Origin of the sequence: Leeuwenhoekiella parthenopeia (assembly GCF_020782115.1) — a bacterium.
Classification (GTDB): Bacteria; Bacteroidota; Bacteroidia; order Flavobacteriales; family Flavobacteriaceae; genus Leeuwenhoekiella; species Leeuwenhoekiella parthenopeia.
This window is the reverse complement of sequence record NZ_JAJGMW010000017.1, coordinates 1-100,917: the sequence shown is the minus strand read 5'-3', so window position 1 is coordinate 100,917 and position 100,917 is coordinate 1. Positions and strand designations below refer to the sequence as shown.

The following is a 100,917-nucleotide window of genomic DNA, read 5'->3' as shown; positions in this document are numbered from 1 at the left end:
CAATGACTATTTAGAACATCATCGTCGCGATGGTACTGATAATTCCAATTTTATATTGGAATAAGAAAGGGGACTTTCAGTCCCCAGTAAAATAAACCTCTGCACTTTTAGTGCAGAGTGGTTTAGTAAAATTTAATCTAAAAATCGGCTTTTCAGCTCAGGTGTGGGAATCATACAGCTCTCTTTTTTACCAAACCATTTGTACCGGTTGGCGGCGATAAAGTCGTAAACCGCGTTTCTAATAAAACCCGGAATGATCATAAAAGCGTAGAGCAGGGGATAGCCTCTGTTCAAATATTTGGCAATGCGCAGGGCTGCCGAAGATTTTACAGAAACGCGCTCGGGTTCTATCAAAACGATAGAATCGGTTTCTTTGGGATTGATGTGATGCTGCGCAAGAAGTCTTTGCCCGTTTTCACCCTGAAGGGATGCGAACTTAAACTGTGCTTTGGGATCATGCTTTATGATGAAATTGATAGCGCCATTGCACAAATTGCAAACTCCGTCAAACAATATGATTTTTTCGGCACTCATCTTTTGGGTCTTAGCACAAATTCGAGCGTATCGAGATCTACCTGCGTGGTAAACATACCGTAATTTACCGTTGCTTTACCTTTTTCAATTTTATCTAGCGTTCCTGTGGCGCGGCCATCCGGCAGGCGTACGCGATCTCCTATTTTAAGTTCTATTTTGGGCTTTTCGGCTTCAATTTTTACAGCCTTTTGCTTTTGCTCTTTTTTCTTCTCGCGGATTACTTCAACCTTTTTCTCAGCTTCCTGTTTTATTTTCTGTTCTTTGGCTTTTTGCGCTCTTTTTTCTTTTGCAGATTGCTTGGCACGCTTCGAATTTTCGATTTGTACCACTTTATACAGCTCGTCCATAAGCTGTTTTTTGTTTTTGTTGGTGAAAAACTTATCGCTCAGATCATCCAGTTTTTGGCCCAAATAAATGAGACGCTGATTGCTGTCGTAGAGTTCCTGATAGCTTTCCAGTTTCTCCTGAATGCGCGCATTGGTTTTATCGAGTTCCTGCTGCTGTTTTTGTGCCTGCTGCTCTTTAGTTTTAAGCGCATTAGTGGTTTTGGCCAGCTTACTGCGCTCTTTCTGAAGATCGGCGATACTCTTATCAAAGCGTATTTTACCACGCTCTACTTTCTTTTTAGACCGGTTGATCAGCGAATACGGAATACCATTTTTCTGTGCCACCTCAAAGGTGAATGAACTTCCGGCTTCCCCCACATACAATTTATATAAGGGTTCTAGTGTACGCGAGTCAAATAGCATGTTTGCATTAGTGATGGCTTCGGTCTCATTTGCCATCATCTTTAAGTTGGCATAATGCGTCGTGATAATACCATAACTGCCACGCTCGTAAAATACTTCAAGAAAGGTTTCCGCCAGCGCGCCACCCAACTCCGGGTCACTACCGGTACCAAATTCATCGATGAGAAAAAGTGTATTTTCATCGCATTTCCGCAGGAAATAATTCATATTCTTCAGGCGGTAGCTGTAGGTGCTCAGGTGGTTTTCGATACTTTGATTGTCGCCGATATCGGTCAGTATTTTTTCGAAAAGGCAAAACCGCGAATACTCATGTACGGGCACCAGCATGCCGCTTTGCAACATAAGCTGAAGCAAACCAACGGTTTTTAAGGTTATACTTTTTCCCCCGGCATTAGGCCCACTTATGATAATAATTCGGTTATCGTTGTCGAGACTGATGTCCTGCGGGAAGGTTTTCTCACCACGTTTGCGGTTGTTGAGCAAAAGCAGGGGATGGTAAGCCTCTTTTATTTCGAGTTCGCGCTCTGTCGTGATCTTGGGCAATACCGCATTGAGTTTTTTGGCATATTTCGCTTTCGCGGAAATCACATCAATGGTACTCAGCAGTTTTTGATAGTCTTCAAGCAAAGGTGCAAACGGCCTTACATAATTGGTAAGCGCTTTGAGAATGCGCTTTACCTCTTCCTGCTCGTCGTAAAGCAGGTTGTTAAGTTCGCGTTGTGCATGTTGAGTAGCTTCCGGCTGAATGTACACAATGCTTCCGGTCTTGGAATTACCCATTATCGAACCCTTCACCTTGCGGCGGTGCATTGCAGTTACGGCTAAAACCCGCACATTGTCTACGATAGATTCTCTGATCTCATCGAGATAACCGTAAGAAGCATATTCTGAAAGTGCTTTGGCAAAGCTGCTGTTGATTTTTCCTTTTTCGATATTGATGCTTCGGCGCGTTTGCTGAAGCAGGGGAGAGGCGTCATCTTTTATTTCGCCAAAACGATCTATAATTCTGGAGATTTCGTCAGTAATTACCGTGGTATATTCGGTATCACGAACCGTTCTGTAAAGAACCGGAAAGGTCTCCTGAAACTTTTTAAAATACCTGAGGTGATTGTTTGCAGTTTCTGAAAGGCTCCCTATTTTTCTAAAACTGCCCAGCTCTAGCGTGGTATCTTCGATACTCAGCATTTTGAGTTCGTGATCAAGCGCGTCAAAGCCGTGATTGGGTATTGGCGTTTCGTGGGTGTCTGAGTTGATGTATTCCTTGGTTTGATCAAGTGCAAAAAGCGTCTTTTTAAAGCTGCGCTGAGGATGCAGTTTAAGGGCTTTCACTTTACCTTTTTCGGTAACGCAAAGCGCACTAACCTGAGAACAAACGGTGTGGAACTCTAAATCTGCAAGGGTTTTAGGATGAATTTTTATCATAGCAAATGCCTAATTTTAAGGCGTAGCTGAATTTTAAACTTATATTCATTCAGCCCTGTAAATTTAAGATATTCATGAACGTTGACATACACCCCAGCTGGAAAGCTGTTCTGGAACCTGAATTTGAAAAAGATTACTTTAAAACACTTGCGACTTTTGTGCGTGAGGAGTACACCTGGCATACCTGTTACCCAAAAGGGAAAGATATTTTTAAGGCCTTTGATTTTTGTCCTTTTGATGCCGTTAAGGTGGTTATTTTAGGTCAGGATCCGTATCACGGGCCCGGGCAGGCGCACGGCTTGTGCTTTTCGGTGCCCGAAGGTATTGCGATGCCGCCTTCTCTGATCAATATTTTTAAAGAACTGGAGACTGATTTAAATAAGCCTTTTCCGAATAGCGGAAACCTGGAGCATTGGGCTAAACAAGGCGTACTGCTTCTAAATGCTACACTTACCGTAAGAGCCCATCAGGCAGGTTCACACCAGAATAAAGGTTGGGAAACCTTTACCGATGCGGTAATACGCAGAATCTCTGAAGAACAGCAAGGTGTTGTGTTTTTGCTTTGGGGTGGTTTTGCTAAAAAGAAGGCCTCCTTGATAAACACTCAAAAACATACGGTTTTAACCAGTGGTCACCCGTCACCTTTAAGTGCTAACCGGGGTTATTGGTTTGGTAACAAACACTTTAGTGAAACAAACCGAAAACTCGAAAACGCAGGAAAAACCAAAATTAACTGGTAAACCTACAAACAAAAAAATGCCTTGAAATTTTCAAGGCATTTTCTAGAGGTTTTGGTTTTAAATCTGTTTATGATGCTTTGTTAAGCGCATAGGCAGACTCGTTAAACGCTGTTTCGATAGGGGCTACACGTTTTTTCGGTTTTTGAGCGGGACCTCCTGCTACACTATATTTGAATAATAGCACGTTAATCAACAGGAGGATACCTAAAATTGTAAAAAAGGTAACCATGTTTGAATTATTTAAGTTGTTTAATTACTTCGGTACAAAAGTGTGCAATATTTTTCTATGAATGAGACAATTAAATGTAAAAGTTTCATTAAATCTTAGTTAATTACTATTTATAGTAATAGTTTATTTCTACCATATTTAATTGTTTTAAAAAGGATACAATTTGCTCAGATTCAGCCTCCGGGAGCTTCTCTTGTGACCAGTTTGTAAGAGATAACCACTTTTGAATATCCTTTAGTTTTTGATCATAGCGCTCTGCAAGAATAAGATCAATTCCTTCAATATTTTTGAAAATTTTGGTTTTTGCATTCACAACTTTTAAGAATGCCGAAAGCTCCTGACTTTTGTTTTTTATAGCAGTTTCGGTAGCTGCAAAAACAAAACTGGACCAGGGGGTAGGGAAATCTGCAACACGACGGAAGATGCCCCGATCTACCAAAGGTTTTGTGGTAAAATGCTCCCACATAAAATAATCTGCTTCACCATTTTGTAGCGCTTCAATCGCATTGTCCAGATTATTTACCACCACGCACTCCAGTTTTGAGGTGTCCCATCCCAGTTGATGTGCCTGAATAAAAGCCATCACGTGAGAACCTGAGCCAAACCTGCTAATGGCCGGCCTGGCATCTTTTAAATCGTCAATGCTCTGAAATGCGCTTTCAGCGGCAACGTGAACACCCCAGATCAATGGGCTCGATACATAATTTTGAATAATTTTTGACGGATTCCCGTTTGCAATGTCGCGTATGATGCCTTCGGTCAAAATAACGGCCACGTCGATTTCTTCATCTCGTAAAGCAGCATTCATCGCTCCGGTTCCTCCCGGAAATTCTACCCATTCCACCTCAATTCCTTCAGCCTTAAAAAGACCTTCTTCAATACATAAATGTATGGGGAGGTTAAAATGCTCGGGCACTCCGCCCACTTTTAAAGTTTTCATGGTTTAGTTTTTGGCCTTTAAAAAATCATAGATCGCATATTGCGAGCGTACGACAGATTCGCCGGGCTTTTGAGGCATATAGGTATTGGTTTCTTCGGCATCCTGTATACGTGCCTTTACATTGTCCTGAAGCTGAATGAGCAAAATTGCTCTTAGCTCTTTAAACAAATCTTCGTCATAAATAGGGGTCAATACCTCAATGCGCCGGTCTAGATTACGCGTCATCCAGTCTGCCGAGCCCATAAACATTTGCTCGTCGCCACCGTTGTGAAATAAATAGATACGACCATGCTCCAGATAACGATCTACAATTGAGGTCATTTCGATATGCTCGCTTAAGCCTTCAACTCCGGGTATCAGGCAGGTAAAACCGCGAACGATAAGACGTATTTTAACTCCGGCCTGGCTCGCTTTGTACAGCAGCGCAATGATATCAGGGTCTTCAAGGCTATTCATTTTTGCCGTAATGGCCGCCGGTTTACCTTCAAGAGCAGTGTCAATCTCCTGTTGTATCAGCTTTTCAAAAATACGACGGGTGGTAAATGGAGAAATGAGCAAATGCTTGTTTCGTGGGATGATCAATTCACCTTCCAGAACTCTAAAAACCCGGTGTATTTCTTTGGTGATTTTTGGATGCGCAGTAAAAAGACCGTGATCGCAATAGATTTTTGAGGTTTCGCCGTTGAAGTTTCCGGTGCCTATGTAGGCGTATCTTCTAGCTTTATCGTTTTCATTGCGTATAATCATCAAAATTTTAGAATGCACCTTGATACGCGGATAACTGTATATCACGCGACCGCCCTTGTCTTCAAACTTTCGGCCCCAGCTGATGTTGTTTTCTTCATCAAAGCGCGCTTTAGCCTCAATAAAGATCGTGACATCCTTACCGTTGTCAATGGCCTGAAGCAGCGCTGTGGTTAATACCGACTCGTCTGCAACACGGTATAATGAGATTTTGATATGCGTTACATCGGGATCTGTAGAGGCTTGCTCTACAAGACGTTCAATGTAATTAAAGGTCATAAACGGAAAATGCACCAGCTGATCTTTCGCTCTGATCGTCTTAAAGTAATCCTTTGATTTCTCTAAAACCTTATGTGGGATGAAAGGTTTTTCGGCATAATGCAACTCCGGGTTTTCAGTAGGATCAGGGAATTTGAAGAAATCATTAAAATTATGATACCTGCCACCGGGCATCATGTCTATTTTGCCCAGATTAAGCAGCTTGCGAAGCTTTTTGGCCTCATCTTTCGGCATAGCCGAATCATAAAGCAAGCGTGTAGGTTGACCTTCCTGACGCTGCTCCAGGGATTTATAAATGCGCTCAGCTAAAATTCCGTCGAGTTCGTCATCGATGTACAATTCGGCATCCCGCGAAAGTTTCATTTCATAAACACCTTTAACGGTATGATCAAAAAGGCTCTGAACCTTGTAGCGTATGATATCGTCAATAAACGTGATGTAATAGTTGCCCTGATGCCTGCCCAGATCTACAAATCGCGAGTTGCTGTCTGTGGGTATTTTTACAAAACCAAACTGCTTATCATCTTCAAACGTCACGCAGAAATACAGCGTTTGGTTTTCAATAAAGATCGAATTGCCTTTTGAAGGGACAACCAGCTTCGTTTCCAGGGTATTTTTAAGATGTGTGGTGTACCAGATGTCTGCTAAATCTCCGTGAACCGAAGTAAAATCGGTATCGCTTACCAGCCTGATGTTGTTTTTAGCAAGATCGGGAATGATTTGATCTTTAAAAATGGTGCCAAAACGTTCCTGCTGTTCTTTTACCCGGGCCAGGATTTTTTTGACCGTTTTGTTAGGTTGCAGTGAAAGTTTCTTGCGTATACTTTTTTCGATACGCTTCATTTGTCTTAACTGACTCACGCGTACCCTAAAATACTCATCCAGATTTGAGCTGTAAATCGCAAGGAATTTCATACGCTCGTAAAGCGGATTGCGCTCGCGGTCTTCCGCTTCCTGTAGCACACGCTCATTAAAACTCAGCCAGTTTAAGTCTCTGTGCTTTAAATGTCGGGATTGGTCAGTTTCCATAGGTTAGGCTTGTATTTTGACCAAAAATACGAAAGCCCGTCTCGCGCAAAATTAAGCTTTTGTTAAAAAGCCTTTAGAGTTCTGCTATGCGTTCCAGGGCTTCAGTAATCATACGTTCGACGATTTCAGAAGGATTTTTGCTGAATTTCCCCGTGGCGCGATTGGCCAGAATTGCATTTACAGATAATGCCCGGTGATCCAGAAGTTTACTCAGCCCATAAATGCCTGAAGTTTCCATCTCCAGATTGGTTATTTTTTCAGAATTAAGGCGAAAGGATTGCAGTTTTTCATTAAGAGCTACATCTTCAGTCTGAAGGCGTAGGGTACGACCTTGCGGACCGTAGAAACCCACGTTAGTTACCGTGGTTCCTTCAAAATAGTTGGGATTTTTGAAGTGATTAAGCAAAGCGGAATCGGCTTCGACACAGTACGGAGTGCTTTTTTCAGGATTTAATTGCAGGTGTGCTGAAAATGCCTGTTCAAATGCGTGGTCACGTACCGAAGCACTCTGATAAAAATGCAGTAAGGAGTCAAATCCCAACGCACGTTTGCTTAAAAGAATAGAATCTACCGGAATGTCTGACTGAATGGCTCCACTGGTACCAAGTCTTATTAGTTGCAGGGATTTTTTTTGCTCTTTAATTTCCCGGGTTTCAAAATCGATATTGACTAAAGCATCCAGCTCGTTGAGAACGATATCAATATTGTCTGTGCCAATTCCCGTAGAAATTACTGAAATGCGTTTGCCTTTAAATGTTCCCGTTTCGGTTTTAAATTCCCGCTTCTGGGTGCTGATTTCAATATGTTCAAAATGTCTGCTAACTTCAGCTACCCGGTCTGGATCTCCTACAGTTATAACAACATCAGCAAGGTTTTCAGGCTTAAGGTGTAAATGATAAATACTCTGATCTTCGTTTAAAATAAGCTCTGAAGAGGCTAAAGGCATAATTAGTGTGATCTTACCAGTTCGTGATTGTTTGAATTGTAGAGGAAATCGTATTTCTGTGTGCCACCATAAAAGGACTCATCTTTTAAGGTGTCGTAAAAATTTTGAGACCCCTCAAGTACAGCCTGTACCTTGGTGTTTAAAACCAGCTTGCCTTCTTTCATTTTGAAAAAAGGTTTTAAGGCTTTGATCATCCTTTCGATTTGCATATCGCCATAACCGTAATAGCCCTGGTACTTCAATACATAACCACAAAGTTGATGTGTTGAGGAAACTTCGTGTAAATCTATAAGCTTAAGAATGTTGGTTTCCAGCGTGTTCAGACCGGTTTTGCTGTTGGGAAAGCGTTCTACATGGGCGCGTAAGCAACTAGACAGGTATTTGAAGTTAGAGCTTTTGGTAATTTCGGCTTTAAGCTCTATGGGTTTTTCATCGCAGTACAACTGCCAGATGTGGTGTGCGACCGCAAGGTCTTCAGGGGCAAGTTTGAGTTTGTTTTCGTAGTGCTTAATAAATTGTTCATCGGTAAGCTCCGACAAGCCTTTAAGCTGTAATTCGCCATCTACCCAGCCGCTGCACACGACGTAGATAGGCATTATTTTCTTATTCTGTATGAGGTAACTTATTGCTGCAAGTATATTAACATGGCAGAATAAATCAAATTCAAACCAGAGCACAATCTTTTCATATCCGTTAATGGCAGCCAGTTTATTTAGTTCTGAAACAAACTTGTCCTCGTAATCTGCTTCGGTAATATTGTAATTCTCTTTTAAAAAATGCTTTCGGGCTTCGATAAACTGTTCTGAACCTACCTCTTCAACGGTGGGGCCTTCGCAGAGCATTTCGCGCCAAACGATTCGATCTCCATTAAAATTTAGGGCATCAAGGCGCTTTAGTACCATATCGCCGTTGGTGATATGCAAGGTATTTGAATTCATATGAATAGGGTTTTAACCACCCACGCGTTTTACCCGAAATCCCTTGTCTTTTAAAAAAGTCATGATTTTATCGCGGTAATCCCCCTGGATTAGAATGCTTTCTTTTTTAAAACTTCCGCCCACACCCAGCATGGTTTTAAGCTCTTTTGCAAGAATTTTGAAATCAGAATCAGCGCCCGTATAGCCTTCTATGATGGTTACCGGCTTGCCTTTTCGTTTTTCATATTTGCAGATTAGTGGATCATCCTGCATCCATATTCCTAAATCATTGGCATCTTCAGCCTCTTGTTGAGGCTCCGGCTCATGATCGGGAAATAAGTTTTTGAGTTGGTCCTGTAAATCCATAAACTATTTTTTAATAAGTCCTATTTCCACCAGGCGTTGATGTAGAAATTCGCCGGCAGTAATATCTTCATAGGCTTTAGGATGTTCTGCATCAATACATTCCTCAAGACAATTTAATGGCATTTCGCTACGCGGATGCATAAAAAACGGAATTGAGTAGCGCGGAGTGTCCCATTCTTCCCTTGGCGGATTCACGACACGGTGAATAGTAGAACGCAATTTATTGTTGGTGTGACGCTCCAGCATATCGCCCACGTTGATCACCAGTTCATCTTCATTAGGTATGGCATCAATCCACTCTCCATCTTTACGCAGCACCTGCAAACCACCGGCAGAAGCACCCATAAGAAGGGTGATTAAATTGATATCACCGTGAGCCCCGGCGCGTACAGCACCTTTTGGTTCTTCGGTGATGGGAGGATAGTGTATGGGTCTGAGAATACTGTTTCCATTTTTGACCCATTTGTCGAAATACATTTCGTCAAGACCAATGTAGATAGCAAGAGCACGCAGCACATAAATTCCGGTTTTTTCAAGCATTCTATAGGCCTGCATCCCGGTTTCGTTAAAGTGCTCCAGTTCTTTTACGTGAACATTTTCCGGATATTCTTCAGTCAGGTTGGCATCAGGTTCAGGATCCTGACCAAAGTGCCAGAACTCTTTAAGATCGCCTTCTTTCTTTCCTTTAGCATGCTCTTTCCCAAAAGAAATATAGCCCCGCTGACCGCCCAGACCTTCAATTTCATAAGCTTTCTTGGTATTTTCAGGTAAGTCAAAAAATGCTTTGACTTCTTTATACAGATCGTCTACCAGATTGTCGTCTAAAAAATGGTTTTTGAGCGAAACAAAACCAATTTCCTCATAAGCGCGACCTATTTCATTTACAAATTTTTGCTTTTTTGAAGAGTCACTGCTTAGAAAATCAGAAAGATCTACACTGGGGATGTTATTCATAATTAAGGAATACTGAAAATTTATTAATACGTAAATATATCAAATTTTAAGAGGGGGTGATTTTAAACTAAACTTAAAAAACTGTCTGATGTTTAGTTTTCATTGGAAATGTAATTTTGCTTTAGTGGCGTGTTCATCCAATATCCTGATAGATTATCACCTGAATTTATAGGTTGATTTCCAAAAATTGGCTTTGAAGGATCCATTACATAATCTTGAGGAGGTAGTGAATAATCTGTTATTTCCTGAATAAAGAATTCTCTATATTGATTGTAAAATTGTGTATTTGATTCGTTTACTCTGTTTCCAAATACGTCTTCTATATTTTTTACCCCAATGTCTACAAAATTATTTTCTGTTATATTCTCGAAGTAATCAGCATATTCCTTAAACAATTCATCCGGATTTTTAGGGTATAAATGAGCAATGTTACGTTCAATTCTAACTTTATCTAGCCGGATACGCTTATCATTCACTGTTAATCTGTAATTATTAATTCTATCGGCGTCCGTTTCGTCAATATTATTGTTGAAAACTAGAGAAAAATATTGATCCTTCGTAAATACGCGCATTTCAATAGGCCTGAATTTCGGTGTTGCCTGTAGTTTAAAAACATTATTGAATGAGATATAACTTGGGTACATCTTGGTATTGATTTTTTGATATTCTTCTGTTAATGAATAAATAGATGTTTCCTCCTCATCCCTACCGGCATCGCTTAATGATGGACTACCATAACTATTGTGTTTTTGCGATTCCTCATTGCTAGCTCTCAAAACAGTATATTCTATTTTATGTATTGCAAAGTTTTCTTTTTCAATATAAATTTTTCCTCTCACTATAATACCATTAATGTTTCTGTATATATTGATTTGATAAAGTAGAGAGCTTCCATTTGTTGTCTCCCTCCCCAAGGTGAAACTGTGATTGCGCAAAAAATCGGTGTCCAAGCGGTTAATGAAATCAAAACTATTTGTCCGGTGGTTGCGAATTGGGTCGTGTACTCGTAAAAGATAAAATTCGTTTATGTCAAGCTCGCCTATTTTGATATCGTTGTCAACAATTTTTCTTTGAGTAAAATAATCGTATTTCCTTTCGGCATCTCTATTTCGCTCAAAATCAGTGTTTTGTTTTAATTGATAAATCACCGTTTTGGTAGTAGGTAGATCTCTTGCATAAAAACCCTGATCATATACTTTCAACAAGGCCTCATTTAGATTTAAATAGGAATCATTTCGCATCTGATAATCCCGATAATAACCAACACAAGAAAATGGTTGATTAGGGTAGTTGTTTGGGATTCGCTTAATGGCTTTAGCTATTATTTCAGAGGCAGATAAATTTAGTTCCTCGCGATCTTTGGTTTTTGCTGAAATGATACGTATTTCACCCAAGTCTTCTACTGCTGGAACTAATTTAACAAGATTTAATTCTCCTATTTTCAAATTTGCCAGAGCAATATTTTTTTTCTCATAGCCGATGCTGGTAAAAGAAATGGAATCAATTCTATTTTTTACATCGTATGGGATTTTAAATCCACCATCCGCGTTTGAAATTAAGCCGGAATTTGTTTTCAAAAGGCGAATTGTTACAAAGGCGATTGGATTACCTGTTTCAAAATCAACTGTTTTTCCAGAAATATAATCCTCTTTTTGAGCCCCTACTTCATTTGAAAATAAACTTAAAATTATAAGAAGTAAGACTTTACTTGCTATCCACTTTCGCATATTTACGCCTTTAAGAACGGTTTTTTTAAATATAATTGATTTTGAACAGTAAAGAATAATAATATTGATTAGATCAAAGAGATCTTTTAATTTACAGCTTTCATTTACATGCGTTTTGATGCTTAATTATTCGAATTATAGAATTGACCACGACAAATTTTTAGGTCTATATAAACAACTACTCAAACCCCGTTTAGTAGAAGAAAAAATGCTTGTGCTGCTCAGGCAGGGAAAAATCTCCAAATGGTTTAGCGGCATAGGTCAGGAAGCCATATCGGTAGGAGTGACGGCAGCCCTTCATGAACATGAGTACATTATGCCTATGCATCGCAATCTGGGGGTGTTTACGAGCCGAAATATTCCGTTGCAGCGCTTATTTAGTCAATGGCAGGGCAAGCGCAACGGCTTCACAAAGGGTCGCGATAGGAGTTTTCATTTTGGCACTCAGGAGTACAAAATCATTGGGATGATCTCGCATCTGGGTCCTCAGCTAGGCGTGGCAGATGGTATCGCACTGGCTCATAAATTGCGCAAAGAGAAAAACCTTGTTGCCGTGTTTAGCGGCGAGGGAGGGACCAGTGAAGGCGATTTTCACGAAGCACTCAACATCGCTTCGGTCTGGGATCTGCCGGTCCTGTTTTGTATTGAAAACAACGGCTACGGCCTTTCAACGCCCACATCAGAACAATACCGTTGCGAGAATCTGGCCGATCGGGGAGTGGGTTATGGGATGGAAAGTCACATCATAGATGGTAATAATATTTTAGAAGTCTACCAGCTCGTCTCAGAACTGGCACAATCGGTACGGGAAAATCCACGACCTGTTTTGTTAGAATTTAAAACCTTCAGAATGCGTGGTCACGAGGAGGCTAGCGGAACAAAATATGTTCCGCAAGAACTTATGAATCACTGGGAAAAACGCGATCCGGTTGAAAACTACCGTATTTATTTAAAGGATTCGGGCTTGTTGTCTGAAGAGGAGGATATGCAGATGCGCGCAAAAATTCTGGAAGAAATTGACGCAGCCCTTGCGGAAACTTTTGCTGAAGAACCTATATCCTCAACTGCTGAGCAGGAGCTTGACGATGTTTACGCGCCTTTTGATTTCGTTCCCAAACCTCCCAAAGGATCTGTACAGGAACTTCGGTTTATTGATGCCATTAGTCAGGGTCTCGACCAAAGTATGCAGCGCTTTGAAAACCTGGTTATACTGGGACAGGATGTTGCTGAATATGGCGGTGTCTTTAAAATTACCGAAGGCTTTGTTGATAAATACGGAAGAGATCGGGTGCGCAATACGCCTATATGTGAGTCGGGCATTATTGAGACTGCGATGGGACTTTCGATAAATGGATTTAAATCTGTAGTAGAAATGCAGTTTGCAGATTTTGTAAGCAGCGGATTTAATCCTATTGTAAATTATTTAGCTAAATCACATTACCGCTGGGGGCAATCTGCAGATGTGGTTATTAGAATGCCCTGTGGGGCGGGAGTGGGTGCGGGTCCCTTTCACAGCCAGACTAACGAAGCCTGGTTTACGCATACTCCGGGTTTAAAAGTGGTGTATCCTGCATTTCCTGAAGATGCTAAGGGTTTACTTGCTACTGCAATTGAAGATCCCAACCCGGTTTTATTTTTTGAACATAAAGCCCTCTACCGAAACATCAGAGGTCAGGTTCCTGAAGCCTATTACAATCTGCCCTTAGGTAAAGCGGCACTATTAAAGTCTGGCGAAGAGATTACCCTCATTACTTATGGAGCAGCGGTTCACTGGGCGCTTGAAGCGCTTCGGGATAAACCGGACTTCAAAGTAGATCTTCTAGACCTGCGGTCATTGATGCCATTAGACCGGGATGCTATAAAGCAGTCTGTTCAGAAAACCGGCAGGGTTTTGCTTTTATGTGAAGACAGCGCTTTTGGTAATATTATGGCAGACATTGCGGCATTTATTGCAGAAGCGTGTTTCCGGTATTTAGATGCGCCGGTAAGACGTTTAAGTAGTTTAGATACCCCCATACCTTTCGCTCAAAATCTGGAACAGCAATATTTGCCCAAACAGCGCATAGCCCAGATTTTACAGGAGCTAAGAGCCTTTTGAAAGTTGTAAATGTTAAAATTTTATTGAATTGTTTGTTTGTGGTTTTTTTCGTTAACGCATTTTAACAGCGGCGAGTTAAACACTATTAATAAATAACATCGATCTCCATATCGCTGCTATTTTTGACTCATTACTAACCAATAAAATTTACAACTATGCTTAAGTGGACAGTTATATTTATCATTATTGCAATTGTAGCAGCAATCTTTGGATTTGGAGGAATTGCTTCCGGTGCAGAATCAATCGCTAAAATTTTATTCTTCATTTTTATTGTTCTTTTCCTGATCAGTTTACTGTCAAGATTGTTCAGATAATTTAGATCTTTTAAACCCTAATAAATTATGAGAAAAGTAATCAGCATTTTAATTTTGAGTGTCATTCTGGTTTCTTGTGGAGGTACCAGTGAAGTTGTTAAGCAATCGCGTAAAACACTTAAAGGTTATTGGAATTTAGATAACATCAATTATAACAATGCAACCGGAATTTATGATGTAACTCTTTTTGGAGATGTTTCATCAGAATGTATGGTAGGAAGTACCTGGAGATTTATACCGAATAACAACTTCGGTAATTATGAGATTACCAGTACCACCTGCAACCCCGGAAAGCGTTATTTTGTATGGAGCATTCCAGATCAGGAAAATGCCATATCCTATGACATTTTGTTGAAGCCAACCGACGAGAAAATGAATTCGACTATGAATGATGCTGGATTTAGATTAAATATCAACTACCTTTCTGATAACGAATTGACATTTACTCAGACCGTGCAGGTTGATGGAAAACCGTTTAAGATTGTAATGAATTTTTCAAAAATATCTGAATAAATAAAAGTTCAGAATGGGTAACCCCTTAATTTAATTAAAACAATTTTTATGAAATCTATATTGAAACAAGCTGCTGTAGTTGCAGTAGCCTTAACGATGCTAACTTCTTGTGAGGCAACCCGTAATGCAAATAATCAACAAAAAGGTACTGCTATCGGTGCAGCCGGTGGTGCCATTATTGGTGCCGTGATAGGTAACAATGTGGGTACTAAAGGTGATGGTGGTGCATTGGGTGCTGTAATTGGTGGTGTTGTAGGTGGTGCTGCCGGTAACGTAATCGGTAAGCGTATGGATGAGCAGGCCAAGCGTATTGAGCAGGAAATTCCCGGAGCTGAGGTAGAACGAATTGACGACGGTATCGTGGTTAATTTTGACGAAAACAGTGGGGTGTATTTTGCTACAAACCAGTACAACATTAACGCCGCTTCTCAGCAAACACTTAATGGTTTGGCTAAAGTTATGACCGAATATCCTCAAACTAACGTTCTTGTGGTGGGTCATACAGACAGCACCGGTTCTGCGGAATACAATATGACTCTTTCTAAAAATCGCGCTCAGGCAGTTACTAATTATTTAGTAGGTCAGGGTATCGCTTCCGGAAGATTTACAACGCAGTGGTATGGTGAAGAACAACCAAAATACACCAACGAAACCGCTGAGGGACGTTCTAAAAACCGCCGTGTAACTCTAGCTATCGTTCCGAATCAGGAAATGGTAAATGAGGCTAAGCAACAGGCAGGCGAGGGTCAATAATAAATTAATTTCCTTTTGACAGGATTTTAGAAAACCTCCTGGCAGTCTTTACTGTCAGGAGGTTTGTTTTTTTAAACATCTCAGGGCTATGTTTCAGTCTCAAAGAAGCCTTGAATTAGTAATTGAATGAGTATCTTGAGCCTGCATTGAAAAAGAACTTAAAAATAGCTATAGCAGGTGCCGGTCTGGCCGGGTTGACCGCAGCAATACATTTGCTTCGCGCAGGTTTTGAGGTACACCTAGTTGAGAAAGACGCGTATCCTAAACATAAGGTTTGCGGTGAGTATATCTCCAATGAAATTCTGCCTTACTGGCAATCTCTGGGTATCAACCCTTTCGATTGGGGCGCTGTGCAAATTGAAGAATTTGAACTCAGCTCTCGCTCCGGGAAAACCCTTAAAACCGCATTGCCACTGGGTGGTTTTGGCATCAGCCGTTATACGATGGATTCTAAACTGGCTGAATTGGCAAAAGAAAAAGGCGGTACGTGGATGCAGGATACTGTTGAACGCATCGAATATAAAAACGCCGGTTTTGAGATTTTTTGCCGGTCCGGTGAAAGCTTTGAAAGCGATTTGGTCATCGGGAGTTTTGGTAAACGTTCGGTTTTAGATGCTGCGCTTTCGCGAAAATTCTTCAGCAACAAAACCCCCTGGATGGGCGTCAAAGCCCATTACGAGGCAGAAGTTCCCGAAAACGTGGTAAGCCTTCACTCTTTTAATGGCGGTTATTGCGGGATTTCAAAAGTTGAAAACAATCGGGTAAATGTGTGTTACCTCACACATCTCGATGCTTTTAAAGCTTCCGGCAATCTGGAAGGTTTTCAGCATGATGTACTTTCGCAGAACCCACAACTTAAGACCTTCTTCAATCAGGCAACACCGGTGTTTGAAAAGTCGCTTAGTATCAGCCAAATTTCATTTCAGCCTAAAGAATTGATCACGAATCATATTTTGATGTGTGGTGACAGTGCGGGGCTCATTCATCCGCTTTGCGGTAATGGGATGGCAATGGCGGTTCATTCGGCTAAACTCTTAGCAGAAAGTATTGTGGAGTATCACTTCAAATCCCAAGACCGTGAAGAGCTTGAGCAAAGCTATATCAAACGCTGGAACAGCACATTCTCCGGTCGTTTACAGACAGGCCGGGTTTTGCAGCGTATTTTGCAGCACGAAACAGCTACCAATCTGGGCATAAGCAGCCTGCAACGGATACCCGGAGTGCTGCCAAAAATCATCAGTTTAACCCACGGTAAACCTCTGGAAATTTGAAAGAACGAAGCCTCCTTCCCGAATTGATGGACGATCCCTCGCTTGACGCGGTTACCCTGCAGCAGGCGCTTAACGAGGTTACTCTGGTGAACCGCATTTTGGGAGGAAATAAAGTTACCACTCACGGACTTGATTATTTTTTTGAAAAGTTTCCGAAAGAACAGTACAGCATCGCAGATATGGGTTGCGGTGATGGAGCCACGCTTAGAACTGTAGCCGATTACTGCCGTAAAAAAGGAATTTCCGTGAGCCTGTGGGGTTATGATTTTAATCCCAAGAGTATTGCGTTAGCACGTGAAAAATCAACGGATTATCCCGAGATTCAATTTGAGGTTCAGGATATTTTAAAGTTGGATGCTGATCATTTTTCGTGCGATATCATCTTGTCGGTACTTACAATGCATCATTTTACCAATGCCGAAATCGACCGGTTTTTAAATCAGTTTTTACAGTTATCCCGCTTGGGGGTTGTGATCAATGATTTACAGCGCAGCCGTTTGGCTTACGTGCTTTTTAAGGGCTTCAGCCGGGTTTTTATGCGCAGTCACATTGCGCGTTACGATGGTTTGATCTCCATCAAACGGGCATTTACAAAAAAGGAATTAGTAACTTTCACAAAAAAGCTTCCGGTTACTCGCTATCAGTTGAGTTGGCGCTGGGCTTTTCGCTATTTATGGATACTAGAAAAACAGCATTGAATTCCCCAGAACCAACTAAAAATCCGGTAAAAATTTGTGAGGTGGCCAAAGCTATTCCGCAATACCACCGCGAGACTCACGAAATATTACCCCTTGTAGATCTTTGGCTTGAAGGGCAGGATGAACGCTTTCGCCGTAAGGTCAAAAAAATATTCAGCAATGCAGCTGTAGACAAACGCTACAGCATTATGGCGCCCGAAGAGGTGTTTACCGCAACTTCCTTTGAAGACAAAAATGATATTTACACGCGTGAAGTGATCAAACTGGGTGAACAGGCGCTTACCGATGCTTTGCAGAAAAGCGGTTGGGATGCGCAAAGCCTAGATTACATCATCACGGTGAGCTGCACCGGTATTATGATCCCTTCGCTGGATGCCTATCTCATCAACAAACTGCATTTGCGGCAGGATATCACCCGTCTGCCGGTTACGGAGATGGGTTGTGCAGCGGGAATTTCAGGGATTTTATATGCCAACGATTTTCTTAAGGCCAATCCCGGAAAACGGGCGGCTGTCATCGCGGTAGAAAGCCCTACGGCCACTTTTCAGCTCAACGATTACTCGATGGCTAATGTGGTGAGTGCTGCGATTTTTGGCGATGGCGGTGCCTGTGTATTGCTTTCGTCCAAAGCAGAAGACGAGGGGCCAAAAGTGGTTGATACGGGGATGTATCACTTTTTTGATGCCGAGCATATGATGGGTTTTAAACTTACCAATACCGGACTCAAAATGATTTTAGATCCTTCAGTCCCCGAAACCATTGCAGGGCATTTTCCGCAAATCATCGATCCGTTTTTGGCGAAAAACAACATAGATATCGATGCGGTAAATAATCTGGTATTTCATCCCGGAGGCAAAAAGATTGTGCAGACGGTTGAAGCCCTCTTTGGGGAGCGCGGTAAAACTATTGACGATACTAAAGAAGTTTTACGCCTGTATGGCAATATGAGCAGCGTTACGGTGTTGTATGTTTTGGAACGCTTCTTAAACCGGGAAATTCCTGATGGAGATTACGGTCTGATGCTTAGTTTTGGACCCGGATTTTCGGCACAACGCATTTTAATACAATGGTAAAAACATTTGAATTTAACACCAGCCCTGAAGCGAACTTATGGGCATTAATCCTGGGGGGCAGCAGCGGCTTGGGACTGGCTTCGGCAAAAAAACTGGCTGAAAAGGGCCTGAACATCTGCATCGTGCACCGCACCCGGCGGAGTAAATTGGGTGATTTTGAAGACGAACTTGAAGCTATGCGGGCCTTTGGCGTAGAAGTAGCCGAATTCAATACCGATGCCTTGAGTGCTGAAACCATTCAAAAACTACTTGATTTTTTTAGGGCGAAAGAAGTCCGGCTTCAATTAATGCTGCACAGCATCGCAAAGGGAAATTTAAAACCTATTTATACCGATAATCCTTCGGAAGCGACTCTGAGTGGGAAAGATTTTATGCTTACTGCGGAAGCTATGGCGGTTAGCCTGTACGATTGGGCAAGCGCTTTCGCGAATGCGAAATTATTTGCATCCCACGGCAAAATCCTTGCGTTTACCAGCGAGGGTAGTAGCAAACCCTTGCCTAACTATGCCGCGGTATCCGCCGCAAAAGCAGCGCTCGAGGCTATTGTGCGCAGTCTCGCTTTTGAGCTTGCACCCTTGCAAATCACGGCAAACTGTATTCAGGCGGGAGTGACTAATACCGAAAGCCTGCGGCTGATACCGGGAAGTGAACTTTTAATTGAGCAGGCGATGGCCCGCAATCCCAACCGACGACTTACAACCGCCGAAGATGTCGCTAATGCAGTCTACCTGCTTACCAGACCTGAAGCAAACTGGATTAATGGAGCCGTGATTCCGGTGGACGGCGGAGAGCATTTGAGATAAACAGATACAACATAAAACGGATTTTTTTAGCTTTAAAACCGTTTAGAATTTGAAGGAATTTATGATTATAGATTTAAGGAGCGATACGCTTACCAAACCCACCCCCGAAATGTTGCAGGCGATGATGCAGGCCGAAGTTGGGGACGATGTATATAAAGAAGATCCCACGGTTAATAAACTCGAGGAGCATATCGCACATCTTTTTGGGATGGATGCGGCGCTGTATTTTCCTACGGGAAGTATGACCAATCAGGCTGCGATTAAAATTCATACCCAGCCCGGCGAACAACTCATCGCCGATAAATATGCGCACGTGTACAACTACGAGGGCGGCGGGGTTTCATTTAACAGCGGGGTTTCGTGCAAGCTGGTAGACGGTCATCGCGGGATGATCACCGCAGAGCAGGTGGAGGAAAACATCAATCCGCCCGATTTTTACCACAGTCCGCTGACATCACTGGTCTGTCTTGAGAATACGACCAATAAAGGCGGCGGGGCCTGTTATGATTTTAGGGAAATTGTCAAAATCAGAAAAGTTTGCGACGAGCACGGTCTGGGTTTACATCTGGATGGTGCCCGCCTTTGGAACGCGCTGGTTGCTACCGACGAATCTCCAAAAGATTACGGGGAGGTTTTTGATACGATTTCGGTGTGCCTGTCAAAAGGCCTGGGTGCGCCAATGGGCTCGGTGCTCGTAGGTAAACAAAAATTTATGGACAAGGCGATGCGCGTACGCAAAGTTTTGGGTGGCGGGATGCGTCAGGTAGGCTTTATGGCTGCCGCGGGTATTTATGCCCTGGAACATCACTGGCAGCGTATGGCAGAAGATCATCGCAAGGCTCAGGAGCTGGCTACAGCACTGGCGGCACATGCTAAAGTCGCTCTGGTAGAGCCGGTAGAAACCAACATCCTTATTTTTAAATTGAGACCTGAAGTTGATGAGTTGAAGTTTATTCAGCAGCTAAAAGAAAAACAGATTTTCATCAGCGCTTTGGGTAAAGGCAAGCTGCGTATGGTGACCCATTACGATTATACCGATGCGATGCATGCGCATCTGCTCGATCTGCTTTCGTCTAAAAATCTGTAGAAGTCATTTTTAAAAAATGATTTAAATCCCTGTTTAGATAGCGAATGAGATATTATAAACCCATCTCATTAGCGATTTTCTAAAAATAGAGGGCATAGCCGGAGTTTTTGACCAAAGCTTCGGCTTTTTAAGGTTTGGAACACTATCTTAGTAGAGGTTGTACCGCATCATAAACGCAGCACAACCCTAACCAAAACTGTCCATTTATGGCTCTCAAAGTCGTTATTTCACATAAAACGAAATATAAATACGACAAGCGCATCTCGCTGTCACCGCATATTTTTAGATTAAGACCTGCACCGCACAGCAGAACACCCATTGAAGCGTATTCGTTAAAAATCAAGCCTGAAAATCACTTTTTCAACTGGCAGCAAGATCCTTTTGGGAATTATCTGGCGCGCGTGGTTTTTCCGGAAAAGACCGACGAACTCTCTATTGACGTAGAAATTCTGGCCGATCTCAAAACCATCAATCCCTTTGATTTTTTTGTGGAAGAAGCGGTTGAAGAGTTTCCGTTCACCTACAAAGAATCGCTTAAAAAAGAATTATTGCCCTATCTGGAAGTGACCGATGACGGGCCTTTGCTACAGAAGTTTCTAAAAACTGTAGATACGAGCAAGCAAAAAACCATCTACTTTTTAATAGGGATCAACCAGCACATCAACCAGTACCTCAATTATACGGTGCGTATGGAGCCGGGTGTGCAAACCTGCGAAGAAACACTTGAAAGGAAACTGGGTTCCTGCCGGGATTTTGCCTGGCTTTTAGTACAGTCGTTGCGTCATCTGGGGCTTGCAGCCCGTTTTGTTTCGGGATATTTGGTACAGCTGAAGTCTGACGAAAAAGCTTTGGATGGTCCGTCTGGCCCTGAAGAAGATTTTACCGATTTGCACGCCTGGGCTGAGGTTTATGTGCCCGGTGCAGGATGGATTGGTCTCGACTCGACTTCCGGATTACTGGCCGGAGAAGGTCATATTCCGCTGGCGTGCACGCCTTCTTTTGAAAGTGCGGCCCCGGTGACCGGCTTTTCAGATCCTGCAGAGACCGAGTTTGAGTTTGAGAATTCGGTTACACGAATTTTTGAATCGCCACGGGTTACCAAGCCCTATACCGAAGATCAATGGGAAGCCATAGATGCGTTGGGTAAAAAGGTGGAGCAGGAGTTACAGGACGGCGATGTGCGGCTTACGATGGGTGGTGAACCCACATTTGTTTCTGTTGACGATATGGAATCTGAGCAGTGGAATACCGAAGCTGACGGTCCTGAAAAGCGCAAGCTGGCAGAAGGTCTTTCAAACCGCTTACTGCATAAATTTGCGCCAGGGGGTATGTTTCATCACGCTCAGGGTAAATGGTATCCCGGCGAACCCATACCGCGCTGGTCGATAGGAATTCACTGGCGAAAAGACGGTAAACCCATCTGGAAGGACGAAAGCCTGATGGCCTCTTTTACCAAAGAATACGATCTGCCGGAAGGCATTTCTAAAAAGTTTCTGCAGGAACTCGCGATAAATCTCGGGGTGCGTCTGGAATACATTATGCCCGCTTACGAAGATGTGTTTTATTTTATGTGGGAAGAAGGCCGCTTGCCGGTAGACGTTGATCCGCTTGACAGCGACGACACGGTTACATCAGTCCGAAACCGGCTGGCGCGAATTTTACAGCAGGGTCTTGATAAAAAAATAGGCCATATTTTGCCGCTGGCGAACATTCAGGGAAAATGGGTGACCAGCCCCTGGCAGTTTAGACGCAAGCATTTGTTTTTGATCCCCGGGAATTCACCTGTAGGGCTTCGGTTGCCGTTAAACTCACTCATTGAGGAACCTGATGTTCCGTCGCAACCCATCACAGATCCTGATCTTTTTGATAAACGCAAACCTTTTGGTGACTACGCTGAAGCGCTCGAGAAACGTAAAGCTTTCGCGAAAGCGAGAAAAGGAAAAATAGATTATAACGCCGATAAAAAGGAGAAGAACCCCTTTGCACGTACCGCTTTGTGTGCCGAAGTACGCGACAAGAAATTATACTTATTTCTGCCGCCTCTGGATAATGCCGAAACCTTTCTGGATCTGATGGCTTCTATCGAAGCTACGGCGAAACAGTTAAACATACCCGTGTTGATTGAAGGCTATGAGCCGCCGCGCGATTACCGTCTTGAAGTACTTAAAGTGACTCCAGATCCCGGTGTGATCGAGGTGAATGTACATCCTGCAAAAAGCTGGGACGAACTTTCTAAAAATACCTTTACGCTTTATGAGGAGGCCAAAAAGAGCCGCCTGAGCACCGAAAAATTTATGCTTGACGGTAAGCATACGGGTACCGGTGGCGGTAACCACGTTACGCTGGGAGGAATCACTCCTGCTGACTCACCGTTGTTGCGCAGACCCGATTTGCTACGCAGTCTGCTTACCTTCTGGCAACACCATCCGGGATTGTCGTATCTGTTTTCGGGGTCGTTCATTGGCACTACGAGCCAGGCACCGCGTATTGATGAAGGCCGAATGGAAAACCTGTACGAACTGGAAATCGCTTTCAGTCAGATTCCCGAAGATGAGGATGTTCCCTTTTGGCTTACCGACCGTTTATTCCGTCACCTGCTTACCGATATTACCGGAAACACGCACCGCGCGGAGTTCTGTATAGATAAATTGTACTCACCCGATTCGTCCAGCGGTAGATTGGGAATCCTTGAGTTGCGCGGCTTTGATATGCCGCCACACGCACGCATGAGCCTTACGCAGATGTTGCTCGTGCGTACCCTTGTAGCCTGGTTTTGGCGTGAGCCTTACAAACATAAACTGGTGCGCTGGGGTACCCGCCTGCACGATAAATTCCTGATGGAACATTACGTGAAAGAAGACCTTAAAGATGTGGTGACTCAGCTTAATGCTGCGGGATATCCGTTCAAATTAGACTGGTTCGATCCGTTTTTTGAGTTTCGTTTCCCGCTTTATGGGCAGGTTGAGGTCAAGGGTATTAAGATTGAATTGCGCTCTGCCATTGAACCCTGGAATGTTTTGGGAGAAGAAATGACCGGAAGCGGTACCTCGAGGTACGTTGACTCGTCGTTGGAACGCGTACAGGTTAAGGTGACCAACTTTAATCAGGAGCGTTATGTGGTAACCTGTAACGGGGTTAAGGTCCAAATGAGCAATACGGGCGTGGAAGGCGAGTATGTTGCCGGGGTACGTTACAAGGCCTGGCAGCCCTGGTCTGCCCTGCATCCTACGATAGGGGTAGATACACCTTTGGTTTTTGATATTGTCGATCTGTGGAACGAGCGTTCGGTTGGCGGTTGTACCTATTTTGTTGCGCATCCGGGCGGAAGGTCTTACGAGACGTATCCTATCAACAGTTTGGAAGCCGAATCGAGACGTATTAACCGTTTTTGGGAGATGGGTCATACACAGGGAACGATAACGCATTCAGAGTCAGAGCCTAATCCGAAATTGGTAGGGCGTACGCTCAAGACCAATACTGTGGAAAAAACCTTTGATTTTAAAGAGATACCTGTGAACCCGGAATTCCCACATTTATTAGATTTACGTAAGAAATACTAAGCTAGCTCCCCTAACTATGACCGTTGCCACAAACGCCTGGTTTACCCGGTATTTTACAGACAATACGTATGACGAGATGTTTTCTCCCGATCTTTCTGTGAAAGGAAACTGGAAACAACTGCTTGAGAATTTCAAGCGCATAGGTACAGACGGTCTCAATCAGCGGCAGAACGATATTGACTGGTTACTCGAAGAAAACGGGGTTACCTACAATGTCTACAATGATCCTAACGGACTCAACCGTCCGTGGAATCTTAATGTGATTCCTTTTTTACTGCACGCAGACGAGTGGCAGCAAATTGAAAAGGGATTGAAACAACGGGCAGAGCTGCTCAATTTGGTGTTAAAAGATATTTATGGCGAGCGGCGCCTTATAAAAGAAGGGGTGGTGCCGCACGAGGTGATCTACGGGCATCGTGGTTTTTTAAGGCAGTGCGACAAAATTCAATACAAACTCGATAAACATTTACTTCTGTATGCGGCCGATCTGGCCCGTGGCAGTGATGGTCGTATGTGGGTGGTGAACGACCGCTCCCAGGCACCGTCCGGTATGGGATATGCGCTAGAAAACCGCTCTACCACAAACCGGGTTTTGTCTGATATATTCGTGGATATGAATGTCAGACGCCTGTCTGAATTTTTTAAAGATTTTAATGATCTTTTGGTTGAGGCTTCGCCAGAAAAGATCGAAAACCCGAACATCGTGATTCTCACGCCGGGATCGCATAACGAGACCTATTTTGAGCACGCGTATCTGGCTTCCTTTTTAGGGTATCCGCTGGTGCAGGGGAATGATCTGGTGGTGCGGGAAGGCAATCTGTATATGAAATCCCTGAAGGGCTTAAAACGGGTACACGTGGTACTGCGAAGGGTAGATGATATTTTTACCGATCCTTTGGAGCTTCGGGAAGATTCACATCTGGGTGTTGCCGGTTTGCTCGATGTGGTACGCAGGCAAAATGTGACCATTGTAAATCCCATAGGCAGCGGAGTGCTTGAAAACCCGGGGTTAATTCCCTTTATGCCGGCTATTTGCAGATTTTTCCTCAATGAACCTTTAGTGCTTCCGCAGATTGCTTCATGGTGGTGCGGACAGGAAAAGGAAAAAAACTATGTGCTCGAAAACCTGCACAATTTGGTCATAAAACCTATAGATCGTACCAATAGGGAGCATATTCATTTTGGTTCGCTGATGTCCAAGGCAGAGCTCGAAAAGCTGAAAAACGAAATTCAACGCAAACCCTATCATTTTGTAGCTCAGGAGCGCATCAGCTTTTCTACGGCACCCAATTTTACTAAGGGAACCTTTGAGCCACGCAATATGGTAGCGCGTACCTTCACCATCGCCGGTAAAAAAGGCTATAATGTGATGCCCGGTGGCCTCGTACGCGTTGCACCCGACCGTAATACCCTAAGAGTAAGTAATCAGCGTGGGGGTACGAGCAAGGATTTTTGGATTATTGACCCCGATCGTAGTGAGGAAACTCCAAATTTTAACTGGAACCGGCGATCGGCGATTTCGGTTAGCGGTCTTGCCGATTTGCCCAGCCTTACGGCCGAAAACCTCTACTGGGCCGGCAGATACGTAGGACGTACTTTGGTTAACGCCCGCTTTTTACGCATGGTTTTAAAGCAAACCAGCGCTACTGAAACCATTCTTCAGGAAGAATGCTCGGTAAAACTGAATATTCTCTACAAGGCCGTAACCCAGATGACCGGTACCTATCCCGGATTTATGGAAAAACGGGAAGATGGTACCTATGCGATGAGCAATCCGCTAGAGGAGATTTTTGATGTCATTCTCAATCGGGAACGGGTAGGAAGTTTGGGGCATACCATGAGTATGTTTAGCAGCTCGTATTATTCCATTCGTAATTTGTGGAGCAGCGATATGTGGCGTGTTTTTGAAACCATTCAAAAACTGTGGCGCAATCTGGAAAACGAAAAAGACCTCACAGTTACCAAGCTTATTAAAGGCCTAAACCAACTCATCACCCGTCTTATCGCTTTTATGGGACTTATTGAGGAAAGTATTATGGTAGAGCAGGGGCTTTTGCTCTATTTTATAGGTTTACAGCTCGAACACAGCAGCCTTACCATCACCAAATGCCGGGCACTGTTAGTAAACAAACAGGCCGGTCAAACCGAATATGAGATTCTTGAAGCTTTGCTGAGCAGTCACGAAAGCCTGAATATATACCGCTACAGCTACCGCTCGTTTATCCGGGTAGAACCGGTGATTAACCTGATGTTAATGGATTTGAAATATCCACGATCCCTTACTTTTTTATTAGGTCGTCTGCAGAAGGATATCGCCAGGTTACCACATTCGCAGCGATCTGATACGCTTACGCAGTACGAGAAGAATGTTTTTGAGGCATTCAGCAAGTTGCGTTTAGCGAGTTCAGAAGCTCTCGCGATGACTGCCAACCCCGAAAGTTATGTGCGTGAAGATCTGGATGACCTGCTCGAAGAGTTGAGCGAATTGTTGTTTCAAACTTCACAATCTATCACCAACACCTATTTCAATCATACCTATAAGCAGAGTCAGCTGGTAGATCAAAATTTTTCCATTTAATGTTATACGCTGTCTCGCATACCACGACCTATAATTACGATGCTCCGGTAAGTTACTGCCACAATATTGCGGTACTCAAACCCCGAAAATCACCGGGCCAGGAACTGCTGGAATATAAAATGCAAATCAGTCCCGAAGCTGATGAAATTTCAGAACGGGTAGATTTCTTCGGAAATTATATCACCCGTTTTTCGATACAAAAAGAGCATAAGCAGCTCAAGGTTACCACGGTGAGTAAGCTGAATCGGGATTATGAATCGCATCGGGCATCTTTTCGCACGGAAGCCTGTACAGGAATCACGTTGGAGCAGGCGCGTAAAACCCTTCAAAAAACAGAGGCAGATATTCTGGAAGCCAAACAATTTGTCCTGGAGTCTATTTTTATAAGACATTGGGGCGAAAACATTCGGGAATATGCCAATAAGAGTTTTACACCGGGACGTTCAGTATTTGAAGCCGCCGAAGAACTGATGCAGCGTATTTATGTGGATTTTGATTTCGTATCGGGTTTTACCAGTGTTTCCACACCCATAAATGAAGTGATGGAAGAGCGTAAGGGGGTGTGTCAGGATTTCGCTCAGATAGCTATCGCCTGCATACGCTCTATAGGATTACCGGCGCGCTATATCAGCGGGTATATTGAAACGCTACCACCTCCCGGAAGGGAAAAGCTGGTGGGCGCAGATGCCAGTCACGCCTGGTTTTCAATTTTTATTCCCGGTTTTGGCTGGGTAGATTTTGATCCCACTAACAATCAGATTCCGGGCAATCAACATTTAGTAACCGGCTGGGGACGGGACTATTACGATGTTCCGCCACTTAAAGGAGTGGTTTACGGCAGCGGAAGAAGCAAACTTAACGTCGAGGTTGATATCGCCCGAATACCCTAGAGCCTTTCCAGTTTAATTATTGCGGCCCCAGGTATTTTAAAAAACACATACTGCCACCAATGCCGCTGTATTGCCCGTAGTTTGGGATGATATCGTATTTACGTCTCTTGTAAAGCGCAATTGCAGGAGGCTGAAAAATTCCGGTTTCCAGGATGCATTTGGTATAGCCTATCTCGTGGGCCCAGTTTTCTAAAGCTTCAAGAATAGCGCTGGCGTAGCCTTTTTTGCGGTGAATAGGCTTGGTATACATCCTTTTGATTTCGACACTTTTAGGGCCGTACTCCCGGAAAGCACCACATGCAACGGCAAGCCCGCCGTCGTAAGCCACAATCACATTTTTTATACGGTCAAGGGAGTTAAACTGATTGTAAAACTCATGATCGTCACCATCTGTAAGTTTCAATGTCTCGTCAAGTTCTTTTACCATTTTCAAGAAATCCGGATTCTTTGAATCGGTACGTACAAGATTTAGCATAGTTGAGGTCTTTGGTTGATGTGTGGCTGCGCAGGCAGCGAACTGCGCTTAAACACAATTTTATGAATTTGAAAAAAATACTGGGTAAAACTAGGCGCCTATGATAATAAGCAGTGTTAAATTTAGTTAATTTCTGAGAACTTGAACAGTTATAGGGTGTTTTTAAGGAAGGAATTTTAGTTACACAATGTTGTTTAGATTTACCTCTTTTTAAGTGTTTGAATATCAGTTATTTTAATTTGATAAACAGAAAAAAATACCCGTCATAAGACGGGTATTTAAGTATAATCTATACGAAAATCGCTGTATAACCGGCCTTGTAAAGGCTTTTAAACTTCGCGGGAAGTCGAAGAAACAGCGAAAGGATCGGGCACTATTTTTTTTTCGTTAATGCTTAAACCCAGACGTTCAATCTCTTTTTGAATTTTCTGAAACACCTTGGGACCTGTAAATTCTACAAATAACACTCTCTTGTTAAGATTTAAATCAAGAATGCGTACTTCCATAATACGGTTCAGGCAACGTACGATTGCCTCTTGTTGAAATGAGCTTTTAGCTTCGGTTAGTTGTAATTGCGCCCTCATGATGTACTGGTATTATAGCGTTAGCAGAATTTTAGTTCGCTGTAGGGGGACAATAAAATAACGCCATCCCCAATTATTTTGCTAGAACTGTACTGTTAAAGTTAGCTTAAAAACACATTGAAAATGAATTAGTTACGAGTATTTTTTTGCTAAATCGGTTTAGCCTTAAATCTGTTTAAGTATAAAAGGAACGGAATATTTTGAACAAAAAGACGGTTTTCAAGCCCTTGTCAGACATTTAAAATGTATTTATTAATTGACAATCAAATCTTTAAACGGGCACTTTTCGATCTTTAAAAAAAATTGCAGCACGTTTTGGAAGTATTGATTTCTAAAATCAACCTGCCTGAGAAAAGAGGTACTTTTTAGATTTCGATTTGCATTTAAAAACAAAAAAAGCACCCTAAAAGGATGCTTTTTCAAATAATTAAAATGAATTTTATTCTTATTTAGAACGCGTTTGCAACGATTTGCTCAAACAATTCCTGCTTACCGCTAAATTGTTTTGGCTCCCCGGTTTGCTTCCCGATCTCGCTCAATTGCTCCAGTGTAAGTTCTCCTTTTTCAAATTTAGCACCATTACCACCGTCAAAAGACTCATAGCGTGTTTTACGCAAGTCACTGTATTTAGTGTTCTGAAGAATGTGATCTGCTGCGATAAGTCCGCGTGCAAATACATCCATTCCTGAGATGTGCGCAATAAATTTATCTTCCAGGTCGGTAGAGTTACGACGTACTTTAGCGTCAAAGTTTACACCACCACCTTGAATACCGCCGCCTTCTAAAATGATAAGCATAGCCTGGGTGATTTCGTAAATATCAATCGGGAACTGGTCTGTATCCCAACCGTTTTGGTAATCACCACGGTTAGCATCTATACTTCCCAGCATACCGTTATCTACAGCAACCTGCAGTTCGTGCTCAAATGTGTGACTTGCCAGTGTAGCGTGATTTACTTCCAGATTCAGTTTAAAGTCGTCCTGTAAACCGTATTTGTTGATGAATCCTAATGTTGTAGCTGCATCAAAATCATACTGATGCTTGCTGGGCTCCATAGGTTTAGGCTCGATCAGGAAGTTTCCTTTAAATCCTTCTTTACGCGCATAGTCTTTTACCATAGTAAGGAAACGACCCATATGGTCAAGTTCGCGCTTCATATCGGTATTCAAGAGGCTCATATAACCTTCACGACCTCCCCAGAACACGTAGTTCTCACCACCTAAAGCGATGGTTGCATCTACGGCAATTTTCAGCTGAGCTCCTGCGTAGGCTACCACGTCAAAATTAGGATTGGTAGAAGCCCCGTTCATATAGCGTGGGTTACTAAACAGGTTTGTGGTTCCCCAAAGCAGCTTGATTCCGCTTTCTTTTTGCTTCATTTGCGCATACTCCACCATTTGGTGCATGCGTTTTTCAAACTCATTTAATGAAGGTGCTTCATCTACCACATCAACATCGTGAAAACAGTAGTAAGGCAGATCCATTTTGGTCATAAATTCAAAAGCAGCATCCATTTTATCTTTTGCACGTCCTACCGGATCGGGATTTTTGTCCCATTCAAAAGTTTCGGTAGGTGCACCAAACGGATCACCTCCTTTGTTATTAAGCGTATGCCAGTAGGCCATAGCAAAACGAAAATGCTCCTTCATGGTTTTTCCTGCAACAACCTTATCTGCTTCATAATATTTAAAAGCTAACGGATTGTCACTGCCTTTTCCTTCAAATTTGATTTTATCAATGTTCTTAAAATAGGTACTCATAGTTTTTGAATTACTCGTTTATTTTTATGTTGTTTTTCCAGATTTGATACCAGTCTGAATAGATTTTTCCCTGATCCTTTTGAGGTTCCTGCGTGCTTATCAGACTTAATCCCTCGTTGGCTTCGTTTAGCGTCTTGTAATGCCCAAAACCGTATGCAGCGCCACGTGCAGCTCCTTCAGCCCCATTGGTTTCATACAATTCGAGCGTGGTTTGGGTAGTGTTGACAAAAATCTCGCGAAACACCGGACTCAAAAATAAGTTGGCGTGTGTGGCTTTTACGCGCTGGCCCCCGGCACCTATTTTTTGCATGATTTCGAAACCGTAATTCATAGCAAAAACAATCCCCTCACAGGCAGCTCGCACCAGATGCGAATTTTCGTGACGGTTAAAGTTGAGATTCTGTAAGCCGCTGGTAGCATCTTTGTTATTGAAAATGCGTTCTACACCATTTCCAAAAGGGTAAAAACGCAAACCATCGCTACCGGCTTTTACTTTTGAAGCCTGCTCGTTTAAGAATTCGTAGGAAACCAGATCTTTAGAACCGGCTGAAACGGTTTTGCGAAGCCATTGGTATAGAATTCCTGAGCCGTTGATACACAGCAGCACACCGTTACGCTTCTGTTGCTCTTCATTATTCACGTGTAAAAACGTATTTACGCGGTTTTCGGGATCAAACGAATCCTGATCGGTCACCGAATAAATAACGGCCGAAGTTCCTGCTGTGGTAGCGATTTCTCCCGGTTGGTTAACATTTAATGACAAGGCATTATTAGGCTGATCGCCGGCACGGTAGGTAATTTTGACATCTTTAGAAAGTCCCAGATCAGCAGCGATATCAGCAGCAATTTGAGCCTGATGTCCAAAATTAGAAACGATTTCAGGAATCAGGGATTCAGGTAGTCCCATAGCTTCCAGAACATCTGTTGCCAGAGTTCCTTTTTTGAAATTCCATAAAGCTGCTTCAGAAAGGCCCGATTTGCTGGTTTGGGCTACGCCCGAAAACTTCGCGGCAAGATAATCTCCCGGAAGCATCATATAAGCTGCCTTTTCAAAAAGTTGCGGCTCATGTTGCTGCACCCATTTCAGCTTGGAAGCTGTAAAATTCCCGGGACTTCCCAAAATGCGGGAATGGAAAAAGGCACTTCCTTTTTGTTCGTAAATTTCACGGCCTACACCGGCAGCTCTACTGTCGCACCAAATGATTGAAGGTCTTAAAACCTCAAGATCTTTGGTAGTAAGAACCAGACCATGCATTTGATAGGAGATACCAATAGCTTTTATACGTGAAACGTCAAGGCCGTTAGCTTTTAATTTTTTTATACCGTCGCAGGTGTACTGCCACCAGCTTTCCGGGTCTTGTTCTGCCCAGCCCGCTTGAGCCGCGTGCATCTGCATTTCGTGGTCGGGTACCGTCACATGAGCAATACCTTTACCGGTATTACCGTCCAGCACAGCAAGTTTGATGGATGAACTGCCCAGGTCAATTCCTAAAAAATACATAGGGTTAAATTTGGTTTAACAAGTTACTTATAGTAATATTGACTACAAGTATACGGATAAAAATCTGAAATTTATCAATTTTTTATACTTTAGCTGTACATTTTTAACCCTATGGATGCTCAATCGACCTCAATGCAAATACCCGAAGATGAAAAATCTGTTATTCTGGATAGTATTACCATTGATTGCGTGATTTTTGGTTTTAAAAATGAAGAACTCGAGGTTCTTCTGGTTAAGCATAAAGAGGGGATAAGTAAAAATAAGTGGGGTTTACCCGGAGGGTGGATCTACGAAAATGAGGGTATTGACGATGCTGCAAACCGTCTCCTACTCGAACTTACCGGGATTAAAGATGTTTATCTGGAGCAGTTGCGGGCTTTTGGTGCACCCGATCGTTTTCCGCTTTCGCGGGTAATCACTGTGGGCTATTATGCACTGATTAAAGAAGAAGATTACGATTTGAAAGCAGGTTACACCGCTGCCGAAGTTGCCTGGTTTAAAGTCTCTGAAGTCAAAGATCTGATTTACGATCACCAGCAAATTCTGGAAATCGGTCAAAAACGCCTGCGCAGACGCATCAAGCAGGAACCTATAGGCTTCAATTTGTTACCCGAAAAATTTACGTTACTCCAGTTGATGCACCTGTACGAACAGATTTTGGGTTATGAGATGGACAAGCCCAACTTCAGGCGTAAAATTCTTAAAATGGATTTGCTTACGCCCCTGGCCGAAAAGCAAAAAGATGTTTCGCACCGCGCAGCAAAACTGTATCGCTTCAATCCTGAAACCTATAAGAAGTTGCTGGAGAAAGGTTTCAACTTCGAATTTTAAACTTCAATTTCATCTTAACTTTTCCGATTCCGGCACTCAACCGGTTTAAAAAAGTTAGGGAAACTCATTTATAATTGCTAAACTTGTAGTCAATAATACTATAAGTTGTTTTTTCAGCTTTGAAGAAACCCATACTTAAGACTAAACACTAAATTAAATCCTATGAAAGAACCCAGATATCTGGTGGATCATGCGTATATGGCAGATCCTTCGGCACATGTTTTTAACGGCAAAATTTATATTTATCCTTCTCACGATGTAGAATCGGGCATTCCTGAAAACGATAATGGTGATCACTTTGACATGCGGGATTATCACGTCTTTTCGATGGAATCTATTGATGGGGAAGTTACCGATCATGGTAAGGCACTTGACGTAAAAGACATTCCGTGGGCGGGTCGCCAGCTTTGGGATTGTGATATTGCCCATAAGGACGGGACGTATTATTTGTATTTTCCGCTGAAAGATCAAACGGATATTTTCCGCATTGGGATTGCGACCAGCGATAAGCCTGAAGGGCCTTTTAAGCCGCTTGACGCGCCTATGAAGGGCAGTTTTTCTATCGATCCCTGTATTTTTGAGGAAGATGGAAAGCACTATATGTATTTTGGTGGACTCTGGGGCGGACAGTTGCAGCGTTACCGTGATGGCAAAGCCATCGAGTGCGGTTCAGAACCGGCAGAAGATCAGCCTGCATTACCGGCACGTATAGCCCGTTTGGCCGATAGTATGATCGAGTTTGCAGAGCCTTCAAAAGCAATTGTGATTTTAGATGAAGACGGAAAGCCGCTAACTGCGGGAGACCACGACCGTCGCTTTTTTGAAGCTTCGTGGATGCATAAATACAACGGCAAATATTACTTCTCGTATTCTACCGGAAACACGCACCGCCTGTGTTATGCAACGGGAGATAATCCATACGGACCGTTTACCTACCAGGGAGTGATTTTGACTCCGGTGGTGGGCTGGACCACGCATCATTCTATAGTCGAATTTAAAGGAAAGAGCTATTTATTTTTTCACGACAGTGTGCCTTCAGGCGGAAAAACGTGGTTGCGCAGTATGAAAGTGGTCGAGCTTGAATATGATGCTGAAGGAAAAATCAAGACCATTGAAGGTCAATAAATTTTTTAGTCTATAAAATTTAAAAGGCTGTCCCGGGTGTTCTTCAACTAACACTTAAGACAGCCTTTTTTTTTGCTTATTGAGCTTTTGTTATTCAGCCGAAATCCGATAGGTTTCTCTGGTATTTGTTTCAAAACGGGTGAGGTAATACATTCCTACTTTTTGGCTTTCAGCCGAAACCCCTTCAATCTCTAAAGGCAGCGCGGTGCGTATAACCAGATTACCACCGGACTCTGAACGTATTGTTGCAGCTTGGAGCTCGTTTTCTTTCCATTCAATATGCACTTCAAAGTTTCCACGGGCCTTAAGACCTTTAACGGAACCGCTTTTCCAGGCACCGGGCAGGGCAGGAAGCAGGTGCAATTCACCCAGATGGCTTTGCAGTAACATTTCGGCTATGCCGGCAGTGGCTCCAAAATTCCCGTCAATCTGAAACGGCGGATGCGCATCGAATAGGTTGGGATACGTCCCGCCTTTATGCTCTTTGGAGTAGGGGTCAACGTACTGCATCAATTCGCGAATCATCTTGTACGCGTGATCGCCATCCAGCAAGCGGGCAGCGAAATTGATTTTCCAGGCTTTGCTCCAGCCGGTTCCTTCATCGCCGCGCAGTTCAAAGGTTTTTTCGGTAGCCGCAGCAAGCTCCGGAGTGGTGAGCGGCGAGATGGACGTGCCGGGATGTAAGCCAAACAAATGCGAAACATGGCGGTGATGCGGATCTTCTTCTTCAAAGTCCAGATTCCATTCCTGCAATTGGCCTTTGGCACCTATTTGATACGGAATCAAACGCTCCCGGGTAGCGACGAGCTTTTCTCTAAATTCGGCATCGATACCCAGTATTTCTGAAGCTTTAATGGTATTGTTTAACAATTCGCGTATGATGGCCATATCCATGGTGGCGCCTTCCGTTAGGGCGTAATTTTTACCATCAATCTTAAAGAAATTTTCAGGGGAGGTTGAGGGCGCAGTAGTCAATTGCCCATTGCGTTCTACCAGCCAGTCTAAGGTAAACAGGGCCGCTTCTTTCATTACGGGATATACGTTCGACAGATAATCCTCATCCTGAGTAAAAGCATAGTGCTCCCAGAGGTGTAGCGTAAGCCAGTTACCACCCATATACCAGTTTGCCCATAGCGGGTCGCCATTACCACGATCGCCCACCGGGTTTGCAGTCGCCCAGATATCTGAATTGTGGTGCAACACCCAGCCGTCTGCATCGTAAAACTCTTTAGCCACACGGCTTCCGGTCACCGAAGCATTTTGGATATAGGCCAAAAAGGGCTGGTGCATTTCGCTTAAATTGGTGGTTTCTGCCGGCCAGTAATTCATTTCGGCATTGATGTTTGTGGTGTAATTTGAACTCCACGGCGGACGCATTTCGTTATTCCAGATTCCCTGAAGATTGGCTGCGATTCCGCCCGGTCTTGAGGAAGAAACCAGTAAGTATCTACCATACTGAAAATACAGAGCTTCCAGATTGGGATCGTTAGCTCCCTGGGAATAGGCTTTTAAACGGGCATTAACAGGTTGTTTTAAAAGGTCTTCCGGAGTTGTGCCCAAATCAAGCGCGACACGGGTCATATAGGCCGAAAAATCGGCGATGTGATCTGCTTTGAGTTGGTCATAAGTTTTAGCCGAAGCCGCCTGCATAGATTCACTCGCGAGTTTTGCTTCGTCGAGTCCATCTTTATCCGGGCATTTGTCAAAACCGTTAAAACTGGTTGCCGCGGTAAGCAGTACAACCACTTCGGAAGCATCAGCGATAGCCAGACTGCTATTTTCCACACTGAGATTACCATCGGTTTTAAGCACTTTGATGCGGTATTGAAAGCGCATTCTGTCACATCCTTCAGGATCTTCGTAAGTAATAGGTTCTACGCCTTCGGGATTGTAATAATTGGGATTTACTTGTGCCGGAGCCTTCCCGCTGACCACTAATTCCTGATCTTCAGTTACCGAAACTTCAGCGTGCAGTTGGCTTGCTGCCGAAAGATTCAGATTTAAGGCTTTTGCGGCATCTGCGGTAAGTTTTATTACCAGAACATTATCGGGTGCTGAGGTAAACAACTCCCGGGTGTACTTAACGCCATCCGCTTCAAATACAGTGGTGGTAATGGCATCGGCAATGTCCAACGTACGTTTGTAGTTTTGAACCGAATCGTTTTTCAACTCCTGATGCAGTAACAAATCGCCCATAGGCATATAAGACTGGGTGTAATAGCCCTGCATCTTTTTGGCCAAAAGGGTTGCCTGCTCATAGTTTCTGGTGAAAATGGCTTCACGTAAAGGTTGCAGATAGGAAGCTGCATCGGGATTGATACTTTGGGGTACGGGACCACCGCTGTAGAGCGAACTTTCATTAAGCTGAATCAATTCTTCACTCACACGCCCAAATACCATCGCGCCAATTCTGCCATTTCCCAGCGGCAGGGCTTCTACCCATTCACGCGCAGGGGCGTCGTACCAAAGTTCATGAATATTGGCTTCGGCAGTATCAGATTCCCGGTTTTTGTCATTTTTACAGGAAGCTAAAGCTAAAAGTACAAAGATTATAAAACGAGGTAGGCTAAAAGAAAATGTCATAGGTGAGGATGAAGTCAAACAAGGAGTTTTAAAGGTATTGATCATTTATTGAAACGAAATTAGATCTTGACGTAGATTTTCTTTTTGTCCATCCAGTAGCCCAAAGCCCAACATACGAGCATAAAGACAATAGCGGTCATCAGTGCCCCGAAGGATCCCGGGAAGATGCGCTGAAAGATTTCTTCACTTACCCATTCAAAAGCATCCTGATTTTCGTTTACCGGTATCAGACGCAGCGTGATGTAAAACAATTCAGAAAACAGGTAAATCACCAGCGGATTCTTCCCGAAGGTGTTGAAAAAATCACTGCCGAATTTGATGTTCTTCAATTCTACCGCAAATATTAGTGCGGCCAGCATAGACAGGTTAAGGCCTATGGTTAACAGCGCAAAGGGACTCGTCCATAATTTTTTTGATATGGGGAAAATCAAGCCCCACCATTCGGCTAAAGCAAAAATGATAAACCCGGCCAGCATCAGTTTGGCAATGGTTTCAAAGGATTTCCCTTTTCGTCTGATAAACACGCCGGCGAGATAACCCGCAAGTACATTTACAATACTGGGCAGGGTGCTCAAAATACCTTCCGGATCAAAAGGGATGGCGTCTTTTTTATAGATATGGCCTTCGCCCAAAATGGTAAAGTCAAATTTAGCGGCGGCATTGGTTGCCATTTCGAGTTCGCGTCCCGGTTCGCCAAAAGCATACAGAATTCCCCAGTAGGCGAGGAGCATCACAATACACGCGATGAAAATGGCTTTGACTGAAAAATACCTTACCAGCACTGCACCAAAAAAGTAGCACAGGGCAATACGTTGCAAAACACCCATAACCCGGGTTTCAGAAAATGGGGATAACTGCAGTTGCCCGTCATTGAATTCAAAAAAGGGAAACCAATACATCAGGAATCCCAACAGAAAGATAATTGCAGTACGCTTCAGTACTTTTTTCCAGAAATCTGCAGGTACAGCCTCCTGAAAGCGGCGCATCGAGAAGCTCATCGCATTACCCACGGCGAATAGAAATGAAGGGAAGACTAAATCTGCCAGTGTAAACCCAAACCATTGCGCGTGCACCAGATAGGGGTACATCTCCGCACCGGTACCCGGCGTGTTTACCAAAATCATCAGGGCGATGGTAAGCCCTCTGAATACGTCGAGCGATAAAAAGCGTTCTGAAGTTTTTACGGTCATAAGCAGCGGTTAATAGTTGTAGTCAATAGGCGGCATGATCTTCGTGATCGGGGTGATTTTGCTTCGGTATTTGGTGTGAAGTGCTTTTGCTATTTGGTAAGCGTCACCGCTGGCCTCAGTGGGATACGATTCTTCTTTGTTGACCCATTCCCATTCCCATTGTTTGATTTTTTCATCAAAAGCTTCCTGATCAAAATTGCCCCATTCGGCTTGAACATCGGTGATGAATTGTTGCCAGCGTGGTTTGTAAAAATCATTAAGCACCCCGCTCCATTGGCGGCAGGAATACTCGTGCAGGGGATTGTCAGGACCGCCCCAAAGCGTGATGAGGTCGCGCGCATTGCGCTCGTAAAGGGCTTTTTCTTCAGGTGTGGTGCCCCAGCTTCGTGCATCAGCAATCCAGGGCCCCAGCAGGAAGTCTTTTCGCGTAGCGAGCAATTGATCTAAATCGCTGATGAGCGTCAACAATTCTTCGCTGTGCTTTTTAAAAGCTTCCTTATCGTTGTTGCGATAGGCTATCGCCATTTGTTGCTGCACGGGCAGCGCATAGTTGGCAAGCACCTGACGGGTAAGATCAACCAGATCGTACTCAAAACCATCAGCATTTTTAAAGGTATCACTTGCGCCAATAAACAAATCCCAGGCGGGCAGCAGGTCAAGCTGATCATAATTCATCTTGGTGCGTGCCCAGCGGCGGTAGCCCTCAAAAGTAGGACGCGCAGCGATGATAGACTCGGCACCATCGCGTATCGTTGTGCCGTTGTAAGCCGTTTCTACCAGAATATCCCAGGCTTTGATGATGCTGTCGTTTACCGCACCATAACGGTTGCGGGTGTACTGCTTCAGCCAGGGCTTGAGCTCAATAGGTGCGTCGCGCCAGGTATTATCGGTCATCAGTTCGTAAAGCACCGGGTTTTGTTCTATGGCTTCCATCGTAAGACCTATTCCTTTTAAATTGCCCGAAGTGCTGTCGTTTAAAGCTTTTGCGGGTTCCTGTGCCACAGTCTCGATGCGGCCAAACATGCTGATGTTTCCGCCAAAATTGTGCAGCATATTCCAGATCCATTGTTTGCCGTAGAAAGCTTCGGTTTGTTTCCAGACCGGTTCAATTTCGGTAGCCAGATCGAGAATGATCATACGATCATCGGGCACGGTGCTGAGCAAACCTTTGATTTGAGGGGTTTTCCAAAAGTCTTTGTGACTGTAAAACAACCAGCCCTGCATCACCCAGATTGCCTCGGGATCTGCGGCTTTCATGCCTTCAAAAATCTTTTCGCTCAACTCACCCAAATACTGCGGATCGTCTAAAGGCGGCTCATTTTCGTTAAACGTATCTGCCGTGTAGAGGTGGTCTGTGCCAAAAACTTCTTCCTGTTTTTCTAAAAAGCGTTTTCCTATTTCTGCGAAAAGCGGATCGCCTGCATCCAGGATGTAGGTGTCGCCAAAATCATTGCCCCAGTTGGTCTTTTTAAGGTTGGCATCGGGGAAGAATTTTTTGAAGGAAGCCGGAACGTGACCGGTAAACGCCGGAAGCACGGGCTTCATTCCCAGTTCGCGTGAGCGCTGCAAAATCTTTTTCTGCAGATCGCGATGGCTTTCTTTCCAGCTTTGCGGAAGCGGGCCGCCCCAGCCGTCCAGATTTCCCATCCAAAACCAGGAGAAATACGAAGGACCGCTGAAAAAGTCGTTGAGGTCTTCATCGGTAAAGCCGTACGACTTGTAAACTTCGTCCCAAATGTATTCTTCACCGGTTATGGCTAAAGGCATATTGATACCGTGAAGCGCCATCCAGTCGATTTCCTTTTCCCAGCGTTCCCAGTTCCACCAGCTCATCGAGTAGTTGAAGGTGCAGTAGTTGAGGTAATAGCGGTACTCGTAAGGCGATTCTTTGCGTACCGGTTGTTCAGGCAGGGGCAGGGTTTCCGGGAAGTTGAGGTTGGTGCCATTCCAGGTAATCTGCCCGTGAGCATACTCTTTGATATAATAATACAGGGCCGAAGCAATAGCCACGCCGTTATTTCCCTTCAAACTGATTTTACCTTCCTGAGCTGCAATTTCAAAAGCCTGATCGCCGGCACCGGGTAGCGAATCAATACTAAATTGGTCTGCATACTCGGGTACCACCCGTTTTAAGAGACTCGTGTAGGGCGTTTCTTCCTGAGCCTGAATTTCTGCTTCTTTTTCTTTTTTACAGGAGTTAAGCCCTGCAAGTATAAAAAGGCAACAGGCAAGCTTTAAGACAGATTGGTATTTCGGTTTAAGAATCATAACAGGTATTATAAAAATAATCTAAAACTTCAGGGTGTCCGGCAGGAATTTGGCAGCCAAATCCTCATAATAGGGACGCAGTTCTTTTACGTTTGGCGGGGTAGGAGCCTTGGAATACAAATCATACGGATTGAATTTATCAACCCACTTAAACATCTCGTGATCGTGTTTGCTCATCAGGTGATCGTAAGCGCCCTCGCGGTGCTGCGAGTAAAACGAATGATAGCGTATCATATATAAAGCCGGCTCGGGCAAATAGTCTTTCATAATGTGGTAGAGGTACTCATCGTGACCCCAGGACATGTGCACGTTATCTAAGCCGCAATTGGGTTTGTAAACCCCATATTTGGTATTGAGGCGCTCATTAGTATAATCGGGGTTTTGCTTAAAAAATTCCGGATACACGATTTTGTCTGAATAGGCACAACCTACGGGAAAGGTATCGCCCACAACAGCCCACTGCGGTTCGCCAAAAAGGCACAATACTTTACCCAGATCGTGTAAGAAACCGGTAAGCACAAACCAGTCCGGATGCCCGTCTGCGCGTATGGCTTCAGAGGTTTGCAGTAAATGCTGGGTTTGATCGAGGTCAATGTCCGGGTCAGAGTCATCAACAAGCGTATTTAAAAATTCGACTGCATCCCAAAGCGACATCTCACGACGGTTAAATTTGAGGAAGTCGTTTTTCTTTTCGAGCACAAAATCATACGTCTGGTTGATGTGATTGATGCGGTAAAACTCTTTTACCGTATCACGAGCCGGAGCCTCGTAATTGCGAAATTCTTCCTTGGCTTTATGTGCCTCTTCAGGATAACGGCGCACCACATCATCTTCCCACTCGTCAAGACTACCCAGCGGTTGCGCGTTTTGATTGCTATCTTTCATAACTATAAATTCAGGTTAAACAGTTTTTTTTAGTTCTTCATTTTAATGGCCTCTAAGCCTATTCATCAATTAAGACCCGAGGGAGACCATCAGGTAGAGTAGTCCAATAATTAGCAGAACAATGAGGCAGGCGAGCAGGAAGCCCGTGCTGTCCTTTCTATTCCATGTGTACAATTCCCAATTGCTGTTGGGGAATAAGAGTTTTTCGGTAACCGGTTGATTTTTTAAGGTACTGTTATCAATCGCCCGGGTGCGCATCTTCTGGTAGAAGAACTTTAAATGTTCGTCGGGATCAGGTTTTGTTGCCAAAGCGATGAAGATGAGTATCAAAAACGGAAACAGCAGGCGTATGCCCAGTCTTATGGTTTCGTTTAAGGCATAGGGATTCCTGGAAAGATCCCAGCCCAGACGGTCGAGCAGGTACAATTCCAGGTAAATGTAGCCGCGGCCGTAGCGCTCATCAGCTTTATTTACCGAAACTCCTTTAGACCAAAATATAGCCTGTTGCGGCATCGCATAGTCTACGGCGTTAGTACCGCCCAGCACAAGTGCTTCCGGTTTTTTGATTTGATCTTTTTCGCTTTGTGGAAGTTTTTCCCATTGCGCGATATCGTACTTTCGGTTTTCAAGATCTACTTCTTTTACTTCGTAATTTCGGGTGACGATGCGTGATTCGGTGAGCTTTGTCAGGCTTTCATCGGTACGCATCTCCGGAAATACTATGGGTAAAAGCATGGGGATAAAATAAAAAAGCAAAAAGGTAAGTAGGATCGAATACCAGGCAGCAATTCGATTGGCACGTCGCCATTTTAGTCCCAGCCAGAATGCGGCTACAAACACCACAAAAAACTCCCAGATAAACTTTAAAATCTGCAGAATGGTGTCAAACTGAGTCGTAATTACCGCAGCCCCGATGAGAAAAATAGCGCCCGATATTCTCCCGGCCCAGATGTAATGTCTGGCAGACTTATCGGGGATGAAGTATTTGTAAAAATTGTTGACTACCAGTCCGGAAACGGTAATCATCAGGCAGTCTGCCGTTGACATCAAAGCCGCCATCAGACTGGCCAGCATCAATCCTACCAGACCTAATCCCAGCGGTGCCAGTAATTGGGTGGTGGCATGACCCCAAACAAAATCGGAGTTCATGATTTTACCCCCATAGAGCAAAATGGCGCAAAGCCCTACCATTCCCCAGAGGATGGTCACAATACGTTTCATAAACGTGCCGGTCACAAAGCCGGTGCGTGCCGCGTCTTCACTTTTTGCGGCTCCTGCTGTTACCAGCTGGTTAGGCTGGGCTACAACCGTCATCCCCGAAACCAATGCCGCCATAACAATAAAATACCAGGTAAAATCTAAAGTTGCAGGCGAACCAAAAACTTCAAAAGTGCTTTCGGGCAGTTGCTCGTGCAGGTTGGTGAGCGCCTGCATCATGCCGCTGCCGCCAAATTGCTGATTAATCGCCTGCCAAGCGAAGGGTATGAGAATGATTGAAAGCAGAATGATAAAAATTCCCTGAAGCAAATCGGTGTAAAATGCGGCTTCGAGTCCTCCCAATGCCGTATAAAACAGTACGATAAAACAGATGGTCCAGATGAGTACATCTTCAGAAAAATAACTGAAAAGCGCTCGTGGATTTTCCTGTCTCAGTTCGGTTAATTCCTGTTTTTCGGCCTGTGAGAGGTAGGTGAAGTTTTCGTTGGAAAGTTCAAAAAGGCGATCTGCTTTTTCTTTTTCGAGCTTTTCGGTTGCAGTTAGTGCAGTTTCCGGCTTTCCGGTCATTGCCAGAGCCGTGGTGGTCACCGCCTTATAACCTACCGAAAGCAAACCCATCATCCCAATGGTTCCCACTAAAGCATAGGTGGCGGCCATTTTTCGCGAAGCGTAACGCTCCTCATAAAAATCGCCCATCGTGGTGATGCGCAGGCGTCGCAACCAGGGTGCCGTAATCCAAAACAGGGGGGTGGCAAAAAGCATTAAAAGCGAACTCCAGATGCCGCTGGCGCCGTTTTTAAAGGTTGTGGTCGCGACACCCGCAGGGCCATCGGCTGAGGTGGCCTGCCCAAAACTGGCAAAGGTTGAGAAGAGTTTTCCAAATTTTCTGCCTCCCAGAAAATAGTCTTCTTCCTTTTTAATTTTCAGGCTAGACCGTATGCCGATATAAACAATGACACCAAAGTAAAGCGCCAGTACTGCAATATCCAGATATGATAAGCCTAAAACCATGATTAATTTGAAATTTTTTCGAGTTGTGTTTGTCCCTGTTTAACGATGCTTTCCAGATGATCAAATGCGGCCTCCCCTTTAAAATTATCGAGCACCAAAGAGGTTATATTTTCGGCATAAAGCGCGTTACCGTAGTAATCTGGTCTTTGAGTTCCCCAGTTTACCGTGGTGTTTGAGATGTAAACATTGCTGGCATTTACCATATAAAAACCGGCGGTTTGCTCGCCGATGAAATCAGCATCCTTGCAGGGTCTGCAATCGTAATACCCTCCCGGATATTTGGTGGTTTTTGAAATCTCGAGGTCAATATCGTTAAAGCGAATGTTATCCAGAAGATCTGGCGATGCTGCTCCCAGAAAAATCCCGTTTTCGCTCTTGCATCTGATGTTTGCAAAGGTGATGTTAGAAACCTTACCAATACCGGCTTCGGCAGCTCCGGGTTTCAATCTCCAGCCCGCGTCTTTGTGATCGTGCGAGGCACGTGGATAGGCCGTGATGTAAATAGGCTCTGCCATTCCCCACCAGACGTCAGAAAACTGCTTACATTCGACCATAATATTCGAAAAGATGATGTCTGACACGGTGCCTTCATCGCGGTTTTGAATGCCGATACCCCTGCAACTGCCTGTAATAATGCAGTTATTAAAGGTAACGTGGCTGATGGCATCCATATTTTCGGAGCCAATTTTTATGGCGCACGAAGTGCTGATCAGGGTGCAGTTTGAAATTACGATATTTTTACAAGGGCCTAACTCTTCGTATTCCCTTCGGCTTTTAAGGCAAATGCAGTCGTCACCAGACTCGATATGGCAATTGCTGATGCGCACATTTTGGCAGTGATCGAGATCAATGCCGTCGCTGTTGCGCACTTTAAGATCGTTATATATCGAAATATTTGCGATAGAAACGTCGTAGCAACCTATAAAATGCAGGGCCCAGTAGGCAGCATTGCTTACCGTAATGCCGTGCATTTTTACATTTTTACAGGATACCAGTGTGAGTATGTGCGGTCTGGGATCGATGGTTTCAAAAGGCTTCAGTTCGTAGGAATCGTGAAGCTCATCACCCATAAAAAAGATTCCGTTGCCATCTATTGTTCCTCCACCGGTAATAGAAATCTGGTTGAGGTTTTCTCCACCTATCCAGATGGTACCTTCGCCCAGATTTTGTCTAAATGCACTTTTAGTATAAGCCCCTTCGTCCGGGAATGCTTTAAGCACAGCGCCCTGTTCCAGATGCAATTCAATATTTGATTTGAGGTCAAAAGGTCCCGACAGGAAAGCTTTACCGGCAGGAATAACGACTTTTCCGCCCCCCAGGCCGGCGCAATGATCAATTGCTTTTTGAATGGAAACCGAATTATTTGTAAAATCGTCACCTACGGCTCCAAAATCGTGTATATTCGTTATGTTCATTAATTTTATATGTAGGACATAATTTAAATAGCAATATATTTAAAATATGTGTTAAAATTACATTTAGAATGTCTTAAGTTTTAGTTGTTTTATCAGAAATTTACCACCAACCATCAAATCTATGTCTACTAAAATTAAACCGATTAAATCTGTATCTCTGGTCGAGCAGGTAGAACAACGTATTCTTGAATTTTTAAAAGAGAATCGTTTCAAATCTGGCGATTCACTACCCGGAGAAATTGAGCTAGCCGAAAATCTGGGCGTTAGCCGTAACATCGTGCGTGAGTCTCTTAGCCGTTTGCGTATGCTGGGCGTTGTTGAGTCTAAAAAACGCAAGGGGATGTTTATAGCAGAACCCGATATTTTAAGCGGAATAGAGCGCATTATGGACCCGGACCTGCTTGGTGAAGAAGCTATGCAACACATTTTTGAGCTGCGTCTGGTGCTTGAAGTAGGTATGAGTGAGTTGCTGTTCATTAGAAAAAAAGATTCTGATGTTGATAATTTACAGGAGATTGTAGACCGGGAGGCTAATGACCCGCTTTGTAAAACCGATCTTCAAACCCGTCTGGCTTACGAGATTGAATTTCATTCCTATCTCTATAAAATGTCCGGAAACGGGACTTTAAACCGTTTTCAATCTATGCTTTTACCCGTTTTTCATTATATGATGCAGCAGGAATCTAAGTCTGCCGCAGAACCCAAGCGGGGTAGTATCTCGCATAATGATCTGGTTGAAACGCTGCGTAGCGGCACTGCTTATGAATTCCGAGAAAACATGCGCAATCACCTTACTCCGCACTTTAGCAAACTGAGCTAAACGCTCAATTAATAATTGAATAAAAAAATCCGTCAATCTTAAGGCTAAGCCCGGGATTGACGGATTTTCTAGTTTTAGTAACCCGGGTTTTGGCTTATTGTTTTTCCGGAAGCATCAATCTCAGACTGGGGTATGGGTCTCAGACGGTGTTTTTCGGCTATTGCATTGTTAAGCGCTGCGTGCGGGTTGTATTCTAAAACTCTTGATATCAAAGTACCGGTACGTTTTAGGTCCATCCAGCGGTTTACTTCGCCAATCAATTCACGGGCACGTTCATCTAAAATAAGAGCCAGATCTACATCTCCTGCAGTAAGCGGGGTTGTGATACCGGCACGTGAACGTACGGCATTAAGATAAGTGGCAGCAGCACCCGGATTATTGTTTTGCAATGCAGCTTCAGCAGCAATCAGATAGGCTTCAGCTCCACGCATAATAACCATATCGCGATCACCAAAGGCACGCTCGTTGGCATACGTAAATGGAGCGCCCGGGTCGTCAAATTTCTTAAACATTGGCCAGTGAACATTCGTAACTCCATCATTAACCAGATACTGATCTGGATTGATTACCGCGTAAGGCTTGCTGTCTATACGTTCCTGAGTCCACGCCGTTTTTGGGAAATAAATTGCCGTATCGCCTACTTCGAGGCCGTCTTCAGCTACGTCTGCGTAAATAACATATCTCAGGGTTTCTTCATCACGGGTATCTTCCTCATCAAACATATTGAAGAAAAACGGAGTTGGCATTCTACCGATACCATTTTGATATAAGCTACCACGAGCTAAACCGGGATAGTTGAAGTATTCAAACTTGTACAATAAGTGTTTGGTATTACCCCAGCCCAGGCTAGAGGTTTCGGTACCAAACAGGAAAGAGAAGACCACTTCGTCATTGCGTTGGTTTTCAATATCAACCACATCGGCAAATGTAGGCTCAAGCGGGTGATTGTTGATCACCGTTTCGGCCAGGGCAATTGCACGGGTGTAATCGTCTGATGCCGCAAAAGACTTGTAACCACGGGTCAGGAGAACTTTAGAAAGTAAGTGGCGTGCGGCATCTTTAGATACACGGCCAAATTCTTCCGGATTTTCATCAACCGCACTGATGGCATCGTTAAGGTCGCTAACGATCAGCTCATAAACTTCCTCTTCTTCGGCACGGGTAAAATCAGATTGGGCTGTAGTGATAGGTTCGGTGACAACGGGTACATCGCCATAGTTTTCAACCAGATTGAAATAGGACCAGGCTCTGAAAAATTTGGCTTCGCCGACCCCTCTGTTTTTCAGACTTTCTTCAACACCATCAATCAAATCAGCGTTTGCAAGCAAGGTATTTGCCGCTGCGATCTGCTCATATTGATTAGCCCAGTAGACCTGCATCACATAATTGGAAGCGTTCATATCCACATAGTCGTTAATCGCATCTGTCCCTGTAAGAGGAGAGGCGCGGGTCACGATATCGGTACCCAAATCTTCCAGCACATAAAGCATATTAGGCTGATAGTGGGTGGTGTTTTCTCGGGTTATTTCGTAGATATAGTTCACGAGTTGGATGAAGCTTTCTGTATTCTCTCGTGAAGATGGAATACTGATTGCCTGTCTGTTTGTTTCCTCCAGGAAATCATCGCAACCGGTAAGCAGCGTACCGGTAAGCAGTAAAGCGAGGGCTGAAGTATAAATTGATTTTTTCATAATACTAATATTTTTTAGAATGTAAAGTTTATACCGGCCATATAGGTGCGAGCCATAAAAGAGGCACCATAGTCGTTTCTACCGGCGTTTTCAGGATCCCAGCCATCATAATCTGAAAAAGTGAATGGGTTTTGAACCGTAGTGTATAAACGTAGTTTTTGAATTCCGAATTTTCGAATAGTCTCCTGAGGAAGGGCGTATCCCAAAGTCATAAAACCAACTTTTACGAAAGACACATCCATATTTTTAATGGCTTGCTGATACGGGCCACCATTACCGGGCTGAAACCAGTTGTTAGTGGGGTTGGTTGGTGTCCAATAGTCAGTGTCGTAACCATTCCATAAACGGGCGGGTTCTCCATCATAGGAGAAAGCGCGGGAATTGTGAAAATTACTGGATATCGTCACACCCTGACTCGTATACACAAAGAAGGAGAAGTCAAAATTCTTATAGTTCATCGTACTGGTAATACCACCGGTCCATTTAGGAAGTGGGTTTCCAAGAATTACGCGGTCTCCCTGCTCTGTGATTTGACCGTCACCATTTACGTCAACAACACGTACCTGACCCGGCTTTTGACCGTAGGTTGCAGCTTCTGCAGCTTCATCCAGTTGCCAGATTCCGTCAAACTTGAAGCCGTAAAGTGATCCTGTAGCCTCACCCACACGATGAATAAAGGTACCGCCCTGTGCTCCAAAAATGATTTCATCACTATTACCGTAAAGATTTACAATCTCATTGCGATTGCTGGCAAAGTTGATGTTTGTACTCCAGGTAAAGTTTTCATTGTCAATAATTTTGGCATTTAGACCTACTTCAATACCGCGGTTACGGGATTCACCGATGTTATCAAAAGTTCCTCCAAAACCGGTTACTGTAGGTAAAGGTCTGTAGAAGATGATATCTTTAATATCTCTGTTGTAGAGGTCAACACTACCGGTAATTCTGTTGTTTAGGAAGCCGAAATCAAGACCAAAGTTAACCTCAGAAGTACGCTCCCAGCTTAGATCCTGGTTTGCCAGGCCGTTCACATACAAAGTAGGTACACTGGCATCTCCAATATTAGTATAGCTTGACTCAAGTAACGAAAGGGTACCTAAAGGATTTAATCCTCCACCAATACCGTTATTACCGGTCTGACCATAACTTAAGCGCAACTTCAGATCTGAGAATACGTTTTGGTTACGCATAAAATCTTCACGTATCACACGGTAAGCGAATGAAGCGGAAGGGAAAAAGGCCCATTTGTTGTCGTCAGATAATACAGATGCCCCGTCATATCTACCGGTAAGGGTAAGAATGTAGCGATCCATCAAGTTGTAATTAACCCGAGCGGTGTAAGATTCCAAAGTTTGTCTGCTAAACCCACTACCGTAGGAGTTTACGTTAGAACCGGCTCCCAGATTATAGAATAAGAAGTTGTCTGATGTAAAATTTCGTACCTGAATTCTATACGATTCATTGTCCTGTAAAAACCGTGAATAAACCAAAGTAGCGGCAAGACTGTTGTCTTTATCAATATCAAGGCTGTAGTCAACAATGTTATCCCAGGTATAGGAGTAATCGAGATAGTTATTTACTTCAGCACGCGTATTGCTTTGGTTGCCGATGGTACTTTTGGTTAATAAACCACGGTATTCCCCTAAACGGGTGTATTTTACGTTAGGAGCAAATTTTGTAGTGATACTCAGACCCTCTACCGGTTTTACGCTAAGCGAAATATTACCGATAAAATTGATGTATTTGTTCTCCAGTTTCCAATTTTGTGTATCGAAAATAGGGTTGCTTACCTGAGTTTCCTTTTGGGTTGGTAAAAAAAGTAAATCACCATTGTCGTCGTAAGCTCTACCTATTGGTTTTAGACGGTACGCACTTCTAAAGGCTTCCAAACTACCTTCATTGGTCGTAGCCAAAGTGATGTAATTGTCATACCCAAAGGTCAGCCAGTCTGTAATATCACTTTGAATATTTCCTTTTAGGGTATAACGCTTAAAGTCTTCCCCGTAAATGGTTCCCTGATCTTCAGTATACCCTAAACCGGCAGCATAAACGGTTTTATCGTTCCCTCCACTCACATCAAGTGTATGATTTTGTTGGAAACCGTTACGGGTGATGAGGTCTACCCAGTCTGTACTTACGCCGTTTGCGATGTTTTCGCGTTCTTCGTCACTCAAATATTCATTGATGTCAACAGTATCTGCAGAATACTGGCTGAAGTTTCCGTCTTTATTAGACGCAAATTGATTACCTACTATAACATCTCTTAGGAATGGAATATAGGTTTTGCCGTTAAAAATTGGAGGCAGATTGTATATTTCTTTAAAACCGATGTAGTTGTTGTAACGTACGGTGAGCTTGCCTTCTTTACCTTTTTTAGTCTGAATAATTACAACCCCGTTTGTACCACGTGAACCGTAGATCGCAGCAGAAGCCGCATCTTTAAGTACATCCATACGTTCAATATCTGCAGGGTTCAGGAATGAAATATCATCAACAAAAATTCCGTCGACTACAAATAACGGGTTTTGTCCCGGGCTATAACCTCCGTTGTCTCCGGCGGTATTAATGGTATTAGCACCCCGTACACGAATGTTGAAACCCCCTGCACCGGGCTTGTTGTCTGTGCGTTGCACAGTAACACCGGCAACCTGCCCCTGAATAGAAGAAACCGCGTCTACCTTGTTAGTTTGTTCAAGTACTTCACTGCTTACGGTAGATACAGACCCGGTAAGATTAGATCGTTTTACCTTACCATAACCAATGATTGCCACCTCTTCAAGTGACTGAACATCGGTTTGCATATTTACGGTGAGCGAAGTTTGATCGCCTACAGGTACTTCCTGCTTCATATAACCTACATAACTAAAAACCAAAACGGCGCCGGGCTCAACCTGTAGTTGAAACGAACCGTCTAAATCTGTAATGGTACCGGTGTTGGTGCCCTTAATACTCACACTTACACCGGGAAGAGTCTCTCCCGATTCGGTGTCGTAAACAACTCCCGAAATCGTTTTCTGATCATAGTGGTCAAAAATTTCTCCCAAAGCCGGAGAAGCCATAATTGTGGTTGTTCCCAGCAATGCCAGCATCACGAGTGTGATCTGTTTAAGCATCCTGAGTGGTAAAAATGTTCTCATAAATGTTGTTTTAGTTTTGATATTCAAATCATTATGTATTTATGTAATTATGTAGTACATAACAAGATTAAGAAAATATTCTGATACTTTCAGCTAAAGGCTTAAAATTTTAACATTTGTCTGGGATTTGCAGTTTTTGGGTTGAGTTCTTCAAACTGTTTGGGATGAAAATATGCGGCCCAGATACAGAAAAAGGTCTAAAAAGTATACAACTGAATACTTTTTAGACCTTCATAAATTAAAGATGCTTAACCGTTTATCGCTAATAGGCGCGGGCTGTTTGTCTGGAGGTTCCCAGACCTTCAATACCCAATTCTACCACATCGCCGGGTTTTAAATAGCGTGGCGGTTTAAAGCCCATTCCCACACCAAAAGGAGTACCGGTAGAAATAATATCTCCCGGAAGCAGGGTCATAAACTGGCTGATGTAACTCACCACCTGCTGCACATTAAATACAAAATCTGAGGTGTTGCTGTTCTGCAATTGCTCCCCATTCAGCTTTAGCCATAAATTGAGCTTGTTGGGATCTTTGATTTCATCTTTAGTAGCGATAAACGGACCTAGAGGCGCAAAGGTGTCGCAGCTCTTCCCTTTAACCCATTGCCCGGCACGCTCAATCTGAAAAGCCCGCTCGCTGTAATCGTTGTGCAGGGTGTAACCGGCTACATAATCTAAAGCTTCGGCTTCACTCACATAAGAGGCTTTTTTGCCTATAACCACTGCAAGCTCCACTTCCCAGTCGGTTTTCTCACTGCCTTTAGGGATGATCACATCGTCGTTAGGGCCCACGATGGCCGAAGTGGCTTTAAAGAACAAAATGGGTTCTTTGGGTACTTCCATTCCGGTTTCTTTGGCGTGCGAAACGTAGTTAAGACCTATACATACAATTTTGGAGGGTCTAACCAAAGGAGCGCCAAGTCGGGTTTCTGCGGAAACTTCCGGACAATTATCCTGTTCTTTGCTCAACCACGATTGTAAGCGGTTAAGACCGTCAGTTTCAAAAAAGGCTTCGGTGTAATCTTCTCCAAAAGCCGATACATCTATGCGTTTACCGGAGTCGAGTTGTACTCCGGGTTTTTCTTTTCCGGCTGCGCCGAAACGTATTAGTTTCATAATCTTCTAGTTAAAAAGTTATCCATTAAGTTTTATAAATCCGCCATCAATCGGGAAGTCAGTCCCGGTGATAAAGGAGGCTTCATCAGAGGCGAGGTACAGCGCTAAATGCGCGATTTCTACAGGTTTACCCATACGGCCCAAAGGTTGGGTTTTGGAGAGTTTTTCAAACATTTCCTCCTGATTGTCGGGGTAATTTTTGGCAATAAACCCGTCTACAAAAGGGGTGTGTACGCGGGCAGGGGAGATGCTGTTGCAGCGAATGCCCTGATCTACATAATCTTTGGCAATCGAATAGGTCATCGTAAGCACCGCTCCTTTAGACATGGAGTAGGCAAATCGGTCTGAGATCCCCACCGAGGAGGCAATAGACGCCATATTGATGATGACTCCGTTGTTGCCTTTCATATGTTTGATTACCGCTTTGGCACAATTGTACACTCCTTTTATATTGATCGAATAAATACGATCGAGGTCGGCTTCGGTGGTGTTTTCGATATTTCCCACGTGGGCTACGCCGGCGTTGTTTACCAAAATGTCAATTTTATTTTGGCTAGCGATATCATCAATAATTTGCTGTACTTCTTCGGCTTTTGAAACGTCGCATATTCTATACTGAAGCTCTAAACCTTCGGCCTTAAAAGCTTCAACAACTTCTTTAGCCTGGGTTTCGTTAAAGTCCAGAATAACTACCCGGGCGCCGTTTTTGGCAAATGTTTCCGCGATAGCGCGGCCAATACCGCTGGCGCCACCGGTGACTAAAGCTGTTTTATGTGTTAGTTGAAATGGTTGCATAATCTTAGTTTTTTTGAGCGATTTCCTGCCAGATTTTACCTTTTGGAAACTCGTAATCTTTTAACGAATCGGGTTTCATCGTGATGCTGTAACCCGGTAACTGCGGCGGCATATACGCTCCGTTTTTTATCACTACGGGATCAAAGAAATGTTCGTGCAGGTGATCTACATATTCAATAATGCGATTTTCTAGCGAACCGCTTATCGCAATATAATCAATCATCGATAAGTGCTGTACATACTCGCACAGGCCTACACCACCGGCGTGCGGGCATACCGGAATCTCAAACTTGGCCGCCATCAGCAATACCGCAAGCACCTCATTTACACCGGCAAGCCTGCAGCTGTCTATCTGGCAAATCTCAATAGCGCCTGCCTGCATCAGTTGTTTAAAGATCACACGGTTTTGACAGTGTTCTCCGGTGGCAACTTTAATGGGAGCAACGGCTTTGGCAATGGTTGCGTGGCCCAAAACATCGTCTGGGCTTGTAGGCTCCTCAATCCACCAGGGATTAAATTTTTTAAGTTCGGCCATATTTGCGATGGCTTCGGTCACATCCCATTTTTGGTTGGCGTCCATCATCAGCTTCAGGTCATCACCTATTTCTTCCCGAATGATCTGAGCCCGGCGCATATCGTCTTTAAGGTCTTTACCTACCTTGATTTTCATATGCTTAAAACCTTCGGCTTTGGCCTCGCGGCACAATTTGCGCATTTTCTCATCGCTATAGCCCAACCACCCTGCAGAGGTGGTGTAGGCCGGGTAACCCTTTTGAAGCAAATTATCGATACGTTGCTGCTTTGTGCCTTCCAGCTTTTTGAGCATCGCTATCGCTTCGGCCGGAGTAATGGCATCTGTGATGTAGGTGAAATCAACACACGACACGAGTTTTTCGGCACTCATATCGGCAAGCAATTTCCACAGAGGCTTTTCTTCCGCCTTGGCGTATAAATCCCAAACGGCATTGACCACAGCTCCGGTTGCGAGGTGAATCACTCCTTTTTCGGGCCCTAACCAGCGCAACTGACTGTCACCGGTAATCATTTTCCAGAACGCACCCATATTAGCCGTAAAAGAAGCCAGGGATTTGTTGAGAATAAGAGGCATTATCGAGTCGATAGCCGCCACACACAGCTCGTTACCGCGCCCTATGGTAAAGGTAAGGCCGTGCCCTTCGAGTTCTTGCTGCGAAGTTTTTAAAATGACGTAGGCGGCAGAATAATCGGGGTCGGGGTTCATCGCGTCTGAACCGTCGAGAAACTGACTGGTAGGAAACCGAACGTCTACAACCTCATAGCCGGTAATGATTACCTCTGTTTTCATAGTATTAAAATTAAAGTGAAGGCTTCAAATTTAACCCGGGCATTCTTGATTTACCGACCGTTTTTTGGCTAAGAATGATACTATTTTTGCATTACAACCAAATCAGGAAAGTTTTGAGTGAATTTCTGCGTACTCTTTTGGAGTTTTTCCGGTTACTTTTTTAAACTGCCGGTTAAAATTAGAAAGACTGTTGTAGCCCGAAGCAAAACCAATTTCGCTTACGCGTTCGTGCGGTTCCATCAGGAGTTTGCAGGCATAGCCAATGCGAATCTCGTTGAGGTAGCGCATCAGGCTTTTTTTGTGAAACTTGCTAAATAACCTGCTAAAGGCCGAAGGATTCATCGGGATAAGTGCTGCCACATCTTCAAGGCTTATGCTTTCCCTGAAATTTTTGTAGAGGTATTCATACACCTTGTCAAAATTCCCCGTGCCGGTGTTATAGGCTTCGCTCAAATAGCCCGCGCTGGTGAGCGGTCTATAGTCTAGCATAGCAAGTTCTTTTAATAGCTGAAGCAGGCTCAGGCTGCGTTCAAAAGCTTCGAGATTTTCGAGATTTTTAAGCTGGCTCAGGATCTCTTGCGGAATGTTTTCAAATACGAGTCCGCGTTGTGCTGCCTGCAACAACCGGGCAGGAATGCGCATTTCGGGTCTGCTGAAAAAATCTGCTCCCAGAAAATCCTGTTTAAAATGTATGGCAAGGGCACTGGCCTGAAGCTTCTTATTTTCTTCAAAATAAACCGGATCGTTAAGCCACATATGTGGCAGATTAGGACCCAGCAGCACGAGTTGGGCGGGAGTGAATTTGGCAATCGAATCCCCAATAAAGCGGGTTCCTGTACTTTCTAATAGGAGCACCAGTTCGAGCTCGGGATGATAATGCCAGATTTTCAGAAAATGCCGGTCGTGGGTGTGATTGATGGTAAAGGAGCAATCATCGTGGCTTTGCCTGTCGAGTTTGATGAGTTTCATGGCGGCGGGTTAGGTGATTTGCAGGTTCTGTTTGCGGTAAGCGCCCGGCGTGCTGTTGAGGTGCTTTTTAAAGACTTTGGTGAAATGGGGCAGGTTATTAAACCCGGTTTCGACGGCGATATCCAGCAAGGTCTTGTTTGTGGTCACAATAAGGTATTGCGCGCGCTCGATGCGTTTTTCGTGAATGTAGGCCAGAGGCCGTTTACCCGTATGTTCTAAAAATTCCCGTGAAAAATAGTCCCGGTTTTGATTGGCTTTTTCGGCGAGTTCGGTTACGGTAATGCTCTTATTTAAGTTAAGCTGAATGTAATTCATAGCATCAAGAACCACCGAAGGTATTTTAGGGTTTTGAATTGCCGAATAGCGTATCGATTCAATAAACCGGGAAAGCAAAATCAGAATGATTCCCTGGGTTTCAAACTGTACCGAAGTTTTCATGTTTCGGTTTAAGTTTTGGTATTCCTTGTAAAAAGCTTCTTTTTCATAAATTTCCGGATTGTCAGACCGGTTTATCCCACGACCCGGATTCAGTTTAAGCAATTTTTTAAACAGCATCACATCGGTTTCCGAAGCTTTAAGTTCTATAATCTGCCGGTTGTCTTTAAAAAGGGCTCCGGTATCTGGCGATTCCTCAAAAAACTGCACAAAATACTGCTGCATATAACCATCGCATTTAAAATCACAAAGCGTAAAACTGGGAATCAGGTAGAGGTAACCGGGTCTTAGAGTTACTTTTTTTGACAGGCTTGAAAGCGAACCGCTGCCGGCCTCGATGTAGTAAATGCGGTAATAGGGGCTTATCACGTTTTTGTAGTTCCAGCGGCTTGACAATTCTACAGCATCTACGTTAAGTAAAGAGAAAGTCTGCGTGAAGCGTTTTGAATTCAAAATTGCTGATTTAGGTGATAGCACCGGTTCTTAAACAGATAAAAATAAGTCGTTTTTGTATAACTGTAAAAGGGAAGACTAAAATATCTTTGGACGTTTATCCTTATGAAATTTCAATCGAAATCGTTGTAATTGTATGGTTTGAGGGAAATATTTACAGGAACACTATTAGGTAAAGACGGAAATATATAACTTTTAGAAGACCATGAAACGCAGAGATGTTATAAAAATAAGCGCAGCAGCGGCAGCAGGATTCTACTTAAAACCCTGGACTGCCCGTGCAAATTATTTGTTTAATAATCCGCAGAAGGTCTTTGAACCCAACTGGGATTCGCTTTCGAAATATCAGGTTCCTGAGTGGTTTCGCGATGCGAAATTCGGCATGTGGGCTCATTGGGGGCCTCAGTGCGAGCCCGAATCTGGAGACTGGTATGCCCGTGGGATGTATCAGGAAGCTTCCTGGCAATACGATTACCACGTCAAAACGTATGGGCATCCGTCAAAATTTGGTTTTAAAGACGTGATCAACGTTTGGAAAGCAGACAAGTGGAATCCGCAGGAACTCGTAGATCTCTATAAAAATGCAGGCGCCAAATATTTTATGGCGATGGCCAATCATCATGATAACCTCGATTTATGGGATAGTACCCATCAGCCAAACTGGAATTCAGTAAAAATGGGTCCAAAAAAAGATATTATTGCCGGCTGGGAGCAAGCAGCACGCAAGGCAGGCTTGCCTTTTGCGTTAAGCGTTCATGCGGCTCACGCGTGGAGCTGGTATGAGCCCTCACAACGCGCAGACCAAAACGGACCCTTAGCCGGTGTTCCCTATGACGGAAACCTCACTGTCGAAGACGGCAAAGGTACCTGGTGGGAAGGTCTGAATCCACAGGAATTGTATGCTCAAAACCATCCTTTGAGTGAAGACAGCCTTGACAATGGGAAGATTCACAGCCAATGGAACTGGGGCAATGGCGTTACTCCGCCCTCAAAAGAATATTGCGAGAAATTCTACAAGCGTACGATAGATCTGATAGATAAATTTAATCCTGACCTGCTCTACTTTGATGACACCGCACTGCCCCTGTGGCCGGTAAGTACTGTAGGGCTTGAGATTGCAGCGTATTTGTACAACAAGAGTCTTGACAAAAATGGCAACCCGCAGGCTGTGGTTACCGGTAAAATTTTGGATGAAGAGCAGCGTAAGGCCCTGGTTTGGGATATTGAAAAAGGTCAGAGTAATGAGATTGAACCCTTACCCTGGCAGACCGATACCTGTATTGGCAGCTGGCATTACGACCAGGGGATTTATCGCGATAAGCGCTATAAATCGGCCAAACAGGTCATACACAGTCTTATTGATGTAGTAAGCAAAAATGGAAACCTGATGCTGAATATTCCGGTTAAGGGCGATGGAAGCATTGATGAGCTGGAGCGGGCTATCGTTGAAGAAATAGGAGTGTGGATGCGTCTTAACGGCGAGAGTATTTACGGCACGCGTCCCTGGAAGATTTTTGGAGAAGGACCGCAGCAGGCCACTACGGCTGAGCTTTCACATCAGGGCTTTAACGAGGGTAAAGGCAAGCCTTATTCGTCTTCCGATTTTAGGTTTGTAACCAAAGGGGATACGCTCTATGCGACGGTTATGAGCTGGCCAGAAAACGGCAAAGTGCTTATTAAAGCGTTGCGTTCCCATTCTCCTTACCGAAGCAAATCCATCAAAAAGGTGAAGCTCGTGAGTACCGGTAAAAAATTAAAATTTAAGCAAACCGCTGAGGGACTTGAAGTGTATTTTCCGCAGGAAAAACCGGCTGTTTCCTATGCAAATGCTTTAGAAATCAACTAACAGATAGAACATATCATGAATTATATAGTTTGTGAAGAACCCGGAACCTTTTTATTAAAAGAACAGGATATTCCGCAGCCTAAAGCGGGAGAGTCGCTGCTGCTCATCCGTAAAATAGGTATTTGTGGTACCGATATTCACGCTTTTGGCGGAACCCAGCCGTACTTCAATTACCCGAGAGTTTTGGGTCACGAGCTTGCAGCCGAATATGTACAAGGTAATGCCGCCGGTTTTAATACAGGCGATGCGGTGAGTTTTATCCCATATTTCAACTGCGGAAGTTGTGTCGCCTGCCGCAACGGGCTGAGCAATTGTTGTACCTCGATTAAGGTTTTTGGGGTACACATTGACGGCGGTATGGCTGAATATGTAGTTGTGCCTGATGGGTATCTGTTGCACGGCGAAGGTCTTGATTTTGATGAGCTCGCGCTTGTTGAACCTCTGGCCATCGCAGCTCACGGGGTGCGAAGGGCAGGAGTGCGTGAGGGAGAGACGGTTTTGGTCATGGGAGCAGGCCCTATTGGTATTGGCTTGATTCAGTTTGCACAGCAGGCAGGAGCACAAGTCATTGCCCTCGATGTGAACGAGCACCGTCTTGATTTTTGTAAAGACGAATTGGGTGTCTGGCAGACTTTAAACCCGATGAATACTGATGTTACGGAGCGTTTGGCAGAAATCACAAACGGCGATATGCCTACCGTAATAATTGATGCTACCGGTAATCGCAATGTGATGAACAGCGCATTTCAATATCTGGCCCACGGTGGCCGCTACGTTTTGGTAGGCTTACAAAAAGGCGAACTAAGCTTTAGCCATCCCGAGTTTCACAAGCGGGAATCTACCCTGATGAGCAGCCGCAATGCTACCCGCGAAGATTTTCAGTATGTCATTGAAAGTATCAGGAGCGGTACCATCAACCCGAAAAAATACATCACACACCGTATCGCTTTTAAAGATTTGCCATCGGGCTTTGAGGCTTTGTTGGCCCCTGAAAATAACGTGATTAAAGCTTTGGTTGAAATCAATGACTAATCTGGCATTATGATTATAGACACCCATCAACACTTTTGGCAATACAACCCGGTCAAGCACAGCTGGATTGATGACGAGATGGCTGTGATACGCCGTGATTTTAGGCCTCAGGATTTAAAACCGGTTTATGAGGAACACAATATCACCGGCTGTATCGCAGTACAGGCAGATCAAACCCTTGAAGAAAACACATTTTTACTGAATCTTGCTTCTGACTATGATTTCATCAAAGGTGTAATCGGCTGGGTTGATTTTCAAAGCGATTCGGTGCAGCAGGATCTGGAGTATTATGCCGAAATGCCTCTGATGAAAGGCTATCGCCATGTTGTGCAGGCCGAGGCTGACAACTCGTTTTTACTGCGAAAAGCTTTTTTAAATGGAATCTCAAAGCTGAAAAATACCGGAGCGGTGTATGAAATTCTTGTTTTTTCGCATCAGCTTCCGGCAGTGCTCGAATTTGTAAAGCTTTTTCCCGAGCAGCAATTTGTGATCGACCACATCGCAAAGCCCTACATCAAACAGGGCTATATTGATTCATGGGCTTTGCTGATGAAAGCCATTGGCAGTTACGAGAACGTAAGCTGTAAAATATCGGGTTTGATTACCGAAGCCGATTATAAAACCTGGAAACCTATAGATTTAATGCCCTATATGAACGTGGTTTTCGAGGCTTTTGGTCCCAATCGAATCGTTTACGGTTCAGACTGGCCGGTATGCCTGGTTGCCGGAAGTTATGCTCAGGTTCTTAATGTAGCCAAAGCCTTTTCAGGTCAACTTTCTAAAGACGAACGCGAACTTTTTTTCTATAAAAATGCCCAGCGCATTTATACAATTTAATCGATGAACTTAAACTTAAAAGATAAAATTATTGTGGTAACCGGTTCTGCCGGAATGCCCGGAAGCATTGGTCACACCATCATTTTTGCACTAGCTGCAGAAGGAGCAATCCCTGTTTTGTTAGACCGAAATGCCCGCGGGTTTGAGTATGAAGCCCGGTTGCGGGAACAGGGATTGGATAGTACATTCTATCAAACCGATCTTTCCGACGCTGAACAAATAAAAAACTCCATAGAGCAACTTTCGGCTAAATATGGGCGAATAGATGCTATTATCAATAATGTGGGCGTAAATGACGGCGTTTCGCTCGAAGGTTCGCTGGAAGATTTTATGTATTCGCTGAAGCTAAACCTCGTTAGTTTTTATGCCACCGTAAAATATGCGCTGCCCTTGCTGAAAGCAAGTAAAGGAAACATTTTGAACGTAGGCTCTAAAGTGGCAATTACCGGGCAGGGTGGGACTTCAGCTTATGCTGCCGCTAAAGGAGGCGTACTGGGATTAACCCGCGAATGGGCGGTAGATCTCATTAAATACGGCATACGCAGCAATGCACTTATCATTGCCGAAAGCTACACACCGGCTTATGAAAACTGGATTGAAACACTTGACAACGGTGCCGAAAAACTAGAGGCTATTCGAAACACCATTCCGTTAGAAAACCGAATGACTACCACTCAGGAAATAGCAGACACGGCTTTATTCACCATCTCTGAAAAATCATCACATACCACCGGGCAGTTTCTATTTGTCGACGGTGGTTATGTACATCTGGATCGCGCTTTGCTTCCGGCTAAAAACTAATTTATGAGTACCAATCAATCAAAAGTGACGGTAGTGGCCAAATCGGTTTTACTACCGTTTATTCTCATCACCTCGCTTTTTGCCTTGTGGGGTTTCGCAAACGATATCACAAACCCTATGGTTTCGGCATTTAAAAAAGTGTTGGAGCTCGACAACTTTCAGGCTTCGCTGGTTCAGTTGGCCTTTTACGGCGGCTACTTTACGATGGCCTTACCGGCGGCGATTTTTGTAAACCGCTATTCCTATAAAAAAGGAGTGTTGCTGGGTCTTGGCCTTTATGCATTGGGAGCATTGCTGTTTTATCCCGCCGCAGCTTATGAAGAGTTCGGCTTTTTTCTCGCGGCGCTATATATTCTGACTTTTGGTCTGGCGTTTTTAGAGACTACGGCAAATCCGTATATCCTTTCTATGGGAGCCGAAAAAACAGCAACTCAGCGTCTCAATCTGGCTCAGGCCTTTAACCCGATGGGGGCTCTGCTTGGTCTGATTGTGGCTCAAAAATTCATTTTGGCCTCGTTGCAATCAGATGACTTATTACCTGATGGAACCACGGTCTATTCGACACTTGGAGAAGAGGCCAAGGCTGTTGTGCGTACCGCAGATTTGGCGGTGATACGCGATCCGTATGTGTTACTCGGGATTGTGGTTATTGGTTTTCTGGTCGTAATCAGTCTGGTGAATATGCCACAAAACGCGCATCAGGAAAGTAAAGTGAAAATAGGACCATCTATAAAACGGCTTTTCAAGTCCCGCAAATTCACCGGCGGAGTAATTGCACAGGCTTTTTATGTGGGTGCACAAATCATGTGCTGGACCTATTTGTATCAGTATGCAGAATCTTTTGGTATTGAAAATACCGAAGCTGTAAACTACGGGATCGCTGCTCTGGTGGTTTTTCTCATCGGCAGATGGGTGGGTACCGCATTACTAAAATATATAGACTCGGGTAAATTGCTGCTGTCTTTTGCCATAGGAGCAGCGCTCGCTACTCTGATTACGATTATGGTACCGGGAATGACAGGCTTAATCGCTTTGGTAAGTATTTCATTTTTTATGTCCATTATGTTTCCTACTATTTACGGAATTGCTTTAGAGGGGCAGGGGGAAGACGCGAAGTTTGGCGCAGCATTTCTCGTTATGGCTATCGTAGGCGGCGCCCTGATGCCAACCCTTCAGGGTTTGATTCTTGATCTAGGAGGAGCAGGTTATACCGATATCAGCATTTTAGGAGTGCCTGAAGTCAATTTTTCTTTTATTCTGCCTTTTATTTGCTTCGTGATTATTGGGATCTACGGAAGAGACGTATATAAGAAATACAATATGAAACTTCAAGGATGAAAACAACCCGATATTGTTTTGCCTGTGATCTCAAAGATGATCAACAGCTCATTGCCGAATATGATGCCTATCATAAGGCGGTTTGGCCCGAAATACTTAAGAGCATCAAAGATGCCGGAATAAGCGATATGGAAATTTACCGCTGCGGCAACCGTCTCTTTATGATTATGGAAACCACGCCAGAATACAATCCCGAACGTAAAAAGCAGATGGATTTAAGCAATCCTAAAGTTCAGGAATGGGAAAACCTGATGTGGAACTATCAGCAAGCGCTTCCATTTGCCAATCCGGGTGAAAAGTGGATTGCAATGAAGCAAATTTTCAAATTGGCCAATTAGGCCGATCTAATTTCCGGTTTTTCAAAAGGATAATCCCCGAAGCGAATTGGTCTTCGGGGATTTTTTATTTTAAGATACAGGATTCAATTTTCAAAAAGGTGGATAATGAACATCTCGCTTCCGGGTCCCGAAACCTTTTCGTTAAAAATTTCACACTTGTTTATACCAGCTATGGGTTTATTTTCTTAAAAATTTAAGAACTCCCTGAGCTCATTTTCTTCCCTTTTTAGGAGTGATTTTTTTTATTAGGTAACAAAAAACAGGCTTTTACGTGTACATGTAACCTACGCCAAAGTATATGTAACACCCTTGTAATAGCGCTTCAGCATTAGCAGATACATTTGTTACGTGTTGTTGTGTTGAGAATATGACAATTATCAACATACGATTTTAGACATTCTATAATAGAGCGTCTTTTTTTAGAATAACCTTAACAGAGTTGAGGAGATCTTGAAAGAAGGCTCAGCTTTCAAAACAGATTAAATCCATTTGTTTTGAGGTGTAGCGAAAAGGGATGTTATGATCTGAATAAACATTTAAATAAATCATAAGAGCCTATTTACGAAATCGATTTCTTAAATCAAAAACAGGAAAGCTAAACTATAATATGAAAATACCGTTGATTAAAACTGCTCACGTTTCAAAGACTTTGATTTTAGGGATTTTGTTCCCATTATTTGCTGCAGCGGCAGAAGAAAGGTCTAATGCCTACTCACCTTACGAGACGAATATAAGTGAACAACAGGTAGCCGTTTCGGGTACTGTTGTTTCTGCCGATGATGGTTTACCATTACCCGGTGTAAATGTTATTGTAAAAGGGCAGTCCGGCATGGGTGCCGTTACTGATTTTGATGGTAAGTATACTATTAACGCGCCTTCATCAGAAAGTGTTCTGGTTTTCAGCTTCGTAGGTTTTAAAACTGCAGAGCGTCGGGTGGGTTCCAATACTACTATTGATTTGCAAATGGCAACCGATGAAAACGCACTTGAGGAAGTTGTAGTTGTAGGTTACGGTCAGCAAAAGAAAGAAAGCGTCGTTGCTGCAATAGTACAGGCTAGCGGTGAAGACCTGGAGCGTGCCGGTAACGTGCCAAATATTGGTTCTGCATTAGCAGGTAACGTGCCCGGTGTTATTACTACATCAAGTACCGGTTTGCCTGGAGCTGAAGATCCACAGATATTTATACGGGGTTTGAGTACATTCAATGGTGGAGAGCCTTTAATATTAGTAGACGGTATAGAGCGGCCTATGAATACCGTAGCAATAAGTTCAGTTGAGTCTATATCTGTACTGAAAGATGCTTCGGCTACCGCAGTTTATGGGGTTAGGGGAGCAAACGGTGTAATTCTTATTACAACCAAACGAGGGAAATCGGGTAGAGCTGTGTTGCGCGCACGATTAAATACTACCGTAAAGGCTGCATCTAAACTTCCCGGAAAAAAGGATTCCTACGATACCTTTTTAGTGCGTAACCAGGCTATTGAGAATGAACTTTCTATTCGTCCGGAATCCTGGGGAGCATATATGGATCAGGAAATTATTGATAAATATCGTTTTCCGGCAAATCTTGCAGAGAGTGAGCGCTATCCTAATGTAGACTGGGATGATGCTTTGTTTCGTGATTTTGCACCCTCTTATAATGCTAACCTTAACATTAGTGGGGGTTCAGAATTTGTAAAATATTTCGCCGGGGCAGATTTTCAGTATGAAGGCGATTTAATTAAAGAATATAACAACAGCAGGGGATACCAGCCCGGATTTAATTTTAACCGTTTTAACGTACGAACAAATCTGGATTTCCAGCTTACACCAACTACGGTTCTTAAAGTAGGTCTGTCAGGTTCTTACGGGGTGCGTAAAACACCGTGGAATTTTAATGGAAACCAATATGTTTATTGGATTGCTGCCTATTCTACTCCACCAGACATTTATTTGCCGCAATATTCTGACGGAACCTGGGGTTACGATGCGCCATCCGGTGGAGGTGAAGGAAATGCAATTAGAAATTTGGCAATTAGCGGGGTACAATATCTTACGACCACTCAGTTACAAACCAATTTTACTCTGGAACAAAAATTAGACGTTATAGCAAAAGGATTAACTTTTAATGGGACAATCGCTCTTGATAACACCTTTGTTGAAGCCAACCGTGGAGTTAATGACTTGTTTAACGATCCTCAGGAAAAATGGATTGATCCCACAACCGGAATTGAAACCTTTAGAAGAACGTATGATGCAAATACCGGTTTTGATTACGCACAGGGCGTACGCTGGACAGCTCAGGGTGGTGGCGTAAATAACGGAGCTTCCTACCGAAGATTATTCTATCAAACACAGCTTAATTATACCACTACAATAGAAGACAAGCACGATGTAACCGCGATGGGTCTTTTCAATAGAAATGAATATGCTACCGGTAGTATTTTACCTTTTTATCGTGAAGACTGGGTATTTAGAACAACATACGGTTATGATAACAGGTATTTAATTGAATACAACGGAGCCTATAACGGTTCTGAGCAGTTTGCTGCAGACAAGCGCTTTGCATTCTTTTCTTCAGGAGGTATCGGATGGAATATTATGAATGAAAGCTTTATGGAAAAGGCTGACTTTATAAATAACCTCAAGCTTAGAGCATCTTATGGTCAAATAGGGGATGATAACATCGGTGCCCGATTTTTATACCTCACGGCCTGGGGATATGGTGGCAGATCCCGTCTTGGGGTTACCGGAGAACAGGCGGAAGAAAGCCCGTACGTTTGGTATTATGAAGATTCTGTAGGTAATCCTGAAGTAAGCTGGGAATCTGTTAAGAAAACAAATATTGGTTTGGATTATGGCTTTTTTAATAATGCCATAAGCGGAAGTATAGATTATTTTAGTGATGATCGTGTTGATGTGCTTATTAGAGACAGAGCGATACCAGATTATTTTGGTACCGAAGCACCGGTAGCTAACCTTGGGCGGGTAAAAAATGAGGGTTACGAATTGGTACTTAATCTTAATCACAATTTTACACCAGATTTAAGGGTTTGGGCAGATTTAAACATGACTCATGCCGAAAATGTCACTATAGATCGTGATGATGCAGAGTTGGCACCAGCATATCAAAAGCGTGAAGGTTATGCCATCAACCAGGCCCGTACCTTTATTGATAACGGTTTTTACAACAATTGGGATGAGTTATACGGAACCACCCCACATAACACAAACGATAGCCAAAAGCTTCCCGGAGGTTATCAAATTATAGACTTTAATGGAGACGGAGTTATTGATGATTTTGATCAGACTCCATATGGTTTTGCCGGAGCCCCGCAAAACACCTACAACGCTACGGTTGGTTTTGATTGGAAAGGCTTTAGTGCTTTTGTACAGTTTTTTGGAGCCAATAATGTTACCAGACAGGTAGTTTTTAACAGTTTGGGTAACCAAAACAACATTGTTTATGATGAAGGTTCCTACTGGAGCAAAGACAATACAAATGCCGATGCACCGGTGCCCAGATGGGTATCTACGCCTAACGGAGCGAGTAACGGATCGCGTTTCTTCTACGATGGTTCTTATGTGCGGCTAAAGAATGCTGAAGTAGCATACACCTTTACTGCAGATTCTAAACTCCTTAAGACATTTGGCTTTGATAGCCTGCGCCTCTTTTTGAATGGAAATAACCTGTATATCTGGACAAAAATGCCTGACGATAGAGAATCAAACTTTGCAGGTACGGGATGGGCTTCCCAGGGAGCATACCCAACTGTAAAGCGATTCAATTTCGGATTGAATATCACCTTTTAAAAATTGTTATTATGAAAACGTTTACTAAAAATTTAATTAACTATTGCCTGGTGATTGTTTCTGTTTTGATGGTAACCTCGTGCGAGGAATACCTTGATAAGGAACCTGAATCAATCATTTCAGAAGAAGAAGCATTTAAGAACTTCAGAAATTTTCAGGGATTTACAGAAGAGTTATATCACTGTATCCCCGATTTTTCTAACGCGTACTGGACCAATTCCTGGAACTGGGGTGACGATGAGATCACTTCGGCAGACATGAACTTTCACGTCATCCACAAGTTTGATGATGGTAATTTTTGGGGATGGCAGAGTGAGTATGACGGTTGGGGTGCATCCTGGTTAAACCAGGCAGATGCCTCAAGAAATAACGACCGTTTCCAAAAGGATTTATGGAGAAACGGCTGGTACGGTCTGCGTAAGGCGAATTTAGGATTGGAAAATCTTGATTTGCTTGTTGATGCAACACCTCAGGAGCGTGATTATATTAAAGGACAACTCTTATTTTTTAGAGGATGGTTCCATTTTCAAATGATCCAGTATTTTGGAGGCTTACCGTATATAGACTATGTACTGCCTAGTGACGAACCCTTACGTTTACCTCGCTTAAGTTATCAGGAGTGTGCAGACCGTGTTGCCGCAGACCTGAGAGAGGCTGCAAATCTGTTACCGGTAAACTGGGACGGTACTCAGCCGGGTGCTGCAACCAGTGGTAAAAATGACCTGAGAATCAATAAGATCATGGCGCTGGGTTATTTGGGTAAAAATTACCTATGGGCTGCAAGTCCGTTGATGAATTTAGAATCTACAGGCTCTCGCCAATACAACTCAGATTATGCTAAGAAAGCCGCAGATGCTTTTGGTGAATTGCTATCTCTTGTTGAAAGTGGAAGTACTCAGTACGACCTTATTCCATTTGAGCGATATAGCGATAATTTCTACACTACCGGTCAGGGATGGAGAATTCCGGGAGGTACAGAAGCTATTTTCAGAGGACCTTATTTCGGTGCAAATGGTTCTAACTGGGGTACCAGTAAGCAATATCAGCCGGCAATTATACAGGACGGCAGCAACTTTATGCCTACTGCAAACTATGTCAACTTTTACGGTATGGCCAACGGTTTGCCTATTGCAGACATAACTAAACCAGATGACGTATCCGGTTATGATCCCGAATACCCATGGAAAGATCGTGACCCCCGTTTTTACCACGACATCATTTTTGACGGCGTTAAGGTTGTGCAGGGTGCTATGCCCGCAGACGTAGAGCAGCATCGATTTGCCAACTTATATTCTAAAGGTAGTTATCGGGATGTAAGTACCGGTAGTCGCTCCGGGTTTTTGAACTACAAGTTTATACCGATTACGGCCAATAGATATGATGATGGTTTTAATTATGGAGCAAACCTAAACCTGCATTTACCCTGGATGCGCTTGTCTGATGTATACCTGATGTATGCTGAAGCTGCTGCTCAGGCTTATGGAAGCCCCAACGGGAAATCAGGAAATTTTTCAAAAACAGCTATCGAGGCGGTAAATGTTGTGCGTAATCGCGCGGGTGTTGACCCTGTAAGATTGGGTGTAGGTGCTGTACCGGCCGGCATAGACGGCTTTATGAGTGAGGTGCGCAGAGAGCGTGCTGTAGAACTTTCTTTTGAAGGTCACCGTTTTAATGATTTAAGAAGATGGTTGCTACTTATCGAAAAACCCTATACGCTTAAAACAGCCCTGGAGTTTGACCGTGCCGGTAACTTCGACGCTGAAGATCCAACCGCAAACCGTGTACTAAATATTAGAGAAGAAGTAATTCTGGAGCGTGATTATTCTACAAAGCATTACTGGCTTCCTCTGAAAAATTCGGATGTAAATATTTATCTGGAGTTTAGTCAGAACCCGGGATGGTAATTTCATAAGACCGCACTTTAATTAAAATAATCCAAACGAAATACTAAATGAAATACTTACGAACAAAAATTGTCTTGTTTGCTTTAATTGCTTTGACTTCGCTTAACCTAACCGCTCAAAGCGAAGAGCAAATAGTCGTTGAAGCCCGTATTTTGGATGCATCCGGTGAGCCGGTTCAAGGCGCTATAGTTCAAAATAAGCAAGAAGATGTTTTTGCAATAACTGATGAAACCGGGCAATTTACAATTTCCGTAAACCCGGGATCATTTCTCCAAATAACTGCAGAAGGTTTTAAATCTATTTCCATAACTGCAGATGAATATCAGGAAGACATTGTTCTGGTTAAAGGATCAAACAGTGAAGTGCAGATTGCATTTCAGAAGGTCGAAGAAGGTGAGATTGTTGCAGGGGGTACTTCACACATTAATCTTCCGGAAATTCTGGACAAAAATTACACAACGTATAGTTTGGATGGTTTAAATGCCTTCATAGGAGGCTTTAATGGCGGTAACATCTGGGGAATGGGAAACTATCTCGTTTTGGTAGATGGAGTGCCGCGAAGTGCGGGAAGTGCTTTACCTGTTGAAATTGAACAGGTTACTTTTCTGAAAGGGGTAACGGCAGCTGCCTTATACGGTAGCCGTGCCGCTCAGGGTGTAATTCTTATTACCACCAAACGCGGAGAAATTGGTAAGCAACAGATCAGTGCGCGTGTAGATGCAGGTTTATTTGTTCCGAAGCGATACCCGCAGTATCTGGGTTCTGCAGAATATATGACTTATTATAACGAGGCCAGAGCCAATGATGGGATCTCAGCATTGTATTCAGACGAGGAAATATTTAATCACGCATCAGGTAGTAATCCATTTAGATACCCCAGTGTCAACTTTTACAGCGATGAGTATTTAAAGCCCGTTTATGAACGTTACGATGCTACCGTTGAAATTTCAGGCGGAAATGAATCAGCACGTTATTATACCGATATCGGCTTTTTTAGAACCGGAAACCAAATTGATTTTGGTGAGGCCGTAAACAATAAGACAGAGCGGTTTAATGTAAGGGGTAATGTCGATTTAAAATTAAATGACTGGATCTCTGCATCATTAGGGGCTAATGCCATTTACTATAGTGGTAGAGGCGTTAATGCAAATTATTGGGGAAATGCAGCAACGGTAAGACCTAATCGTTTTTCACCGTTAATTCCTTTAAGTTTTATATCTGAGGGTAACGAAACCGCCAGAATCCTGGCTCAAAACAGCTCAAATATTATCGACGGCAGATTTTTGCTTGGAGGTTCTCAAATTGATCAGACCAACGCTTTTGCCTCTATTTATGCAGGGGGTTACAATACTTTTACCAGCAGGGAATTTCAATTCAATACCTCTATAGATGCAGATTTAAACCGGGCTTTAAAGGGATTGACTCTTAACACTACCTTTGGTGTAGATTATTCAACTTCATACAATCAGTCTTACAACAACCAGTATTCGGTTTATGGAGCAAATTGGATAAATGTAAACGGACAGGATGAGATCGGAAGCTTAATTCGATATGGTGAAGATGCCAGAACCGGTATTCAAAACATAAGCAATAGTTTCTATCAACAGACTATCTCATTTTCCAGTCAACTGAATTATGAAACTGAATTGGCCGAAAATCACAATCTTTCAGCAATGTTGGTGGCAGGAGGATGGCAACAGACCCTCTCCGGACAGTATCACCGCATTAGCAGTGCTAATTTAGGTTTACAGCTGGCTTACAATTACAAAAACAGATATTACGTACTCTTTAATGAGGCAGTTGTACATTCTGCCCGATTTGCTAAGGGCCAGCGCACAGGGTATTCACCCACAGCTACAGTCGCGTGGAAAATAGGACGCGAGCCGTTCCTCGAAAATTCTTCAATCGTAAATGACTTAGAGCTTTCGGTTTCTGCAGGGGTATTAAGCACCGATTTGGGATTTGGGGCTAATCAATATTATGCTCACGAGACTATTTATTCTCAAACGGAAGGAGCCTGGTTCAGCTGGAGGGATGGAGCGCTTACGCGTTCAACCAATTCGCTTCAGGCAGGAAATCCCGAACTTACTTTTGCCAGAAGAAAAGAAATCAATGTAGAACTTAAAGGTTCACTGTTTAATAATTCGATCAGCTTTCAAACCGCATTTTTCGCAAACCGAATGAAAGGAAACATCATTCAGCCCGGAGTGTTGTATCCCAATTACTTTCAAACCGGTTTTCCAGCAAGTTCGTTTGTTCCTTATATAAACTACAATAACGATGATCGTATTGGTTTTGATTTTGATATTACCTATTCTAAAACTATTGGTAGCATCGACTGGACTGTAGGTTTAGCAGGTATCTACTACGATACAAAGGCATCGCAGCGAGCAGAATTATTTGAAAATGAGTATCAAAACCGGGAGGGGAAACCTATCGATGCGATGTTTGGTCTACGCAGTGATGGCTTCTTTAGTTCAGACGACGAAGTTGCAAGTGCTCCCAATCAGGATGCCTTGGGAGGTAGAGGTACAACTGCTGGTGATATACGTTATATAGATCAAAACGGTGATGGAATCATTAATAATGAAGACGAGGTTTATCTGGGTAAATGGGGCTGGAGTGGCGCACCGCTTTCAGCAGGAATTCATCTGAGTGCCAAATGGAAAAACTTAACCTTCTTTGCTTTGGCGACCGGTCAAACGGGTGCACACGCAATGAAAAATGGTTCGTACTTCTGGATAGACGGTGAAGATAAATACTCAACTGTGGTTAGAGATCGCTGGACACCGGAGACTGCTGCAACAGCAACCTATCCCAGACTTACTACACAAAATGGGGAGCGCAACTTTAGAAATTCAGACTTCTGGATGTATAGTACAGATCGCATAGATCTTGCTAAAGTTCAGGTAAGTTATGACATCCCAGCCGGAATCCTGGGTAGCGATTCGTTTCTAAAAAACCTAAACATTTATGTAAGCGGAGCAAACCTCTTTACGTTCTCATCAGAGCGTGAGTTGATGGAGCTCAACATAGGTAATGCTCCACAAACGCGATTTTACAACCTTGGCCTTAAAGCGCTGTTTTAATTAATTCTATATGTATCAAAAAAATATGAATACTAAGATCTTACTTTTTCTACTCGCTATTTTAACACTTACAGGCTGCGATGATTTATTTGAACCTGCAATTGAGAATAACCGGGATTTAGATGATGCGTATAATGACCCGACGTATGCCGAAGGATTGTTGCTTAATGCGTATTTGAGAATACCTACTTTAAACTGGTCTTTTGATGATGTAGCCACAGATGATGCGGTTTCTAACGATATCGACAATAACTTTCGTAGAGCAGCTACAGGGCAATGGGCTTCAAACTTTGATCCGTTTACTCAGTGGCAGCGTTCCCGATCAGCGATACAATATTTAAATATTTTCCTTTCGGAAGCAGATAATGTAGAGTGGGCAACAGATCCAAATATTAATGCCTTATACAACCGAAGATTAAAAGGAGAGGCATACGGACTTAGAGGCCTGCATATGTATTACCTGCTACAGGCTCACGCCGGATTTGCTAACGGTGAGCTATTGGGAGTGCCCATTATTCTCGAGCCGGAAAATCCTGAATCTGAGTTTAATCTTCCCCGAGCAACATTTAACGCCTGTATGACGCAATTGATGAATGATCTCAATCAGGCAGATGAAATGTTGGCTTTAGATTATGAAGATATAAACGACCCCAGCTTACTGCCTAGTGGTATCACAAACACAAATGACTTCAACCGGGTTTTTGGTGAGCGTGGGAGACAACGGGTAAGCGGCAGAATTGTCAAAGCTTTAAAAGCACAGGCAGCTCTAATGGCAGCGAGCCCGGCTTATAGTGATATAAGCGATATTAGCTGGGAAATGGCCGCAAATTATGCCGGTGACGTACTTACACTTAATGGGGGAATAGGCGGCATTGCATCAAATGGTCATACCTGGTATACAAATATCGCAGAAATAGCAGCTTTAGGAGGAGGATCAAATCCTCGTGAAATTTTGTGGAGAGGGGATGTTAGCAATAGTAATAACCTGGAAGCAGATCATTTTCCGCCTACATTAAATGGACGTGGAAGACTTAATCCAACTCAAAATCTTGTAGATGCCTTTCCTACGGTTAATGGATATCCCATCTCAAATCCTGCAAGTAATTATGATCCTGCCAATCCCTATACTAACCGCGATCCAAGATTGCGTGCATATGTTCTGGTAAACCGTGCAACTGCAGGTGTAAACGCATCGACTATTATAACAGCTGCAGACGGTGGTACTGATGATGCTTTAAATGAAGAGGCGACTTCTACGCGTACGGGATATTATATGAGAAAATTATTAAGACAGGATGTAAACTTAAGTACGGCAACCACCACACAACAGTTGCATTACAAACCCCGCATTCGGTATACCGAACTTTATCTGATCTATGCCGAGGCTGCAAATGAGGCCTGGGGACCTACCGGTACAGGTTCTTATGCATTCTCTGCTTATGATGTAATTGCCGCAATACGCAGACGTGCCGGTATTACTCAGCCCGATGCTTATCTAGAATCTATTCGCGGGGATAAGAACGCCATGCGCACGTTAATACGCAATGAGCGCCGTCTCGAGCTTTGCTTTGAAGGTTTCCGTTTTTGGGATTTACGTCGCTGGGGTCTGGACCTCACAGAAACTGCTGATGGTGTTTCTATTGTTAACGGCATTTTCAATAGGATTGATGTAGAAGAACGGCAGTACCAGGATTATATGCAATATGGTCCTGTACCTTATCTGGAAACTTTAAAGTTTGATGAACTGGAACAAAATCGGGGTTGGTAAAACTCACTTAAAAAATAATTAGATGACAATGAAAAAAAACATTTTTATAACTCTTTTACTTCTTATCACCCTTTTCAGTTCTTGTGAAAATGGAGAATGGGACTTTCCTGACTACGACTATCAGGTTGTGTATTTTGCCTATCAATATCCGGTGAGAACCATTACGTTAGGTGAAGACATATTTGATACCACTTTAGATAATGAAGGTAAGTGTATGATCATGGCCACGCTTGGAGGGCTTTACGAGAATGAGTCAAATGTGACTGTAGATTTTCAGGTAGATAATGCAATGGTAGATGGTTTTGTATTTGAAGGATCAGGTGAGCCTGTTCTGGCGCTTCCATCAACTCATTACACGTTAGCTGATAACCGTATCGTAATCCCAAATGGTGAAATTGCCGGAGGTGTTGAGGTGCAGTTAACAGAGGCTTTCTTCGCAGACCCTAAATCTTTAGGGCGAAACTACGTGATCCCCTTACGTATGACTAATGCTACTGTGGTAGACACTATTTTATCAGGAGAGCCACAGGTGGCTAATCCACGCCGGGGTGTAGCAACAGACTGGGCGACACAGCCTAAGGATTTTATTTTTTATGCGGTAAAATATATAAATCCTTATGAAGCATTTTACCTGCGTAGAGGTGAAGATGTTATTGTTGGTAAAAATGGTAATACGTCTTTGAATGAGACCATTACCCGTCAGGAGCAGTATGTTAAGGATGATGAGGTGGTTAAGTTAACTTCCACTAGTAGAAGACAGGTACGCTTCCCATTGTCATTACAGGATGGGGCTGGTGTTGATCGAAATATTGTACTGCTTGTAAATATTGATGATGAAGGTAATGCTACAGTAAGCTCCTCAGAACCGAATGAATACACCGCTACAGGGAGTGGCTCCTTTGTAAAGGATGGCGAGAAAAACAGCTGGGGCAGTCAGGACCGTGACGCTCTATACCTGAATTACGAGCTTGATCTGGACGATGTACGCGTGACTTCTACAGACACACTGGTAGTACGAAACCGTGGTGTAACTATAGAAACCTTTACACCCATTTTAGAGTAGGACTTTTTTGACTTTAAAAAATTTGAAATATGAAAAATATACATTTTAGAATCATTCCCGCGGCTGTTTTGGCACTTTGCATGGCAAGCTGCGCAGACATGGAAATGCCTGAATTCGATGTGGAAAAACCTCTTAGCATTCAGAATCAGGAAGCAATTAACGGTTTGCAAAATCTCAAAACCTATGTTGCTAATCCTAACTTTAAATTAGGAGCTGGTATAGGTATAGGTACCTATAATAATCTTGGGCCCATGTATTTGCTGGCTAATACAAATTTTCAGGAGCTTACAGCCGGTTACGCTATGAAGCATGGTGCTGTTGTGCTCAACGATGGTTCCCTCAGCCTTGATGCTGTTTCACAATTTGTTGAAAATACTGCCAGAAATGAAGTCTCTATTTACGGTCATACGCTCGCTTGGCATGCCAATCAGAATGCTACTTTTTTAAACAGTACAATCGCTCCTGTTGAAATTCCTTCACAGTCATTACCAGATTGGGAGGTTATTCTTGATAAGTCGTTTGAGACAGATGATGCTTCAGGTTACCAAAGTAACGGAGCTAATGCTATACTTGGGTTTACTGCAGATGGTGCAGGTTTTAATAATACCGGGCGAGCGCTGAAAGTTACAAACCCGGCGGTACAGACAGACGATTGGAGATCGCAACTCTTTGTGACCTTTTCTCGAAGAACAGCTGTGGGAGATAAATACAGATTGGAAGTGGATGTGCGAGCAGACGCAAATGCCAATATGGGGACTCAGGCTCAAACCAGTCCCGGAGGTTATAAGCACTGGAATTTCTTTGGTGCCGTAGCTGCACAACCCCAATGGAAACATATTTCGGTTGAGGTGACAATTGCAGATAATACTTCAAATTGCAATACAATCGCATTTAATTTAGGAAACACAGCCACAACTTATTATTTCGATAACCTTAAAGTTAGCTGGTTTAATGATGAAGCAACAGGCAGCACTTTTATAGAGCGTACACCCGAAGAAAAACGAGATACGCTTACCTATCACCTTGATAAATGGATATCAGGTATTATGGAGGTATCCAAATCCAACACACACGCCTGGGATGTCGTTAATGAACCTATGGATGATGGTAATCCCTACGAATTGAAAACAGGAATTGGCAAAACAAAGGCTGCTGACGAGTTTTACTGGCAGGATTATCTCGGAAAAGATTATGGCGTTGTGGCTTTTAAGATGGCCGAAATGTATGGTAACCCTGATGACATTTTATTTATAAATGACTATAATCTGGAGTATAATCTTGATAAATGTAAAGGAATTATAGAGTACGTAAAATACATTGAAGAAAAAGGTGCCCGTGTTGACGGAATAGGAACACAAATGCACATAAGCCTGGACTCAGATAAAGGCAAGATTACCGAAATGTTTAAACTCCTGGCTGCAACCGGTAAAATGATAAAGATATCTGAATTGGATATTGGCGTTGGTGTTCAAACCACAGAGGCTACAGAAGAATTGTATCTGGCTCAGGAGGAGATGTACCGCTTTGTATTAGAGCAATACTTTACTTTAGTACCTCAGGCTCAGCAATACGGTATTACAATCTGGAGTCCTACAGACAGTCCCGCAAATTCTTCGTGGAGAGCAGGCGAACCCATTGGACTCTGGACACAGGGCTTTACCCGTAAACCGGCCTACAGAGGTGTGGTTGAAGGACTTGGAGGAAACGTTGTGAATTAGTTAGTTTTTTGAAGGCAAAACCCAATGTATAACATGCATTGGGTTTTGTTTTTTTTAATGTGCGGCTTTAAACCAATAGCCATTTTAGTAACTATACATTCCCTTTTTAATAGCATGTCTGTAAGCTCCCACGATCCAAATCAAAAAAAGAAAAAAATGTTTTGGGGTAATAGTAAATCGACGCAATCGATTGCTTAAATTAGCAATGTTCTAATTTTGAGAACTCCAATAGTTTAAAAACAATCTAAAACAGGTAATCTTTTAGAAGTAGGAATATCCCTGAACCTTTTATGTATAAAATTTAATTTAATTTAATGAAAAACCTAATCTACCTTTTTTTAATCGCCACGCTCATTTTAAGCTGCAAGCAAAAGGCATCTGAAGCTGATACAGCCATGCTCGAAGCTGAAAAACCTTTAGTCTTAAAAGACGCCCTGGCCGGTAAGTTTTTGTTGGGCACTGCCCTTAACGAACGCCAGATCAATGGCTACAATCCCGAAGAAATCGAGGTTGTAAAGGCTAATTTTAACTCAATCGTTGCAGAAAACTGCATGAAAAGTGAGCGGCTTGTACCCGAAAAGGGAAAATACCAATGGGACACTGCAGATAAATTTGTAGCCTTTGGGGAGGAAAATGGTATGGTCATACACGGGCATACACTAATCTGGCATTCACAAACACCTAAATGGTTCTTTAAAGACGATGCAGGAAATGAGATCGATAAAGACGAACTTATTAAACGCATGAAAGAGCACATTACAACTGTGGTTACCCGCTACAAGGGACGCATAAAAACCTGGGATGTGGTTAATGAAGCGGTTTTAGACGATGGCAGCCTTCGTGAAAGCAAATTTTATAAATTGCTGGGAGAAGACTTTATTAAGCTGGCTTTTGAGACTGCACACGAAGCAGATCCTGAAGCAGAACTTTACTACAATGATTATTCTACCTCAGTTCCCGAAAAAAGAGATGGAATCGTGAGAATGATCAAAAAATTACAGGAACAGGGTGTGCCTATTCATGGCGTTGGAATGCAAGGTCACGTGGGTATGGACTATCCCGAACTTGAAGAGTTTGAAAAAACCATTGAAGCTTTCTCAGATCTTGGACTTAAGGTTGCTGTAACCGAATTTGATATCACCGTACTGCCTTCTCCCTGGAAAAATCAGGGCGCAGAGGTATCTGCAAATTTTGATTATGAAGATCGTATGAATCCCTATCCGGATAAATTGCCCGATAGCGTAAGTATCGCTTTTAATGCCCGTTGCCTTGACTTCTTCAAACTTTTTCTAAAGCACGAAGACAAATTGGACAAGGTTACATTTTGGGGAGTTAACGACGGCAATTCCTGGAGAAACAACTGGCCTGTTGGCGGGCGTACCGATTATCCTTTACTTTTCGACAGACAAAATAAACCAAAAGGGGTAGTAGACTCTATTATGCTGCTGGCTCAAAAGTAATCATCCATGTTAAACAGCTTTTTCAAATCTGCCTTTCTGTGCGGGGCTTTCCTTTATTGCTCATTTTTTACGGTCAGCGCTCAGGAAGTAGCACAAAACCCGCTGATACACGCAGACGTCCCTGATATGTCAATCATTCGCCGGGGCGATACCTATTATATGAGCAGCACTACGATGCACATGAGTCCGGGTGTTCCTATTATGAAATCTACAGATCTCACAAATTGGAAGCTGGTTAATTATGCCTACGATACCTTGGTAGATAACGATGCAATGAATCTTGATAACGGAGAGCAAACCTACGGGCGGGGTTCCTGGGCTAGCTCCCTGCGCTATCACGAGGGGATGTATTACCTCTCAACTTTTGCCGCAACATCAGGGATGACTCATATTTATACCACAAAGGATATTGAAAACGGTCCCTGGGAAGTACACGAGTTTAAACCGGCGTATCATGATCACACGCTTTTTTTTGAAGACGGAAAGATTTACATGATCTGGGGTGCGGGTGAGCTCAGTATGGTAGAGCTAAAAGAAGACCTGTCTGGCGTAAAAGAAGAAACCAAACACGTGCTTATCAAGAATGCAACAGATCCTATAGGTTCTAATTACATCCTGCCTGCTGAAGGTTCTCAGGTGTTTAAGCACGACGGTAAATTTTATTTATTCAATATCACCTGGCCACGCGGCGGAATGCGCACCGTAGTCGTACATCGTGCAGACCAGATCACGGGACCTTATGAAGGCCGTGTTGCCCTCCAAGACAAGGGTGTGGCTCAGGGCGGACTCATCGATACTCCAGATGGCGACTGGTATGCCTATCTGTTTCAGGACAGTGGGGCAGTGGGTAGAATTCCTTATCTCGTTCCTGCAGAATGGAAAGACGGCTGGCCGGTACTAGGTGTAGATGGTAAAGTGCCGGAGACCCTTAATTTACCCAAAAACGAGAGTATTATTCCCGGTATTGTGCATTCAGACGATTTCAGCCGGGAAAAGGGGGACCCGGCTTTGCCTTTGGTTTGGCAATGGAATCACAACCCGAATAACGACCTGTGGTCTGTTGAAGAGCGTCCCGGTTTTTTAAGACTTAAAACCGGAAGAATCGATACCGCTTTTATTCAGGCTAAAAATACACTCACGCAGCGAACGTTAGGACCGGTTTCCAGCGGTACCGTAAAACTTGATGTTTCTCAAATGAAAGCCGGTGACCACGCAGGCCTATCGGTTCTTCAAAAAAAATACGGGATTATCGGAGTGCGGTCTAAGGCCGACGGAAAAGAAATTTACATGAGTAAAAATGCGGAAGACGGCGGTGTTATAGCAACCTTACCCTTCAATCAAAATGAAGTATTCCTTAAGATCGAATGCGATTTTAGAGACCGCACCGATAAAGCCTATTTCTATTACAGCCTTGACGGACAAACCTGGAACGAGCTGGGCAGCGTTTTACAAATGCAATACACCTTGCCTCATTTTATGGGCTACCGCTTCGGCCTGTTTAACTATGCTGCTGAAACACCCGGAGGCTGGGTAGACTTTGATTATTTTGAGATTGAAGATACCATTAAGCATTCCCAATAAAAGAACGTTCACTGATGCGTATCCCTTCAAAAATCACTTTTTTTACACTTTTGGCGATCTGTTTGAATTCCTTTTCAATACGGGCACAAAATCCGTTGATTTTAGATCAGTATACAGCAGATCCAACGGCCCGGGTTTTTGACGGCAAGCTTTACGTGTATCCCTCGCACGACATTTTATGTACCGAAAATAAAGGACGCGTAGGCTGGTTTTGTATGGAAGATTACCACGTATTTTCTTCAGATAATCTCACAACGTGGAAAGATCACGGAGCGATTTTAAGTCAGACCGAAGTGGCCTGGGCAGATCCTTCGGGCTACAGCATGTGGGCTCCGGATTGCGTGGAGCGCGACGGCAAATATTATTTTTACTTTCCTACCAAACCGAAAGATGCGAAAGGTTTCAAAATAGGAGTAGCGATCAGCGATTCGCCTGAGGGGCCTTTTGTTCCTCAGGAAAATCCCATTGCCGGAGTAGACGGTATAGACCCAAATGTCTTTATAGATGCAGACGGGCAAGCCTACTTATATTGGTCAGGAGGAAACATTTTTGTGGCTAAATTAAAGCCTAATATGACCGAACTGGCCTCAGAACCTCAGGTAATTGCCAATCTCCCGCAGGAAGGACTTAAGGAAGGGCCTTTTGTTTTTGAGCGAAACGGACTCTACTATCTTACCTATCCACACGTGGAGAATAAAACCGAACGTTTAGAATACGCTATGGGTCCCACGCCGGAAGGTCCCTTTACCGTAACCGGTGTCATTATGGATGAAAGCCCTACGGGATGCTGGACAAATCATCAGTCAATAGTAAACTTCAAAGATCAATGGTATTTGTTTTACCATCACAACGACCTGTCTCCCGATTTTGATAAAAACCGCTCTATTCGCGCAGATAGTCTTTCGTTTAATCGGGATGGTACGATCAGAAAAGTACAGCCTACCTTGCGTGGTATTGGCATAAATAAGGCCACCGAAACGATACAACTAGACCGTTACAGCAGTAAGAGCGACTCGGCAACAATTCAGTTTAACGATCCCGAAACGCCTTTTAAAGGTTGGCACGCAGTTTTAAGTGCAGGCGACTTCATTCGCTACAATCAGGTTGATTTTGAGAGCGGACGCTCTGAGATTGTTCTTCACGTAAAGGCGGAAGGAGGAGCAGTACTCGAACTTTCCTTCGCAGATACTAATCAGCCCATTACAAAACTGAATATTCCCGATAGTACAGGCTGGAGAAGCCTTGATTTTAAACTTGCTAATCCGGAGGTTGGGATACACGACCTTGAAATCAAAGTGATTTCCGGCGCAGCCGCAATAGACTGGCTTCAGTTTAAGTAAGAGTACTTTTAGGAGCTTAGCGGGTGCGTCTGGCGTGGGTTTTATATTGTTATCATTTAAACCAAATCTATGTTCAGACGTATTCAGCGTGGTCTCATTTTCACCGTTTTCGTACCTCTTTCGTTTTACAGCCAAAACACTTCAGCATTAAGAGACAGTATAAACCGCTCTAGTTATGCCGATTTTCTTCAAATGAAAAAGACTTTGGGGATTGATCAGGAAAACCGGCCCGGTCCTTCCGGTAACCCGAATGATCCCAACGCTGCTAATTTTGATGAAAATCAAGTGGGTGCGTATAGATTACCCTCTTTATTGACCACTCAATCAGGCAAAACAATCAATTCGGTAGCAGACTGGGAAAATCTAAAACGGCCCGAGTTAATAGCGGCTTTTGAAAGCGAAATGTACGGTGCCTTACCTGATGCTATTCCGGCAGTTTCCTGGATCGTCAAATCGGAAAAAGATACTGTGATTGGCGGTATTCCGATACTGGAACAACATCTGTTGGGAACTGTAGATAACAGCAGCTATCCTAAGCTTAGCCTGAGTATCGAAGCACTTTTGGGTATCCCTAAAACAATGGGAGATTCAGCGATTCCTGTTGTAATTCAGTTTGGATTTTTAAACGCTCCTTTTGGCAAGACAGAAGAACCCCGCAGTTATTTTAGCTCTCCTTATGAGCCGGGCTTTAAACAGCAACTGGCATATCAGGGCTGGGGTTATGCCATTTTAGACGTTTCTTCCATTCAGGCAGATCACGGTGCCGGCTTAAACACCGGAATCATTGGTCTGGTCAATCAGGGTAAATCCAGAAGTCCTGAGCAATGGGGTGCTTTGCGTGCGTGGGGCTGGGGTGCGAGCAAATTAATTGATTATTTCGAAACCCGAACAGATCTGGATACCAAACGGCTTGCAGTTGAAGGTACATCGCGATACGGGAAAGCCGCTTTGGTAGCGATGGCCTTTGACAGACGTATTTCACTGGGTTTTATTGGTTCGTCAGGAGCCGGTGGTGCGTCTTTATTACGCCGAAATTTTGGTGAGATGCTCGAAAACCTCGCTTCTCCTGCCGAATACCACTGGTTTGCCGGGAATTTTCTCAAGTATGCCAGTATCAAAACGCTAACTGATTTCCCGGTAGATGCACATCAGCTCATCGCGCTCTGTGCACCCAGACCTGTCTTTATAAGCGCGGGCTCTCCTAAAATAGAAGGACAGTGGGTAGATGCCAAAGGCATGTTTGAAGCAGCGGTTGAAGCTGCACCGGTTTATGAGTTGTACGGCCTAAAGGGGCCGGGAACTACCGATTTTCCGGTTATGGGAACTGCACTTACCTCCGGCGAACTGGCTTTTAGACAGCATGGCGGTGGCCATTCTACGGGGCCTAACTGGAGTACCTGGATTGCGTGGACACACCGGTATTGGGATTAACCTTTTTCAGTCTTATTCTTTAAGATGGGTCTCCTGGTACTTTTTAGGGGGAATTCCGTAGAGGTTTTTAAAGCTGGTGGAGAAGGTTGATAAATTGGAGAAACCTACCGCATAAGCTACTTCAGCCACACTTATAGATTTTGCAGCCAAAAGATCTGCCGCTTGTTTTAAACGAATGTTTTTCATCAGATCGCTAGCCGATTGATTGGTCAATTCTTTTAGTTTGCGATACAGGTGCACGCGGCTAATACCCACAGCATTGGCGATCATTTCCACATTCAGGTTGGGGTTATCTAAATTATCGTTGATATAACCCATTACCTTTTTCAACAGGATTTCATCAGAACTTTCCAGCTCTACCTGTTTAACCTTATCTTCCTGCAATTGACTGCCGTCGTAGTTATTCTTAAGCAGCTTGCGGTTTTGAATGAGATTCAGCGCTGTTTTTTGTAAAATGGCCACGTCAAAAGGCTTGGGGATATAGGCATCAGCCCCCAGATTCAAACTTTCCAGATTGCGCTCCTGTGTTGATTTAGCCGTAAGCAGTATCACCGGAATGTGGTTGATGTTGATGTTTTTCTTGATGCGTCTGCACAGTTCTAAACCGTCCATTTCGGGCATCATAATATCGCTGATCACGAGATCGGGAGCTTCTTTCAATACATAGGCCAGCGCTTCTTTTCCGTTAGCAGCCAATGCTACTTTAAAGCGGTCGCCCAGCTCTCTTTTGATGTATTTGCGTATTTCGAGGTCATCGTCAACAACCAGGATTTTAGTGCCGCTTTGCGTGACTTCTTTCTCCGGAAGTGCTTCAGACCTGGTGATTTCCTGTGGTGCAGGCTCATTCCCGGAATGCTTCAATTCACTTTCATACAACTGATGCGGAAGCAAATGTGCATCTCCAAGAGGAATGCGGGTTACAAACTTACAGCCTTTGCCATCTTCGTTATTTTCGGCATAAATGGTACCATGATGCAATTCGGCGATAGAGCGGGTAAGGTTAAGCCCTATACCTGTTCCTTCCAGATGATGCGGAGTTCCCTTAACCTGGTAGAACCGGTCAAAGACTAAATTTTCCATACCTTTCTTAATGCCGATACCATCATCAATAACACAAACTTCAAAGAAGCCCGGGTGATTTGCCTGCTCTTCGTTGGGTTTGGTTTCGAGCACTACCTGAATTTTTCCGCCTTTTTTGACAAACTTCAGGGAGTTTGCAACCAGGTTTTGAATGATCTTATCAAAATAATTGGGATCTACCCAGGCAAAAAGCGCATCCATTTCGTGTTTAAATTCAAACTCAATCGCTTTGGCTTCAATTTGATCCTCAAAAATGGCACAGATTTCTGCTATATAAGAAACCATTTCGACCTTCTCAAAACGAAGTTCGAGTTGACCGCTGTCAATTTTGCGCACATCAAGAAGCTGGTTTGCCAGATGGTAAATGCGATCTGTATTGCGCATCATCGTCTTGTATGATTTGCGGCGTATGGGATCTTCATCAGTGTGCAGCAACTTTTTAAGCGGATTGATGATCATCGTAAGCGGCGTGCGAATATCGTGCGAGATGTTAGTGAGAAATTGCAGTTTGGCCTCGTTGATTTGTCTTGATTTTTGATATTCCCTCAGTCGGTTTCTGCTTTCCTGACGTTGTTTTAACTGGTAGATTACAAAGGCAATGATGATTACAAACACAATAAAATACCCCAGTTTGGCGGCAGGCGATAGATACCAGAGCGGGTGTATGATGGCCGTAAAATTCTTGATTTCCGAAAACTGGTCGTAGTCTTTAGCCCGCAGTTTAAAATTATAGGTGCCGGCTTCCAGATTGTCAAAAGCCACGGTATTAACCCCCTGCGTAAGATTAATCCAGGGACCGTTATTTATCGCATAGGCATAGGAGATGCGTTTGGGATTCCGGTACTCCATCGAAGAAAATTCCAGACTGAATGAATTATCCCGATAGGCAAGATTGATGGTGTCTGCCTCGATAATGGCTTTATCTAAAATTTCATAGGAGCCCGATTTCATCCCTTTGCGAATGGGCGTATTTTGCAGATAGACATCTATAATGTAGATATCCGGTTTCTTGTCTGTTTCTAAAATGGTTTGTGGGTTGAAATAGGTGACCCCGTTAATTCCGCCAAAGATCAACTGATTTTCTTCATACAGATAAGAAGCATTTTTGCTGAACTCATTGCCCTGTAAACCATCGTTGAAGTAGTAATTGAGAAAGGTTTCCTTAGCCGGATTAAATTCTGAAATTCCCTGATTGGTACTTACCCACAGCATCCCGTTGCTGTCCTGTTCTATAGCGCAAATGGTGTTGTTTGGCAGGCCGTCTTCTATGGTGTAGTGGGCCAGTCCATTCAATTCCCCGTCTATTTTCTTCAAACCGTTTGCGGTACCAATCCAAAGATAAGCTTCGGCGTCTTTGAGAATGGTGTACACGATCTCACCGTCAAATCGGCGAATACCGGTTTCAAAAGACAGGAATTGCTCTGTTTTGAGATGAAACCTGCTGATACCGTCATACGAAGCTACATACAGGATATCCTGACTTTCACTAAGTAATAAATCATTTATCCATCTGTTGTTGAAAAATTTAGGTCCTAATGGCGCATCTGCTATTTGTACATTGCACGCTGTGATGGCATTGGTGTTGAGACTGAGTTTAAAAAGACCCGAACCCATAGAGCCCAGCCACAGATTTTGCCTGGAATCTTCCACGATACTGTAAATACTCTTTACGGGATTTCCGTATTCATCCATCAGATCGGTAACAAAATCAATGGTTTCAGAGTTTTTTTTGATTTTCGCCAGGCCATTTAAATAGGTGCCAATCCAAATGGTATTTTGGCTGTCTTCATAAATAGAGACTACCGTGTTGAGTTTGCTGCCGAGGTAGTTTTGGTCTTTATAATGTTTTAGTACTTCATTTTGGGGTGAAATACTATAAAGGCCGTCTCCATCGGTCCCCACCCATAAAATACCTCTTGAATCTTTAAAAACAGACATCACGCAATTAGAACCTATAATGTCCAGTTTGCTCGACTCGTAACCGATGTAATTAAAATTGTTTTCCTTTTTAGGAAGCAGAACTACGCCTTTTTGATAAAGACTCAGCCAGGTGTTTCCTTCGTTATCCTCAACGATATCGTGAACTTTTGATCTCGATGAGTCAAAACTGGATATGATGATAGGATAGGGTTCCAGCTTTTGTGTGGAAGGATCAAATTTATAAAGTCCGTCCCCGTCTGTTCCAACCAGCATTTCATCTTCTGAGTTGAGGTGCAGACTGTGAATGACCAGGTTTTGAGTATTGGGAATCGATTCAAAAACCTTCTTTTTTTCGTTGTATTTAAACAGGCCTTCGGTGTAAGTGCCTACGTAAATGCTACCGTTTTTACCTTCTGCCACGGTAGACACTGTGGCGCGCACCTTACCATTTTGTAACAGAGGGGTTACGGTATTATTTTGATCTACGAGAAAAACTCCTGTTTCCGGGGTAATAAACCAAAGCCTGTGCCGGCTGTCCTGATAAATATGATCAACAAAAGCAGTGGGTAAAAATCCCGGAAGATTTTCGGCCAGATAATCATCACCCTGTTTCTGTAGCCGGAATACCCCTCGGCCCGAGGTACCTATGAGAATTTCACCGTTCTTGCGCTGGGTCAGCGACGTGACGTGCGCATCGTAAGCATATTCTAAACCAATAGAAAGCGGAATTTGCTTAAACGCGTCTGTAGCATGGTCATAAATCTGTAGCCCGTTAAAAAGGCCGAAATACAGATTGTTATTTCGGTCTTCAAAAATGCTTTTTACGTAATTATTCAGGAGGGAAGTAGAATCGTTTGCATTCTTTTTATAGGTTACAAATTTAGCACCGTCGTATTTGTTAAGCCCGTCTTCGGTAGCAATCCAGATGTAGCCTTTATGATCCTGATAAATAGCATTGATTAAACTACTTGACAATTCTGAATCTGAAGAAAAAATCCTTCCGTTTTGGGCATAACTGCCCAGGACAAAAACGAGTTGAAAGAGTAGATAAATTCGTATTTTTTGATTCAAGAGAAACAGTTTATAATGGGTTGACGCGCTTTCCGGGCTGATGATTCATTTTGGCTGTCAGAACTTGATTAATATACAGATTTTCAGGTTACAAGATATCGAATTGCTTGCGATATACTGAATTTTTCAGGGCTTTAAAATGCGTTTCCACAAGTTAGTCTTTTAATCCCGCAATCGTTACAGGAGCCAGGTAGAAAGACTGATTATTCGTTTCTGACCGGATGATGATGTGCTGCAGTACAATTGCAGGATCTACCCCGTAAATTTTAAGCTGATGTGCACCTTTTTGAAGACGTACGGGAGCTACAACGCGGGTGGTGTTATTGGCTACGCTGCTGTTCCAGTTGTCGGGGGTGTCTTTATGCATATTGAGCGTCTGTACAGGCTCGTCGTCAATCTGATACTGAAATTTGAGTCCGCCCTGATTTTTAAAATCGAGGGTGGGAGAAAGGTTAAAGGTTATGGTTCCATCAATTGCCTCGTTTGCGTAAAGCTCGTAGGTAAGAGCGGTGTTTTCAGGTGTTATATCTTTTGAGAATTTAATCTCAGGTCGCAGGGCGATGTCCTGTCTGCCCAGATCGGGAATTTGCTCCCAGCCTGTGTTTGCTGTAAATGCTGTAGCCGGTATGCTGATCAAGCCGGCGTAGGACACAGTACCTTCAGCACCGGCAGGATAGGGATTGTAGCTTACCTGTAGGTCCGCCATTCCGTGATCTGACTGAATACTGATGACGCCATCCTGATCTGAAGCAGGTAATTTACCGGGAATTAAACTCAAAGTAAGTTGCTGTTCGGTTTTTACGGCTCCTTTTTTCTGATCAACTTTCAGCCATTTTGGTAATTTCTTGATTTTGTAGTCAACCTCTTCCTTTCCGGTATTGAACAGGGTGAGTTGCTGATGCTGATGCGACTGGTCAAAGGGCAACACATTTAAAACCTGATCTTTCGGGAAATAGGCTTCGGTTCCTGCAATGGAGATCCCCAAATGTCCTTCCTGCGGAATTTCAATCTGTTTGGTTTCAGGAATGACGTTTTGCCTGGGTTCCTGCCAGTACGTATAACCTATGTGAGTCTGATCCATAAAATGATTCCATTTTGAATCATTCAGACTGTGATAGGCCTGGGTGAGTTCTTTGTCTTTTTCAAAAAATTCGGCTACCTGTTCCGCATAGGCGTTTGCGGTATTTCGGCCCTGCTCAGCATATAAGTGGTTTTTTGCAGCCGCGATATACAGTCTGTTTAGGTTTGCCATCGCTTCAATGGGAAACAAAACCAATTGATAATAAGCCGATTGATACGACTCGTCAAGTTTTTCTTTGATTTTTTTTGCCTCCTGCTCCAGCGTATTATATTCCTGAAGTATGCGCTCCGCTTCATTAAAATGATTTAGGCTGAAAGTTTTCGGACTCAAAAGCTCGGGTTTGCGACGGCTTGCCAGCGTGCTGTAGGTCTGAATCAACCCGGCAATTTCAGAAGCGTAGGTGTCGCCAAATTGTCCCGCAGCCCATTGCTCAGGATATTTTTTTAAATCAGCAAGGTCGAAGCTTTCCGGATTCCAGGCATAGTCCAGAAAGAAGCTGATGGGATATTCCATCGGTTTAATGTCGCCCACGTTTACAATCCAGATTTTGCGGGCGTTATATTCGTAAGCCAGAGACATCTGCTCGTAAACACGGGAAATCTGATTGGTGTTGAGCCATTTGTAGTTGCGCGGTCCGCCCACGTAATCAAAATGATAGTAAATACCGTAACCACCGGTGCGCCCGGCATCTTCGGGATTGGGCAGTTTGCGGATATTTCCCCAGTTATCATCGGCCAAAAGCAGCGTAACATCATCAGGAACACGCATCCCCTGATCGTAATAATCCTGCACTTCTTTATAAAGCGCCCAGATTTGCGGCGTCTCGCTTGCCGGTTTTCCGGTAACGTCTTCAATAATTTGGCGTTGGTCTTTTACAATCCCTTCCAGCAGTTCGATAGCTGTTCCTTCGGTCATGGGTTCGTCGCCATCGCCACGCATTCCTACGGTTACAATACTTTCGTTATCGCCCATACGCTCAATGCCCGCTTTCCAGAAGTCCCGTAAAACTTCGGGATTGGTGGCATAATTCCAGTCGCCTTTCCCGTAACGATCCCATTCTACGTGAGCGCGCATCAGGGGTTCGTGGTGTGAAGTACCTATGACCACGCCGTATTTTTCGGCCTGTACGGCATTTTCAGGATCATCGTCGTAAAAGGCGCGTCCCCACATCGCCGGCCAGAGGTAATTGCCTTTCAATCTTAAAATCAGTTCAAAAACGTGCTCGTAAAACTCGTGGTTAAAACTGCCGTAATTTTCACCCACCCAGCCCGATAGGGCAGGGGCTTCATCATTGATGAAAATACCGCGGTAGTGCACTTTAGGTCCGGGGTTGGTGTAGTTTGCAGCATTTACATAAAGCTGCTCCGATTTCTTAACAGGTACGTCTGCCCACCAGTACCAGGGCGATACGCCTATGGCTTCCGAAAGGGTGTAAATACCGTAAATCGTACCGCGTTTATCGCTACCTGCGATAATTAGATCACCGTCTACCTGCTGAATGCTGAAGGCTTCCCACTGGTTTTTAATAGCGGAAACATCCAGCTTACCGGTTTGTGCCAGCGAGTCAATAAAGCTGCTCTTTCCAAGCGTACCGATAATCAGTTGCGGTTTGCCCGAAAGCCTGTTGAAAACTTCCGGTTTTTTGCCGGTGACCCGCTCCAGATCGAGCTGCAGGTTTTTAGCGGCGATATGCACGCCTTCATAATCTGCAGCATCGACAATCAGGTTTGCGGTGGTTTTAGAATCACTTAGCGTAAAGCCTTCGGTAACAGGTGTGGTTGATACCAGATTTTGCTGAGCAAGGAGTCCTTGAAAAGAGACCAGGGCAACAAGGACTACGAGTTTTTCGAGGTTCAGCCTGAATGATTTTAAAAACATAAGTTGAGTTTTTTGGGTTTTCTACACCCGATTTTAGAGTTTAATTTTTCTGCAATCCCAGCTCCAGACCGGAGAGTTCAGCCAGACCTTTCAATCTGCCTATAAACGAATAGCCTACATAATAGGGCTTGTGCTTCTCCAGGGCGTGTAAATACCCGTGGTCAGGACGCATTGGGATTCGTTTACCATTGGCGGTGTTGTAATCGATGATTTGGCGCATCACCTGCTTCATAGGTACGTCGCCGTCCAGATGGTCTGATTCGTAAAACGAACCGTCTTCAAATTTCTGTACGTTGCGCAGATGTAGAAAATGCACCCGCTCTTTATGGGTGTCAAAAATTTGAGGCAAATCATTTGCCGGGTTAGCCCCCAGCGAACCGGTGCAATAGCAAAGGCCGCAGGAGGTTGATTCGATCTGCGAAAAGATGTAGTTAAGGTCCTCTGCCGTGCTCACAATGCGTGGTAATCCCAATACCGAAAACGGCGGATCATCCGGGTGAATGGCCAGTTTGGCACCCACTGCATCTGCAGTAGGCGTTACGGCTTTTAAGAACAGTACCAAATGCTCGCGCAATTTGCTTTCATCAATATCCTTATATTCGGCGAGTTGATTCAGGAGATCTTCGGTAGTGAAATCTACGGTGCTGCCGGGTAAGCCCAGCATCACACTCTTTTTAAGCACGTCGCGCTCTTCTTCAGATAGCGAGTCGTATTTCTCTTTAGCTTCGGCGATCTGCGCTTCGGTATAATCGCTTTCGGCTCCGGGTCTTTTCAGCATAAACAGGTCAAAAGCCTTAAACTTTACGGGATCGTATTTTAAAATTTCGGCACCTACCGCATTTTTAAAGCGGTGATCGGTGCGCACCCAGTCCAGAATGGGCATAAAGTTATAGGTGATTGTGTAAATGCCCTGATCGGCCAGATTCTTCAGGCTTACTTTATAATTTTCAATAAGCTCTTCATAGTTGCCGGTGCGTTTTTTAATGTTTTCGTGCACAGGTAAACTTTCGACCACATCCCAGCTCATTCCGGCGGCTTCGATCTTATCTTTGGTTTTTTTGATTTCTTCGGGAGACCAAATATCCCCAACCGGAATGTGATGCAAAGCGGTTACAATACCGGTAATACCTGCCTGACGTAAGTCTTCAAGGCTTAATAAATCGCGCTCTCCATACCAGCGCATGGTTTTGATAATGGTTGTATTCATTTAAAATCCTATTGAGTTTCCACCGTCTACACAAAGCACGGTGCCAGTTGTAAATTTAGAAAGATCGGAAGCATAGTAATAAACGGTATCGCCTATGTCTGCCGGTTCTCCCAGCTTGCCCATCGGGGTACGGCCCAATACCTTGTTTTTGCGTTCCGGGTCGCTGTCAAGCGCTTTGCTCGACATATTGGTTTTGATAAAACCGGGTGCCACGCAATTCACACGTATGCCAAAGGGCGCCAGGTCAACCGCCATAGACCGCGTCATTCCCTCAATCGCCGATTTGCTGGCGGTGTAGGCAACGACCTTGGGAATCCCGTACTGGGCTGCCATCGAACTGATGTTGATGATGCTGCCCGAGTTTTGACTTTTCATCACTTTGGTCACTTCGCGGGTTACCACAAACACACTGGTCAGATTGGTGTGAATGATGCGTTGAAATTCGTCATCGGTAACCTCAAGAAAGTCTTTTTTCATATTGATGCCTGCATTGTTCACCAAAATGTCAATGCTGCCTGCTTCTTCAGCAATATGTGCGATGGCCTGCGGAATTTTATCGAGTTCCGCCAGATCCAGAATATACGTCCGGGCGTTGGGACCCAGTTCCTGCCGGGCCTGCTCCGTTTTTTCGGCGTTGCGGCCTATGATGTAGGTGATGATGTTTTCATCACAGAGTTTTTTTGCGGTTGCGAAACCTAAACCGGCATTGCCGCCGGTAACTAATGCTACAAGTTGTTTCATATTAATCCCATGAAGGTTTTATACCGGGCGCATACGGGTCCCGGATGGATTGGTAATAATCAAGAGTGTGTTTGGCTTCCGGAATAAATTCCGGCATTTCTTTGTTTGAAAACTGCTGAAAATACAGCAGGCACGAGTCGCGCCACCACTGGGCTTCCTCAAGCTGAATGCTCAACAGCATACGGGTTTTTTCATAAACCTGTTCGCCTACATAAGGCTTCATTTCCTGCCAGGTGTTGATCATGGCTTCAACTTCTTCCACGCCATCCTGGTATTTTCGTGCCAGGTTGTACCAAAGCGTTTCACCGTTATCGAGTTTATAATCCCAGGGCACATGGTGAAACCAAAGCAGGTATTGCTGTGGTGTTGTTTCTATATTTTCGTAGGCTTTTTCAATTTCAGGAGCGTATTGAGCAAGCGCATCGCTACCGGTGGAGGTGCGGTCAAAACCAATCCCAAGGCTGTCTGCCTTGTGATAGTACACCGAAGTCCAGTCTTCCCTGCCCAAATCTTTAACCCAGGGTCCCGGACCCTGATGATGCCCTTCGGCCATAATGTGATGCAGTCCCAGCGGGGTCATATAGTTTACGACCGCTTCGCGCGAATCGAGCAGGAGGGAGGTCATTGGCTTTACAAATTCGGGATTAGGCGTAAAGGTCTGTGCCAGCCATTCTTCGGCGATGGTTTTGGCGCTGAGTTCAGGATTCCAGGCCAGGCGGCCAAAGCCGTACCAGTTTGCCTGTGCAAAAGGATGCCCGGTCCAGTTACGCGCGTTACCGATGTTTGAGACACCCGCCATCCCGGTTAATTGGGTGTTTGTAAGGCTGCCATCAACCACTTTAGCTACCGTGCTTCCGGCTCCTTTAGCGTAGGTATCTGCCTGCAGGGTTTCTTCGAAAAGTTTGGGTAAAAATGCCAGATGAGACATTCCGCCCAGATATTCCTGAGTGATTTGAAATTCCATCATCAATGGAGTTTCGGGCATGGCGCCAAATAAAGGATGGAAAGGCTCACGCGGCTGAAAATCGATAGCCCCATTTTTTACCTGAACCAGTACATTATCTTTAAATTTTCCGTCGAAGGGAACAAACTCGCTATAGGCCTGCTTTGCCCGGTCTTCCGGCTTTTCATCGGAATACACAAAAGCACGCCACATTACAATTCCGTTATAGGGTGCCACGGCCTCAGCCAGCATATTGGCGCCGTCTACGTGAGACCTGCCGTAATTGTTAGGTCCCGGTTGTCCTTCCGAATTGGCTTTTACCAGAAACCCGCCAAAATCAGGAATCAGCGTATAAATTTCCTTTGCTTTTTCATTCCACCAGTTTTGAACTTCGGCATTAAGCGGGTCTGCAGTTTGGAGTCCGCCAATTTCTATTGGTGCCGAAAAGCGAGCGGTAAGGTACACCTGTATTCCATAAGGTCTGAAGGCGTCTGCAAGCGCTTTTACTTTCTGCAGGTAATCTTCCTGAAGGATGTAAGCGCTGGCGTTTACGTTGTTTAATACCGTACCGTTAATGCCGATTGACGCGTTGGCACGGGCATAATCTATATATTCTTCTTTAATGAGGTTAGGCAACAGATGCCAGTCCCAGATCGAGAAGCCGGCGTAACCGCGCTCTATGGTGCGGTCCAGATTATCCCAATGATTGAGCAATCGTTTTTTGATTTTTGGAGCATCGGTGATGTCCAGCTGCGACAGGTCTTTGTGCTGCTGCATTTCCCGCAGGTAGGCAAACGTCCCGTAAAGCAAACCTTTTTCAGAAGCAGCACTAATGACGATCACATCGCGTTTATCCAGGCGCGTAGCGCGTATTGCATACGCATCTTCCGGCAGGTCTTCGAGTGCTTTGAATTGGTTCTGAAGCTTTTCGGGAAGAGCCGATGTTTTAAGAATAAGCAGTCCCGGTGCGTCCCCATTTAATTCAGGGCTAAGATTCAGCATACCTTCAAAAGCGGTGTTGAGCTCTTCGTGTATGACTTTTGCAGTAGCACTGCCGGTGTCGAGTTTTAGGTTTTTATTGTAAGCGGTGTACTGCTCTGCACGTTGAGGCTGTTCTATTTTGGAGTACTGAAGCCATAATTTATAACCATCCTGAGCGGAAAGGCCCTGAACAAGGAGCAATACAAGAAGCGCAATTTTTTGTTTCATAGCGGGATCGACATTTTTTCTCAATCGATTGAAAAGTGGTTTAAAATGGAAATTTACTGAAAATTAAACAATCGATTGCGTTATCGTGTAAGTATTTCAAGTGCGATTCTGTTTTTATGGATTGTTTTTGCGGTTGCTCGAAGCTCTGATAATGAGATGGGTATCGAGCACGCTGCGTTCCTCAATTTTTGGTGTTCCTTCTTTTTTAAGCACATGTTGCAAAATGCGTCGGGTACAGAGTTCGCCCATTTCCTGCGCAGGATGCGAGACGGTAGAGAGCGCTGGTTCTACAATAGAAGCAATGGGATCGTCGTTAAAGCCGATTACGGCCACTTCTTCCGGAATTTTCACGCCCAGCTTTTTAAGCGTTAAGATCGCGCTAACAGCCGTGGTATCGTTAGAGCAAAAAATACCATCGGGTGGGTTGGCGGTTTGCATCAGTTGTTCGGTCGCGGCTTCCCCTTCTTCGGCGCTTAAAGACTTCATGGTAATGATTAACGAGTCGTCAACAGCAAGGCCATTTTTTATCAAAGCATCTACATAGCCTTTCTTTCGGCCTCTGTAAACATTGAGATGCTGAGCACCTGCAAAATGGGCAATGCGCGTGCAACCTTGCTCTATAAGGTGATTTGTGGCATTAAACGCGGCGGTATAATTATCAATAACCACGGTATAGCTTTCAAAATCTGCCGGCACGCGATCTACAAAAACCACAGGAACACCAATCTTTGCAAACTGGTCAAAATGCTTGACGTTTTCGGTTTCCATTCCCAGAGTGGCGATAATACCACAAACTCTGGAGTCAAACAGCGCTTTTACACTGGCCACCTCGTTTTTATACAGGTCATTAGACTGGCTGATGAGAATGTTGTAACCTTCTTTACTTGCGGCATTTTCAATCCCGCTGATGAGTGACGAACTGAAAGGCCGGTTGATGCGGGTGACCAAAACCCCTATGGTTTTGCTTTGATTGTTACGCAGACTCGCCGCCAGGATATTGGGGCGGTAGCCTTCTTCCTCGGCAGCTTTTTTAACTATTTCTATGGTTTTCTCGCTGATGCTGTGATGGTTTTTCAGCGCTCGTGAAATCGTACTTGGAGAGTAATTGAGTTTACGCGCCAGGTCGTAAATCGTAAAAGATTTCTTTTTTTTCATTTTTTAGGGTGGTTAGCAAAACAAATATAGCTTTTTAGAAAGTCATTGCTGAAAAAGCATAAGTTATGTACAGTACTCGATTTTCATGATTTTGCGGCTGGTTGAAGTTTTTTAATCGCTATTTTTTTGATTTACTGAAAACCTGAGTCTTAAATAAACCGGACAGTTTTAATATTGAAAAACCGAAAGAGGCCGGTCGTTATTGATTACGAGCAGATAATTTTCGGTCTTTGTGGTAAACGGATGAAGGTGGCGTGTATTTGCACCTGTGTAAAAATTTCGGTCTTTGTAGGGCTTGAAATTTCCTTTGGTATCATTCAGCAAAATATAGCCCACATTGGCATCGTAGCGCACGGTCTCTACTTCGGTTTCATAAATGCCTCCCGCACCAATAATATCGGTGTACCCATCTTTATTTACATCAGCAAAGGCAAACGACATAGTAGGTCCCAGTTGGGCGGTTGCCGGTAAGTATTTCAGATTAAAGTTTCCGTTTCCGGTATTTTCTAAATACACAGACCGAAACTCTGTGACTTCCTGCCTGTACGAATTGGAAAGCTGATCGCTTCCATAGATATCTTCCATAGACGAACTCGCAAATTCTTTAAAGCTTTTAATTTTTTCGCTTACAAATGAATTTTGAGCTGTCGAACATTCTTTGCCGCGCACGGGAACCAGATTACCCTGATAGGTTTTACTGAGCACCATATCGTAGGTTTTGTCGTTGTCAAAGTTGCTGCCAAAAATGAACAGTGGTTTCTCTGGTGTAGGTTGAAATTTATTATTTCCGCCCAAATTGCCTACAAAATAATCGAGATCACCGTCGCCGTCAAAATCCATTTCGGCAATGGTATTCCACCAGCCGGAAGTATTGGTTAGGTCGTCAATTTCTTTTCTTGAAAATTTTGAATCCTTAAGATCAAAAAACTGAATGGGCATCCACTCGCCAACTGCGATCAATTCGCCCCGGCCATCGCCGTCAAAATCGCTGATGAGCAAATCGTTTAGGATGCCTAAATTCTCAAATTGAGGTGCTATCTCGCGGGTCACGTCTGTAAAGCTTCCGTTTGTATTTTGCAAAACATAAGAGCGTGCGCTCAGGGGATATTTTCCGGGAACCACGTGACCGCCCACAATTAAATCCTGATCTCCGTCCGCGTCGTAATCGTAAGCCACGACTGCTTTAGTATTAGTCAACATTTGTGGCAATGCCCTGGATTTAGAGAAATTGCCACTTCCGTCATTGAGGTACAGTCGGTCCTGAAGCAGCGCCGCGTTTTCGTCCAACTCATAGGCTCCGCTGGCCACATAGAGGTCGAGATCGCCATCAGCATCAGCATCAAAAAATACCGCGCCTTGATCTTCGTATTTTTGGTCAGCTTCTAATGCCGGCTGTGCCAGTGCCTTAAACGTGCCCGATTGTTCCCGCAGATAAATGATGCCGGGTTGATCTTTAGCACCTCCTATAAACCAGTCTTCCAGACCATCATTATTGAGGTCAGCTGCAGCAAAGGACGGGCCTTTTTGCGATTGTTTTTGAGGCAAAAGCACCTGCCGGTCAAAGTCATTGTAGTAATTTTCGCGATGCGCATACTCAAGGGCAAAACTTTTGGGATTTATAGATTTCCAGTTTTCAGGGATTGGCTGTTGTAGTGATTTAGCAGCAGGATTAGAGTCTTTGTAATCGATTTGTAAAAACTGATTAGCGTCCAGATTTTCTGCTGTATAGATTTTACCATCACCCCATGCGACTTCAATTCTGGTGATGTATTCTTCGGAACCAAGACCAAAAATAAGCCTGGGCGATACCGAAGACTGAAAGCCTCTTGAAAGATACAATTGCTGCTGTTGCTGGGTGCTGTCTGTATAAATACTCACAGTTGCGCCCAAGGCCAGATTGTTTTTACCGGGGCCTTTAAGTTCTACCGAAAGGAAATTAGCAGTTGAATTGTTGCGATACACCGAGGCCCGGTCATCCATATTGTTGAGAACAAGGTCCAGATCGCCGTCATTATCGAGGTCGCCATAGGCGGCGCCGTTTGAATTTAGAGCCTCATCAAATCCCCAGGCGGTGATGGCATTTTCAAAATCAAGCAGGCCGGTGTTTTTGTAGGCGTAATTCTTGAGTTTATTGCTGGGTAATTGCTCTAAAATGGTTGCAATAGGCGCTTCGCCCACATTGAATTTACCCGAATTGTGAATGAGATTCCCAAAATCCTGATTGCCCAGTTCGCGCTTGATTCCGTTAGTGATAAAAATATCTTTATGACCGTCCTGATCAAAATCGGCTAAGAGCGGCGCCCAGCTCCAGTCGGTCTTGGCAACGCCGGCGTACTGCGCGATATCGCTAAAATAGCCATTGCCGTTGTTGAGGTTAAGCACATTAGACATGTAAGCGTAGTGATATCCGGATAGGGCGGTCTTCAGGAACCCGTTTGTGTCCATACTGGGCATATTCTGCTTGCCGCGCTGGTGATCTTCGGCAGACATATCAAGCACGAGTAAATCGGGTAGCAAATCGTTGTTGATATCTGCATAGTCAGAACCCATACTGCTATACGAGGTATGCTTAACCCGCGTGTTGATGTGATTGCTAAACGTGCCGTCCCGGTTGTTGAGGTACAATTTATCGGGCGTGATAAAATCGTTTGCCACAAAAATATCTTGCCAGCCGTCGTTATTGAAATCTCCTATTGATGCACTGAGGCTGTATTCTTTATTTACAATGCCACTGTCAAGCGTAACATCGGTAAAAAAGGAGCCCTCATTGCGGTACAAATGATCTGAAGTCTGTGGGAAAAAGTCTTTATCGGCCAAAAGCGCATCAAGATCTATGGAATTGAAAAAGTCGTCCCGGTGATTGATGAGGAACAAATCGAGATCTCCATCGTTATCGTAATCCAAAAAATAGGATTGTACCGAAAAGCCGTCATCGTCAATGCCCCATCGGGCTGCTTCTTCTTTAAAGGTCCCGTTTTGCTGATTAACAAACAGGAGGTTTTTGCGCAATGCAGGTTCATTTCGCGAAGCCGATTTGCATACATACAAATCGAGCCAGCCGTCGTTATTGATATCGATCATCGAAACGCCGGTGGTCCAACCCTGCGCGTCTGCGACTCCGGCCCGGTCTGTGATGTCTTCAAACTTAAGGTCTCCTTTATTAAGGTAGAGTTTGTTTGCTGTTTGATTTGCGGTGAAATACAGATCATCCAGGCCGTCGTTGTTGATGTCGCCAATGGCAACACCGCCGCCGTTATAGATATAAGGATAGTTGAAGGGATGAAAATCTTCAGTCTCCTTTACAAAATTGGTAAAGCCTATACCGGTCTGCTCTGCGGGTATTTTGGTGAATAAGGTATCGTACGCTACATCACTCTTTTTGGAAGTGGTATGCTCACAGGAGCTGGCAATGAGCAACTGCAAAATAATCAACAGGGTAGGGGACTTACAATTCATAGCTTTTGCGGAACCAGAGATACTAATAGTCGAATATACTATAATATCCCCTGAAGACAAAAAAGCTTATGATTTTGAGAGGGTTCAGAAATGTAGGAGTAGGTTTTATTGAATTTTGCATACACTGCTACGAATCGCGATTCGTGAGCTCCAAAACCAATAGGCGATAGCGAACTAAATCGACTTTGGGAGATTCACGAGCTCCCGTGAAATAGAAATCACGCGAGTAAAGAAGACTAATTACAACTTCAATTCCTATTCCCTTTCTTTTTTGCATCGCCCAAAAAAGAAACAACCCGTCTAGTCAGCCGCGCAAAAAAAATCAAGGCTTACAAAAGGTTCTCTAAATCTTTTGTTCGCAGCGTTGCATGCGCTTAACTCAGCCGGTGCTCCGGCCTTAAACAGAACCGCCACTGTTCGCGCGCGATTGTATCGCGTGCCTCGCTAATTTTAGAAACTCGCTTGAATAAATCAGCAAGGAAAATCTATACGTGCAGCTCAAACAGTCTAAAATTTTCACTCAGGCCTACGCGGCAAGCTGGCTCATTCGCTAGAATAGTCCACAGGACTATTCTTTAACGCTCTGCCCCATTTCAAATTTTACGATAAATCGTTGTAGGTCGTAACTTTTGCTAATTAGCTTTTTAACAGTTGTATTAATTATCCTGACGAGCAACTCCCTTGTGATACGATCGAAATGACATTTCTAATAAGCAAGGCTGCTCAACAGGCTTAGACTGTAAATCGAAGAGCGCTTCAGGTAACATCCATCCCCAGCCCTTCCTTCAAAGGAAGGGAGTGTTTTCGCTAAACCTAAAGCCTCCCTTAGAAGGGAGGTTTGGAGGGACGTTTTTATGCTTTTTAATTAGAGTACAACTCATCCTTCGCGCGCGATTGTATCGTGTGCACGTCATGTTTCTAATTCTATCTTTCGCACTCACTTCCCATAAGGTAAACGAATAGCTCTTCCTAGGTTCAGAATTCGCATTTAAACCTTGATTGAATTATTCCTCTTTACAGAAATATACTATAGCAGGCTTCCTTTTGGTCAGTATAGCGGCTGTGCCCCGTTAAAAATTTTTGAAGCCTTGGAGAAAATTTAGGGGCACTGCTGCGGTTTTCGCCCTCAAGGCGAAAAATACCTATCCAAAAGGTGTCTTTTCTTTTGTTACTTTTCTTTGGACAAGCAAAGAAAAGTAAGGAATAATCATTGATAAACTAATTCCTCAAACCGACGAAAGGAGGTTCACGAGTTGCCGTGAAATAATAATCATGTGGGCAAAGAAGAGTAATAACAACTTCATTTCATATTCTCTTTCTTTTTTGCATCGCCCAAAAAAGAAACAAAAAACGCTAGGCTTACAGGAGGTTCTCTAAATTTATTGTTCGCTTCACTGCATGCGCTTAACTCGGCCGCTCTGGCGGCCTCAAACAGAACCGCCTGCGACGTTGCGCTCACGTCAAATTTCACGAGAACCTCCTGATAGGCCGCTACTTTGTACTCATTAGCTTTTTTTGTGTTCTATTAATCCTCCTGACGATCAACTTCCGCATGCTACGATCGAAATGACATTCCTGATAATCAAGGCTGCCCGACAGGTTTATATTATATCGAAGAGCGCTTCAGGTAACATCCATCCCCGGCCCTTCCTTCAAAGGAAGGGAGTGTTTTCGCTAAACCTAAAGCCTCCCTTTGAAGGGAGGTTTGGAGGGATGTTTTTCTGTTTTCTTTTTAGGATGTTTCCTGCTAAGTGGATTTTTTGATACATCGCTCTCAACGTAGGTTTTGACCGCCACGCACTTCTCGACTGCGCTTAGTGTGGCAGGCTCCAAATGACATTCTTGATAATCAAAGCTGCCCGAGAGGCTTATATTATAAATCGAAGTGAGTTTCAGGTAACATCCATCTCCGGCCCTTCCTTCAAAGGAAGGGAGTGTTTTCGCTAAACTTAAAGCCTCCCTTAGAAGGGAGGTTTGGAGGGATGTTTTTCTGTTTTCTTTTTAGGATGTTTCCTGCTAAGTGGATTTTTTGATACATCGCTCTCAACGTAGGTTTTGACCGCCACGCACTTCTCGACTGCGCTTAGTGTGGCAGGCTCCAAATGACATTCTTGATAATCAAAGCTGCCCGACAGGCTTATATTATAAACTGAAAAGCGTTTCAGGTAACATCCATCCCCAGCCCTTCCTTCAAAGGAAGGGAGTCTGTTCTTACTAAACTTAAAGCCTCCCTTTGAAGGGAGGTTTGGAGGGATGTTTTTTTATGCTTTCCAGTTAAGGAGCAACTCGCATACCCTCGATGCAGCATCACAATTCACCCCCATTTACCTCTTCAATCAATTGTGAAATCCCATCTAGAAGCTCCAGTTCTTCAACAGGAATAAGTTGTAACGCATGCAGCAGCACCTGGAGGACGTTGTATTGCGCGTCTGGTATTTCCTGCTCAGATACCCCCTCGTTTTTTTCTAAGGCCAGGGCCGAAACCTTAATCAGGTTGGTTACTAAAAACATCAGATCGCTATAACTGCCTACCCGGTAGGTGCCTTCATAATAGCGCCCGGTTCTTCCGGTTTTGGGCTTCAGGTGCACCAGCTTTTGAGCTTTAAGTTCATTCAGCCGTGCCCGTATCTGTTTCTTTTTCATAAGGGATTGTTTGAGAAGGTGTATGGTGTAGTTTGTTCAAATCGCGGAGTTTCTCCTCAGCCAATTGACGGGCCGCTTTTATAAACCGGTAGGTAAACTGTTCCACTTTACAGACATCAGCGTCGGTAGCGTCCGTTCCCGTTTTCTCATGCAGGTTATAGGTTGCGTGGCACAGCAGCGCATAAACCCGGTGGGATCTGAAGGAGCGTTTGGGATAGATCATTTGCGGCAGGTCGCAAAACTGTTCGCACAGGTGCAACACATAGGGGAGGGCAAAGCAGGAAGGCTGGTATTCCCAAAACACGTAAATCAGGCCCAGACATGCCTGCTGTACCGCCTGTTGCAGCAACAGGCATTTCCCGTAATTACTTTGAGGGTCTTCACAGTCTACCGCCTTTGTTTCAAAGTACCGGGCGCGTTGCAAACGGGCGTTCCAGTGGGTAGCGATACGGGCATACACCTGCGGATGCTGCAGGTAGCCTGCGGGTAGCTCCAGCCGCTGGTCTTCCCGGTAAAGCAGTTGGGATTCCCGGAGTACCCGGTTTAAAAAATTGCTGCCCCAGTTGATGCGGCTGTTGGCCTCCCGTAGCGTAAAATGTATCGAAAAGACCTCATAGCGGCCCTGCGTCTTATTAAATATGCTGTGCTGTATATGCTTGGGGTCGCCCACCTGATCGTGACTGATCACCAGCAGGGTGAGTACCTCCCGGGTATCGGGTTTTATCGGGGTACTTAAGCCACCCGTATACGCATTGGTGAGGCTTGTGGTAATCTGCCGCATCAAATAGACCGTATGTACCCGGCTTAGGGAGCAGAGGAGGGGGATGAGGCCGTGCAGGCCAAAATCTGTAGTGGGTGCTGTGTTCATAATCCTGTTTTTAACGAATTGCCTAAAATCCCTTTTCAATAGAAGCGTAGGGCACCTACTAAAGAGAAAAAGCCTTACTTTTGAATAGCTTTCGGCAATACAGGTTTCTGTTATACGTTAAAAGTATCACGCTCCCCCTGCGTAATCCACCCGTACACCTGGTAACCTACCCATTAAGGCTGGTATTTTACCCGTACCGCTGCCCGATAGGCTATAAAAGAAATCCTTATTTTTGAGACTATGACCACAACCAAACCCAACCACATCGGTAGAAAGATCGCCCGCATTCGCGAACTGCGCGGGATGAAACAGGAAGCCCTGGCGCACGAACTTGGCATCAGCCAGCAAAGTGTATCGCATATGGAGCAAAGCGAAAGCCTCGAAGACAGTAAGCTGGAAGAAGTGGCTAAAGTATTGGGCGTAACCAAAGAAGGGATTGAGAATTTCTCTGATGAGGCAATGATAAATTACTTCAATACGTTCAATGATACCGTTTCAAGCAGCAATTTTGGACATCAAAATACGTGTACTTTCAATCCTTTGGATAAACTTGTTGAAGCTTACGAAGAGAACAAAAAACTCTACGAACGTTTGGTACAGGCCGAAAAGGATAAAGTGAGCTATTTGGAGGAGTTGCTTAAGAAGAACTAGACTGCGTTTTTCATAATAATTAGATTGAACCCCAGGCTTTAGAGATTGGGGTTTTTTTATGCCTAATTTTTTGAACTTCCGATAAAGTTATGGGGTTTTACGAAAATCTGTAAACTCCTTTAAATACAAATGGCTACTTTTAAAAACAGAACTATAAGGTGCTGATATCCTGTAAATTTTGAAAGGATGTGTATAGATTTAGTGAGAATGTTACAAGTTAACTGCAACTGCGTAAAAACATAAAATAAGGAATGAATATAGTAAATTTCTCAATAACAAATTTTAGGAGCATTACTTCGGCTTATAAAATCCCAATTTCTGAAATAACCGTACTTATAGGTAAAAATAATGAAGGGAAGTCAAACCTTCTTAAAGCATTAAATATTGCAATGTATGTTTTACGTCATCATGCTCTTAAAAGAACCATTAGATACGGAGGTTATTCAAGAAGAAATGACGACCTATATTTTAATTGGGAAAGAGATTTTCCTATTTCACTGCAATCAAGAACAAAAAACACACAATCTATTTTTAGACTTGAATTTGAATTATCAAGTGAAGAGATTGCGGAATTTAAAACAGAAATAAAGAGTAATTTAAACGGCACATTACCAATCGAAATTAAAATCGGGAAAGATCATGAACCATCAATAAAGGTAATAAAGCGTGGAAAAGGAACTAAAACCTTAAACTCAAAATCAAAAATAATAGCTGAATATATAGCCAAACGAATCATTTTTAACTATATACTGAGCATCCCCCAAAAATTAGGACAGTAATTTAAGTTCCAAAATAACTTTAAATTTACTGTTTTATGACACGAAGAAAATTCACACCCAAGTTCAAGACCAAAGTGGTTTTAGAAGCTCTCAAAGAG

Annotated in this window: 69 protein-coding genes; 34 read left to right on the top strand and 35 right to left on the bottom strand. The window is 43.7% G+C overall.

Translation table 11 applies throughout. From position 1 onward, the window contains the following. Positions 1–132 precede the first annotated feature (132 nt). Both LLW17_RS13180 and LLW17_RS13175 read right to left on the bottom strand, forming a co-directional pair. Positions 133–534, bottom strand: coding sequence for a thiol-disulfide oxidoreductase DCC family protein (locus LLW17_RS13180; RefSeq protein ID WP_228230756.1), 402 nt, complete (start codon positions 532–534; stop codon positions 133–135). Beyond that, complete coding sequence (locus LLW17_RS13175; RefSeq protein ID WP_228230755.1) at positions 531–2,705, bottom strand: endonuclease MutS2; 2,175 nt, start codon at positions 2,703–2,705, stop codon at positions 531–533. Before LLW17_RS13175 ends, LLW17_RS13180 begins: the two co-directional genes overlap by 4 nt. Positions 2,706–2,779: 74 nt before the next feature. Between LLW17_RS13175 and LLW17_RS13170 the strand changes: the two genes are divergently transcribed. Next, positions 2,780–3,445: a uracil-DNA glycosylase gene (locus LLW17_RS13170; RefSeq protein ID WP_228230754.1), complete on the top strand. Its 666-nt coding sequence runs from the start codon at positions 2,780–2,782 to the stop codon at positions 3,443–3,445. 335 nt (positions 3,446–3,780) lie between these two features. On the opposite strand, the gene LLW17_RS13165 is transcribed toward LLW17_RS13170, so the two are convergent. The 7 genes from LLW17_RS13165 to LLW17_RS13135 form a co-directional block, all read right to left on the bottom strand. Next, positions 3,781–4,614: a substrate-binding domain-containing protein gene (locus LLW17_RS13165; RefSeq protein ID WP_228230753.1), complete on the bottom strand. Its 834-nt coding sequence runs from the start codon at positions 4,612–4,614 to the stop codon at positions 3,781–3,783. Between the two features lie 3 nt (positions 4,615–4,617). Beyond that, complete coding sequence (ppk1, locus tag LLW17_RS13160; RefSeq protein ID WP_228230752.1) at positions 4,618–6,666, bottom strand: polyphosphate kinase 1; 2,049 nt, start codon at positions 6,664–6,666, stop codon at positions 4,618–4,620. A gap of 73 nt (positions 6,667–6,739) precedes the next feature. After that, a complete protein-coding gene (locus LLW17_RS13155; protein ID WP_228230751.1) occupies positions 6,740–7,612 on the bottom strand; it encodes a nucleoside phosphorylase in 873 nt (290 codons plus the stop codon). A gap of 2 nt (positions 7,613–7,614) precedes the next feature. Then, positions 7,615–8,550: a DUF1835 domain-containing protein gene (locus LLW17_RS13150; protein WP_228230750.1), complete on the bottom strand. Its 936-nt coding sequence runs from the start codon at positions 8,548–8,550 to the stop codon at positions 7,615–7,617. Between the two features lie 12 nt (positions 8,551–8,562). Further along, positions 8,563–8,895 (bottom strand): translation initiation factor, encoded by a 333-nt coding sequence (locus LLW17_RS13145; protein WP_228230749.1) that lies wholly within the window; start codon positions 8,893–8,895, stop codon positions 8,563–8,565. A gap of 3 nt (positions 8,896–8,898) precedes the next feature. Further along, positions 8,899–9,849 carry an isopenicillin N synthase family dioxygenase gene (locus tag LLW17_RS13140; RefSeq protein WP_228230748.1) on the bottom strand — a complete coding sequence of 317 codons (951 nt, stop codon included), beginning with the start codon at positions 9,847–9,849 and terminating at the stop codon, positions 8,899–8,901. A 92-nt stretch (positions 9,850–9,941) separates the two neighbouring features. Next, on the bottom strand, positions 9,942–11,576 hold the full coding sequence (locus tag LLW17_RS13135) for a carboxypeptidase-like regulatory domain-containing protein (protein WP_228230747.1): 1,635 nt from the start codon (positions 11,574–11,576) through the stop codon (positions 9,942–9,944). Positions 11,577–11,694: 118 nt separating this feature from the next. Between LLW17_RS13135 and LLW17_RS13130 the strand changes: the two genes are divergently transcribed. The 12 genes from LLW17_RS13130 (at position 11,695) to LLW17_RS13075 (ending at position 27,214) form a co-directional block, all read left to right on the top strand. Continuing rightward, positions 11,695–13,674: an alpha-ketoacid dehydrogenase subunit alpha/beta gene (locus tag LLW17_RS13130; protein WP_228230746.1), complete on the top strand. Its 1,980-nt coding sequence runs from the start codon at positions 11,695–11,697 to the stop codon at positions 13,672–13,674. Positions 13,675–13,829: 155 nt separating this feature from the next. Further along, positions 13,830–13,988 (top strand): DUF1328 domain-containing protein, encoded by a 159-nt coding sequence (locus LLW17_RS13125; RefSeq protein ID WP_072984756.1) that lies wholly within the window; start codon positions 13,830–13,832, stop codon positions 13,986–13,988. Positions 13,989–14,015: 27 nt separating this feature from the next. After that, positions 14,016–14,501 carry a lipocalin family protein gene (locus tag LLW17_RS13120; RefSeq protein WP_228230745.1) on the top strand — a complete coding sequence of 162 codons (486 nt, stop codon included), beginning with the start codon at positions 14,016–14,018 and terminating at the stop codon, positions 14,499–14,501. 48 nt (positions 14,502–14,549) lie between these two features. Continuing rightward, complete coding sequence (locus LLW17_RS13115) at positions 14,550–15,254, top strand: YiaD family glycine zipper/OmpA-like lipoprotein (protein WP_228230744.1); 705 nt, start codon at positions 14,550–14,552, stop codon at positions 15,252–15,254. Between the two features lie 122 nt (positions 15,255–15,376). Beyond that, positions 15,377–16,525 carry an NAD(P)/FAD-dependent oxidoreductase gene (locus tag LLW17_RS13110; protein WP_228230743.1) on the top strand — a complete coding sequence of 383 codons (1,149 nt, stop codon included), beginning with the start codon at positions 15,377–15,379 and terminating at the stop codon, positions 16,523–16,525. Beyond that, entirely contained in the window at positions 16,522–17,223 is a 702-nt protein-coding gene (locus LLW17_RS13105; RefSeq protein ID WP_228230742.1) for a methyltransferase domain-containing protein, read from the top strand. Before LLW17_RS13110 ends, LLW17_RS13105 begins: the two co-directional genes overlap by 4 nt. Continuing rightward, the gene (locus tag LLW17_RS13100) at positions 17,199–18,296 is read left to right on the top strand and encodes a type III polyketide synthase (protein ID WP_434084784.1); all 1,098 of its coding nucleotides are present in this window, start codon (positions 17,199–17,201) and stop codon (positions 18,294–18,296) included. Before LLW17_RS13105 ends, LLW17_RS13100 begins: the two co-directional genes overlap by 25 nt. Further along, on the top strand, positions 18,290–19,099 hold the full coding sequence (locus tag LLW17_RS13095; RefSeq protein ID WP_228230740.1) for an SDR family oxidoreductase: 810 nt from the start codon (positions 18,290–18,292) through the stop codon (positions 19,097–19,099). Before LLW17_RS13100 ends, LLW17_RS13095 begins: the two co-directional genes overlap by 7 nt. A gap of 61 nt (positions 19,100–19,160) precedes the next feature. Continuing rightward, positions 19,161–20,186 (top strand): threonine aldolase family protein, encoded by a 1,026-nt coding sequence (locus tag LLW17_RS13090; RefSeq protein WP_228230739.1) that lies wholly within the window; start codon positions 19,161–19,163, stop codon positions 20,184–20,186. Positions 20,187–20,392: 206 nt separating this feature from the next. Further along, a complete protein-coding gene (locus LLW17_RS13085) occupies positions 20,393–23,746 on the top strand; it encodes a transglutaminase family protein (protein WP_228230738.1) in 3,354 nt (1,117 codons plus the stop codon). A 16-nt stretch (positions 23,747–23,762) separates the two neighbouring features. Continuing rightward, positions 23,763–26,324 carry a circularly permuted type 2 ATP-grasp protein gene (locus LLW17_RS13080; RefSeq protein ID WP_228230737.1) on the top strand — a complete coding sequence of 854 codons (2,562 nt, stop codon included), beginning with the start codon at positions 23,763–23,765 and terminating at the stop codon, positions 26,322–26,324. Next, a complete protein-coding gene (locus LLW17_RS13075) occupies positions 26,324–27,214 on the top strand; it encodes a transglutaminase family protein (protein WP_228230736.1) in 891 nt (296 codons plus the stop codon). Before LLW17_RS13080 ends, LLW17_RS13075 begins: the two co-directional genes overlap by 1 nt. A 16-nt stretch (positions 27,215–27,230) precedes the next feature. Here LLW17_RS13075 and LLW17_RS13070 read toward each other — a convergent pair whose 3' ends face one another. From LLW17_RS13070 to LLW17_RS13055, 4 genes are all read right to left on the bottom strand, one after another. Then, positions 27,231–27,689 carry a GNAT family N-acetyltransferase gene (locus tag LLW17_RS13070; protein ID WP_228230735.1) on the bottom strand — a complete coding sequence of 153 codons (459 nt, stop codon included), beginning with the start codon at positions 27,687–27,689 and terminating at the stop codon, positions 27,231–27,233. Between the two features lie 329 nt (positions 27,690–28,018). Then, on the bottom strand, positions 28,019–28,273 hold the full coding sequence (locus tag LLW17_RS13065) for a hypothetical protein (RefSeq protein ID WP_228230734.1): 255 nt from the start codon (positions 28,271–28,273) through the stop codon (positions 28,019–28,021). A 449-nt stretch (positions 28,274–28,722) separates the two neighbouring features. Beyond that, positions 28,723–30,033 (bottom strand): xylose isomerase, encoded by a 1,311-nt coding sequence (gene xylA, locus LLW17_RS13060; RefSeq protein WP_228230733.1) that lies wholly within the window; start codon positions 30,031–30,033, stop codon positions 28,723–28,725. Positions 30,034–30,043: 10 nt separating this feature from the next. Beyond that, positions 30,044–31,534: a xylulokinase gene (locus tag LLW17_RS13055; RefSeq protein WP_228230732.1), complete on the bottom strand. Its 1,491-nt coding sequence runs from the start codon at positions 31,532–31,534 to the stop codon at positions 30,044–30,046. A 111-nt stretch (positions 31,535–31,645) separates the two neighbouring features. Between LLW17_RS13055 and LLW17_RS13050 the strand changes: the two genes are divergently transcribed. After that, positions 31,646–32,365, top strand: coding sequence for an NUDIX hydrolase (locus tag LLW17_RS13050; RefSeq protein WP_228230731.1), 720 nt, complete (start codon positions 31,646–31,648; stop codon positions 32,363–32,365). Positions 32,366–32,527: 162 nt separating this feature from the next. Beyond that, a complete protein-coding gene (locus tag LLW17_RS13045; RefSeq protein ID WP_228230730.1) occupies positions 32,528–33,490 on the top strand; it encodes a glycoside hydrolase family 43 protein in 963 nt (320 codons plus the stop codon). Between the two features lie 90 nt (positions 33,491–33,580). On the opposite strand, the gene LLW17_RS13040 is transcribed toward LLW17_RS13045, so the two are convergent. The 6 genes from LLW17_RS13040 to LLW17_RS13015 all read right to left on the bottom strand — a co-directional run bounded on the left by LLW17_RS13040 (position 33,581) and on the right by LLW17_RS13015 (position 44,060). Then, positions 33,581–36,091 (bottom strand): glycoside hydrolase family 95 protein, encoded by a 2,511-nt coding sequence (locus tag LLW17_RS13040; RefSeq protein WP_228230729.1) that lies wholly within the window; start codon positions 36,089–36,091, stop codon positions 33,581–33,583. Positions 36,092–36,132: 41 nt separating this feature from the next. Continuing rightward, entirely contained in the window at positions 36,133–37,263 is a 1,131-nt protein-coding gene (locus tag LLW17_RS13035; RefSeq protein ID WP_228230728.1) for an acyltransferase family protein, read from the bottom strand. A 9-nt stretch (positions 37,264–37,272) separates the two neighbouring features. After that, a complete protein-coding gene (locus LLW17_RS13030) occupies positions 37,273–39,531 on the bottom strand; it encodes an alpha-N-acetylglucosaminidase (RefSeq protein ID WP_228230727.1) in 2,259 nt (752 codons plus the stop codon). 21 nt (positions 39,532–39,552) lie between these two features. Further along, the gene (locus LLW17_RS13025) at positions 39,553–40,416 is read right to left on the bottom strand and encodes an inositol oxygenase (RefSeq protein ID WP_228230726.1); all 864 of its coding nucleotides are present in this window, start codon (positions 40,414–40,416) and stop codon (positions 39,553–39,555) included. 69 nt (positions 40,417–40,485) lie between these two features. After that, on the bottom strand, positions 40,486–42,645 hold the full coding sequence (locus LLW17_RS13020; protein ID WP_228230725.1) for a sodium:solute symporter family protein: 2,160 nt from the start codon (positions 42,643–42,645) through the stop codon (positions 40,486–40,488). 2 nt (positions 42,646–42,647) lie between these two features. After that, the gene (locus LLW17_RS13015) at positions 42,648–44,060 is read right to left on the bottom strand and encodes a glycoside hydrolase family 28 protein (protein ID WP_228230724.1); all 1,413 of its coding nucleotides are present in this window, start codon (positions 44,058–44,060) and stop codon (positions 42,648–42,650) included. A 121-nt stretch (positions 44,061–44,181) separates the two neighbouring features. Here LLW17_RS13015 and LLW17_RS13010 point away from each other — a divergent pair, with 121 nt between their 5' ends. Next, a complete protein-coding gene (locus LLW17_RS13010; RefSeq protein WP_228230723.1) occupies positions 44,182–44,880 on the top strand; it encodes a FadR/GntR family transcriptional regulator in 699 nt (232 codons plus the stop codon). Between the two features lie 74 nt (positions 44,881–44,954). Here the strand turns inward: LLW17_RS13010 and LLW17_RS13005 are convergent, their stop codons facing one another. From LLW17_RS13005 to LLW17_RS12975, 7 genes are all read right to left on the bottom strand, one after another. Continuing rightward, positions 44,955–46,571 carry a RagB/SusD family nutrient uptake outer membrane protein gene (locus tag LLW17_RS13005; protein WP_228230722.1) on the bottom strand — a complete coding sequence of 539 codons (1,617 nt, stop codon included), beginning with the start codon at positions 46,569–46,571 and terminating at the stop codon, positions 44,955–44,957. Positions 46,572–46,585: 14 nt separating this feature from the next. Further along, complete coding sequence (locus LLW17_RS13000; RefSeq protein WP_228230721.1) at positions 46,586–49,708, bottom strand: SusC/RagA family TonB-linked outer membrane protein; 3,123 nt, start codon at positions 49,706–49,708, stop codon at positions 46,586–46,588. Between the two features lie 262 nt (positions 49,709–49,970). After that, complete coding sequence (locus LLW17_RS12995; RefSeq protein WP_228230720.1) at positions 49,971–50,822, bottom strand: fumarylacetoacetate hydrolase family protein; 852 nt, start codon at positions 50,820–50,822, stop codon at positions 49,971–49,973. A gap of 18 nt (positions 50,823–50,840) precedes the next feature. Beyond that, a complete protein-coding gene (locus LLW17_RS12990; RefSeq protein ID WP_228230719.1) occupies positions 50,841–51,617 on the bottom strand; it encodes an SDR family NAD(P)-dependent oxidoreductase in 777 nt (258 codons plus the stop codon). A 4-nt stretch (positions 51,618–51,621) separates the two neighbouring features. Continuing rightward, positions 51,622–52,941, bottom strand: a complete 1,320-nt coding sequence (locus tag LLW17_RS12985; RefSeq protein ID WP_228230718.1) for an L-fuconate dehydratase — start codon at positions 52,939–52,941, stop codon at positions 51,622–51,624. Between the two features lie 102 nt (positions 52,942–53,043). Continuing rightward, the gene (locus LLW17_RS12980) at positions 53,044–53,910 is read right to left on the bottom strand and encodes an AraC family transcriptional regulator (protein ID WP_228230717.1); all 867 of its coding nucleotides are present in this window, start codon (positions 53,908–53,910) and stop codon (positions 53,044–53,046) included. A 9-nt stretch (positions 53,911–53,919) separates the two neighbouring features. Next, a complete protein-coding gene (locus tag LLW17_RS12975) occupies positions 53,920–54,798 on the bottom strand; it encodes a helix-turn-helix domain-containing protein (RefSeq protein ID WP_228230716.1) in 879 nt (292 codons plus the stop codon). Positions 54,799–55,003: 205 nt separating this feature from the next. Between LLW17_RS12975 and LLW17_RS12970 the strand changes: the two genes are divergently transcribed. The 16 genes from LLW17_RS12970 (at position 55,004) to LLW17_RS12895 (ending at position 80,137) form a co-directional block, all read left to right on the top strand. Continuing rightward, a complete protein-coding gene (locus tag LLW17_RS12970; protein WP_228230715.1) occupies positions 55,004–56,644 on the top strand; it encodes an alpha-L-fucosidase in 1,641 nt (546 codons plus the stop codon). Positions 56,645–56,659: 15 nt separating this feature from the next. Beyond that, entirely contained in the window at positions 56,660–57,676 is a 1,017-nt protein-coding gene (locus LLW17_RS12965; protein WP_228230714.1) for a zinc-binding alcohol dehydrogenase family protein, read from the top strand. Between the two features lie 9 nt (positions 57,677–57,685). Continuing rightward, the gene (locus LLW17_RS12960) at positions 57,686–58,513 is read left to right on the top strand and encodes an amidohydrolase family protein (RefSeq protein WP_228230713.1); all 828 of its coding nucleotides are present in this window, start codon (positions 57,686–57,688) and stop codon (positions 58,511–58,513) included. Positions 58,514–58,516: 3 nt separating this feature from the next. Then, positions 58,517–59,314, top strand: coding sequence for an SDR family oxidoreductase (locus LLW17_RS12955; RefSeq protein WP_228230712.1), 798 nt, complete (start codon positions 58,517–58,519; stop codon positions 59,312–59,314). A 3-nt stretch (positions 59,315–59,317) separates the two neighbouring features. After that, entirely contained in the window at positions 59,318–60,652 is a 1,335-nt protein-coding gene (gene fucP / locus LLW17_RS12950) for an L-fucose:H+ symporter permease (protein ID WP_228230711.1), read from the top strand. Next, positions 60,649–60,990 carry an L-rhamnose mutarotase gene (locus tag LLW17_RS12945; RefSeq protein ID WP_228230710.1) on the top strand — a complete coding sequence of 114 codons (342 nt, stop codon included), beginning with the start codon at positions 60,649–60,651 and terminating at the stop codon, positions 60,988–60,990. The genes fucP and LLW17_RS12945 overlap by 4 nt, the downstream gene beginning before the upstream one ends. A gap of 607 nt (positions 60,991–61,597) precedes the next feature. Further along, a complete protein-coding gene (locus tag LLW17_RS12940; RefSeq protein WP_228230709.1) occupies positions 61,598–64,783 on the top strand; it encodes a SusC/RagA family TonB-linked outer membrane protein in 3,186 nt (1,061 codons plus the stop codon). An 11-nt stretch (positions 64,784–64,794) separates the two neighbouring features. Continuing rightward, complete coding sequence (locus tag LLW17_RS12935; protein ID WP_228230708.1) at positions 64,795–66,687, top strand: RagB/SusD family nutrient uptake outer membrane protein; 1,893 nt, start codon at positions 64,795–64,797, stop codon at positions 66,685–66,687. A 47-nt stretch (positions 66,688–66,734) separates the two neighbouring features. Further along, positions 66,735–69,776 (top strand): SusC/RagA family TonB-linked outer membrane protein, encoded by a 3,042-nt coding sequence (locus tag LLW17_RS12930; protein WP_228230707.1) that lies wholly within the window; start codon positions 66,735–66,737, stop codon positions 69,774–69,776. A gap of 25 nt (positions 69,777–69,801) precedes the next feature. Beyond that, positions 69,802–71,544 (top strand): RagB/SusD family nutrient uptake outer membrane protein, encoded by a 1,743-nt coding sequence (locus tag LLW17_RS12925; RefSeq protein WP_228230706.1) that lies wholly within the window; start codon positions 69,802–69,804, stop codon positions 71,542–71,544. 28 nt (positions 71,545–71,572) lie between these two features. Further along, entirely contained in the window at positions 71,573–72,607 is a 1,035-nt protein-coding gene (locus LLW17_RS12920; protein WP_228230705.1) for a DUF5627 domain-containing protein, read from the top strand. A gap of 29 nt (positions 72,608–72,636) precedes the next feature. After that, positions 72,637–74,325 (top strand): endo-1,4-beta-xylanase, encoded by a 1,689-nt coding sequence (locus LLW17_RS12915; protein ID WP_228230704.1) that lies wholly within the window; start codon positions 72,637–72,639, stop codon positions 74,323–74,325. 314 nt (positions 74,326–74,639) lie between these two features. Further along, a complete protein-coding gene (locus LLW17_RS12910) occupies positions 74,640–75,785 on the top strand; it encodes an endo-1,4-beta-xylanase (RefSeq protein WP_228230703.1) in 1,146 nt (381 codons plus the stop codon). A gap of 6 nt (positions 75,786–75,791) precedes the next feature. Continuing rightward, positions 75,792–77,366, top strand: coding sequence for a glycoside hydrolase family 43 protein (locus LLW17_RS12905; protein WP_434084783.1), 1,575 nt, complete (start codon positions 75,792–75,794; stop codon positions 77,364–77,366). A gap of 14 nt (positions 77,367–77,380) precedes the next feature. Beyond that, positions 77,381–78,706 carry a family 43 glycosylhydrolase gene (locus LLW17_RS12900; protein WP_228230702.1) on the top strand — a complete coding sequence of 442 codons (1,326 nt, stop codon included), beginning with the start codon at positions 77,381–77,383 and terminating at the stop codon, positions 78,704–78,706. 69 nt (positions 78,707–78,775) lie between these two features. Beyond that, the gene (locus tag LLW17_RS12895; protein WP_228230701.1) at positions 78,776–80,137 is read left to right on the top strand and encodes a glucuronyl esterase domain-containing protein; all 1,362 of its coding nucleotides are present in this window, start codon (positions 78,776–78,778) and stop codon (positions 80,135–80,137) included. 12 nt (positions 80,138–80,149) lie between these two features. On the opposite strand, the gene LLW17_RS12890 is transcribed toward LLW17_RS12895, so the two are convergent. The 9 genes from LLW17_RS12890 to LLW17_RS12850 form a co-directional block, all read right to left on the bottom strand. Further along, positions 80,150–84,208: a hybrid sensor histidine kinase/response regulator transcription factor gene (locus LLW17_RS12890; protein ID WP_228230700.1), complete on the bottom strand. Its 4,059-nt coding sequence runs from the start codon at positions 84,206–84,208 to the stop codon at positions 80,150–80,152. 154 nt (positions 84,209–84,362) lie between these two features. Continuing rightward, on the bottom strand, positions 84,363–87,167 hold the full coding sequence (locus LLW17_RS12885; protein WP_228230699.1) for a glycosyl hydrolase 115 family protein: 2,805 nt from the start codon (positions 87,165–87,167) through the stop codon (positions 84,363–84,365). A 40-nt stretch (positions 87,168–87,207) separates the two neighbouring features. Beyond that, entirely contained in the window at positions 87,208–88,374 is a 1,167-nt protein-coding gene (gene uxuA, locus LLW17_RS12880) for a mannonate dehydratase (protein WP_228230698.1), read from the bottom strand. Next, on the bottom strand, positions 88,375–89,115 hold the full coding sequence (locus LLW17_RS12875) for an SDR family NAD(P)-dependent oxidoreductase (protein ID WP_228230697.1): 741 nt from the start codon (positions 89,113–89,115) through the stop codon (positions 88,375–88,377). It abuts the gene before it with no gap. Between the two features lies 1 nt (position 89,116). Further along, on the bottom strand, positions 89,117–91,267 hold the full coding sequence (locus LLW17_RS12870) for an alpha-glucuronidase family glycosyl hydrolase (protein WP_228230696.1): 2,151 nt from the start codon (positions 91,265–91,267) through the stop codon (positions 89,117–89,119). 114 nt (positions 91,268–91,381) lie between these two features. Next, positions 91,382–92,422, bottom strand: a complete 1,041-nt coding sequence (locus LLW17_RS12865) for a LacI family DNA-binding transcriptional regulator (RefSeq protein ID WP_228230695.1) — start codon at positions 92,420–92,422, stop codon at positions 91,382–91,384. Positions 92,423–92,590: 168 nt separating this feature from the next. After that, positions 92,591–95,878 (bottom strand): VCBS repeat-containing protein, encoded by a 3,288-nt coding sequence (locus LLW17_RS12860; RefSeq protein WP_228230694.1) that lies wholly within the window; start codon positions 95,876–95,878, stop codon positions 92,591–92,593. Between the two features lie 2,307 nt (positions 95,879–98,185). Further along, complete coding sequence (locus LLW17_RS12855) at positions 98,186–98,521, bottom strand: hypothetical protein (RefSeq protein WP_228230693.1); 336 nt, start codon at positions 98,519–98,521, stop codon at positions 98,186–98,188. After that, positions 98,487–99,389, bottom strand: a complete 903-nt coding sequence (locus LLW17_RS12850) for a hypothetical protein (RefSeq protein WP_228230692.1) — start codon at positions 99,387–99,389, stop codon at positions 98,487–98,489. Before LLW17_RS12850 ends, LLW17_RS12855 begins: the two co-directional genes overlap by 35 nt. A gap of 240 nt (positions 99,390–99,629) precedes the next feature. On the opposite strand from LLW17_RS12850, the gene LLW17_RS12845 reads away from it, so the two are divergent. Continuing rightward, positions 99,630–100,040, top strand: coding sequence for a helix-turn-helix domain-containing protein (locus tag LLW17_RS12845; RefSeq protein WP_228230691.1), 411 nt, complete (start codon positions 99,630–99,632; stop codon positions 100,038–100,040). A gap of 251 nt (positions 100,041–100,291) precedes the next feature. Next, a complete protein-coding gene (locus LLW17_RS12840) occupies positions 100,292–100,819 on the top strand; it encodes an AAA family ATPase (protein WP_228230690.1) in 528 nt (175 codons plus the stop codon). Positions 100,820–100,917: the final 98 nt, after the last annotated feature.

Bases quoted from the DNA above. Each gene is read 5' to 3' on its own strand.
- LLW17_RS13175 (WP_228230755.1), bottom strand. From the start codon at position 2,705: ATGATAAAAATTCATCCTAAAACCCTTGCAGATTTAGAGTTCCACACC.
- LLW17_RS12865 (WP_228230695.1), bottom strand. From the start codon at position 92,422: ATGAAAAAAAAGAAATCTTTTACGATTTACGACCTGGCGCGTAAACTC.
- LLW17_RS12860 (WP_228230694.1), bottom strand. From the start codon at position 95,878: ATGAATTGTAAGTCCCCTACCCTGTTGATTATTTTGCAGTTGCTCATT.
- LLW17_RS13090 (WP_228230739.1), top strand. From the start codon at position 19,161: ATGATTATAGATTTAAGGAGCGATACGCTTACCAAACCCACCCCCGAA.
- LLW17_RS13155 (WP_228230751.1), bottom strand. From the start codon at position 7,612: ATGCCTTTAGCCTCTTCAGAGCTTATTTTAAACGAAGATCAGAGTATT.
- LLW17_RS12980 (WP_228230717.1), bottom strand. From the start codon at position 53,910: ATGAAACTCATCAAACTCGACAGGCAAAGCCACGATGATTGCTCCTTT.
- LLW17_RS13025 (WP_228230726.1), bottom strand. From the start codon at position 40,416: ATGAAAGATAGCAATCAAAACGCGCAACCGCTGGGTAGTCTTGACGAG.
- LLW17_RS13035 (WP_228230728.1), bottom strand. From the start codon at position 37,263: ATGACCGTAAAAACTTCAGAACGCTTTTTATCGCTCGACGTATTCAGA.
- LLW17_RS13165 (WP_228230753.1), bottom strand. From the start codon at position 4,614: ATGAAAACTTTAAAAGTGGGCGGAGTGCCCGAGCATTTTAACCTCCCC.
- LLW17_RS13010 (WP_228230723.1), top strand. From the start codon at position 44,182: ATGTCTACTAAAATTAAACCGATTAAATCTGTATCTCTGGTCGAGCAG.
- xylA (WP_228230733.1), bottom strand. From the start codon at position 30,033: ATGAGTACCTATTTTAAGAACATTGATAAAATCAAATTTGAAGGAAAA.
- LLW17_RS13075 (WP_228230736.1), top strand. From the start codon at position 26,324: ATGTTATACGCTGTCTCGCATACCACGACCTATAATTACGATGCTCCG.
- LLW17_RS13180 (WP_228230756.1), bottom strand. From the start codon at position 534: ATGAGTGCCGAAAAAATCATATTGTTTGACGGAGTTTGCAATTTGTGC.
- LLW17_RS13115 (WP_228230744.1), top strand. From the start codon at position 14,550: ATGAAATCTATATTGAAACAAGCTGCTGTAGTTGCAGTAGCCTTAACG.
- LLW17_RS13140 (WP_228230748.1), bottom strand. From the start codon at position 9,849: ATGAATAACATCCCCAGTGTAGATCTTTCTGATTTTCTAAGCAGTGAC.
- LLW17_RS12855 (WP_228230693.1), bottom strand. From the start codon at position 98,521: ATGAAAAAGAAACAGATACGGGCACGGCTGAATGAACTTAAAGCTCAA.
- LLW17_RS13085 (WP_228230738.1), top strand. From the start codon at position 20,393: ATGGCTCTCAAAGTCGTTATTTCACATAAAACGAAATATAAATACGAC.
- uxuA (WP_228230698.1), bottom strand. From the start codon at position 88,374: ATGAATACAACCATTATCAAAACCATGCGCTGGTATGGAGAGCGCGAT.
- LLW17_RS13170 (WP_228230754.1), top strand. From the start codon at position 2,780: ATGAACGTTGACATACACCCCAGCTGGAAAGCTGTTCTGGAACCTGAA.
- LLW17_RS12985 (WP_228230718.1), bottom strand. From the start codon at position 52,941: ATGAAAACAGAGGTAATCATTACCGGCTATGAGGTTGTAGACGTTCGG.
- LLW17_RS13020 (WP_228230725.1), bottom strand. From the start codon at position 42,645: ATGGTTTTAGGCTTATCATATCTGGATATTGCAGTACTGGCGCTTTAC.
- LLW17_RS13095 (WP_228230740.1), top strand. From the start codon at position 18,290: ATGGTAAAAACATTTGAATTTAACACCAGCCCTGAAGCGAACTTATGG.
- LLW17_RS12995 (WP_228230720.1), bottom strand. From the start codon at position 50,822: ATGAAACTAATACGTTTCGGCGCAGCCGGAAAAGAAAAACCCGGAGTA.
- LLW17_RS12900 (WP_228230702.1), top strand. From the start codon at position 77,381: ATGCGTATCCCTTCAAAAATCACTTTTTTTACACTTTTGGCGATCTGT.
- LLW17_RS13070 (WP_228230735.1), bottom strand. From the start codon at position 27,689: ATGCTAAATCTTGTACGTACCGATTCAAAGAATCCGGATTTCTTGAAA.
- fucP (WP_228230711.1), top strand. From the start codon at position 59,318: ATGAGTACCAATCAATCAAAAGTGACGGTAGTGGCCAAATCGGTTTTA.
- LLW17_RS13100 (WP_434084784.1), top strand. From the start codon at position 17,199: ATGGATACTAGAAAAACAGCATTGAATTCCCCAGAACCAACTAAAAAT.
- LLW17_RS13050 (WP_228230731.1), top strand. From the start codon at position 31,646: ATGGATGCTCAATCGACCTCAATGCAAATACCCGAAGATGAAAAATCT.
- LLW17_RS13120 (WP_228230745.1), top strand. From the start codon at position 14,016: ATGAGAAAAGTAATCAGCATTTTAATTTTGAGTGTCATTCTGGTTTCT.
- LLW17_RS13135 (WP_228230747.1), bottom strand. From the start codon at position 11,576: ATGCGAAAGTGGATAGCAAGTAAAGTCTTACTTCTTATAATTTTAAGT.
- LLW17_RS13065 (WP_228230734.1), bottom strand. From the start codon at position 28,273: ATGAGGGCGCAATTACAACTAACCGAAGCTAAAAGCTCATTTCAACAA.
- LLW17_RS13015 (WP_228230724.1), bottom strand. From the start codon at position 44,060: ATGAACATAACGAATATACACGATTTTGGAGCCGTAGGTGACGATTTT.
- LLW17_RS12915 (WP_228230704.1), top strand. From the start codon at position 72,637: ATGAAAAATATACATTTTAGAATCATTCCCGCGGCTGTTTTGGCACTT.
- LLW17_RS12840 (WP_228230690.1), top strand. From the start codon at position 100,292: ATGAATATAGTAAATTTCTCAATAACAAATTTTAGGAGCATTACTTCG.
- LLW17_RS13055 (WP_228230732.1), bottom strand. From the start codon at position 31,534: ATGTATTTTTTAGGAATTGACCTGGGCAGTTCATCCATCAAACTTGCT.
- LLW17_RS13150 (WP_228230750.1), bottom strand. From the start codon at position 8,550: ATGAATTCAAATACCTTGCATATCACCAACGGCGATATGGTACTAAAG.
- LLW17_RS12965 (WP_228230714.1), top strand. From the start codon at position 56,660: ATGAATTATATAGTTTGTGAAGAACCCGGAACCTTTTTATTAAAAGAA.
- LLW17_RS12990 (WP_228230719.1), bottom strand. From the start codon at position 51,617: ATGCAACCATTTCAACTAACACATAAAACAGCTTTAGTCACCGGTGGC.
- LLW17_RS13005 (WP_228230722.1), bottom strand. From the start codon at position 46,571: ATGAAAAAATCAATTTATACTTCAGCCCTCGCTTTACTGCTTACCGGT.
- LLW17_RS12850 (WP_228230692.1), bottom strand. From the start codon at position 99,389: ATGAACACAGCACCCACTACAGATTTTGGCCTGCACGGCCTCATCCCC.
- LLW17_RS12920 (WP_228230705.1), top strand. From the start codon at position 71,573: ATGAAAAAAAACATTTTTATAACTCTTTTACTTCTTATCACCCTTTTC.
- LLW17_RS12875 (WP_228230697.1), bottom strand. From the start codon at position 89,115: ATGAAACAACTTGTAGCATTAGTTACCGGCGGCAATGCCGGTTTAGGT.
- LLW17_RS12955 (WP_228230712.1), top strand. From the start codon at position 58,517: ATGAACTTAAACTTAAAAGATAAAATTATTGTGGTAACCGGTTCTGCC.
- LLW17_RS12930 (WP_228230707.1), top strand. From the start codon at position 66,735: ATGAAATACTTACGAACAAAAATTGTCTTGTTTGCTTTAATTGCTTTG.
- LLW17_RS12870 (WP_228230696.1), bottom strand. From the start codon at position 91,267: ATGAAACAAAAAATTGCGCTTCTTGTATTGCTCCTTGTTCAGGGCCTT.
- LLW17_RS13080 (WP_228230737.1), top strand. From the start codon at position 23,763: ATGACCGTTGCCACAAACGCCTGGTTTACCCGGTATTTTACAGACAAT.
- LLW17_RS12940 (WP_228230709.1), top strand. From the start codon at position 61,598: ATGAAAATACCGTTGATTAAAACTGCTCACGTTTCAAAGACTTTGATT.
- LLW17_RS13125 (WP_072984756.1), top strand. From the start codon at position 13,830: ATGCTTAAGTGGACAGTTATATTTATCATTATTGCAATTGTAGCAGCA.
- LLW17_RS13130 (WP_228230746.1), top strand. From the start codon at position 11,695: ATGCTTAATTATTCGAATTATAGAATTGACCACGACAAATTTTTAGGT.
- LLW17_RS13000 (WP_228230721.1), bottom strand. From the start codon at position 49,708: ATGAGAACATTTTTACCACTCAGGATGCTTAAACAGATCACACTCGTG.
- LLW17_RS13145 (WP_228230749.1), bottom strand. From the start codon at position 8,895: ATGGATTTACAGGACCAACTCAAAAACTTATTTCCCGATCATGAGCCG.
- LLW17_RS13030 (WP_228230727.1), bottom strand. From the start codon at position 39,531: ATGATTCTTAAACCGAAATACCAATCTGTCTTAAAGCTTGCCTGTTGC.
- LLW17_RS12910 (WP_228230703.1), top strand. From the start codon at position 74,640: ATGAAAAACCTAATCTACCTTTTTTTAATCGCCACGCTCATTTTAAGC.
- LLW17_RS12970 (WP_228230715.1), top strand. From the start codon at position 55,004: ATGAAACGCAGAGATGTTATAAAAATAAGCGCAGCAGCGGCAGCAGGA.
- LLW17_RS13045 (WP_228230730.1), top strand. From the start codon at position 32,528: ATGAAAGAACCCAGATATCTGGTGGATCATGCGTATATGGCAGATCCT.
- ppk1 (WP_228230752.1), bottom strand. From the start codon at position 6,666: ATGGAAACTGACCAATCCCGACATTTAAAGCACAGAGACTTAAACTGG.
- LLW17_RS12960 (WP_228230713.1), top strand. From the start codon at position 57,686: ATGATTATAGACACCCATCAACACTTTTGGCAATACAACCCGGTCAAG.
- LLW17_RS12845 (WP_228230691.1), top strand. From the start codon at position 99,630: ATGACCACAACCAAACCCAACCACATCGGTAGAAAGATCGCCCGCATT.
- LLW17_RS12935 (WP_228230708.1), top strand. From the start codon at position 64,795: ATGAAAACGTTTACTAAAAATTTAATTAACTATTGCCTGGTGATTGTT.
- LLW17_RS12945 (WP_228230710.1), top strand. From the start codon at position 60,649: ATGAAAACAACCCGATATTGTTTTGCCTGTGATCTCAAAGATGATCAA.
- LLW17_RS12895 (WP_228230701.1), top strand. From the start codon at position 78,776: ATGTTCAGACGTATTCAGCGTGGTCTCATTTTCACCGTTTTCGTACCT.
- LLW17_RS12885 (WP_228230699.1), bottom strand. From the start codon at position 87,167: ATGTTTTTAAAATCATTCAGGCTGAACCTCGAAAAACTCGTAGTCCTT.
- LLW17_RS12905 (WP_434084783.1), top strand. From the start codon at position 75,792: ATGTTAAACAGCTTTTTCAAATCTGCCTTTCTGTGCGGGGCTTTCCTT.
- LLW17_RS12925 (WP_228230706.1), top strand. From the start codon at position 69,802: ATGAATACTAAGATCTTACTTTTTCTACTCGCTATTTTAACACTTACA.